The 110452-nt window shown below is 67.4% G+C and carries 117 protein-coding genes and 1 tRNA gene (2 of these 118 running past the window's edge); 39 read left to right on the forward strand and 79 right to left on the reverse strand.

Annotation, left to right across the window (positions count from 1 at the left end; all coding sequences use genetic code 11):
* The 3 genes from AC1MEQ_RS03415 to AC1MEQ_RS03425 all read left to right on the forward strand — a co-directional run.
* Positions 1 to 173, forward strand: partial view of a glutamate ABC transporter substrate-binding protein gene (locus AC1MEQ_RS03415; protein ID WP_479793953.1) — the end only. The gene continues 649 nt to the left of window position 1, outside the view; 173 of the gene's 822 nt are visible here — the last part of the coding sequence; the start codon falls outside the window, past its left edge; its stop codon occupies positions 171 to 173.
* 128 nt (positions 174 to 301) lie between these two features.
* On the forward strand, positions 302 to 979 hold the full coding sequence (locus AC1MEQ_RS03420; protein WP_479793955.1) for an amino acid ABC transporter permease: 678 nt from the start codon (positions 302 to 304) through the stop codon (positions 977 to 979).
* Positions 976 to 1884, forward strand: a complete 909-nt coding sequence (locus AC1MEQ_RS03425; RefSeq protein WP_479793957.1) for an amino acid ABC transporter permease — start codon at positions 976 to 978, stop codon at positions 1882 to 1884. The genes AC1MEQ_RS03420 and AC1MEQ_RS03425 overlap by 4 nt, the downstream gene beginning before the upstream one ends.
* A 113-nt stretch (positions 1885 to 1997) precedes the next feature.
* Here AC1MEQ_RS03425 and dapE read toward each other — a convergent pair whose 3' ends face one another.
* Complete coding sequence (gene dapE / locus AC1MEQ_RS03430; RefSeq protein WP_479796036.1) at positions 1998 to 3026, reverse strand: succinyl-diaminopimelate desuccinylase; 1029 nt, start codon at positions 3024 to 3026, stop codon at positions 1998 to 2000.
* 132 nt (positions 3027 to 3158) lie between these two features.
* Between dapE and dapD the strand changes: the two genes are divergently transcribed.
* Complete coding sequence (gene dapD, locus AC1MEQ_RS03435) at positions 3159 to 4130, forward strand: 2,3,4,5-tetrahydropyridine-2,6-dicarboxylate N-succinyltransferase (protein ID WP_479793959.1); 972 nt, start codon at positions 3159 to 3161, stop codon at positions 4128 to 4130.
* Between the two features lie 97 nt (positions 4131 to 4227).
* A complete protein-coding gene (locus AC1MEQ_RS03440) occupies positions 4228 to 5046 on the forward strand; it encodes a hypothetical protein (protein WP_479796038.1) in 819 nt (272 codons plus the stop codon).
* Between the two features lie 27 nt (positions 5047 to 5073).
* Here the strand turns inward: AC1MEQ_RS03440 and AC1MEQ_RS03445 are convergent, their stop codons facing one another.
* The 4 genes from AC1MEQ_RS03445 to fdxA form a co-directional block, all read right to left on the reverse strand.
* On the reverse strand, positions 5074 to 5679 hold the full coding sequence (locus AC1MEQ_RS03445) for a hypothetical protein (RefSeq protein ID WP_479793961.1): 606 nt from the start codon (positions 5677 to 5679) through the stop codon (positions 5074 to 5076).
* Positions 5680 to 5810: 131 nt separating this feature from the next.
* Complete coding sequence (locus AC1MEQ_RS03450) at positions 5811 to 7094, reverse strand: citrate synthase (protein WP_479793962.1); 1284 nt, start codon at positions 7092 to 7094, stop codon at positions 5811 to 5813.
* Between the two features lie 80 nt (positions 7095 to 7174).
* Complete coding sequence (gene dapC, locus AC1MEQ_RS03455) at positions 7175 to 8311, reverse strand: succinyldiaminopimelate transaminase (RefSeq protein ID WP_479793964.1); 1137 nt, start codon at positions 8309 to 8311, stop codon at positions 7175 to 7177.
* Positions 8312 to 8326: 15 nt separating this feature from the next.
* Positions 8327 to 8650, reverse strand: a complete 324-nt coding sequence (fdxA, locus tag AC1MEQ_RS03460; protein WP_343900434.1) for a ferredoxin — start codon at positions 8648 to 8650, stop codon at positions 8327 to 8329.
* A gap of 133 nt (positions 8651 to 8783) precedes the next feature.
* Between fdxA and AC1MEQ_RS03465 the strand changes: the two genes are divergently transcribed.
* Complete coding sequence (locus tag AC1MEQ_RS03465; protein ID WP_479793966.1) at positions 8784 to 9053, forward strand: putative acetyltransferase; 270 nt, start codon at positions 8784 to 8786, stop codon at positions 9051 to 9053.
* A gap of 2 nt (positions 9054 to 9055) precedes the next feature.
* On the opposite strand, the gene AC1MEQ_RS03470 is transcribed toward AC1MEQ_RS03465, so the two are convergent.
* Entirely contained in the window at positions 9056 to 10348 is a 1293-nt protein-coding gene (locus AC1MEQ_RS03470; protein ID WP_479793968.1) for an MFS transporter, read from the reverse strand.
* A gap of 128 nt (positions 10349 to 10476) precedes the next feature.
* Here AC1MEQ_RS03470 and AC1MEQ_RS03475 point away from each other — a divergent pair, with 128 nt between their 5' ends.
* Complete coding sequence (locus AC1MEQ_RS03475) at positions 10477 to 10971, forward strand: ArsR/SmtB family transcription factor (RefSeq protein WP_479793970.1); 495 nt, start codon at positions 10477 to 10479, stop codon at positions 10969 to 10971.
* A 25-nt stretch (positions 10972 to 10996) separates the two neighbouring features.
* On the opposite strand, the gene AC1MEQ_RS03480 is transcribed toward AC1MEQ_RS03475, so the two are convergent.
* Positions 10997 to 11452 carry a hypothetical protein gene (locus AC1MEQ_RS03480; RefSeq protein ID WP_479793972.1) on the reverse strand — a complete coding sequence of 152 codons (456 nt, stop codon included), beginning with the start codon at positions 11450 to 11452 and terminating at the stop codon, positions 10997 to 10999.
* The gene (gene typA, locus AC1MEQ_RS03485) at positions 11439 to 13361 is read right to left on the reverse strand and encodes a translational GTPase TypA (RefSeq protein WP_479793974.1); all 1923 of its coding nucleotides are present in this window, start codon (positions 13359 to 13361) and stop codon (positions 11439 to 11441) included. The genes AC1MEQ_RS03480 and typA overlap by 14 nt, the downstream gene beginning before the upstream one ends.
* Positions 13362 to 13557: 196 nt before the next feature.
* Here typA and AC1MEQ_RS03490 point away from each other — a divergent pair, with 196 nt between their 5' ends.
* On the forward strand, positions 13558 to 14499 hold the full coding sequence (locus AC1MEQ_RS03490) for an SGNH/GDSL hydrolase family protein (protein WP_479793976.1): 942 nt from the start codon (positions 13558 to 13560) through the stop codon (positions 14497 to 14499).
* Here the strand turns inward: AC1MEQ_RS03490 and AC1MEQ_RS03495 are convergent.
* Positions 14496 to 16328, reverse strand: coding sequence for an ABC transporter ATP-binding protein (locus AC1MEQ_RS03495; RefSeq protein WP_479793978.1), 1833 nt, complete (start codon positions 16326 to 16328; stop codon positions 14496 to 14498). The genes AC1MEQ_RS03490 and AC1MEQ_RS03495 overlap by 4 nt on opposite strands.
* Positions 16329 to 16431: 103 nt before the next feature.
* Between AC1MEQ_RS03495 and AC1MEQ_RS03500 the strand changes: the two genes are divergently transcribed.
* Positions 16432 to 17067: a PH domain-containing protein gene (locus AC1MEQ_RS03500; RefSeq protein ID WP_479793980.1), complete on the forward strand. Its 636-nt coding sequence runs from the start codon at positions 16432 to 16434 to the stop codon at positions 17065 to 17067.
* Positions 17068 to 17108: 41 nt separating this feature from the next.
* Here the strand turns inward: AC1MEQ_RS03500 and AC1MEQ_RS03505 are convergent, their stop codons facing one another.
* The 8 genes from AC1MEQ_RS03505 to AC1MEQ_RS03540 all read right to left on the reverse strand — a co-directional run bounded on the left by AC1MEQ_RS03505 (position 17109) and on the right by AC1MEQ_RS03540 (position 25844).
* Positions 17109 to 18242, reverse strand: coding sequence for an ABC transporter permease (locus AC1MEQ_RS03505; RefSeq protein WP_479793982.1), 1134 nt, complete (start codon positions 18240 to 18242; stop codon positions 17109 to 17111).
* The gene (locus AC1MEQ_RS03510) at positions 18239 to 19783 is read right to left on the reverse strand and encodes an ABC transporter permease (protein WP_479793983.1); all 1545 of its coding nucleotides are present in this window, start codon (positions 19781 to 19783) and stop codon (positions 18239 to 18241) included. The genes AC1MEQ_RS03505 and AC1MEQ_RS03510 overlap by 4 nt, the downstream gene beginning before the upstream one ends.
* A gap of 263 nt (positions 19784 to 20046) precedes the next feature.
* Positions 20047 to 21837: an ABC transporter family substrate-binding protein gene (locus AC1MEQ_RS03515; RefSeq protein ID WP_479793985.1), complete on the reverse strand. Its 1791-nt coding sequence runs from the start codon at positions 21835 to 21837 to the stop codon at positions 20047 to 20049.
* 387 nt (positions 21838 to 22224) lie between these two features.
* A complete protein-coding gene (locus AC1MEQ_RS03520) occupies positions 22225 to 22965 on the reverse strand; it encodes a class I SAM-dependent methyltransferase (protein WP_479793987.1) in 741 nt (246 codons plus the stop codon).
* A gap of 42 nt (positions 22966 to 23007) precedes the next feature.
* Positions 23008 to 23376: an iron chaperone gene (locus AC1MEQ_RS03525; protein WP_479793988.1), complete on the reverse strand. Its 369-nt coding sequence runs from the start codon at positions 23374 to 23376 to the stop codon at positions 23008 to 23010.
* A 24-nt stretch (positions 23377 to 23400) separates the two neighbouring features.
* Positions 23401 to 24315, reverse strand: coding sequence for an NADP-dependent oxidoreductase (locus tag AC1MEQ_RS03530; protein WP_479793989.1), 915 nt, complete (start codon positions 24313 to 24315; stop codon positions 23401 to 23403).
* Positions 24316 to 24399: 84 nt separating this feature from the next.
* Entirely contained in the window at positions 24400 to 24975 is a 576-nt protein-coding gene (locus tag AC1MEQ_RS03535; protein WP_479793991.1) for a thymidine kinase, read from the reverse strand.
* Between the two features lie 2 nt (positions 24976 to 24977).
* A complete protein-coding gene (locus AC1MEQ_RS03540) occupies positions 24978 to 25844 on the reverse strand; it encodes an arylamine N-acetyltransferase family protein (RefSeq protein ID WP_479793993.1) in 867 nt (288 codons plus the stop codon).
* 113 nt (positions 25845 to 25957) lie between these two features.
* Between AC1MEQ_RS03540 and AC1MEQ_RS03545 the strand changes: the two genes are divergently transcribed.
* Together AC1MEQ_RS03545 and AC1MEQ_RS03550 are read left to right on the forward strand one after the other, a co-directional pair.
* Entirely contained in the window at positions 25958 to 26722 is a 765-nt protein-coding gene (locus AC1MEQ_RS03545) for a pyrimidine reductase family protein (RefSeq protein ID WP_479793995.1), read from the forward strand.
* Positions 26715 to 27224 (forward strand): flavin reductase family protein, encoded by a 510-nt coding sequence (locus AC1MEQ_RS03550; RefSeq protein WP_479793997.1) that lies wholly within the window; start codon positions 26715 to 26717, stop codon positions 27222 to 27224. The genes AC1MEQ_RS03545 and AC1MEQ_RS03550 overlap by 8 nt, the downstream gene beginning before the upstream one ends.
* A 27-nt stretch (positions 27225 to 27251) precedes the next feature.
* Here the strand turns inward: AC1MEQ_RS03550 and AC1MEQ_RS03555 are convergent, their stop codons facing one another.
* The 4 genes from AC1MEQ_RS03555 to AC1MEQ_RS03570 form a co-directional block, all read right to left on the reverse strand.
* Positions 27252 to 27617, reverse strand: coding sequence for a hypothetical protein (locus AC1MEQ_RS03555; RefSeq protein ID WP_479793999.1), 366 nt, complete (start codon positions 27615 to 27617; stop codon positions 27252 to 27254).
* A 32-nt stretch (positions 27618 to 27649) separates the two neighbouring features.
* Positions 27650 to 27976, reverse strand: coding sequence for a hypothetical protein (locus AC1MEQ_RS03560; RefSeq protein WP_479794001.1), 327 nt, complete (start codon positions 27974 to 27976; stop codon positions 27650 to 27652).
* A gap of 84 nt (positions 27977 to 28060) precedes the next feature.
* Positions 28061 to 28450, reverse strand: a complete 390-nt coding sequence (locus AC1MEQ_RS03565) for a type II toxin-antitoxin system PemK/MazF family toxin (RefSeq protein ID WP_479794003.1) — start codon at positions 28448 to 28450, stop codon at positions 28061 to 28063.
* Positions 28398 to 28625, reverse strand: coding sequence for a hypothetical protein (locus tag AC1MEQ_RS03570; protein WP_479794005.1), 228 nt, complete (start codon positions 28623 to 28625; stop codon positions 28398 to 28400). Before AC1MEQ_RS03570 ends, AC1MEQ_RS03565 begins: the two co-directional genes overlap by 53 nt.
* 288 nt (positions 28626 to 28913) lie before the next feature.
* Here AC1MEQ_RS03570 and AC1MEQ_RS03575 point away from each other — a divergent pair, with 288 nt between their 5' ends.
* The 5 genes from AC1MEQ_RS03575 (at position 28914) to AC1MEQ_RS03595 (ending at position 32525) form a co-directional block, all read left to right on the forward strand.
* Positions 28914 to 29489, forward strand: coding sequence for a 1-acyl-sn-glycerol-3-phosphate acyltransferase (locus AC1MEQ_RS03575; RefSeq protein ID WP_479794007.1), 576 nt, complete (start codon positions 28914 to 28916; stop codon positions 29487 to 29489).
* A gap of 119 nt (positions 29490 to 29608) precedes the next feature.
* Positions 29609 to 30262, forward strand: coding sequence for a hypothetical protein (locus AC1MEQ_RS03580; protein WP_479794009.1), 654 nt, complete (start codon positions 29609 to 29611; stop codon positions 30260 to 30262).
* A gap of 224 nt (positions 30263 to 30486) precedes the next feature.
* Entirely contained in the window at positions 30487 to 31179 is a 693-nt protein-coding gene (locus tag AC1MEQ_RS03585) for a histidine phosphatase family protein (protein WP_479794011.1), read from the forward strand.
* 24 nt (positions 31180 to 31203) lie between these two features.
* Positions 31204 to 31758 carry a DUF3090 domain-containing protein gene (locus AC1MEQ_RS03590; protein ID WP_479794013.1) on the forward strand — a complete coding sequence of 185 codons (555 nt, stop codon included), beginning with the start codon at positions 31204 to 31206 and terminating at the stop codon, positions 31756 to 31758.
* Positions 31758 to 32525, forward strand: a complete 768-nt coding sequence (locus tag AC1MEQ_RS03595; RefSeq protein WP_479794014.1) for an SCO1664 family protein — start codon at positions 31758 to 31760, stop codon at positions 32523 to 32525. The genes AC1MEQ_RS03590 and AC1MEQ_RS03595 overlap by 1 nt, the downstream gene beginning before the upstream one ends.
* Before the next feature lie 252 nt (positions 32526 to 32777).
* Here AC1MEQ_RS03595 and AC1MEQ_RS03600 read toward each other — a convergent pair whose 3' ends face one another.
* The 3 genes from AC1MEQ_RS03600 to AC1MEQ_RS03610 all read right to left on the reverse strand — a co-directional run bounded on the left by AC1MEQ_RS03600 (position 32778) and on the right by AC1MEQ_RS03610 (position 33971).
* On the reverse strand, positions 32778 to 33032 hold the full coding sequence (locus AC1MEQ_RS03600) for a Txe/YoeB family addiction module toxin (RefSeq protein ID WP_479794016.1): 255 nt from the start codon (positions 33030 to 33032) through the stop codon (positions 32778 to 32780).
* Positions 33033 to 33284 (reverse strand): type II toxin-antitoxin system Phd/YefM family antitoxin, encoded by a 252-nt coding sequence (locus AC1MEQ_RS03605; RefSeq protein WP_479794018.1) that lies wholly within the window; start codon positions 33282 to 33284, stop codon positions 33033 to 33035.
* A 99-nt stretch (positions 33285 to 33383) separates the two neighbouring features.
* Positions 33384 to 33971, reverse strand: coding sequence for a cysteine hydrolase family protein (locus AC1MEQ_RS03610; protein ID WP_479794020.1), 588 nt, complete (start codon positions 33969 to 33971; stop codon positions 33384 to 33386).
* 70 nt (positions 33972 to 34041) lie between these two features.
* Between AC1MEQ_RS03610 and AC1MEQ_RS03615 the strand changes: the two genes are divergently transcribed.
* On the forward strand, positions 34042 to 34989 hold the full coding sequence (locus AC1MEQ_RS03615; protein ID WP_479794022.1) for a GlxA family transcriptional regulator: 948 nt from the start codon (positions 34042 to 34044) through the stop codon (positions 34987 to 34989).
* A gap of 244 nt (positions 34990 to 35233) precedes the next feature.
* On the opposite strand, the gene AC1MEQ_RS03620 is transcribed toward AC1MEQ_RS03615, so the two are convergent.
* The 6 genes from AC1MEQ_RS03620 to AC1MEQ_RS03645 form a co-directional block, all read right to left on the reverse strand.
* Entirely contained in the window at positions 35234 to 35785 is a 552-nt protein-coding gene (locus AC1MEQ_RS03620) for a pyridoxine/pyridoxamine 5'-phosphate oxidase (RefSeq protein ID WP_479794024.1), read from the reverse strand.
* A complete protein-coding gene (locus AC1MEQ_RS03625; RefSeq protein ID WP_479794026.1) occupies positions 35782 to 36102 on the reverse strand; it encodes a HigA family addiction module antitoxin in 321 nt (106 codons plus the stop codon). The genes AC1MEQ_RS03620 and AC1MEQ_RS03625 overlap by 4 nt, the downstream gene beginning before the upstream one ends.
* Entirely contained in the window at positions 36077 to 36283 is a 207-nt protein-coding gene (locus tag AC1MEQ_RS03630; RefSeq protein WP_479794028.1) for a type II toxin-antitoxin system RelE/ParE family toxin, read from the reverse strand. The genes AC1MEQ_RS03625 and AC1MEQ_RS03630 overlap by 26 nt, the downstream gene beginning before the upstream one ends.
* 160 nt (positions 36284 to 36443) lie before the next feature.
* Entirely contained in the window at positions 36444 to 36854 is a 411-nt protein-coding gene (locus AC1MEQ_RS03635; RefSeq protein ID WP_479794030.1) for a type II toxin-antitoxin system VapC family toxin, read from the reverse strand.
* Complete coding sequence (locus AC1MEQ_RS03640; RefSeq protein ID WP_479794032.1) at positions 36851 to 37132, reverse strand: type II toxin-antitoxin system Phd/YefM family antitoxin; 282 nt, start codon at positions 37130 to 37132, stop codon at positions 36851 to 36853. The genes AC1MEQ_RS03635 and AC1MEQ_RS03640 overlap by 4 nt, the downstream gene beginning before the upstream one ends.
* A gap of 1826 nt (positions 37133 to 38958) precedes the next feature.
* On the reverse strand, positions 38959 to 40053 hold the full coding sequence (locus tag AC1MEQ_RS03645) for a PIN domain-containing protein (protein ID WP_479794034.1): 1095 nt from the start codon (positions 40051 to 40053) through the stop codon (positions 38959 to 38961).
* 407 nt (positions 40054 to 40460) lie between these two features.
* On the opposite strand from AC1MEQ_RS03645, the gene AC1MEQ_RS03650 reads away from it, so the two are divergent.
* On the forward strand, positions 40461 to 40694 hold the full coding sequence (locus AC1MEQ_RS03650; protein WP_479794036.1) for a hypothetical protein: 234 nt from the start codon (positions 40461 to 40463) through the stop codon (positions 40692 to 40694).
* Between the two features lie 54 nt (positions 40695 to 40748).
* A complete protein-coding gene (locus AC1MEQ_RS03655) occupies positions 40749 to 41507 on the forward strand; it encodes a DUF5677 domain-containing protein (RefSeq protein WP_479794038.1) in 759 nt (252 codons plus the stop codon).
* Between the two features lie 316 nt (positions 41508 to 41823).
* Here AC1MEQ_RS03655 and AC1MEQ_RS03660 read toward each other — a convergent pair whose 3' ends face one another.
* The 6 genes from AC1MEQ_RS03660 to ychF form a co-directional block, all read right to left on the reverse strand.
* Positions 41824 to 42009, reverse strand: coding sequence for a hypothetical protein (locus AC1MEQ_RS03660; RefSeq protein ID WP_479794040.1), 186 nt, complete (start codon positions 42007 to 42009; stop codon positions 41824 to 41826).
* Between the two features lie 451 nt (positions 42010 to 42460).
* Positions 42461 to 42718, reverse strand: a complete 258-nt coding sequence (locus AC1MEQ_RS03665; protein ID WP_479794042.1) for a type II toxin-antitoxin system RelE family toxin — start codon at positions 42716 to 42718, stop codon at positions 42461 to 42463.
* 9 nt (positions 42719 to 42727) lie between these two features.
* On the reverse strand, positions 42728 to 42973 hold the full coding sequence (locus AC1MEQ_RS03670) for a type II toxin-antitoxin system Phd/YefM family antitoxin (protein WP_479794044.1): 246 nt from the start codon (positions 42971 to 42973) through the stop codon (positions 42728 to 42730).
* A 609-nt stretch (positions 42974 to 43582) separates the two neighbouring features.
* Positions 43583 to 44515: an AbiTii domain-containing protein gene (locus tag AC1MEQ_RS03675; protein WP_479794046.1), complete on the reverse strand. Its 933-nt coding sequence runs from the start codon at positions 44513 to 44515 to the stop codon at positions 43583 to 43585.
* A gap of 381 nt (positions 44516 to 44896) precedes the next feature.
* The gene (locus AC1MEQ_RS03680; protein ID WP_479794047.1) at positions 44897 to 45880 is read right to left on the reverse strand and encodes a hypothetical protein; all 984 of its coding nucleotides are present in this window, start codon (positions 45878 to 45880) and stop codon (positions 44897 to 44899) included.
* 33 nt (positions 45881 to 45913) lie between these two features.
* Positions 45914 to 46999: a redox-regulated ATPase YchF gene (ychF, locus tag AC1MEQ_RS03685; protein WP_479794049.1), complete on the reverse strand. Its 1086-nt coding sequence runs from the start codon at positions 46997 to 46999 to the stop codon at positions 45914 to 45916.
* Between the two features lie 54 nt (positions 47000 to 47053).
* Between ychF and AC1MEQ_RS03690 the strand changes: the two genes are divergently transcribed.
* Entirely contained in the window at positions 47054 to 48304 is a 1251-nt protein-coding gene (locus AC1MEQ_RS03690; protein ID WP_479794051.1) for a DNA recombination protein RmuC, read from the forward strand.
* Here AC1MEQ_RS03690 and AC1MEQ_RS03695 read toward each other — a convergent pair.
* Both AC1MEQ_RS03695 and AC1MEQ_RS03700 read right to left on the reverse strand, forming a co-directional pair.
* On the reverse strand, positions 48301 to 49389 hold the full coding sequence (locus AC1MEQ_RS03695) for a 4-hydroxy-3-methylbut-2-enyl diphosphate reductase (protein ID WP_479794053.1): 1089 nt from the start codon (positions 49387 to 49389) through the stop codon (positions 48301 to 48303). The two genes, AC1MEQ_RS03690 and AC1MEQ_RS03695, sit on opposite strands and share 4 nt — an antisense overlap.
* 10 nt (positions 49390 to 49399) lie before the next feature.
* Complete coding sequence (locus AC1MEQ_RS03700) at positions 49400 to 50338, reverse strand: hypothetical protein (RefSeq protein WP_479794055.1); 939 nt, start codon at positions 50336 to 50338, stop codon at positions 49400 to 49402.
* Positions 50339 to 50534: 196 nt separating this feature from the next.
* Here AC1MEQ_RS03700 and xseA point away from each other — a divergent pair, with 196 nt between their 5' ends.
* The 3 genes from xseA to AC1MEQ_RS03715 all read left to right on the forward strand — a co-directional run bounded on the left by xseA (position 50535) and on the right by AC1MEQ_RS03715 (position 52740).
* Positions 50535 to 51782: an exodeoxyribonuclease VII large subunit gene (gene xseA / locus AC1MEQ_RS03705; protein WP_479796040.1), complete on the forward strand. Its 1248-nt coding sequence runs from the start codon at positions 50535 to 50537 to the stop codon at positions 51780 to 51782.
* A complete protein-coding gene (locus AC1MEQ_RS03710) occupies positions 51779 to 52030 on the forward strand; it encodes an exodeoxyribonuclease VII small subunit (RefSeq protein WP_479794057.1) in 252 nt (83 codons plus the stop codon). Before xseA ends, AC1MEQ_RS03710 begins: the two co-directional genes overlap by 4 nt.
* 65 nt (positions 52031 to 52095) lie before the next feature.
* Positions 52096 to 52740: a dihydrofolate reductase family protein gene (locus AC1MEQ_RS03715; protein ID WP_479794059.1), complete on the forward strand. Its 645-nt coding sequence runs from the start codon at positions 52096 to 52098 to the stop codon at positions 52738 to 52740.
* Between the two features lie 12 nt (positions 52741 to 52752).
* Here the strand turns inward: AC1MEQ_RS03715 and AC1MEQ_RS03720 are convergent, their stop codons facing one another.
* From AC1MEQ_RS03720 to AC1MEQ_RS03750, 7 genes are all read right to left on the reverse strand, one after another.
* On the reverse strand, positions 52753 to 53583 hold the full coding sequence (locus AC1MEQ_RS03720) for a PPK2 family polyphosphate kinase (RefSeq protein ID WP_479796042.1): 831 nt from the start codon (positions 53581 to 53583) through the stop codon (positions 52753 to 52755).
* A 151-nt stretch (positions 53584 to 53734) separates the two neighbouring features.
* Positions 53735 to 54949, reverse strand: coding sequence for a pyridoxal phosphate-dependent aminotransferase (locus AC1MEQ_RS03725; RefSeq protein WP_479794061.1), 1215 nt, complete (start codon positions 54947 to 54949; stop codon positions 53735 to 53737).
* Positions 54950 to 55032: 83 nt separating this feature from the next.
* Positions 55033 to 55995 carry an ABC transporter substrate-binding protein gene (locus AC1MEQ_RS03730; RefSeq protein WP_479794062.1) on the reverse strand — a complete coding sequence of 321 codons (963 nt, stop codon included), beginning with the start codon at positions 55993 to 55995 and terminating at the stop codon, positions 55033 to 55035.
* Positions 55992 to 56732: an ABC transporter permease gene (locus tag AC1MEQ_RS03735; protein WP_479794064.1), complete on the reverse strand. Its 741-nt coding sequence runs from the start codon at positions 56730 to 56732 to the stop codon at positions 55992 to 55994. Before AC1MEQ_RS03735 ends, AC1MEQ_RS03730 begins: the two co-directional genes overlap by 4 nt.
* Positions 56729 to 57412, reverse strand: a complete 684-nt coding sequence (locus AC1MEQ_RS03740; protein ID WP_479794066.1) for an ABC transporter permease — start codon at positions 57410 to 57412, stop codon at positions 56729 to 56731. Before AC1MEQ_RS03740 ends, AC1MEQ_RS03735 begins: the two co-directional genes overlap by 4 nt.
* On the reverse strand, positions 57399 to 58376 hold the full coding sequence (locus AC1MEQ_RS03745; protein WP_479794068.1) for an ABC transporter ATP-binding protein: 978 nt from the start codon (positions 58374 to 58376) through the stop codon (positions 57399 to 57401). Before AC1MEQ_RS03745 ends, AC1MEQ_RS03740 begins: the two co-directional genes overlap by 14 nt.
* Positions 58373 to 58858, reverse strand: coding sequence for an NUDIX hydrolase (locus AC1MEQ_RS03750; protein ID WP_479794070.1), 486 nt, complete (start codon positions 58856 to 58858; stop codon positions 58373 to 58375). Before AC1MEQ_RS03750 ends, AC1MEQ_RS03745 begins: the two co-directional genes overlap by 4 nt.
* A gap of 68 nt (positions 58859 to 58926) precedes the next feature.
* On the opposite strand from AC1MEQ_RS03750, the gene AC1MEQ_RS03755 reads away from it, so the two are divergent.
* Positions 58927 to 59412, forward strand: coding sequence for an Lrp/AsnC family transcriptional regulator (locus AC1MEQ_RS03755; RefSeq protein ID WP_479794072.1), 486 nt, complete (start codon positions 58927 to 58929; stop codon positions 59410 to 59412).
* A gap of 31 nt (positions 59413 to 59443) precedes the next feature.
* Here the strand turns inward: AC1MEQ_RS03755 and AC1MEQ_RS03760 are convergent, their stop codons facing one another.
* On the reverse strand, positions 59444 to 60691 hold the full coding sequence (locus tag AC1MEQ_RS03760; RefSeq protein WP_479794074.1) for an MFS transporter: 1248 nt from the start codon (positions 60689 to 60691) through the stop codon (positions 59444 to 59446).
* Between the two features lie 166 nt (positions 60692 to 60857).
* Between AC1MEQ_RS03760 and AC1MEQ_RS03765 the strand changes: the two genes are divergently transcribed.
* On the forward strand, positions 60858 to 61337 hold the full coding sequence (locus AC1MEQ_RS03765) for an Lrp/AsnC family transcriptional regulator (RefSeq protein ID WP_479794076.1): 480 nt from the start codon (positions 60858 to 60860) through the stop codon (positions 61335 to 61337).
* A 61-nt stretch (positions 61338 to 61398) separates the two neighbouring features.
* A complete protein-coding gene (locus AC1MEQ_RS03770; protein ID WP_479794078.1) occupies positions 61399 to 63273 on the forward strand; it encodes a hypothetical protein in 1875 nt (624 codons plus the stop codon).
* Here AC1MEQ_RS03770 and AC1MEQ_RS03775 read toward each other — a convergent pair.
* The 3 genes from AC1MEQ_RS03775 to AC1MEQ_RS03785 form a co-directional block, all read right to left on the reverse strand.
* A complete protein-coding gene (locus tag AC1MEQ_RS03775) occupies positions 63270 to 64544 on the reverse strand; it encodes a phosphotransferase (RefSeq protein ID WP_479794080.1) in 1275 nt (424 codons plus the stop codon). The two genes, AC1MEQ_RS03770 and AC1MEQ_RS03775, sit on opposite strands and share 4 nt — an antisense overlap.
* A gap of 30 nt (positions 64545 to 64574) precedes the next feature.
* Positions 64575 to 65519, reverse strand: coding sequence for a hypothetical protein (locus AC1MEQ_RS03780; RefSeq protein WP_479794082.1), 945 nt, complete (start codon positions 65517 to 65519; stop codon positions 64575 to 64577).
* Positions 65520 to 65614: 95 nt separating this feature from the next.
* Positions 65615 to 66241, reverse strand: a complete 627-nt coding sequence (locus AC1MEQ_RS03785; protein WP_479794084.1) for a GNAT family N-acetyltransferase — start codon at positions 66239 to 66241, stop codon at positions 65615 to 65617.
* Between the two features lie 56 nt (positions 66242 to 66297).
* Here AC1MEQ_RS03785 and AC1MEQ_RS03790 point away from each other — a divergent pair, with 56 nt between their 5' ends.
* The 3 genes from AC1MEQ_RS03790 (at position 66298) to cpaB (ending at position 68094) form a co-directional block, all read left to right on the forward strand.
* Positions 66298 to 66900 carry a 5-formyltetrahydrofolate cyclo-ligase gene (locus tag AC1MEQ_RS03790; protein ID WP_479796044.1) on the forward strand — a complete coding sequence of 201 codons (603 nt, stop codon included), beginning with the start codon at positions 66298 to 66300 and terminating at the stop codon, positions 66898 to 66900.
* Positions 66901 to 66992: 92 nt separating this feature from the next.
* The gene (locus tag AC1MEQ_RS03795) at positions 66993 to 67307 is read left to right on the forward strand and encodes an FmdB family zinc ribbon protein (protein ID WP_479794086.1); all 315 of its coding nucleotides are present in this window, start codon (positions 66993 to 66995) and stop codon (positions 67305 to 67307) included.
* A 103-nt stretch (positions 67308 to 67410) separates the two neighbouring features.
* Positions 67411 to 68094: a Flp pilus assembly protein CpaB gene (gene cpaB / locus AC1MEQ_RS03800; RefSeq protein WP_479794088.1), complete on the forward strand. Its 684-nt coding sequence runs from the start codon at positions 67411 to 67413 to the stop codon at positions 68092 to 68094.
* 5 nt (positions 68095 to 68099) lie between these two features.
* Here the strand turns inward: cpaB and AC1MEQ_RS03805 are convergent, their stop codons facing one another.
* From AC1MEQ_RS03805 to AC1MEQ_RS03820, 4 genes are all read right to left on the reverse strand, one after another.
* Positions 68100 to 71948 (reverse strand): DNA helicase, encoded by a 3849-nt coding sequence (locus tag AC1MEQ_RS03805; protein WP_479794090.1) that lies wholly within the window; start codon positions 71946 to 71948, stop codon positions 68100 to 68102.
* A gap of 248 nt (positions 71949 to 72196) precedes the next feature.
* Positions 72197 to 73783 carry a glutamine-hydrolyzing GMP synthase gene (gene guaA, locus AC1MEQ_RS03810; protein ID WP_479794092.1) on the reverse strand — a complete coding sequence of 529 codons (1587 nt, stop codon included), beginning with the start codon at positions 73781 to 73783 and terminating at the stop codon, positions 72197 to 72199.
* A 61-nt stretch (positions 73784 to 73844) separates the two neighbouring features.
* Entirely contained in the window at positions 73845 to 74249 is a 405-nt protein-coding gene (locus AC1MEQ_RS03815) for a DUF3817 domain-containing protein (RefSeq protein WP_479794094.1), read from the reverse strand.
* Positions 74246 to 75055: an SURF1 family protein gene (locus AC1MEQ_RS03820; RefSeq protein ID WP_479794096.1), complete on the reverse strand. Its 810-nt coding sequence runs from the start codon at positions 75053 to 75055 to the stop codon at positions 74246 to 74248. The genes AC1MEQ_RS03815 and AC1MEQ_RS03820 overlap by 4 nt, the downstream gene beginning before the upstream one ends.
* Positions 75056 to 75203: 148 nt before the next feature.
* On the opposite strand from AC1MEQ_RS03820, the gene AC1MEQ_RS03825 reads away from it, so the two are divergent.
* Genes AC1MEQ_RS03825 through AC1MEQ_RS03835 form a run of 3 tightly spaced genes read left to right on the forward strand, consistent with a single transcriptional unit; the run spans position 75204 to position 77273 of the window.
* Positions 75204 to 76322 carry a serine hydrolase domain-containing protein gene (locus AC1MEQ_RS03825; protein WP_479794098.1) on the forward strand — a complete coding sequence of 373 codons (1119 nt, stop codon included), beginning with the start codon at positions 75204 to 75206 and terminating at the stop codon, positions 76320 to 76322.
* Entirely contained in the window at positions 76319 to 76672 is a 354-nt protein-coding gene (locus AC1MEQ_RS03830) for a hypothetical protein (RefSeq protein WP_479794100.1), read from the forward strand. The genes AC1MEQ_RS03825 and AC1MEQ_RS03830 overlap by 4 nt, the downstream gene beginning before the upstream one ends.
* A gap of 4 nt (positions 76673 to 76676) precedes the next feature.
* Positions 76677 to 77273, forward strand: a complete 597-nt coding sequence (locus tag AC1MEQ_RS03835) for a DUF3887 domain-containing protein (protein WP_479794102.1) — start codon at positions 76677 to 76679, stop codon at positions 77271 to 77273.
* Between the two features lie 21 nt (positions 77274 to 77294).
* Here the strand turns inward: AC1MEQ_RS03835 and AC1MEQ_RS03840 are convergent, their stop codons facing one another.
* From AC1MEQ_RS03840 to AC1MEQ_RS03850, 3 genes are read right to left on the reverse strand one after another with little or no spacing between them, the layout of a single operon-like run.
* Positions 77295 to 77795 (reverse strand): PTS sugar transporter subunit IIA, encoded by a 501-nt coding sequence (locus tag AC1MEQ_RS03840; RefSeq protein WP_479794105.1) that lies wholly within the window; start codon positions 77793 to 77795, stop codon positions 77295 to 77297.
* A complete protein-coding gene (locus AC1MEQ_RS03845) occupies positions 77764 to 79533 on the reverse strand; it encodes a glycerol-3-phosphate dehydrogenase/oxidase (protein ID WP_479794107.1) in 1770 nt (589 codons plus the stop codon). The genes AC1MEQ_RS03840 and AC1MEQ_RS03845 overlap by 32 nt, the downstream gene beginning before the upstream one ends.
* A gap of 1 nt (position 79534) precedes the next feature.
* Positions 79535 to 80698 (reverse strand): GuaB3 family IMP dehydrogenase-related protein, encoded by a 1164-nt coding sequence (locus tag AC1MEQ_RS03850; RefSeq protein ID WP_479794109.1) that lies wholly within the window; start codon positions 80696 to 80698, stop codon positions 79535 to 79537.
* A 252-nt stretch (positions 80699 to 80950) separates the two neighbouring features.
* Between AC1MEQ_RS03850 and AC1MEQ_RS03855 the strand changes: the two genes are divergently transcribed.
* From AC1MEQ_RS03855 to AC1MEQ_RS03865, 3 genes are all read left to right on the forward strand, one after another.
* A complete protein-coding gene (locus AC1MEQ_RS03855; RefSeq protein ID WP_479794111.1) occupies positions 80951 to 82459 on the forward strand; it encodes an amino acid permease in 1509 nt (502 codons plus the stop codon).
* Between the two features lie 106 nt (positions 82460 to 82565).
* Positions 82566 to 82790: a hypothetical protein gene (locus AC1MEQ_RS03860; protein WP_479794113.1), complete on the forward strand. Its 225-nt coding sequence runs from the start codon at positions 82566 to 82568 to the stop codon at positions 82788 to 82790.
* 84 nt (positions 82791 to 82874) lie between these two features.
* A complete protein-coding gene (locus AC1MEQ_RS03865) occupies positions 82875 to 83078 on the forward strand; it encodes a hypothetical protein (RefSeq protein ID WP_479794116.1) in 204 nt (67 codons plus the stop codon).
* On the opposite strand, the gene AC1MEQ_RS03870 is transcribed toward AC1MEQ_RS03865, so the two are convergent.
* The 22 genes from AC1MEQ_RS03870 to AC1MEQ_RS03975 all read right to left on the reverse strand — a co-directional run bounded on the left by AC1MEQ_RS03870 (position 83075) and on the right by AC1MEQ_RS03975 (position 105593).
* Complete coding sequence (locus AC1MEQ_RS03870) at positions 83075 to 83893, reverse strand: CHAP domain-containing protein (protein WP_479794118.1); 819 nt, start codon at positions 83891 to 83893, stop codon at positions 83075 to 83077. The genes AC1MEQ_RS03865 and AC1MEQ_RS03870 overlap by 4 nt on opposite strands.
* A gap of 263 nt (positions 83894 to 84156) precedes the next feature.
* On the reverse strand, positions 84157 to 84363 hold the full coding sequence (locus AC1MEQ_RS03875; protein WP_479794120.1) for a hypothetical protein: 207 nt from the start codon (positions 84361 to 84363) through the stop codon (positions 84157 to 84159).
* Positions 84364 to 84551: 188 nt separating this feature from the next.
* Complete coding sequence (locus tag AC1MEQ_RS03880; RefSeq protein WP_479794122.1) at positions 84552 to 84866, reverse strand: hypothetical protein; 315 nt, start codon at positions 84864 to 84866, stop codon at positions 84552 to 84554.
* Entirely contained in the window at positions 84863 to 84985 is a 123-nt protein-coding gene (locus tag AC1MEQ_RS03885; RefSeq protein ID WP_479794124.1) for a hypothetical protein, read from the reverse strand. The genes AC1MEQ_RS03880 and AC1MEQ_RS03885 overlap by 4 nt, the downstream gene beginning before the upstream one ends.
* Positions 84986 to 85525: 540 nt before the next feature.
* A tRNA-Leu gene (locus tag AC1MEQ_RS03890) sits at positions 85526 to 85599 on the reverse strand.
* A 93-nt stretch (positions 85600 to 85692) separates the two neighbouring features.
* Entirely contained in the window at positions 85693 to 87126 is a 1434-nt protein-coding gene (locus AC1MEQ_RS03895) for an NAD(P)/FAD-dependent oxidoreductase (protein ID WP_479794127.1), read from the reverse strand.
* 42 nt (positions 87127 to 87168) lie between these two features.
* On the reverse strand, positions 87169 to 88653 hold the full coding sequence (locus tag AC1MEQ_RS03900) for a S8 family serine peptidase (RefSeq protein WP_479794129.1): 1485 nt from the start codon (positions 88651 to 88653) through the stop codon (positions 87169 to 87171).
* 52 nt (positions 88654 to 88705) lie between these two features.
* Entirely contained in the window at positions 88706 to 89659 is a 954-nt protein-coding gene (locus AC1MEQ_RS03905; protein WP_479794131.1) for a Ppx/GppA phosphatase family protein, read from the reverse strand.
* Positions 89656 to 90384 carry a DUF501 domain-containing protein gene (locus AC1MEQ_RS03910; RefSeq protein WP_479794133.1) on the reverse strand — a complete coding sequence of 243 codons (729 nt, stop codon included), beginning with the start codon at positions 90382 to 90384 and terminating at the stop codon, positions 89656 to 89658. The genes AC1MEQ_RS03905 and AC1MEQ_RS03910 overlap by 4 nt, the downstream gene beginning before the upstream one ends.
* Before the next feature lie 23 nt (positions 90385 to 90407).
* Positions 90408 to 91322: an FtsB family cell division protein gene (locus tag AC1MEQ_RS03915; protein ID WP_479794135.1), complete on the reverse strand. Its 915-nt coding sequence runs from the start codon at positions 91320 to 91322 to the stop codon at positions 90408 to 90410.
* A 128-nt stretch (positions 91323 to 91450) separates the two neighbouring features.
* Positions 91451 to 92731 carry a phosphopyruvate hydratase gene (gene eno / locus AC1MEQ_RS03920; protein ID WP_479794137.1) on the reverse strand — a complete coding sequence of 427 codons (1281 nt, stop codon included), beginning with the start codon at positions 92729 to 92731 and terminating at the stop codon, positions 91451 to 91453.
* A 76-nt stretch (positions 92732 to 92807) separates the two neighbouring features.
* Positions 92808 to 93569, reverse strand: coding sequence for a MazG nucleotide pyrophosphohydrolase domain-containing protein (locus AC1MEQ_RS03925; protein ID WP_479794139.1), 762 nt, complete (start codon positions 93567 to 93569; stop codon positions 92808 to 92810).
* A 7-nt stretch (positions 93570 to 93576) separates the two neighbouring features.
* Positions 93577 to 94758, reverse strand: coding sequence for an adenosine deaminase (locus AC1MEQ_RS03930; RefSeq protein WP_479794141.1), 1182 nt, complete (start codon positions 94756 to 94758; stop codon positions 93577 to 93579).
* A 71-nt stretch (positions 94759 to 94829) separates the two neighbouring features.
* Entirely contained in the window at positions 94830 to 95486 is a 657-nt protein-coding gene (locus tag AC1MEQ_RS03935; protein ID WP_479794143.1) for a DedA family protein, read from the reverse strand.
* A 174-nt stretch (positions 95487 to 95660) separates the two neighbouring features.
* The gene (locus tag AC1MEQ_RS03940) at positions 95661 to 96971 is read right to left on the reverse strand and encodes a thymidine phosphorylase (protein ID WP_479794144.1); all 1311 of its coding nucleotides are present in this window, start codon (positions 96969 to 96971) and stop codon (positions 95661 to 95663) included.
* A gap of 52 nt (positions 96972 to 97023) precedes the next feature.
* The gene (locus AC1MEQ_RS03945) at positions 97024 to 97443 is read right to left on the reverse strand and encodes a cytidine deaminase (RefSeq protein ID WP_479794147.1); all 420 of its coding nucleotides are present in this window, start codon (positions 97441 to 97443) and stop codon (positions 97024 to 97026) included.
* A gap of 5 nt (positions 97444 to 97448) precedes the next feature.
* Positions 97449 to 98738: an ABC transporter permease gene (locus AC1MEQ_RS03950; protein ID WP_479794149.1), complete on the reverse strand. Its 1290-nt coding sequence runs from the start codon at positions 98736 to 98738 to the stop codon at positions 97449 to 97451.
* Complete coding sequence (locus AC1MEQ_RS03955; protein WP_479794151.1) at positions 98735 to 100069, reverse strand: ABC transporter permease; 1335 nt, start codon at positions 100067 to 100069, stop codon at positions 98735 to 98737. The genes AC1MEQ_RS03950 and AC1MEQ_RS03955 overlap by 4 nt, the downstream gene beginning before the upstream one ends.
* Positions 100062 to 101657, reverse strand: coding sequence for an ABC transporter ATP-binding protein (locus AC1MEQ_RS03960; protein WP_479794153.1), 1596 nt, complete (start codon positions 101655 to 101657; stop codon positions 100062 to 100064). Before AC1MEQ_RS03960 ends, AC1MEQ_RS03955 begins: the two co-directional genes overlap by 8 nt.
* A 215-nt stretch (positions 101658 to 101872) precedes the next feature.
* A complete protein-coding gene (locus AC1MEQ_RS03965) occupies positions 101873 to 102985 on the reverse strand; it encodes a BMP family lipoprotein (RefSeq protein WP_479794155.1) in 1113 nt (370 codons plus the stop codon).
* 208 nt (positions 102986 to 103193) lie between these two features.
* Entirely contained in the window at positions 103194 to 104351 is a 1158-nt protein-coding gene (locus AC1MEQ_RS03970) for an amidohydrolase (RefSeq protein WP_479796046.1), read from the reverse strand.
* A gap of 129 nt (positions 104352 to 104480) precedes the next feature.
* Entirely contained in the window at positions 104481 to 105593 is a 1113-nt protein-coding gene (locus tag AC1MEQ_RS03975) for a mannose-1-phosphate guanylyltransferase (protein ID WP_479794157.1), read from the reverse strand.
* Between the two features lie 264 nt (positions 105594 to 105857).
* Here AC1MEQ_RS03975 and sdhC point away from each other — a divergent pair, with 264 nt between their 5' ends.
* The 4 genes from sdhC to AC1MEQ_RS03995 are packed head-to-tail and all read left to right on the forward strand — an operon-like array spanning position 105858 to position 109312.
* On the forward strand, positions 105858 to 106238 hold the full coding sequence (gene sdhC / locus AC1MEQ_RS03980; protein ID WP_343899428.1) for a succinate dehydrogenase, cytochrome b556 subunit: 381 nt from the start codon (positions 105858 to 105860) through the stop codon (positions 106236 to 106238).
* Between the two features lie 3 nt (positions 106239 to 106241).
* Positions 106242 to 106691 (forward strand): succinate dehydrogenase hydrophobic membrane anchor subunit, encoded by a 450-nt coding sequence (locus tag AC1MEQ_RS03985; protein ID WP_479794159.1) that lies wholly within the window; start codon positions 106242 to 106244, stop codon positions 106689 to 106691.
* A gap of 51 nt (positions 106692 to 106742) precedes the next feature.
* The gene (gene sdhA, locus AC1MEQ_RS03990; RefSeq protein ID WP_479794161.1) at positions 106743 to 108530 is read left to right on the forward strand and encodes a succinate dehydrogenase flavoprotein subunit; all 1788 of its coding nucleotides are present in this window, start codon (positions 106743 to 106745) and stop codon (positions 108528 to 108530) included.
* Positions 108530 to 109312, forward strand: a complete 783-nt coding sequence (locus tag AC1MEQ_RS03995) for a succinate dehydrogenase iron-sulfur subunit (RefSeq protein WP_479794163.1) — start codon at positions 108530 to 108532, stop codon at positions 109310 to 109312. Before sdhA ends, AC1MEQ_RS03995 begins: the two co-directional genes overlap by 1 nt.
* A 147-nt stretch (positions 109313 to 109459) precedes the next feature.
* Here the strand turns inward: AC1MEQ_RS03995 and AC1MEQ_RS04000 are convergent, their stop codons facing one another.
* Positions 109460 to 110452, reverse strand: the 3' portion of a protein-coding gene (locus tag AC1MEQ_RS04000; RefSeq protein WP_479794165.1) for a YihY/virulence factor BrkB family protein. It continues 195 nt past the right edge of the window; the window shows 993 of its 1188 coding nt (coding positions 196–1188); its start codon lies off the right edge, out of view; it ends in the stop codon at positions 109460 to 109462.

Raw genomic sequence — 110452 nt, forward strand, 5'->3', positions numbered from 1 at the left:
AGTACGGTGTGGGCATCCCCAAGGGATCCGACAAGTGCGAGGACATCAACAAGGCCATCACCAAGATGATCGACTCCGGTGAGTGGAAGAAGGCGTTGGAGGCCAACACCGAGGGAACCGGCTACACGCCGAACGCCAAGCTGAACCCGCCGAAGCCCGAGGCCTGCGCCTAGGCCATCCCGCGACGTCCCCGGCCATCCCGGGGACGTCACCAGCACCGGGTGGTGCCGGCCCTGCGGGCCCACCCGGCGCCGGGCCCCACAGTGCCCCGGAAGCACGGTCACCCAGATAAAGGCAGACAGTGGACACTTATCTTTCAATCTTCACCGAGTACGACATTCCCGGCGCTTTGTGGGTCAACATCCAATTGACCTTTTTCGCCGCCATCGGCGCGATGATTCTGGGCACGATCCTGGCCATGCTGCGGATCTCGCCCGTCGCCAGCTTCGCGGCCATTGGCACCTCGTACGTGAACATCATCCGCAATACCCCGCTGACCATCATCATCTTGTTTGGTGTGCTGGCCCTGAACGGCCAGCTGGGCCTGAATCTGGGCGGCGGCTTCCAGGAGAACTTCTTCCGGCTGGCCATCATGGGCCTGGCCATCTACCACGCGGCCTTTGTCTGCGAGGCGATCCGATCGGGCGTCAACACGGTCCCGTTGGGCCAAGCCGAAGCCGCACGGGCCATCGGATTGGCCTTCATGCCCGCCGCGCGCATCATCATCCTGCCGCAGGCCTTCCGCGGTGCCATTGTCCCGCTGGGCAACGTGCTCATCGCCCTCATCAAGAACTCCACCGTTGCGGCGGTCGGGTCCGTTTCCATCGAGGCGTCGTCCGTGATGCGCAACATGCTCGATGTCCGTGCCGACATCGTCCTTCCGATCTTCCTGACCTTCGCCGCGGGCTTCGTGATCATCGTGATTCCCGTGGGCCTGCTCACGACCTGGCTTTCCAAGAAACTGGCGGTGTCCCGATGAGCGCAACAGTCCTGTTTGACACGCCGGGCCCCAAGTCCCGACGGAACATCCTCGTCATCAACATCGTCGGCGCGCTGATCATCGTCGGATTGTTGTGGTGGGTGATCGCCGGCCTCGCCGCCAAGGGCCAGATGCAGGCCTCGCAATGGGACGACTTCCTCCGGGCCGACACCTGGCTCGACTACCTGCTTCCCGGGCTGGCCAACACGCTGAAAGCGGCAGCCCTGGCCATCGTCGGTTCGGTCGTCTTTGGGCTGATCTTCGGTATTGGGCGCCTCTCCACCAACCGCCTGATCAACGTCATCTGCTCCGTGGTCGTGGAATTCTTCCGGGCCGTCCCCGTGCTCCTGATGATCGTGTTCTTCAACATCTTCTTTGCACGGACCCTCGAAATCTCCACTAACAGCGCGATGTGGGCGGTCGTCGCGGCGCTGGTGTTCTACAACGGTTCAGTGGTGGCCGAGCTGATCCGTTCCGGCGTGCACAACCTGCCCAAGGGGCAGCGGGAAGCCGGCATCGCGATCGGCCTCACCCGCGGCCAGTCCCTGCGCATCGTAGAGATCCCGCAGGCCCTGGTGGCCATGCTCCCGGCACTGATCGGGCAGTTCGTGGTCATCCTCAAGGACTCCGCGCTGGGCTACATCATCAGCTTCAACGAACTGCTGTTCTTCGGGCGGACCTATTCCTCCCCCAACGGCAATGTGCTGCAGGCACTCATAGTGGTCGCCGCGGTGTTCATCGTCATCAACTTCACCCTGTCAAAGCTGGCAACGATCGTCTCCCGTCGGCTGTCCAGCCGCGGCGAGACCACGACCCGCCCCGGGGCGCAGCCCCTCGTGGGCGGCCCGGCCGGACTGGAATCGGTCGAGCCCGGCGGCGGCAAGCCCACCCCGGACAAGCCCTAGCCGGACGCGGGACCTGAAACGGTCCGCCACGCAGCCTGAAGGCCCCGTTCCCTCCCGGGATCGGGGCCTTCATGCTGCAGACCAGGAGATGGTGGACCACCGTCCCCAGGGGATCAGGCGGCCAGCCACCGGTACAGGGCGTCGTGGCAGTCACGGATCGCCTGGGCGTCCACATGCTCGTTGTCCGTATGGGCCAGCAGGGCATCCCCGGGGCCGAAGTTCACCGCGGGGATCCCCAGGGCGGAGAAGCGGGCGACGTCGGTCCATCCGTACTTCGGTTTCGGCTCGGCACCCACGGCGGCCACAAAGGCGGCCGCGGCCGGGTGGTTCAATCCGGGGCGGGCCCCGGGTGCGCCATCGGTGCGTTCGATCTCGTACCCCTGCAGCAGGCCGCGCACATGGGCCTCCGCCTGCTCGACGCTCTTGCTGGGGGCGAACCGGTAGTTGATCTCCACCTCCGCCGCATCGGGGATGACGTTCCCGGCCGTGCCGCCGGTGATCCGCACGGCGTTCAGGGACTCCCGGAAGGCCAGGCCGTCGACATCGACCGTGGCCGGTTCGTGGGCCTGCAGGCGGGACAGGACATCGGCGAGGTCGTGGATCGCGTTGTGGCCCATCCAGGCCCGGGCCGAGTGGGCTGCGGTGCCGCTGGTGCGCAGCAGGAACCGGGTGGTGCCGTTGCAGCCGCCCTCGACGGTTCCGTTGGTGGGTTCGAGCAGGATGGCGAAGTCCGCCTGGAGCAGCTCCGGGGAGTGGCGCATCAGCCGTCCGAGGCCGGATTTGGAGGCCTCGACCTCTTCGTGGTCGTAGAAGATGAACGTGATGTCGCGGTTCGGCTCCCTGAGCCCGGCGGCGATGGCCAGTTGGACGGCCACCCCGCCCTTCATGTCGGTGGCTCCGCGCCCGTAGAGGACCTCGCCCTCCCAGGAGGAGGGGACGGTGCCACGTGACCCCGGCGTCGTCGGCAGCGGCACGGTGTCCAGGTGCCCGGCCAGCACCACCCGCTCGGCACGACCCAACCGGGTGCGGGCCACGATGGTGTCACCGTCCCGATGGGTTTCCAGGTGGTCCAATGTGCGCAGGTAGGACTCCACGGCGTCGGCGATGGCCCGCTCGTTGCCGGAGACGGACTCGATGTCCATCAACGCCTGCGTGAGCAGGACCACGTCGGTGCCCTCGGGCAGGCGGGGATCGGCGGTTTCGGGGGCGGGCACGGCGCTCTGTTCAGTCACGGATCCAGCCTATCCCCTGCGGGCCCGGCTACCATGGGAGGCATGACTTCCACCCCGGCCCAGCCCAGTCCTGCCGTCACCGACTCCGCCGCCCCGGTACGCATCGCCTCCGCCTCCGGCCTGGCCACGATCGCCGCCGATGGGACCGTCCTGGACGTCTGGTTCCCGTCGCCGGTCCTGGCCCCGCTGGACGAGGCGCCCCGGCTCTCCGGCGAGCTGGCTGCCGTCGCCACGGATGATCCGGATCGCGGAACCACCCAGCAGGTCGTCGAACTGGAGATCAACCTCGACGTGGCCCCCGCCGACACCGCCGACGTGTGGTTGCGCCTCCACCTGCTCTCGCATCGGCTGGCCGCCCCGAACACCATCAACCTCGACGGGATCTTCGGCTTCCTGGCCAACGTCGTGTGGACCAACTTCGGGCCCTGCCCGGTGGAGGACTTCGAGCGCATCCGCTTGCGCCTGCGCCCCCGCGGCCAGGTCACCGTCTACGGGGTGGACAAGTTCCCGCGGATGGTCGACTACGTGCTGCCCCAGGGCGTGCGGATCGCCGACGCCGGCCGCGTCCGCCTGGGCGCACACCTGGCCGAGGGGACAACCGTCATGCACGAGGGCTTCGTGAACTTCAACGCCGGGACCCTCGGCTCCTCCATGGTGGAGGGGCGCGTTTCCGCCTCCGTCGTGGTCGGCAACGGGTCCGACGTCGGTGGCGGCGCCTCCATCATGGGCACCCTCTCCGGGGGCGGCAAGGAGAAGATCACCATCGGTGAGCGGGTGCTGCTCGGCGCCAACTCCGGGGTGGGCATCTCCATCGGCGACGACTGCGTCGTCGAGGCGGGCCTCTACGTCACCGCTGGCACGCGGGTGCAGCTGGGTGGCCAGAGCGTGAAGGCCCTCGAGCTTTCGGGCGTGCCGAACCTGCTGTTCCGCCGCAATTCCACCTCCGGTGCCGTCGAGGCCCTGGCGCGTGAGGGGCAAACCGTGGAACTGAACTCGGCGTTGCATGCCAACTGACCTGCGCGACAGCGTCTTCTCGCTGTCGACGCACTCCTCCGGTGCCCGTCCACCGACCGGACCGCTGCACCGGCGCCATCGGGGGCTGCGCGCCTTCATGGCGATCGTGCTCGGTGTGGGTGTCGTCTCCGGCGGCGTCTACGCAGCCTCCCACTTCCTGACCCAGCAGGAGACCCTGGTCCGCGAGCGCTGCACCGCAGTCGTCGGACCGGATGAGCACCAGCTCGACCCGGACCAGGCGGCCAACGCCGCCCTGATCGCCGCCGTGGCCGTGCGGCGGGGCATGCCGGCCCGCGCGGCGACGATCGGGATCGCCACGGCCGTCCAGGAATCGAAGCTGCGCAACATCGACTACGGGGACCAGGCCGGACCCGATTCGCGCGGGCTGTTCCAGCAGCGGCCATCGCAAGGCTGGGGCACGCAGGCGCAGATCATGGATCCGCTATACGCGGCGAACCGGTTCTACCAGGAGCTGGAGACCTTCGACTACCGGTCCATGCCGATCACCGAGGCGGCACAAAAGGTCCAGCGCAGCGCCTTCCCGGAGGCCTACGCCGACCACGAGCCCGAGGGCCGGGCCTACGCCTCCGCCCTCACCGGCTACTCCCCCGCTTCCCTGAACTGCGTCCTGCGCCGGCCCACCGCCGCCGGCGACCCCGCCGGGACCGCCGCGCAGCTCACCGCCGCCTACGGCGACCTGCCCGTGACCACACGAACCCACAGCCTGACGGTCCGCGCCGCGGACCAGCGCGGCTGGTCGGTGGCACAGTGGGCCGTCGCCAACGCCTCGGCCCGGCAGATCATCTCCGTGAGCTACTCCGGGTTGTTGTGGAACCGAGCGGAACACCAGTGGGTTCCCGCCGCCACGGAATCCTCCCGCGTGGTCATCACCTTCGCCGATTCCGCCGCGACCTAACGCCGACCGGCGCCCCCTCCCCCGGCGTCAGAGCAGGAAGCGGATCACCGGTTCCAGGAAGCTGCGGTACAGCTCGGCATCGCGGGGCAGGTCCTGGCTGAGGATCACCGTATCCGGGTCCACGAACCAGGCCCGGCGCTGGGACAGCGGCAACTCCACCATCTTCAGATCCATCGACCGCGGGGCGCGGTCCAATTCCAGGGCACGCTCGGTGATCATCTCCTCCAGCAGCCGGCGCCGGCCGTTGGCATGGTGTTCCGAACTCACCTGCGTGTACTCGGCCTGCCGCTCGCGGCTCCAGCTCAGGGCGGAACCATAGTGGGCACGCAGGACCCGTTGCAGGGTCGGTGAGTCGGCGAAGTAAGGAAAGCCCGGCGGGGAGAACATGGTCTCCACGGACGGGTCCTGGCGCACGATGCGGTGCCACCAGTCCTGCCATTCCTGCCGCAGCTCGGCGGCCCGGTAACCGGAGACCTCCCCGGCGGCGTGGGGTTTGACCGGCGGGGACAGCGGGGCGATCTCCGGGCTTCCGGAGTGCTCGATGCCCGCCAGGTCGCGCACATACAGCGCGAGCAGCATCGGCCCGTGGCTATGCGCCGAAACCTGCCACCCCTCGCCACGGAATTCGTACATGTGGTCGTCCTTTGTCCGTCGAACCCCTTCCAGAATAGGCCCGTCCGCCGGATCCGGGTAGCACCGCACCAAAACGGCGGCCGCCTCCCCGAAGGGTGGCGGCCGCCGTCGTGCAGTGGGGTGTCCCCGGGTCAGAGCCCCGGGTAGTTGCGCTCGGGCTCGCCCACGTAGAGCTGGCGCGGGCGCCCGATCTTCAGGGCGGGGTCCTGGGCCATCTCGCGCCACTGCGCGATCCAGCCGGGCAGCCGGCCGATGGCGAACAGGACGGTGAACATCTTCTCCGGGAAGCCCATGGCCTTGTAGATCAGGCCGGTGTAGAAGTCCACGTTCGGGTAGAGCTTGCGCTCGATGAAGTAGTCGTCCGCCAGGGCCCGCTCCTCCAGCCGCATGGCGATGTCCAGCAGTTCGTCGTTGCCGCCGAGCTTGCCCAGGATGTCGTGGGCGGTGGCCTTGATGATCTTCGCGCGGGGGTCGTAGTTCTTGTAGACCCGGTGCCCGAAGCCCATGAGGCGGACGCCGTCCTCCTTGTTCTTGACCTTCTCCATGAAGTCCTCGGGCTTGATGCCGTCGGCCTGGATGCCGCGCAGCATCTTCAGCACCGCCTCGTTGGCGCCGCCGTGGGCGGGGCCGAAGAGGGCGCTGATGCCCGCGGAGATGGAGGCGAACATGTTGGCGTTCGACGAGCCGACGAGGCGGACCGTGGAGGTCGAGCAGTTCTGCTCGTGGTCGGCGTGCAGGATCAGCAGCTGGTCCAGGGCCTTGACCAGGTCCGGGTCCAGGTCGTACGGCTCGGCGGCGATGCCGAAGTTCAGCCGCATGAAGTTCTCGACCAGGTTCATCGAGTTGTCCGGGTAGAGCAGCGCCTGGCCGACCGACTTCTTGTGGGCGTAGGCGGCGATGACCGGGACCTTGGCCAGCAGGCGGATGGTGGAGAGCTCGACCTGTTCGTCGTCGAAGGGGTCCAGCGAATCCTGGTACCAGGTCGACAGGGCCGACACGGCCGAGGAGAGCACCGGCATCGGGTGCGCCTCACGCGGGAAGCCGCCGAAGAAGCCCTTGAGCTCCTCGTGCAGCAGCGTGTGGCGGCGGATCTTCTGGTCGAATTCCTCCAGCTCGGTGGCCGAGGGGAGGTTCCCGTAGATCAACAGGTACGAGGTCTCCAGGAAGCTGGACTGCTGGGCCAGCTGTTCGATCGGGTAGCCGCGGTAGCGCAGGATCCCGGCGTCGCCGTCGATGTAGGTGATGGCGGACTTGGTGGCCGCCGTGTTCATGAAACCGGGGTCGTACGTGACGTTGCCGGTTCCCTTGAGCAGCGAGGCGACATCGAAGCCGTCATTGCCCTCGGAGGCGGACACCACCGGCAGCTCGAGCTCGTTTCCCGCATACGCCAGGCGGGCGGAATTGTTATCCGTCATGGTTTCTCCTTACCGGAGTACATAGTTGTACAAACAAGCAGTAATCAGGGCCAACGGTACCGCTCCGGGGGCCCGCTCCGCTAATTGGCGCGACGTCCCGTGGCGTGCGCCGCGGCCTCCAAACGGCCAGCCGCGGCGGCGATCCGTTCGTCGGCCGCGGTCAGCGCGATGCGCACGTAGCCGTTGCCGGCCGCCCCGTAGAACGTGCCCGGCCCGGCCACGATGCCCAAGTCCGCAAGCCGTCCGATGGTGGTCCAGGTGTCCTCCCCGGCGGTCGCCCACAGGTAGAGCCCGGCCTCGGAGTGCTCGATCCGCAGTCCGAACGCCTGAAGTGCCGGAACCAGTCGTGCCCGACGGGCCCGGTAGCGGTCCTTCTGCTCGGCCACGTGGGCGTCGTCGCCGAGGGCGACCCGCATGGCCTCCTGGACCGGGTAGGGCACGATCATGCCCGCGTGTTTGCGCGAATTGACCAGATGCGGCATCAGTTCGGGCGCACCGGCGACGAACGCGGCCCGGTAGCCGGCCAGGTTGGACTGCTTGGACAGCGAGTAGACCGAGAGCAGGCCGGTGTGGTCCCCGCCGGAGACCCGGTCATCCAGGATGCCGGGGATGCCGACGCCGTCCCAACCGCCCCAGCCGAGCTCTGCGTAGCACTCGTCGGAGGCGACGACGGCGCCCAGCGAGCGGGCCTGGGCGACCAGGGTGGCCAGGGAGTCGACATCGCGCACGATGCCCGTCGGGTTGCCCGGGGAGTTCACCCAGATGAGCCTGACGCGTTCGCGCACCGCGGGGTCCAGGGTGTCCAGGTCATCGGCGGCCACAGGCTCGGCGCCGGCCAGTTGGGCTCCGATGTCGTAGGTCGGGTAGGCCACCAGCGGTCGGACGACGACGTCCCCGGCGCCCAGGCCCAGCAGCAGGGGCAGCCAGGCAACCAGTTCCTTGGAGCCGACGGTCGGCATGACGTTCGCCGGGTCCAGCCCGGTGGTGTTCCGCCGTCGTGCATACCAGTCGGCAATCGCCTGGCGCAGTGCCGGGGTGCCGTGCGTGGTCGGGTACCCGGGGGCGTCGGCCGCCGCGGCCAGGGCCTCGCGGACCAGCGCGGGGGTCGGATCGACGGGGGTGCCGATGGACAGGTTCACCACGCCGTCCGGGTGCCGGGCGGCGCGTTCCTGGTAGGGGGCCAGGGCGTCCCACGGGTAGTCGGGAAGGATCAGCATGCGGGCGGGCCCGGCTCAGGCGCCGGCCTGCGGGGGCAGGACGGAGATGATCGGGTGGTCGGTGTGGGTGTTGCCGATCTTGGCGGCACCGCCCGGCGAGCCCAGCTCGTCGAAGAACTCGACGTTGGCCTTGTAGTACTCCGCCCATTCCTCCGGGGTGTCGTCCTCGTAGTAGATCGCCTCCACCGGGCACACCGGCTCGCAGGCGCCGCAGTCCACGCATTCATCCGGGTGGATGTAGAGGGAGCGTTCACCCTCGTAGATGCAGTCGACGGGGCATTCCTCAACGCAGGCTTTGTCCTTCACGTCTACGCACGGCTGCGCGATGATGTACGTCACGGTACCCGGGGCCTTCCTTTGCTGTTCGCCTCAAATCCTCGCGGCACCCGACGGCACCGCCATCCTCCAGCTTAGTCCCGATGCCACCCGGTGGCCGAAGCCGCCGGGCCGCGGGCCCGGTTACGATGGGCACATGCCAGCCGACTTCCTCGCCACCCTGGCCGCCGGGGAGCGCATCGTGGTCCGCTTCCGGCTTGCCGGGCCCTCCCCCGCGCTGCACGACGACGGTGCTGCCGCGGCACCGCGCACACCGCACCTCAGCGACGTGATCGGCACGTTTGTTTCGCTGGAGGACGGGGTGCTCACCCTCCAGACGCGGTCCGGAACGGCCACCGTCGCCACCGCGGACATCACCCACGCCAAGCGGGTTCCCCCGCCGCCGCAGCGGCGCCGGCCCCGGTAGCGCTAGGAGGCGCCGCCGTCGTGCTCCTGCTCGGCGGGCAGCGCACGCATCCGCGACAGCGGCGAGAGCAGCAGCGGGAGCACCCCGGCGAGGCTGCCGGCAACGCCGATCCACAGCGCGGCGCCGATCCCCAGGGCCGTGCCCAGGAACCCGGCCAGCAGCGAGGCCACCGGCATGACGCCCCAGACGATGAAGCGGATGGAGGCGTTCATGCGACCGAGCAGCCGCGGCGGGCAGATCTTCTGGCGCATGCTCACCTGGATGATGTTGTAGACCAGCACCCCCATGGTCATGACGAACATCGCGGCGGCCAGCACCGCAAACGACGGGCGCAACCCCCCGGCGAGGATCGACAGCGGGAAGCCGGCCATGCCCACGGCCGTCAGCAGGGTCCCCGTCACGAGGGAGGGCCCCTCCCCCAGCCGGGTCGCCACCCAGGGGGTCAGCGAGGCGGCGAGCAGCCCGCCGACGGCACCTGCGGAGTAGATGAAGCCCAGTTCCACGGTGTTCAGGCTCAACGTGCGCAACGCCAGGATGGGCAGCAGCGTGAAGACGATGGTGCTGAAGAAGTTAATGGTGCCGGTGGTCGCGGCGATCGGCCCGATGAGCGGATGCCGGACGACGTAGCCCAGGCCCTCGCGGATCTCCTCGACCAGCCCGACCCCTGGCCGGCGGACCGCCGGGCGTTCGTCGTCCCTGACGCGGGAGAGGCACAGTGCGGAGACGAGGTAGCCGATCGCCTGGCCGATGAAGAGCAGCGGGGCGGCCAGCAGGATCAGCAGGCCGCCGCCGACGGCCGGGCCGGCCAGCCGCGAGACCTGGCCGGTGGTCTCCAGCTTGGCGTTGGCCTCGGAGATCTGCTCGCGCTGGACCAGTGCCGGGATGTAGGACTGGTAGGACACATCGAAGAAGACGTTGGCGATGCCCACGACGGCGGCGATGACCCACAGGTGCCAGACCTGCAGGAGGTCCTGGTACCACAACAGCGGGATCACCAGCATGGCGGCCACGCGGACCAGGTCGGCCCGGATCATGATGCGGCGCTTGAAGAAGCGGTCCACCCACGCGCCCACCGGGAGCCCGACGACCAAAAACGCCGCCGTGTTGGCCGCGTTCAGGACACCGACCTCCCATTCCGTGGCCTGCAGCAGCGACACGGCGAGGACTGGCATGGCGACCGCGCCGAGTTGCGCACCAAATTGGCTCAGCGTCTGGCCGAGCCAGAAGACCAGGAAGTTCCCGTCCCGGCGCAGGGGCGCAGGAGGCGGCGACGGCGGTGGTTGATGCGACGGCATGGTCCCCCCATGGACCCGTTGCTTACCGCCTGGAGCCGGTTGAGACTGAGGCCCAGAAGAGGTCATGAAACCCTGCCATGCGATTTGGTGTTGTCAATCAGTAACGATATTTATCGTATGCTGAACATATGGCATCAGATGACGAGCTGCAAGCACGTGCGCGGGCGCTGAGTTCGCCCATCCGTCTCCGGATCCTGCGTTTATGTCTGCATAAGTCGCGGACCAACAAGGAAATCGCGGACCTTCTGGACATCAATCCGGCCACATCGCTACACCATGTCCGCACGCTGCTCGGCACCGGTTTCCTCGAGGCGGAGGAGCCGCGGCGGGGCAAGCGCGGCGCCAAGGAGGTGCCGTACCGCAGCACCCGCATGTCGTGGGGCACGAAGCTACCCGACGCGGCCCCGGTGCTGCTGGAGACGTTCCTGCAGGAAATCAACGGCCTGGCCCCGGACGAGATCCAGGTGATGCGGGTCGGCCTGAAGCTGTCGGAGGCCGACCAGCGCGAGCTGCTTTCGCGGATCAAGGACGTCATCTCCGACTACGCGCTGCGTCCGGCGGACGATGAGGGCGTGGCCACCTCGCTGTTCGTCGCCCACCACCTGGACCAGACAGCCAACTGAACCCGGCGGCGCCGCCGCAGTGTGGTCAGGCCGGCGGGAGGTTCCCGGATCGGGTCCGGCGGGACCGCGAACGCAGGCCACCGGCCGTGATGACCAGGGCGACGATGGTGGAGACGGCGATGCCGTAGGTCCACAGCGTCCCGGCCAATGCGGGGCCGGGCAGCGCCTCGTGGTTCGACCAGCCGACCAGCAGGTGGTTGTGCACGTCGAGCCCCGTCCAGGCGACCAGCACGTAGGTGATCACCCCGCAGGCGGCGGCCGCCCACACCCGTTCGGAGTACAGGCCCGCGACCACCGCCAGGGAACCGGCCATCAGCAGGGCCAGGACGGCTCCCCAGGGCAGCGGGGTGTCCCCGGCGTAGACGATCTGCGCCTGCAGGATCGTCCCGAAGACAGCCGAAAGCACCCCCGCCACGATGGCGACGAGGGTGCCGACGACGACCGGGGCGACCCGGTTGCCGGTGCTGCTAGGCGCGGGCACGGGAGCGGGCGGCCTTGCCGCGCTCGCTGACGTTGAGGATCAGCTTGCGGATCCGGATGGCCTCCGGGGTCACCTCCACGCATTCGTCCTCACGGGCGAATTCGAGGGATTCCTCGAGCGTGAGATTGCGCGGCGGGGTGAGGTTCTCGAAGGAGTCCGAGGAAGCGGCACGCATGTTGGTGAGCTTCTTTTCCTTCGTGATGTTCACGTCCATGTCGTCGGCGCGCGAGTTCTCGCCGACGATCATGCCCTCGTAGACCTCGGACGTCGGCTGGACGAAGAAGCTGCCGCGTTCCTGCAGGTTGATCATCGCGAACGGGGTCACGACACCGGAGCGGTCGGCAATCATCGAGCCGTTGGTGCGGTATTCGATGTCACCGGCCCACGGCTCGTAGCCGTCGGCGATCGACGCGGCGATGCCGGCGCCGCGCGTGTCGGTGAGGAAACGAGTGCGGAAGCCGATCAGGCCGCGGGCCGGGACGGTGAATTCCATGCGGACCCAGCCGGTGCCGTGGTTGGCCATGTTGACCATGCGTCCCTTGCGGGCGGCGAGCAGCTGGGTGACGTTGCCCAGGTATTCCTCGGGCACGTCGATGGTCATCAGTTCCATCGGCTCGTGGATCTTGCCGTCGACGGTGCGCGTGACGACCTGTGGCTTGCCCACGGTCAGTTCGAAGCCCTCGCGGCGCATCTGCTCGACGAGGATGGCCAGCGCGAGTTCGCCACGGCCCTGGACCTCCCAGGCGTCCGGACGTTCGGTCGGCAGGACCTTGAGCGAGACGTTGCCGACAAGCTCCTTGTCCAGGCGGTCCTTGACCTGGCGGGCGGTGACCTTGGCCCCCTTGACCCGCCCGGCCAGCGGGGAGGTGTTGATACCGATGGTCATGGAGATCGCGGGGTCGTCGACGGTGATCAGCGGCAGCGGCTTCGGGTTCTCCAGATCGGTGAGCGTCTCGCCGATCATGATGTCCTCGATGCCGGCGACGGCGACGATCTCACCCGGTCCGGCTTCCTCGGCGGGGACGCGGCTGAGGCCCTTGGTGGCCAGCAGCTCGGTGATCTTCACGCTCTTCAGCTGTCCGTCCTGGCGGGCCCAGGCAACCTGCTGGCCCTTGCGCAGGGTGCCGTTGACGATGCGCAACAGGGCCAGTCGGCCCAGGAACGGCGAGGCGTCCAGGTTGGTGACGTGTGCCTGCAGGACCTCGTTGGGCGTGTAGGCCGGGGCGGGGACGTGCTGCATGATGGTCGCGAACAGCGGCTCGAGGTCTTCGCTGTCCGGCAGTTCGCCGTCACCGGGCTGGTTCAGCGAGGCGCGGCCTGCCTTGCCGGAGGCGTAGACGACCGGCACGTTGAGCACCGAGTCCAGGTCCAGGTCCGGCACCTCGTCGGCGAGGTCGGACGCCAACCCGAGCAGCAGGTCCATGGAATCGGAGACGACGCCGTCGATGCGGGCGTCGGGGCGGTCGGTCTTGTTCACGACCAGGACCACCGGCAGCTTGGCCGTCAGGGCCTTGCGCAGCACGAAACGGGTCTGCGGCAGCGGGCCCTCCGAGGCATCGACGAGAAGCACGACGCCGTCGACCATGGACAGGCCGCGCTCGACCTCGCCGCCGAAGTCGGCGTGGCCGGGGGTATCGATGACGTTGATGGTGACGTCGTGGCCGTGGGCCGCCGGGCCGGAGTAGAACACCGTGGTGTTCTTGGCCAGGATGGTGATGCCCTTCTCGCGTTCGAGCTCGCCGGTGTCCATGACGCGTTCCCCGGAGTCGCCGTGCGCCGAGAAGGCGCCGGTCTGCGACAGCATGGCGTCGACCAGCGTCGTCTTTCCGTGGTCGACGTGGGCGACGATGGCGACGTTGCGAAGATCTTTGCGCGTTGCGCTAGTGGTTTCCGGGGAAAGATCTGACATGCGTTAAGGCTCGCTTCAAGTTGTATTTTTTGGGGTCGGTGACGTGGGGCCACGGCTGACCCAAGAGTCCAGTCTAGACCGTGATGAAAAATTGACCCAAACACGCTGGCGCGTCGCCCTGCGCCGGAGGACGATCGGGCGATGATGATCCGCATATCCCCGCGGCGCCCGCGGGTCGGGTAGAGGGGTAGATCACATGGCTGCTGGCAGCTGGCGCCACCAGGTGGGCGCCATGGGTGCCGTCACCCTGCTGGCAGCCGTCCTCGTCGTCCCGTCGGCCGCGGGCCCGGCGATGGCCCACGGAGGCGTCCCCGCGGACGTGCACGGCCCCGTGGGCACCTTCGCCGCAGGCCTGTCGGCGGCGGGCCGGCCGGCGGCGGGGAACGTGGTCGTCAATGTCGACACCGGCAGAGGCGAACTCGTGGTCCCCGATCCGTCGTCCATGGCCGTGCTCATCGGCGATTCCCAGGCCGATGGGGCCGCCGGAGTCCCCGGCAGCCGGACGTGGCCGCAAGTGGCCCTGCGCGCCGCGGGCTACACGGTGGCCTTCCGGGGACGGGGCGGCACCGGTTACGCCACCGGCAACGGCCACGAACCCGACTACGTGACCGCGTTGCGGCAGGAGCGGTGGCTGCTCCCCCACGGCGACGTGGGACTCGTGGTCATCGAAGGTGGCGGCAATGATGCCCGCACCGGCGCCTCGGACGCCGCCATCGCCACCGCACAAGCTGCCCTCGTCGCCGAGCTGCGGCGCAGCTACCCGCACTCGCCCCTGGTCATCATCGGCACGCTGGCGCGCTCGGCAGGCGACGGTGGCGGTCGACGCCACCAGGTCGATGACCTGTTGGGTCGAACGGCGGAGGCCCAGGGGGTTGCCTTCATCCCCGTCGGGGACTGGCTGACGGTCCACGACCTGGGAGCGCATCTGGCCGACCAGGTCCATCTCGACGCCGAGGGGCATCGGCTGGCCGCGCGCGCCCTGTTGCAGGCCCTGGACGACGGCGGGTTCGCCCGGCAGGCCGGTGCGGCCGCGTCGACGGGCCGGCCCCAGCCGGTCATTAAATGTCGGACGCCGCACCTCCCCCCGGGGTGCGGCGTCCTGGTCGTGGGCGGCCACAAGGGCCGGAGCGTCGCCTAGGAGGCCTCGCTGTCTGCGAGCAGCCGGGCGCGCAGTTCGCGACGCTCGCGCTGGGCTTCGGGATCCGGCACCGGCACCGCCGCCATCAGGCGCTGGGTGTACAGGTCCTTCGGACGCCGAAGGATGTCGTCACGGCTCCCCTGCTCGACGATGCCACCGTGGCGCATCACCACGATGTGGTCGGACAGGATGTCGATGACGCCGAGGTCGTGCGTGACGAACAGGCAGGCGAACCCCATTTCCGCCTGCAGGTTCTGGAACAGATCCAGGACCTTTGCCTGCACCGAGACGTCCAACGCCGAGGTGGGCTCGTCGGCAACCATGAGCTGGGGTTCCAGGGACAGCGCCCGGGCGATGCCGACGCGCTGCTTTTGCCCGCCGGAGAGCTCGTGCGGGTAGCGGTTGCGGTAGTTGCGCGGCAGTTCGACCTGGTCCAGCAGGGTTTCGATCTTCTTTTGCAGGGCAGCCCCCTTGGCGACCTTGGCCAGGAACATCGGTTCCCCGATGGATTCGCCGATCGGCAATCGGGGGTTCAGCGAGCTCGAGGGATCCTGGAAGACCATGCCGATCTGGCGGCGCACGTCGAAGAGCTCCCGGGACGTCGGCTTGAGGCCAAAGAGCTCGGTTCCGTTGACTTTCAGGGACCCCTCGGCCACCGGGAGCAAACCGACCGCGGCCCGGCCGATAGTGGTCTTCCCGGAGCCCGATTCGCCGACGAGGCCAACGACCTGCCCCTGGTGGACGGTGAGGTTGGCGCCTTCGACGGCCCGGAAGGCGGGGACCCTGCCCTGCTTCGGGTATTCGATGGTAACGTCCTTGAGCTCCAGGACGACCCGGCGCTCATCGATCACCGCTGCCCGCTTCCGGGCCTCTTCGGCCTGGGCCAGCAGTTCGCGCTCGCGGATCTGCAGGGTCTCGTGGTCCACCGAGTCCAATTCGGTGCCGGTCGCCGCGGCGACGGCGGCGGAGATGTCCACTGCCGACGCGGCGTCGGCACCGGTACCGAGCTTCGGTACCGCCGCGAGGAGTGCCTGCGTGTAGGGGTGCTGGGGGTTGTTGAAGATCTCGTGCGCGGTGCCATGCTCGACGATGCGTCCCTGCCGCATGACGGCAATGCGGTCGGACAGGTCGGCGACGACGCCCATGTCGTGGGTGATGAGCACGATGGCCGAGTTGAGCTTGTTGCGCAGGTTGCGCATGAGGTCCAGGATCTCGGCCTGGACGGTGACGTCGAGCGCGGTGGTGGGTTCGTCGGCGATGAGCAGCTTGGGATCGCAGGAGAGCGACTGGGCGATCATCGCGCGCTGGCGCTGCCCACCTGACAGCTGGTGGGGATAGGACTTGAACGCCTTGGCGGCGTCCGGCAGCTCGACGAGCTCGAGCATCTCCAGCGCCCGCTTCTCCGCCTGTGACGGGGAGATCGGGTTGTGCAGGCGCAGGGTCTCAACGATCTGGAAGCCGACGGTGTAGACGGGGTTCAGCGCCGTCATCGGCTCCTGGAAGATGACGGCGACGTCGTTGCCGCGGACCTGGCGCATCTTCGACCCGGAGAGCCCCAACAGCGACTGCCCGTTGAGCTTGACCTCGCCGCGGACCCGGCTGTTCGTGGGCAGCAGTCCCAGCAGGGCCATGGAGCTGGCCGATTTTCCCGAACCCGACTCGCCGACGATGGCCAGGACTTCGCCGGCATTCACGTAGTAGTTCAGGTCGATGGCGGCCGGCACCCATTCCTTGTCCACGCCGAAGTCCACCGACAGGTGGCTTACTTCCAGCACCGGTTGGTTGCCTGCCTGCGTGGCGCCCGTGTCGGGGAGGTTATTTATGCTCATCTGGTTCTCATTTCCTTCCGGCGGAGTACCCGGCGCCGAATCGGCCGTGGGCTCGTGTGGCGCCGATTACATGGCTGCCGATAATCCTGAAACTATGGGGGTTATGACTTCTGCTTCTGCGACAACCGGCGACTTCACCTTCAGCCCCCGCGGGCCGCGGGTCCTTGCGGTGGCCCTGATGGTCCTGGCCGGTGCCGGTGCCATCGCGATCCTGGCCACCGGGAACCTGCAGACCTGGCCGGCCTGCCTGCCAATGGTCCTGGTGGGCTATGCCGCCTGGTTGATGTTCTGGCTCCCCCGCGTGGTGGTCCACGAGGCGGGCGTGACGCTGGTCAATCCACTGCAGACGCTGGTCGTCCCGTGGTCGACGATCATCATGGTCGATACGAAGTACGCCATGACGCTGGTGACACCGAAGCGCCGCTACTCGGCCTGGGCGGCGCCCGCCCCCGGCGTGATCTCCGCCCTGCGTGATGCGCGCAGCTCCGTGAAAACCGAAAAACGGGATGGCACCGGCGCACGCTACATGAGTGTCCGTCCCGGGGACCAGCGCAGCAGCGATTCTGGTGTCGTGGCCGCCGTCGTGCGCGCACGACTCGAACGCCTGGCCGAGGAGGGGAGCCTGGATATCGAGGCCACGGCCAACACCCGGGCGACCCGGAGCATTCATTGGTTCCATATCCTTGCCTTCCTAGTCCTCATCGTCCTGAGCCTGACGATTCCTGCTGCGCTGATCTGATCTGGCGCCGTGCCGGGACGTGGACCCCGGCACGGACCGGATCAGGCCCGGTGGGACGGGCCATCTCCCGGATCGTCCGTCTGCGGTCTCGACGGCCCGGTTCCGCCCTCGGTCCGCTCGGCTATGGCCGCCGCGGAGGCCGAGTCCTTCACCGCCGAACCGTGGATGCCGCTTTCCTTGGCCTTCTTGGAGTTGAACTTCTTCTGGCGGGGGTCGAAGGCGTCACGCAGTCCATCGCCGATGAAGTTGATGGACAAGCAGATCGCCACGATGAACAGACCCGGGAACCAGAACAGCCATGGCCGGGTGCTGAAGGCCTCCTGGTTGTCGGAGATCAGCGAGCCCAGTGACACGTCCGGCGGGCGAACACCGAGGCCCAGGAACGAGAGCGCGGTCTCCAGCAGGATGGCCGCGGACATCAGCAGCGTCACGTTGACGATGATGACGCCGACGGCGTTGGGCAGGATGTGCTTGAACATGATGCGGGTGTTCGAGGCGCCGGCGATGTGGGCGGCGTCGACGAACTCGCGTTCGCGCAGGCTGAGGAATTCACCGCGGACCAAGCGGGAGAGCCCCGTCCAGATGATGACGCCGATGAAGGCGCCCAGGGTGATGGTGGCCATGTTCCCGCTCACGTGGGTTCCGGCGATGCGGCCCAGGACGGCGGCGAGGATCAGCAGCGGGATGATGATGATGATGTCCACGATGCGCATCAGCACGGCTTCGATCCAACCGCGGAAGTAGCCCGACAGGGCCCCGACGACGACGCCGAGGAAACCGCCGACGACGCCGATGACGAACATGATGATGATCGACTGCTGGGTCCCGCGCATCGTCATGGCGAAGTAGTCGCGTCCGATGCGGTCCTGTCCGAAGGGGTGGTCGCCCCAGTTGAACAGGTTCATGAAGGTGGGGCGGCCGCCATTGATCTGCGTGCTGAATTCCTCGTAGGTGTAGTGCCACCATCCCGGGACCCCGAGGAAACCGATGGAGGTGAACGCCATGAGGGCGATCAGGACGAAGACGACAATCGATACGACGGCGGGGGTGTTGCCGATGAAGCGCTTGCGGACGATCGCATTCTGGGACAGTCCCTTGACATCCTCGGGGACGGATTCCGCCTCGAGGTCCTCCGGTAGTTGCCCGGAGGGTGTGACTGGATTGGGCGTGGTCATGCTTTAACCCTTACGCGTGGATCGAGTACGGAATAGGCCAGGTCGGCGATGAGGTTGAAGACCAGGGCCAGCAGGCCGGTGATCAAGAAGACGCCCATGACCGGATTGGGATCGGGGATCGGCAGCAACGAGGCGACAAAGAGGTTGCCCATGCCGGTGAAGGCGAAGACCCGCTCTGTGATCACCGCACCGCCGATGAGGCCGCCGATGTCGAAGGCCACGAGGGTGGCCAACGGGATCAGCGCGTTGCGGAAGGCGTGGCGCATGACGACGGTCCGCTCCGGCAGTCCCTTGGCCCGGGCGGTGCGGATGTAGTCCATCTGCATGATCTCCAGCATGGAGGCCCGCGAGTAGCGCGAGTAGCTGGCCAGGGACACGAGGAGCAGTGCCACCGTCGGCAGCAGCAGGTGGGTGAAGTTGTCCAGGTTGTGGATCCACCAGTTGCCTTCGAGGTTCGGCGTCGAGGAGCCGATCGTGGCGATCGGGCGGCCGCGGATGCGGCCGTTGCTGAAGTAGTTCGGCCACTCGACCATGAAGCGGTCCAGCAAGACCAGCCCGGCGACGAAGAAGGCCGTCAGGGATGCGGCCCGCATGGACTGGCCGCGGTCGAAGCCGCCCATGAAGAACCCGACGACGCAACCGATGAGGATGGTCGCCACGGCCAGACCGAGGATTCCCCAGCCGGTGATGTTCGAGAACAACGGGTTCAGGACGTAGTAGGCGATGAGGCCGACCGGGACCATGATCAGCGACGAGTAGAGCGCCTTGCGGTTCTTGATGCCTGCCGTCAGCTGGGTGACGAGGTAGGCGATGCCGAGTCCGAAGACCAGGATCAGGATCGGTCCGAGGCCCGGGGAACGGAACCAGCCGGTGACCGAGAGCGCCACCATCAGGCCTGCGGTCACGACGGCGCCGATGGCGAAGCCGATGAGGCGCCGCACCATGCTGCCGCTCATGAAGAGCACGACGACGATGCCCATGCAGATCGCGGTGATGATCACACTGGTTGGACTGAAGACGGGGTCCCTGAGGAAGTCGTTGAACCCGATGGCGCCGAATTCCTTGAGCAGGACCGCGAGCCAGAAGATCGGCAGCGAGAAGAACAGGAACGCCATGAACGTCACCGAGTAGTCCAGGGTGCTGTACTGGCGCAGGGCGGTGATGATGCCCAGCGCAATGCCGATGACGATCGCCAGCACCGTGGCGGCGGTGATCAACAGGATGGTCTGCCCCATTGCGCGACCCAGCGCATCGGTGACCGGCTCCCCATTGATGGCCGTGCCCAAATCGCACTTGCCGATGAACGGCACCACGCACTGTGCGGCACCGCCCAACCACTTGAAGTAGCGCAGCGGCGGGGGCGTGCCGAGGTCCAGCAGCGCAACGCGTTGCTGGATCAGCTGTTCCTTGTTGGGCGCGTTGCTCTCGCGGAGATCCTGCAGCGGGTCGCCAGCGGCGGCCGTGAGCTGGTAGACGACGAACGACGCACCGAGGAGGATCAGGACGGCGGTGACGAGACGCCGGATGATGTAGGTCACCATGAAATTTAGCCTCTTGGTAGAAGATCCCGGGGATCACCCGGTAGTACTTTCGCTGAAGTGTAGTTCACCTCACAGCACCCGGGAAGCAGGGAAATCCCAATCACTTCCCTAGGCCCGGTCAAGGAACTACGCGGAACGGGCAGGGCCCGGACCAATCGGTGGAAGCCCTTCCACCGCAACTTTCTCTGGCGCAATGAAGCGCCGGGACCGCGGAGCTTGGTCCCGGCGCCTCAGAGGCACTTACGTCCGGTTACCTGACGCTGTTACTTCTTCAGGTTCCATTCCCAGAAGTTCCACCAGACGCCGGTCTGGTTGGGCATGTACTTCACGCCCTCGAGATCCGAGGAGTAGGCGTCCACGCCCACCGACTGGAACAGCGGCAGCCCGTAGTACGAGTCCCAGATCAGTTTGTCGATCTTGACCTGCAACTCCGTCTGCTTGGCCTTGTCAGTGGTGATGATCAACTCGTCCATCAAGGCATCTGCTTCCTTGCTGGAGAACTTGTTGAAGTTCGACGCCGAACCGCTTCCGAAGATCTGCGGTACGCCGGTCACGCCGACGCCGGCGGAGATCCAGCCGAAGATGGTGGCATCGTAGGTACCGGTACCCAGGGCACCGCCCCATTCGGAGGCTCCGAGGCCACCGTCGACGACCTTGAAGCCCGCCTTCTTGGCCGAAGCCGCGATCAGCGAGTAGGAGTCCGAACGGTTCGGGTTGTCCTTGTTGTACATGAGGCGGACCGTCGGGGTCTTTCCATCGAGCAGCTTCTTCGCGGCGTCGATGTCGGCCTTCTGGTAGTTCTCCGAACCGTTGGTCTTCGCCGCTTCCTCGTAGCCGTCGTTGGCCGGGACGAAGAGCTGCGAATCAAGCGGCTTGGCTTCGGGCTTCAGCTTCTTGATGATGGTGTCGACGATCTGCTGTCGCGGGACCGTCTTCATGAACGCCTGGCGGACTTTCGGGTCCTTGAAGACGCCGTTGTAGTTCAGGTCCAGGTGGTCGTAGGCGAGCTGGTCTCCCTTTTCCACGACGACCTGGTCGCCCAGTGCGTCCAGCTGTTCCAGCGTGTCGGCGGAGGCCTGCGGCGCGATGATGTCCACTTCGCCGTTCTTCAGGGCCTGCACCTGGGCCGGAGCCTCGCCGATGTAGCGGACGACAATCGAGTCGACCTTCGGCATCGGGCCCCAGGTGTAGTTCTCGTTGCGGACCAGGGTCATCGACTGGTTGGGCACGATCTTGTCCACGATGAACGGACCGTCGGAGAGGTACAACGACTTATCCGTGGGCAGGGACTTGGTGTCGTAGCCCGTGTTCCAGAACTTGGCGACCTTCTGCAGATCCGCGTTGGGCTTGGCCGGCTTGGCCTGGTCGCCCTTGGGCAGCGTGGTGAGGAGCTTGGTCAGGTCCTCCGTCTTCATGCCCGCCTTTTCGGCCGCGACATGGGCCGGCGTCATCATGCCGAAGGAAGTCTCCCAGTCCGCGAAGGGCTTTGAGTACTTCAGGGTGATCGACCGGTTGTCGTCCCCGATTTCGGGCACGTCGGTCAGGGCGAGGCCGGAGGTGTCGCCCGCATAGTCGAAGTAGTTCGTTCCGCTGACCACCTCGCCGGCGTCGTTGGCCTTCGCGTCATTGAACCGACCGGATTGGATGGCCCAGGCAAAGATCATGTCATCGGCATTAACGGGCTCGCCGTCGGACCACTTGACGCCTTCGTTGATCGTGTACTTGACCGTCAACGGGTCCTCGGAGACGACCTCGTACTTTCCGAACTTCTCGTTCTTGACAACCTTCAGGTTGTTGTCGATGTAGTTGAAGTCGGACTGGGTTGTGTAGGCGATCTTGGAGTTGATGTCCACGTTGCCTTTGGCCGTGTTGTCGTTGAACGAGCTGAACGCGTTCACCTCGACGACACGGACCTCGCCACCATTGCCGGCACTCGCAGCTTCGCTGCCGGCAGACGATGAACTACTGGTGCCCGTGCTGGCAGCGCAAGCGCTTAGCGCCAGGGCGGCGGTCGCGCCGATCGCGACTGCCTTGGAAATACGCTTGAAACGCATTCCGCCTCCTTGTGTTAGGTGTGTTCTCCAGCCGAGCTCTGCACTTGACTGTGACGTTGCCACACTGCGTGGTCCGCCTCACATAGAGAAACCATAGACTGCGGATGGCGTCTTGGATATAAAAATCTAGCTTCAGAATCCGTCGTTATGGAGTCGCAACTTTGCGAGATATCCATCACATTTAGCGGTTTCCCGCCGGCGCGGTCGATTCACCCGCGAGAAATCAAGGATTTGCTTCAGATTGGCGTTTGTCAACTACTCATCCCCGCCGAAATGGCGATCCCTGCGACGCGTGTAAATTTTCTCAACCACTCCCGGCGTGTCCCGTCCGTCGATGACGGGTCGTCGCCGCCGCGGCCACGGGCGGGGCCCGCGCAGCAGGTCGTGCTAGGGTGCGCGATCGGGACGCCTCGAGGCGATGAAAACCAACTCGCGGCCAGGCCGATCGGGTGCCGCCCGGACCTCCTCGACAACGAAACCGGAGGCCGCCAGGCACTCCACGACGGCAGGCCGCTCACGGAACCTCAACGTCGAATCCGACGTCACCACCTCGCCGTCGGAGGCAAAGACGTGGGTCCAGCGGAAGGTGACCAATTCCCCCTCCACCGCGAGCAGATCGCACCAGGCATCCACCCGGCCCTCCCCGTCGATGAACGTCCTCGTGGACGTTTCCCTCCGGTTCCACCCGAGCCGGGCCCGCCGTGCCGGATCGCGGACCTCGAAGACGAGGCGCCCACGCGGGTTCAGGGTCCCGCGGATAGCGCGCAAGGTACGTTCAAGGTCGTCGTCGGTGAGGAACACCTGGGCCACGTTGGCCGTCATCAGGGCCAGGTCGACCGATAGGTCCGGAAGCGCGGACGCCGTGCCGCGGATCCAGCGCACCCGCTCCGCCCCGGCTTTTGCCCGGGCGACGTCCAGCGATGCGAGGGCGGGGTCGACGCCGATGACGTCGATGCCGCGGGCGGCCAGCAGGAGGGCCAACGTCCCGGTGCCGCAGCCCACGTCGAGCACGCGGCGCGCATCGAGTTCCCCGGCGATGCCGACGTAGGCGTCAAGATCGCTCCGGTCCGGATCGAGCGCGTCGTAGATCGCAGCCAGCCGGGGCGATGCGAAGATCTCATCGGACATGTGGCTCCCCCGGCCCTGGTTTGCGGGCGTGCCAGGTGTTGGTCAGCGCCACTTCACGCCGTCGTCGTGCAGTTCACGGAGCCGGTAGGCGATCATCCGGGCCAACAGGTCGGCAGGGATCAGCTGGTCATAGGGAAGCCGGACGGATCCCTTTCCCGTGCCGTATCCGGTGAGCTCGCCGAGGTGTGCCTGCAGCATGGTGGGGGTGAACACCAAGTTCGCATGGTGCCGGTGCCCGCTGAAGACGAAGAGGATGACCTCCAGCGAGTAGGCGGGGTTGCCCCATTTGAGCCCCTCCGTCGCCCCGGGCGCGTGGGCCAGGCATAGCCGACGCAGTTCTTCCAGCCGCGGCCGGGCGTCGGCGGGGAACGAGTCGATGTACTCATCGACGTTTTCGGGTGTGAACGCCATGCCGCCAGTCTGGCACGGGCCCGGCTACCCGGCGATGCGCAGGACCAGCTTGCCGCGGGCGGAGCCATCCTGGCTGGCGGCAAAGGCCTCCGCGAGCCCGGCCAGTTCGAAGGTGCGGTCGATGGCGACGGCGAGCTTGCCGTCGGCGACCAGGGCGAGCAGCTGGGCGAGCCGGGGGCCGTCGGGACGGACCCACAGCCACCGTCCGCCGCGTTCGGCCGCCGCGGGATCGGCGATCGAGACCTGCCGGCCGCCGTCGGCCAGCACCGCCAGCGTGGTCTCCAGGACCCCGCCGGCGAAGTCCGCGACGGCGTCGAACCCCTGCGGCGCGATCGCCTGCAGGCGCTCCAACAACCCCTCGCCATAGGCGACCGGGGTGGCACCCAGTGACGCGAGCTTGTCGTGGTTCGCCGGTGCGGCGGTGCCCACGACCTCGGCCCCGGCGGCCACCGCCAGCTGCACGGCAAGGGATCCGACGCCACCGGAGGCACCATGGACCAGCAGCCGGTCCCCGGCGCCGACGTGGAGCGCCTCGATGCTGCGCAGCGCGGTCAGGCCCGTCAGGGGCAGGGCGGCGGCAACCTGGTCCGTCACGCCGTCGGGCACGGCGGCAACGTCGGGGGCGAAGACGGTCACGTATTCGGCGAACGTCCCGCCGGACACGACCTGTTTGCGGGCGTAGGTGGCTACCCGGTCACCGACGCGGAACTCGGGGACGTCCGGGCCGACGGCATCGACGACGCCGGCGGCATCCCATCCGGGGATCACCGGGAAACCGGCGTCCATGAGCTCGTCGAGGCCACCGGACATGACCTTCCAGTCGACGGGGTTGACCGAGGCGTAGGTGACGCGGATCCGCACCTCCCCCGGACCGACCTTGGGCTGGGGCTGCTCGGTCAGTTCCAGGACGTCGTTGTTGCCGTACTTGCTGTAGGTCATTGCGCGCATGATGGGCGCAACGGCTTCGGGCGGTCGGATATTCCGTCGGCGGCCGCCGTCTGGTGGCAGACCAGGGCCAGACGCTTAGGCCTCCGGCCGGAAATGGCGTCGGCACCTGGCCTGGTAGGCCTCGGTCCCGCCGACGAATTCGGCAGAGACGACGTGCGCGTCGCGGCTCCGTCCGGGTGCCGTGCGTTGGTGGAACGCCGCATCGGCGCCGCATTCGGTGCACACCGCCGTCAGTTTCGTGACGTCCTCGGCGAGCGCCATCAACTCCGGGAGCGGGTCGAAGGGCCGGCCGTCCAGCATGACGCAGAGCCCGGCCACCACGACCGTGGTTCCCGCGGCGGCCAGCGCGCCGACGACCGGTATGAGGTCGGGCCCGAAGAACTGTGCCTCGTCGATCGCCAGCAGGTCCAAGGGGCGTTCGCCGGCAATCCTGCGGATGGCCTCCACATCCGCCGCGGCGTGGGAGGGGATGCTCAGTCCGGCATGTGAGGCCACCGCGCGGACGCCGTGGCGTTCATCCAGCGCGTGGTTGACGACCTCGAGGTGCAGCCCGGCCAGCCGGGCGCGGCGGACGCGTCGCAGCAGCTCCTCCGATTTTCCGGCGAACATCGGCCCGGTCACCACCTGGAGCCTGCCCTGTCGTGGTTCCACTGTCACTGCCTTCCCTCGGCTGGCCCGACCATCTCCGCCGCGGCCCGCCATCCGTCGAGGATCCCCAGCAGCCGCGACGGCTCGTCCCCGACCAGCCGCACCCCGAGGTCCAGGACGGATTCCACGGCTTCACCGGCGGTGATCGTCTCGTGGACGGTGGCCCGGCCGGGAGCGCGAACGGTCCGTGAATTCTCCGTGATGGTGACGTGTCCGGCGTCGGTGTGTCGGGCCGCCACCAGGGACCGGGTGAAGCGTCCGGACCCGGCGTTGGTGGAGGTCATCACGTGGCCGGTCCGCACGTCGACCGGCTGGACCGTCAACGCGTCGGTGATGTGCTGCAGTTCCCCATCGCGGCGCAGCGTCCACCGGTCCGTGCCGTCCACCAGCGAGTACCCCAGCTCGAAGATGCGCCCGCCCTCGTCGCGCCGCGCCCCGTCGGCCAGGGGGATCGGGCCGCGGATGCTGAAGCCGAAACCGGGGTCGGTGAGGAACCATGATCCCCCGATCGAGACGGCCACGGTCATGTGCGTGCGGGTGTTGTGTGGCGAATGCACCCGTCCCAGGTGGCGGCGGATCACGAAGCCGAGGTCCTGGAGCACCGCGGCGAAGAGCTGGGAGTGCTCGAAGCAGTACCCGCCGCGCCCCCGTTCGACCAGCTGGCGCTGCACTGTCGCCGGGGCGACCCCGGGATGGCTGCCCAGCAGGACGTCCACGTTCGCGAAGGGGATCGCGCGCACATGTGCCTGGTGCAGCTCCTCCAGCAATTCCATCCCCGGTTGCCCCCTGCCGACACCAAGCAGCGCGAGGTACGCATCGACGTCGAACTGCTCCTCGTGCCAGGAAGCCCCGGTCAACGCCTTGTCCTGCATGCCGTGTCCTCCGCGGTTCGGTCGGTGTTGTCAGCCACCCTATCGCCGTCCCGGGACCGGCCGGCGCGACGCCACCGCTCGCGGGGTCCCGGCGCACCTCGTAGGGTGAAGCCATGCACGTTCTCGATCATGGTCCAGACGTCCCCGACCCGCTCGCGCCCTACCTGGAGGTCGACCGGTCCCGGCCGTTGCATGAATGCTGGGTGACCGGCCACATGGTCGCCGGGCTCGACGGGACGGCGGCGGTGGACGGCAAGGTCGGCCCCCTGTCCACCGGATCCGACCAGGCACTCTTTCGCAGCATGCGCCAGATCGCCGACATCGTCCTACTCGGCGCCGAAACGGTCCGGCGGGAAAAGTACGGGGCCATCCGGCTCGGCGAACGGGCCCAGGCCCAACGGCGGGCCCTAGGCCAGCCGCCCCTCCCCCCGGTCGCCGTCGTCAGCCGCAGCCTGGATTTCGACTGGTCCGCCCGCGTCTTCGCCGACGCTCCCCCGGAGGCGCGCACCATCGTCATCACCTGCGCCGCAGCGGACCCGGCTCGCCGTGCAGCTGCGGAGAAGGTCGCCACCGTCATCGTCGCCGGCGAGGAGCGGGTCGAACCGGCGGCCGCCTTGCGGGCCCTGGCCGACCTCGGCCACCGGGTGGTGCTCTGCGAGGGCGGCCCCACCTGGCTGGGTGAGCTCGTCGCGGCGGACCGCCTCGATGAACTGTGCCTGTCGATCTCCCCGCTGATGGGCGGGGACCCGCTGCCGGTCGCGGTCACGCCGCCGGGTGCGGGCACCTCCGCGTTCGAGCTGAAGGGGGCCATGGCCGAGGCCGACACGCTGTTCCTGCGCTACGAGCGGGCGCGAGGGGAAGGACACCACCATGAGTAACAACGCCTTGGGCGGATTGATGGCCTCGGCTGATTCCGCCCTGATCGTCGTCACGACCGTTGCCGCGGGCGAACGCGCCGGTTGCGTGGTCGGCTTCCACACGCGGTCGAGCATCGTGCCGCAGCATTTCAGCCTCTGGCTGTCCAAGGCCAACCACACCTACCGGGTGGGCCTGCGCGCCACCCATTTCGCCGCCCATTTCCTCACGGCGGATGACCTCGCGCTGGCCGAGGCGTTCGGCACCCGTTCCGGGGACGACACCGACAAGTTCGCGGGCCTCGACGTCGAGACCGACGAGCACAGTGTGCCGTTGCTCCAGGCGTGCCCGAACCGGGCGGTGCTGGAACGCATCACCCTGCTCGACGACGGCGGGGACCACGTGTGCCTCACGACCCGGGTGCTCGCGGCCGACACCGGAGGGCCCTTCGTGCCCCTGCGCATGTCCGACGCCATGCACCTGGACCCCGGCCATGAGAGCGACGAGCGGGCCATCCAGCCCTGACACCCGGGGCGCCTCCGGTCGGCCGGTTCAGCGCCGATGCAGGAAGGTGCGGATTTCGGCGATCCTGGCCGTCTTGGCCGCACCGGTGAACCGCAGCATGTGGGCGAAGTCGACGCGCCTTGCGGGGCCGGTCAGGAACCCGTCGCAGGCGGCGAGCCGACCGTGCGTGACCGTGGAGAGGATCTCGATCCGCTCCGGTCGAAGGGGCGCCCCGGGAATGCGTCCTTCCTGCGCTGCATCGTCGTCCGCCCCTCCGATGAGCTTCCACATGGCATCGTCGGCCAGCCAGGACTCCACTGCGGCGTCGTTCCCGGCCGCCCAGTCGACGACGAATTGGCCGACCAGCAGCAGACGTGGTGAGTTGCCGCAGTCGGTGGGGAGGATGATGTCCATGGTTGCCCCTTTCGTGACGGATGCCGGCCGGGTCATCGACCGCCCGAGTTCACCCGCAGGACCGCTTCGCTGCCGGCCATCCACGCGGCGAAGGTGGCGCTTCCCAGTTCGAAGGCCACCAGGCGCGAGTCCCACCGCCCCGTCCCCCGGGACGTGCGCCGGGACGTGCGCCGGACCAACGCCAGGCCGCCAACCAGGTTCGCGGCTGCCCACCCGGCATTGACCCACCGCGGTGAGTTCCGCCCCGCCACGGGTGTGAGATGGCGGCGGCCGGCGATGGCGGTCGCCAGATGCGGCAGGCTATTGGCACACAGCATTCCGGCCACGAACATCTTCGCTTCGGCTTTCGTGGGTCCCATGCCCAAACGCTAGATGGTTGCACGCGGACTGTGAAGGTGACGCAGCCGCATTCCGCACCGTGGCTGCTGTGCGCCGGGTACGGCTCAGGGCAACGCCAGGAAATCCCGAAGCCAGCCGTCGACGTCGCCCATCGTTGCCGCATCGACGGTCCCCGCGGCATCAAAGAGACGTTGGCGGGTGATGGTGCGCGGCTGTTCGGTCATGGCGAACGTCGGCTCGGCGAGCGACAGGTGGGTGCCCCTCAACGGGACGTGGTTGGGCCAGCCACGGTCGTTCGTCGTCGCGGGGACGATGATGGCCAGGGTGTCGGCATGTTCGAGAAAGAGGTCGCTGGAAATGACCAGCACGGGTCGGCGGCCGGCCTGCTCGCGCCCGCGCACCGGGTCGAGCTCGGCCCACAGGACCATCCCTCGCCGCAGATCACCCACCATCTCGTCCGTCGTCCAGTGTGACGTCCCATGCGCTGAACTCATCCCAATAGGCCTGGTCAGCGGCCCGAAATGCCCGTCCAAAGGACTCCATGCGCCGACGCCGCTCGTACCCATCGAGCAATCCCTCGATGAGTCCGGCGGCTGTCACACCCCGTGCCTGCGCATCGCGGTTGATGCGGTCGCGGAGCTCCATCGAGACCTTGATCGTCGTAGCCATGATGACAGTATACCAATCAGTAGCCCACGCGGTCCATGAAGTCATTGGACGATGCGCCGAACGTCGCGTCCGGAACTACCCTGTTTGGCCAATCCCAAAACGCCGACCCAGTTCGGCGACACGCTCCGTCCGGTGTTCGCCCCGCATGCGCCGGCTTTCGCCCTCGTCGCGGTTGCCGCGACCTTCCTCTGCGGAAACGGCAACCGAGCGGGTCCCCCTCCCCTGCGCTTTCGCTGCGCGACTCGGCCCTGCACCTGATCAGGCCCGGCATACCCTAGCGTGGCCTCCATGCTTAGACGCCTTGCCGCACGCGCCTTCTGGTCACTCAGCCGCTGGAAACTGGACACCCGGCCCGCGCCGTCCCGCCCCACCCTGCTCATCGGGGCCCCACACACTTCCAATTGGGACTTCATCCTGATGCTGGGCATTGCGTGGCGTTTGGGCATCGAGGTGCACTGGCTCGGCAAGGACAGCCTATTCGCCGGATGGCGCGGCCCGGTCATGCGCGCGATCGGGGGCATCCCCGTCGACCGCACCGATCCCCGCCGCATCGTCTCCGAAGTCGTCGGACGCGTCCACTCGGGCGAGGTCTTCGGATTGGTCGTCACCCCCGATGGCACTCGCGGTGCACACACGCACTGGAAGTCGGGCTTCTACCGCATCGCCCGGGAGACCGGCCTGCCGGTGACCCTTGGTTTCGTGGACCGCACCACCATGACCACTGGCTTGGGCCCAACGATGGATCTCACCGGCGATGTCGTGCAGGACATGGACCGGATACGGGCGTTTTATGCAGACAAGGCGGGTTTCCATCCCGGCAAGAGGGTGCAGGCCCGGTTGCGCGAGGAGGAAGAGGCCGGCTGAGCGGTCACGATGACGACAGGGGATCATTTCCCTCGGAACCGATATGTGGCGGTTAAATGTCAGTGGTTCATGTCAAGGTGCTTTCAGATGGGACCGGGCAACAAAAGGGGAGGATCGCCATGGAAACCGCTGAACCGACGAACATCCGCATTCCCGAGGACATGATTGAATTCGTCACCTCCGGCCTTCGGCACAGAGACGACCACCGCTGGATCCGGTGGGCTTGGGCGGCCCTTGCCCGAGCAGGGGACGTCCGGACGATCGCCGACCACGCCAGAAATGACTATGCGTCAGATCTAGTCACCCTCGCCGCCTTGGGATGTCTGTACGACAGATTTCAGGACATTTATGCCGGGGTGCAATTCGATGACGACTTACCAATAGATCTCACGGGAAACGTCCGCCCAGCAATCAACGGAATCGAATTGGAGCGTTACTGCGAACGGCACGGACTCCACGACGTCTCGGAACTTTCCGAGTCCACGGCCGAACTCGAGTATGCAGCTGTCGCCAATCGGGCGGACGGAGTTCGGGCTCGACTTCGTATTCTTGCAGGCCAAGGAAGGCTATTCACCTCGCTCGTCATTGCCGGCGGCCGGTTGGTGTCGACAGACTTCGCTGCCGAAATCGACGATGCAAAAATTGCCCCCATCGGCAATTCACTGACGCTTGAAGCCTTCGACCCTTACTTGGCTGATGTTCTGGAATTCAACCTGACGTTCGAGAAGCACCGTACCTACGAGTGGCTCACAGGCGACCTCGACCTAGGTTGAACCGGCGACCCGAAATCAGCCGCGGCGAAAAGCTGCCCCATCGCGTCAGCATGACGAAACGCGTGGCGCGCCGGCTCGTCTGTGTAGTGAGGCTCGGGGGCCTTTTCTGTACGGCTCTAAACGCCCAGCATGCTTGAGGGCTGTATCCGATGTTTGATCTGCTTGCTCGACACCCGATCCCGCCGGGTACCCATTGCCATCGAGCGGGTGGCTAGGCTGGGTGGATGGCGACAGTTCTCCTTGTGCGGCACGGCCGCACCACAGCCAATGCCACCGGACTCCTGGCCGGCCGGACCGTCGGCGTCGGCTTGGACCAAGTCGGGCGCGACCAGGCGGTGCTGACCGGAGACCGGCTCGCGCCCGTGCCTCTGGTCGCGGTGGTGTCGAGCCCGCTTGAACGTTGTCGGCAGACAGCCCAGTTCATCCTCGATCGCCAGGCAGGCACGCCGAGCGCGCCGGTAGATCCGGCTCTCAACGAGTGCGATTACGGCCGGTGGCAGGGGCGGCCACTCAGCGAACTCGCCAAGGAGGATTTGTGGCCGGTGGTGCAGTCGCAACCCTCCGCCGTCGTCTTCCCCGGCGGTGAATCAATGGCCGCCATGCAGGCTCGGTCCGTGGCGGCAATTCGAGGCCACGATGCAGCCTTCGAATCCGAGTACGGGCCCGAGGCCGTATGGGTCGCGGTCAGCCATGGTGACATCATCAAATCGATCCTTGCCGATGCGCTGGGCATGCACCTTGACCTGTTCCAGCGTATCGACGTTGGCCCCGCCTCCGTATCGATCGTGCACTACGGTGCTGGTCGGCCGAGCGTCCACGCGACCAACACCAACGCTGGCGATCTGTCGTGGCTGTCGAACCACATCCACTCCGGAGATGCGCCGGTGGGCGGCGGCGCAGGACACAAGGCACCATGATCCATATGTGCCTAGAATACTGACATGGCTACACGTGTTCACGAATTCGATTGGCCCGATCGGGTCGTCGTTGGCACCCTTGGCCTTCCAGGGGCGCGTACGTTCTACCTGCAGGTGCGCGCGGGGACGCAGATCATCAGCGTCGCCCTCGAAAAGCAGCAGTCGGCCCTGCTCGCGGAGAAGATCGACGAAATTCTCGACGAACTCATCACCGTCGACGGAAACCCCTTCAGCATTCCCACGAGTACTCCCATCGAACTTGTCGACAACGAACAACTCGACGCCGTTCAGGAGCAGTTTCGTACCGGGGCCGTGGGTCTGGGGTGGGATCCAACCACGGCCCAGGTCGTCATCGAGGCCCACCCCATCACCGAAATCGATGCTGGTGATAACGACGAAGGACTTGCAGAGGACGACGCTGACGAGTCCGAGATGCTCCGGGTGCGGATGCCGGTCGGCACCGCCCGCGCATTTGCCAAGCGAACCCTCGAGATCGTGGGCGCTGGGCGTCCGACGTGCCCGCTCTGCGGTTACCCCGTGGATGCCGACGGACACACCTGCACCTTTCCCGAGGCCTGATGCCAGCTCCGGACCTCGTGACCGCTGAACTGACGCTCATCGGCCGCATCACGACGGCTTCAAATGCCACATTTCTGGGCAGCATCGGCGATATGGAGGTCGTCTACAAGCCGATGGCAGGCGAAAGTCCACTGTGGGACTTTCCCCAAGGATTTCTGGCTCACCGGGAGGTCGCCGCCTACCTCGTCTCGCAGGCCTTCGGGTGGGACGTCGTGCCGCACACCTGGCTGCGCGATGGTCCGCTGGGCGATGGAATGGTGCAGCTTTGGCAGGAGACGGACGCCGCTCAGAGTGCCGTGAAACTGGTCGCAGTGGACCAGGTGCCGGAGTCGGGCTGGAAACGCGTTCTCGAGGGACAAGACGAGACCGGACGGGTGGTCGCCCTCATCCACGAAGACACGCCGGCACTCCGACGCATGGCGGTCTTCGACATCGTCGTCAACAACGCCGACCGCAAGGGCGACCACATTCTTGCCATGACTGACGGACACCGGCACGGAGTGGACCATGGGGTCACCTTTCACCGCGACCACAAGCTGCGCACGGTGCTGTGGGGATGGATGGGGGACGCTCTCACCGCTGAGGAACTTGACGGCGTCAACCGTGTCAGCGAGGGACTCCACGGCGAGCTTGGCCAAAACTTGGCGGACCTGCTCAGCGCCGAGGAAATCGCGTCGCTCACTGGGCGCTGTGTCCAATTGCGCTCGACGGGGCGGTTTCCGGCTCCGAGCGGGGAGATGCCGGCCGTGCCCTGGCCGCTGTTCTAGGGTTCTCACGAAGGTCGGGATCTGCACTTTAATCCGGAACCCCACGACGTCGCCGAATATACCAATCCTAAGTTCACAAGACGGTCGATGCGGATAGCCGTACTTCCAGCCACACCTACTACAGCCGGCCCAAGTGCCGGCGGTTCGTCTCCGGCAGAGCGCCATAAGAACAGCTTCTGGCAGGGTCTGTCCGACGAGGATGCGGCAGCCCTATCGTCGCCATGACTGTAGCCTTCAGAGGAGCACAACCGCTTAGTAGTGATAGCGCGTCTGGAGAATCACCAGGTCTTCGCCGTCGACGAGGTAAACGAGCCGATGCTCCTCGGTAATGCGCCGCGACCACGCCCCCTGCGCTCCATACTTGAGCTGCTCTGGCTTCCCGATGCCGGCAAACGGCTCCCGCAGACTAGCATCGATGAGCGTGTTGATCCGCTTGATTATCCGCCGATCTGCCTTCTGCCAATGCTGGTAGTCCTCCCAGGCGGCCGGGTCCCAGACCAGGCGCAATCAGGCCTCCCGGTCGAGCTCGTGCGTTTCGGTCTTGCCCGCGGTGGCGCGCTCGTAGCCATCGATCAGACGGCGGGCGTTGGCGGGCGAGCGGAACAGATAGGCAGTCTCCTGCCACGCCGCATACTCCTCTGCGGGCATGAGCACGGCATTTCCCTTACGGGAGACGATCTCGATGGCGTTCCGGTCATCGTTCACACGCTCGATGAGCGGGAACAAAGTCTTTCGGGCCTCGCTGGCACTGATGGACATGCGGGCGCCCCCTTCAAACGAATTAGTTGTACCCCTTTATGGTACCACTCACGAGAACGAACCGAGTGAATGACTGACCGGTGAATCTCCACGGGGCCCTCAATTCCGCGCGCTTCCTGTGCCCAGCTCCGCCAGCACCTCGTCCGTCGAAGTCACCCGGGCAAATCCGTCACCATGCAAATTGGTCGCCGTGACTTGCATCAGAGTGGCAGCCGGGATGACCGTCCCATCAGGACCGGCAAGATCGAAGGTGCGGGTGGCATCTAGTGGCACGACGACGGACAATCCGAGGTTTCCACCCATCCGCGACGTCGTCTCGACGCACAGATTGGTCTGGATTCCACACACGACGATCTGGCAGATATCTTCGGCCCTGAGCCACTCCAACAGGTCCGGAGTCCCATAGAATGCAGAATTTACCGTCTTGGTCACCACAAGATCCGCACGCGCTACGGCAACCACCGGAATGAGCGCATTCCCCGGTCCGGACGTGCTCAGCGGAGAAGCGGGATTAACGCTGTCGTGTCGCACCACTACAACAGGGAGATCATTTTCTGACCAGGCCGCGAGCAGGCGCTCGACGTTGTCCTCGCAGTCTGGGTAGTTGATAGTTGCGCCCCAGGACTCGTCAAAGAAGCCCTGTTGCATGTCGACGACCACAAGAGCCGCTCTATTGGTTTTCATCATGTATCTAGTCCACCAGCGCCATTGGTTCCCAACCAGTGGCACAAACGTCAATGTCCAATAAGATTGCGCCATGACTAGTGTCGGAATTCTGGTTGGACCAGGACGCCGGGCCTTTGATATCGCCGTCGTTCGCGAAGTGTATGACGACCGGACAGACCGAGGAATCCCTCGTGCATCCGTTCGCGTTCTCGCCGCCCAGGCGGTCACGGACCTGGATTCCATCCACGCTGTTCGGCGCACACATGACCTCTCTGGCGTGACAGACCTCGACCTACTCGTGGTGCCAGGCTGCGAAGACCCTCTCGCCGAACCTCCTCGACAAGAAATTGCAGCTGTCGCGATGGCAGCTGCGGCCGGGGTTACTGTGGCATCGCTGTGCACTGGCGCGTTCACGCTCGCCGCTGCCGGAGTGCTCGACGGGCGCACAGCGACCACTCATTGGCGATTCTCGAATGAGCTCGCTCTCCGACATCCGACGGTCGACGTACGGTCGCGCGATCTCTACTGCGGCGGCGGCGGAGTATGGACATCGGCTGGGGTCACGGCTGGCATCGACCTTCTGCTGCATCTCGTGCGCGAGGATTGGGGCGCGGGTGCAGCCGAGGTCGTCGCGCGGTCTATGGTCACACCGGTCTTCCGACCGGGCACGCAGGCGCAGTACGTCGATACCAAGACGCCAATAAGCACGATGCCCACTGTGGAGCGACTACAGTTCATGGTCGGCGATGACCTTGGCCGACGCTGGAGCGTCAAAGACCTTGCTGCGGCCTGTTCGATGTCATCTCGAACGTTCCATCGTTGGTTCGCGGAGGCTCTCGGAACCACGCCCGTTGCCTGGCTCAATGATCTCCGAGTGCGGGAGGCCCAACGACTCCTCGAGCAGAGCGATCTCTCCGTTGGAGCCATCAGCCGCACAGTCGGCTACGCCTCAGATGACCTCCTCCGAAAGCACTTCGCCGTCCGTCTCGGAATGACGCCAACCGCACACGCGAAAACTTTCCGCCGACCCATCCATTAGCCTCGATCCCGGATAAGACGTCACTTCCACAGTGGGCACGCGCATTTCCATTTCCACAGTGAGCTAACTGAGACCATTCTCCAGAATCGCCCCAAGCGCCCACGAAACCACAATGATTCCGCACACACTAGGTGCGGTGGATCCATGTCAGAAACGTGCGTGAGGTGACGTCAGAGCGGAACGCGACTACACGTTGAACCTAAATTCAGCTGCATTCCGGTACGGCCCAACCTCTGGCGAGCGATCAGCCCTCGAGCCGCCAGCCATGACCGTCGGACACGAAGACGATGCGCACATGACGGCGATCTGGCGAACCCTGCCAGAACTCCACGCGAGTCGGCATGACTCGCCAGAGAGTCCAATCGTCCGGATGCACTGCCTCTTGTGCCGCCACACTCCTGGCTCGCAGGTCGGCCAGGCTCTCTTCTCGCGATGCCTCAATCACAGGTCCACGGACCCTGACGGAGCGCACGAGCGGCTGCCACCAGAAGGTGAGCGCCGCGTATGGGCAGACATCGAGCTGGCCGCCCTTTACGCTCGTCCCGGTGCTGGCGAATGCCCAGCCGCGTTCATCCACGTCCTTCAACACCAGAGCGCGCGCATCGGGTACGCCACCCGCGTCGACCGTCGACAAGATCATCGCATGCGGCTCCGCCACCCCATTATCCTGGGCGACAGCCAGCCAATCGAGGAAGAGCGTCCCCGGGTCCTCGGGTAGGAACTCAAGATCCAGGGGTGGCGCGACCCCCGCCAACGAAGGCAACGCCCGCAACCTCGACTTCGTCGATTCCGTCATGCGGACTGCAGCGGTGCGATCGCATCGAGCTTGTCTCGCAACGTCCTTCGCTCGAGGCGCGGCTCGTAGTTCGACTGCAAGTTCATCCAAAACTCCTCGGACGTGCCGAAGTACTTCGCCAGACGGATCGCCGTGTCTGCGGTGATGCCCCGCTTGCCGTGAACGATCTCGTTGATCCGCCGCGGCGGCACACCGATCGACACCGCGAGCTTGTTCTGCGTGATCCCGAAGCCCTCGATGAAGTCCTCCATCAGGATCTCTCCAGGATGGATCGGCTCGATCAGCTCAGCATCAGTGGTAGTCGACGAGTTCGACATTGTCCGCACCTCCATGTCTCAAGACGAAGCAGATGCGCCATTGCGCGTTCACGCGGATGCAGCGCTGCCCAAGCCGGTCGCCGACCAGTCGCTCCAACCGTTTCCCGGGCGGGCCCCGAAGGTCCTTGCCGCCCGTCGCCGCGTGGATCAGTTCCAGCTTCCGCAGGGTCGCCCACTGCACCGTGCGGTCGACACGCTTGACGACCGCTCGTGCCAGATGCGCTCGGTTTCCTTATTGCCCAAACGATCTGATCACACCACGATCGTATAACGGAGCGCGTTACTAACGCTAGACGTTAACCCTAGAACCCACCACGTCGCCGCGGTTAGGGCCATCTTGCTCAGCGCATGTCCGTCACGCCGGGCGCGATGACATCAAGCCCCGCAGAACGGGCAGCCTCACCAAGCCTACGGTCGTAAGTGAGGATCGCCGACACATCGAGTCGCATCGCTGCCTCAAGATGCAGAGCATCGAGCGTGCGTAGGTACGGCATGGGCAAGAAACCGGCGCTGCGGTAGACAGCCCTGTCGAGCGCCGCGAGTCCGACGCCATCGAGAATACGAGTCACGTCGGACTGATCCAAATTCTCCCGGACCGCAACGCGGCGCAGTTCGGTCTCGAGCAGGTCGCTGGAGACGAGGGTGGCCGGCGTCTGGTCGAGCCAGTCCAGGAGTGCCGGACTCTCAGGCTGGTCGATCAAAAGCGCACCAAGAGCGGAGGTGTCGACGTATGTGACCGGATGGCTGGTCACAGGCGATCGCCGCGTAGGTCGTCGAGGGTCGCGGTGAGACTGTGCTTTGAACTCTTGCGTTCAATGGCCAACGTCCCCCACCCGCCCTCGCGGCGGGCGGGGCGGGCGATTGGCAGCGTGGCGGCGGGCGCATCCAGCGGTACGATCCGCCCCACAGGCACCCCGCTGTTGGTCAGGACGAAGGAGTGGCCCTCGCTCACCGCGCGGAGGACGCGGCCAGACTCGTTGCGAAGCTCGCGCTGCGACAAGAGCTCGGCCTGAGGTTCCCTGATGCTCATGTTCTAAGCGTAGCACCCGTGCGACGTGGCGACAGGGGCCACCTTACTATATCGCGTGATATGCCTCTGACAACACTAGATCAGGTTCGAAGTCAGGAGTGGCCAACAGGCGATTCTCACGGTTGCCGCTGCGGCTCATTCGCGTCCCGCGAGCATTGAGTGCGATATTCCTCGTCCGAGACGTTGAACCGGAACGCGACTCGACGTTGAACCGCAATTCCACCGCATCGCCGCGGTCACGAAACGTTTGAAGGAACGAGTGTGCGCAACAGCTTTACCAAGATCAAAGAGGGCGTACGCGCTCCCCAGAGATGAGTCTCCTCCAACGTCAGAAAACCCCACTTCTCATACGCTGCGCATTGCTCTCCATCGATTCGACGTGCGTATACTCTCGGGACTCCCGGCACCGCAGAGCGTTCGTCGAGTCTTTCGCGAACAATGGAGAGTCTTCGTTCACGGCCTCGAGTCCGAGAGATGCTCACAGCTACTCGGCGGCGGCCCGGTCGTGTCGCACTCGGTAGAGCAGTGAATTCAACCACCAAAACAGGAGGAGCGGACGGCCAGCGGATACGTCCGGTCCCTCGATATGAGGCACCGACGCGCGATGACCGCTGCTTCATTTGCCGGCAGTTCGGAGCGCTCCGCCAGCGACGACTCAAGGCCGCTAAGACCGCGGCAGCGTACCCCGGACGCTAGAGCGAAAATCTAAATTCCTCCACGTTCCGTAGCGGATGAAAGTCTGGGGTACGGGGAACGCCTGTGCCGGCTCAGTGGCGGGTCTTCCGATTTGGCGTACCGACCTTGTCTACAGGTCACGCCTGTGCGGACGTGGTCAACTCCAGCATCTCCCGCGCATAGGTCTCACCGTCCATCTCGTCCTGGTCATACTGACGCATGAGTTCGTCGATTCGGGCCTCCAGTTCTGCCCTGTCCGTAATGGCCTCCTAATTGGTTGCACTCGACGTAGCCCGGCTGGACACGACTTGCATTCCCCACCTAACTAAGCCAAATCGCGAGACAATCATCTGACAGCCACGGGACAACGCGACTACGGCCGCATTTCGTCCCCAGCCTCGCACCAATGATCTCCACCGTGTCCATTCTCCAGACGGCAACGCACCCCTCCGAACTTATGCCGGCCGTACGGGAAGTACAGAGCGTCGCACCACGCATCCGAATCGGCCATGCGTCCCCCTCGTTCCCAACCGGCGCCCGGTTAGCACCGCCATCGTCCCAAAGCCTAGTCGACGGCCTCAGAATTCGTACGCCTCTCAGCCATGAGGGAGCGAAATCGCCTCCACCAGCCATTGCGAGCTGAACCGGAAATCAATTGCACATTGAAACGAATTTCCACCACGTTCCGCAGTCGAATATCGTTTACGGTCTGCAACGCGGGCAGGGTCCCCATTCCGTACCAGGTCCGCAGTTCGCTGATCCTGTAATTGTTTCGACGCGCTCGGGCTCCTGCGATCAAAGGCGCGCCTACGCTCGACCTGCCAATAGATGGCGACGACATCGACGACGAGGAGGCGAGGTCCATGCGCTGGGTCATCAGTCGTCTGAGTCGGAATTGCCGTAACTGCGACTTCTCGCTCGCGGTGGACGGTCGACACTTAGCGGCCTTCGGCGGTCGACTCGCTCTCATACCTGTCCCACCACCACGGCATTTCGAAGTCGGAAGAGGCCTTGTATGTGACGTACCAATACCGGCGCTTGTGCGCAGACTTCCTTATGAGGATCTGGAGGCTATCGATACCGCTCATTGGGCGACTTTGCGTTCCTTGCCGAGCGCCTCAATGCCGCCTGCTGCCTCTCCCCCAGAACCTTTACGAGCCGACCGGTGATTTCTTGGAATTTCTCTTGTCGTGGAGCTCAACGCCCGTCACGACGGGGTCTCCGCCGCTCGCCTCCAGCTCGACGACGGCTCTAACCGTAATCTTGGCATCAGCCTCGAAGTAGTGCCGGTTGAGCTCCGGACCGACGTGAAATGACTCCTCCTCGGTACCGATCCAATCGCTCTTGTACACGGCCCCGTTGAGATAGAGGACCACGTCCGCAGTAGCGGTGACAGTGGCCCCTTTCTCTGCCATGTCGAAATCAGTGACCAGTTCGAGTTCGGAGATTGTGGGACTCTCGAAATCAGGCACAGTGAACTTGACGAAGGCGGGGTAGTCGTAATCTCCTCCGTGCACCAACTGAACGCCGACTTCTTCGCCTGCCAGAGCGTAGACCGCCTCGGTCGCGACGTTCACCTGAGAAGCTTCCTCGTGACTCTTGACCACCGCCATGACATGGTTGAGGGACTTGGCGTTCGCTATGCGTCCGTGATCGATCCCGCGCCCATCGAGGTCCTCAAGGAGGTCCGGGTGGATCGTAACGGAATCGCCTCTCTCTAAGAAACCGCTGTCAGCGGTGACGAACAAGACCGTGTCTCCGGGATCCGCGCCGTCGAGCACCGAGAGGACTGTTTCCCAGATCACCGCGTCCCTGAGGCCGAAGCTCTTCTTCTTCCGCTCCTGCTCGGTTTCGAGAAATGGACGCCGACGGGCCAGATCGCGTTCCACGAGTTTGTTGACGTCGATAGCGGGCGTGGGCTTCATCGAGACGCCGTGTCTGCCGAAGAGCTCGGCGAAGGCTTCATCGAATTCACCGTCGATCCTCTCGAAGATCTCTGTCAATCGACCCTTGGATTCGCTGACGTCGACGCCGGCCTTTCCCATCGCGTCCAGCGCCTCGTCGGCCGTTTTCCACGCCTTCTTGGCCGCTTCTCGGCGCTGACGGAGGATCTCGTCACACACTACTTGCGGCACTACGAGTCGAATACGACTTTCCGCGGCGAGGTGCACCAGTTCCCCGCCATTCTGGCCTGTGAGCCAGGCATCCGAGTGGAGGGCATTTGAATCGAGCATGACGATGAGCATGGTGACACCTTGCACGGGCATGTGCGGTCTGCGCGAATTCCGACCTACTGACCCTTCATTCTTCATAAGTGGTGGAGTCGGGCGCTCATTGCGTAGCGAAGTCTGAGGGCTACTGGTCGCTGGGCGGATCGCCCCAGTCGCATCGGGCTGGTCTCGGGTTCTTGGCAGAGCCACTGTTGTGTTACTTGTCGAGGGCTGTTCGGTCCAAGGCGCGCGGTCTGCTTTGTCTCCATGGCCGTCACGTGCGAGCAATGCAAAACGTGGCGATGCTGCAGTTGTCCTATGAGAGGCGTGGAATGAGTGCGACGAAGAACCGCAGCGCGTGACGGCTACACTCGCTGTAGGTAGCGGCTTTCCGGCCAAATCAAGACCATAGGCATCTGCATCACGACGAAGGAGTCCGTCTTATGCCCACGGGACCTAAGCACCAGAAGTACTACGCAATCGAAGGAGGCTCTTCCCAGTATGGGGAGGACTGTCGTTGCCTGATCGGTTACGACCACGACGCTGAGGACGACACCGCCGGGGAGTCACTGAGCGTCTGGGATGCCGCAGATATCTGGCTTTCAAACGGCATGGATGAGGACTTCATGTTCGGCTACAGCGAGGGGGAGTTGAGACGTGCCGCCGACATGGGCTGAATGAGGGATTCAAAACCAGGCCTTGATGCTGACGCACTCCGTCAGGCATGCGACTTGCTGCTTGCACTTCAGGATTCTAGGCAGAAGATCACGGTACTTCGCGAAGACGGCACCCGACTACAGGTTCTGCATGGCATTTGTCAGCAGGCCGTCAATCATGCTCGTGCTGCTTTGGCAGTCCTGGATGCTGGCTTTCCAGTACAGGCAACAGTAAACGTCCGGGCGGCACTGGAACATGCTGTCACCGCTCAATGGTCATTGCTGACTCCAAAGGGTGCCGAGCGGCTAGTAGACGGTGCCAAGAACAAGGCCTTTCAGTATTACGAAACAGCTAGCCAAAACGGGCATCTAGATACAGCCGAAACGGCACAAGTCGCCTCTTGGAAGAATGCCCCCACGCTACCGACCTTCGCCGCCATGTGTGATGACTTGGACGGTACACATGACCCAAATGTGGCGAAAAGTGGTCTGCTGCGCTTCGAGTATGTCCGACTGTCCCAAACCACGCACGTCACCAGCAGTACGATCACCGACCACTTGCATATAAGCGCCGACACAGGAGCGGTGGCATTAAGACACCAGGCAGCCGAACGCTTCTCTGTGGTGAATCTTTGGGATCTGGCAATGGCCGTTGCCATGGCATGTTGGACGATGGAAAGCTTACGGCCCGCTCCAAATCGACTTGCCGAGATCGAACGCATTGCGGATGAAGCCTCTATACCCTCGACTCTCGCTCCGGATTACAAAATTGCGACAAAGAACAAGCGCAAGTCCCAACGGAAAGCAGGTCTTGTCCCCGGCAGTCCAGCATAGCCGCACGCGTTTTGGAGTGAGAGACCGCTTTCGGGCCAGGTAGACCAGGAACGTGAAAAAGGGGAATGCCTTGCATCGTTGTCAGAGTCACACAGCCACATTCAATATGCCGTCGCCTTGCCGAGGAACGGTGGCGAGGTGGAGAGGGTATACGCACCTCGCCGAGTTGCTGCGGCTGCCGTAGCCAGTCCCGCCGTGATTACGGATAGCGCCCATAAGACATCTAAACAGCAGTCTGGCTGAGTGAGGAATCGACGGTCTTCGCAGCTACGTCGTTCGAACATGCGCAGGAGTCCCGTAGGGCTTCCCTTTGCTTTCAGCGACGCGGCGGCTTCTTCGCCACCCGCTTCTCGACGCCCTTGAACGGCCCCTTCGACTTCTTCGTTCCCACGTAGTTGGCCTTGCCGCCGTACTTGTCCCATCGAAACGTGATCCCGTGGAATAGCTGAAAGCGGTTCTTCTGCTGACCGACCCGATAGCCCTTACCTGTACTCGTTCCCACGCGCCTTCAGAAGCGTAACTAGGTCTTCAGCAGATTCTATTGGCATATGAGCGAAGCGCGACTACGACGGCCGGGTCATCGACGGTCAGAATCCAACAAGCTTAGTGAGAAGATAAGCGTCGTCACTTCTAGCCTTGGCTTGCAGCGGTTATTAGGTGACGGGACGCAGTAGGGCCCGATCTGTGTCAGCGTCGTTACGAGAAGTTTCGAGCCGGCGATACCACCGAGTCGGCATCGCCGGCATACGCCGCTCCCGGTATCGCTAACGGGCATGCGAATTGCGATAGCCACCCGACGTGTTTGAGACGCACTGGACGTTAGATCTAAAACCTAAATTCCACCACGTTCTGTAGTGGAACAACCTCTACTTCGCGCGAGAAGAGGAACCATAAATCTCGCCCAGAGCACAGTATGCGCCTTCGGCTCGCCGCCCCTTGGCTGGCGGCCTCAATCACCGCTCGTACACATCTCGACGATGGCCGAGTGTGACGACCACAACGAGCAGCCGGTCATCTTCGATGGTGTAGATGATGCGGTACTTGCCGATTCGGATGCGGAATCCACTGCGACCGCGGAGGGCCTTCGTGCCAGGTGGCCTGGGATTAGCTCCCAGGAGCGCGATCGTTCCGCGAATGCGCGCCTGATCCTGTCGGTCAATACGCCTCAGTGCGCGTACAGCGCCCGGTCGAACCTGGATCTCATACACCACGGATCTAGGTCACCATCCGAGGTCGGCCTTCACCTGATCCCATGGGATGTTCGGGCCCTCTTCGGCCATTGCAGCATCGAATGCGGCAACATCCTCAGCATCGTCGACCGCATCCATTAGCCGGTTGTACTCCGCAGTGCTGATCACAACAGCCTCGGCCTCGCCCCGACGCTCGATGAAGACAGCCTCGCGCTGAGCAGTCTCGATAACGGCAGCGAAGCCCTTGCGTGCCTCAGAGGCGGCGATGGTGGTCATGGGCTAATTGTACAAGGCGGGAACCGAAATGTACATGATGCCCATGGCGTCCGCTCTGCCACCCCGCGTGCCGTCGCTGTGCTGCAACATGGATCCGCTGGCGCACCGCACGAATCTTCTCGGCGCAATCCGCAGGACAGCCGTGCGGCGACCGAAGAAGTAGAGGGGGAACCGGAACTCAACTACACATTGAAACGAATTTCCACCACGTTTCGTACCCGAATAACCTCTGCTGTCGCGGCGCTTCTCTTCCCGACTTTTGGCAAACCGAACAGCATGATCAGACGATGCCGAGCTGCAGAGCCAACTGTCCACGGTGCCCATCGCCGAGACCGGACCCGGCACAGTGAAGGTGCAGAAACCTACCGGCACCGACGACGCCCTGCCCACAGTCGTTGCCGTGGCAGGCGCCAGTCTGACCCGCCAGCTCGACGTAGACGAGGCCGCACCGTCGCGACGACGAGCCACGTGCCCGCACGCGGCACCACCACGATGCGCGAGGCCCCCACGCCCAAGCCCGGCACCCCTTGCAGAGATACTCGCCCGCGACCAGCCAAGCGCCTGCCTCTCGGCATGCCGGTGGCACCCGGGGTTTCCGGTGCTGTGGACCTACTTGTCGTCCGCCGCGTCGTTGCCCAACGTGAGCACTTCACCTAGCAGCACGTAGGTTTGGAGGAACACGAAGCGCGCCTCCTGCACTGACACTTCTGCGTGGGTGCCGGCCGAACACCGCTCGAACAGGTCGGATAATCCGCGCCGGATGCGGTCGCGCCGAGTCTTCGAGGCACCGGTCAAGTGCACATAAGCCTGCAACCGATTGAGCACGTTCGGGTCCCCGACTTTAAGCGGCTGGTCGCCCACGTCGTACGTGCCTTCGGCAGCCGGGAACACGTGGTCAGCCACCGACACGATGAGCCGTCGGCAGGTCATCAGGGCCTGGCTGACCGACTCCGGGTCACCGTCGCGCAACCGCGCCGACACCTTCTCGATCTTGTCGAGCGCCGAGCCGCCCGCTTCCGCAAGCGCGCCATCTACGTCGGCCTGCGCCTGGGCGAACAGCGTCGCCTGCAACTCGCTGAACAGGAGTTCGTGATAGAGCACCACCACCATGTCATAGGCGGTGGCCACGACCTGACCCGCGATTGCGTCGAGAGTGCCGAGCATTTCCGCATGCGCTGCGATCTTCTGGTCGTGCTCGCGCCCTGCGACAGACGCCCACTCGCCCGAGTAGTTGCCGCCGCCACGTAGTGCTTCGATGGCCTGCTTAGTGCTGTCTCGCAGCGCTTCGATCTTCGTAATCGGCACGGGGTAGTAGGAATCGCTCTTGGTGTCGCTGTAACGTCCGGCTTTCCTTACCCACCGACTGCTTGCGTCAGTGTAGCCATCACGTTCGAGGGCTAGGAACTCCTGCAGGTCGCCGTGCCCGAGGAGCCGCGCCAGTCGGCTGGCTTTCAACACAACCTCCGACGCCTTCAAGCGCTGTAGTTCGATGTCCTCGAGCAGCGCTTCCGCCAATCGGAGCGCTTCGGCTTGTCTGTCCATTCTCTAATCAAATCACGCGGCGGGGACACGACAGGCCAACTCGTCGTCTAGGTCGAGTGGCTCGAACCCAGAGCGGTCGGGCTACTCCCAGCCGTTGGTCGTGTACACGTCCGCTGACCAATGGACATTTGACGCGGGCCACGGGCTGTGCCGAGAGCACGATGATGGTTGGCCCTCCGGCGGCCGTTGCTCACTCGGCGCGCGCTCCTCGATCAACTGACACCTATGCAGGCAGAGTTTGCCCCAGGCGAGCCGAGGAAACTCGAGACGGATCTCTCCATGAAGTGGCTAACTCCTGCGCAGCAGAGACAGCGATCCCGAGCCGACCGTCAGACGTCAGAGCACGAACTTCCACTCGACCCCACCGAGAATCTTCCCGACTCAGGCTTCAGAGTCGTGTGAGGGACGGAAGCCTTCAAGCCCCAACACCCAATCAGGAACTTTGAGACCGGTATCCATTGCCGGGCCAAAGGCGCGCTCGGCAAGCCTATCCCTCGACTGTGGCCATGGGGCGCTCGCCATTTCCCCACCCTCGACTGAAACTTGGACATTGTCGCCGACACGACGAATTGCGGCGAATTTGACGCCAGAATCTTCTTCTTGAGCTAGATTCGTGACATCGCGCCACCCGGTATCGCCGAATAGCAATACTTCACCATCCGGCGAGGTGAGTGTCGCTTGCCAATTGGTCGTGGATATCTCCGCCAAATGCTCGTCATTCGAGGGATCTTCGTTCTTGTCGAGAGTTCTTCGCTTCACTCCATGTATCCCTAAACGAATAGTTCCATGCGCATCGATTTCACGAGACAATGACTCCAACATTCCTCGCTCTTGCAGGTGTCCCGCAATGATCAATTCGTGCACACCCCGAACGACTTCACCCCACCGCGTTCCGACATGGAATTGTCTCTCGAAGGACTCTTCTAGAACCTCAACGAATTCCCGCAGTCCTCCGCCACACTGCTCCAGACCCTCAGCAATCAATCTCAGGTCGCCGACACTTATCGACCCAGCCCGCGGTCGACGACTCCGGAACTGTTGCGCCTGACCCCCATCAAGCTGGCCGTAGTAAGAGTGAACTGCGCGATCACGCTCGTCGTTCAGTTTTTTGACGCGTCCGAGAATATTACGAGCCGTCGCGCCGGAGGGAAGCGTGTCATCGAGCGACAGACGCATGTCGTCGGCAAGCTGACGGACGAGAGAGCATTTCTGATCCAGTGAACTCTTTCCAACAAGCAGTTGCGCCCTAGACTCAGGAAGGGGCTTAAGGAGGGAAAGCAGGACTTGGACGAGCCATTCGTCAACCTGTGACTGGTCGAGAGCAATCCGGCCCACCCGCCTTGCGAGTTCTTCCGAGCCACCCATCATTGTCTCCCAATATCAGATCTCGACTCTCCATTACACGTTAAATCTAAATTCCACCACGTCGCCGTCCTTCATGATGTATTCCTTGCCCTCGATGCGCGCCTTACCGGCGGCCTTGGCAGCGGCGGTCGAACCGGCGGCGACCAGGTCGTCGAAACCGATGACCTCGGCCTTGATGAAGCCGCGCTGGAAGTCGGTGTGGATGACGCCTGCGGCCTGCGGGGCGGTGTCGCCCTGGTGGATGGTCCAGGCGCGCGATTCCTTCGGCCCGGCCGTCAGGTAGGTCTGCAGGCCCAGGGTGTTGAAGCCGACGCGGGCGAGCTTGTCCAGGCCGGACTCGGCATAACCGGCCTCGGCGAGCATCTCCGCCGCCTCGTCCTCCTCGAGCTCCACGAGATCGGATTCGAACTGGGCATCCAGGAAGATGGCCTCGGCCGGTGCGACCAAACCGGACAGCTGGGCGCGCAGGGCGTCGTCGGCCAGCCCGTCCTCGTCCATGTTGAACACGTAGATGAACGGTTTGGTCGTCATCAGCTGCAGCGAGGCGATCTCCGCCAAGTCCAGCTTCGCGGCGGCGGCGCCCGCGAACAGGGTCGTCCCGGATTCGAGGACCTCCTGCGCGGTCTTGATGGCGGACAGCAGGGAGGCGTCGGCCTTCTTGGCCTTGACTTCCTTCTCCAACCGCGGAAGCTGGTTCTCGATGGTCTGGAGGTCGGCGAGGATCAGCTCGGTGGCGATCGTCTCGATGTCCCCGGCGGGATCGATATCGCCGTTGACGTGCACGACGTCGGGATCGGAGAAGGCGCGGGTGACCTGGCAGATGGCGTCGGCTTCGCGGATGTTGGCCAGGAACTTGTTGCCCAGCCCCTCCCCCTCGGACGCGCCCTTGACGATTCCGGCGATATCGACGAAGGACACCGTCGCCGGCAGGATGCGCTCCGATCCGAAGATCCCGGCGAGGACCTTTAACCGGTCATCGGGCAGGGGCACCACGCCGACGTTGGGCTCGATCGTGGCGAACGGGTAGTTCGCCGCGAGAACCTGCGCGCGGGTCAGTGCATTGAACATGGTTGACTTGCCGACGTTGGGCAGTCCGACGATTCCGATTGTTAGAGCCACGGGAGACAACTCTACCTGCCGCAAACTGTCGGTGCAGGCTGGCAGAGTGGGGGCATGGACGCTTTTGCATGGGTTGTGTCGACTCTCACGCTGTTATTGGGACTGGTACTGGGGGCCGCTGGCCTGTGGGCGCTGGGGCTCCGCGACCGTTTTGCGGCCCTCACCGACGAGAACCGCCGGTCCTCCCAGGACCTCGCTGCCGCCCAGTCGGCGTTGGCCACGTCCCGCGGGCAGGTGGAGTCCCTGCAGTCTCGCGCCGAGGCCGATCGCGCCCGCGAGGGCGCGGACCGCCAGGTGCTGCAGGTCCTGGCCCCGGTGGCCGAAAAGCTCAACCAGGTCCAGCAGCAGGTCACGGTCCTGGAACGCGACCGCGTGGAACAGTACGGCCAGCTCAGCCAGCAACTGAGCATGGCGGCCGAACAGGACGCGGCCATCCTGAGAACGACGTCGTCGCTCGCCGGTGCGCTGCGCAACACCTCGGCGCGGGGAACCTGGGGTGAGGTGCAGTTGCGGCGCGTGGTCGAAGCCGCAGGAATGCTGTCCAGGGTGGACTTCAACGAGCAGGTCACCACGTCCACCGGGAAGCGTCCCGACATGGTCATCACGCTGCCCGGCGGAAAATCCATCGCCGTTGATTCCAAGGTGCCGCTGAACTCCTACCTGTTGGCGCAGGAGATCGATCTGCTGGCCGAACCCTCCCGCGACGCTGAGCGCCGTTCGCTATTGGAGGCCCATGCCAAGGCGTTGCGCGCCCACGTCGATGACCTGGCCTCGAAGTCGTACTGGGAATCCATTCCTGGCAGCCCCGAGCTGGTGGTCTGCTTCCTGCCGGCCGAGTCGTTCCTGGCCGCCGCGGTGACCAGCGATACAGACCTGCTGGACCATGCGTTCTCCCGGAATGTGGCCCTCGCGGCACCGGCCACACTGCTTTCGATCCTCAAGGGACTCTCGTTTGCGTGGCGGCAGGAACTGCTCACGGAGAACGCCCGGGCGCTGTTCGACGAATCCCAGGAGCTCTATAACCGGTTGGGGACGATGGGATCCCATGTCACTCGGCTGGGTTCCTCGCTCAAGTCGAGCGTTGAACGGTACAACTCCTTCGTGGGGACCTTGGAATCGCGGGTCCTGCCCTCGGTTCGCCGCATACAGAACCTCGACCCCGGCCACGGGCAGAGCGCGGTCGACGGTGCCGGATTGTCGGTGGCGCCGCTCGAATCGACTCCGCGGGTCCTCAGCGCCAGCGAATTGCTGTCCGCGGACCCGGAGGCGGAGCTGGAAGACGGCCGGAGCAGCGAAAGCGCCTAGCGGCCGCCACCGTGGCCGCCGAGCCCGCGTGAGGAGTCGCCAGCTTCCTTGAGCTTGGAGCGCAGCTCCTTGGGCAGCGAGAAGAGGATGTCCTCCTCGGCGGTGACGATTTCCTCCGCGGGGCCGAAGCCGTACTCGGTCAGCAGGTCGAGCACTTCGCGGACCAGCACTTCGGGCACGGACGCGCCGGAGGTGATGCCGACGCTGGAGATACCCTCGAACCAGCCCTCGTCGATCTCGTTGGCGAAGTCGACGCGGTGGGCGTCCTTGGCCCCGTATTCGAGGGCCACCTCGACGAGCCGCACCGAATTGGAGGAGTTCGCCGACCCGACGACAATGACCAGCTCCGCCTCCGGGGCGATCTTCTTGATGGCCGCCTGCCGGTTGGACGTGGCATAGCAGATGTCGTCGCTGGGCGGGTCCTGCAGGTTCGGGAAGCGTTCACGCAGGATGTTCACGATCTCCATCGTCTCGTCGACCGAAAGCGTGGTCTGCGACAGCCAGATTAGGTGGTCCGGGTCCTCCACCTCGACCGTCCGGGCCTCGGCCGGGTTGTTGACGATCGTGGTGCTATCCGGTGCCTCGCCGTAGGTCCCCTCGACTTCCTCGTGGCCCTCGTGGCCGATGAGCAGGATGTGGTTGTCGGCCTTGGCGAAGCGGACGGCCTCGCGGTGCACCTTGGTGACCAACGGGCAGGTGGCGTCAATGGTGCGCAGCTGGCGATCCGCTGCTGACTGCACGACGGCGGGACTCACCCCGTGGGCCGAGAAGACGACCAGGGCGCCCTCCGGGACCTCGTCGGTTTCCTCCACGAAAATCGCGCCACGCTCCTCCAACGTGGAGACCACATGGATGTTGTGCACGATCTGCTTGCGCACATACACCGGTGCACCGTAGTGCTCCAGGGCCTTCTCGACCGCGATCACGGCACGGTCCACGCCGGCACAATAACCGCGCGGCGCGGCGAGCAACACGCGTTTGGGGCCCTCGACGGGTGCGGCTGCGGCGATGTCCTCCGGGGAGCGACGGCGACGGGGCACCCGGGGCATGGGCACGGATACCGGGACGGCAGGGCTGATGGACATGCCATCCATGCTATCCGTTTCGGCGCCGGTCCTCGATGAGTCGGATCACAACGCCGGCGACCACCACCGCACCGCCGCCGATGAGGCAGAATGTCCCCACCGATTCCAGGTGGCTGGCCACGACGCTGGAGACGTGGTCCTGCACCGCTCGGCCCAGCAATCTGCCGGCCTCCGGCACGCTGGGGGTTTCCCCGGGTTGCAGCGCCGGAGGGCTCCCCCCTCGTGGCGACCACGACCAGGGAGCGTTGAGCAGCACGATCGCCCAGATGCAGGTCAGCAGCCCGCCCAGGACCAGGACCGGGCCGCGCGCACACGGCCGGGCCAGCAGGATCGCGGCCACGGCGGCCAATGCCGCGATCACAACTGCCCATCCCCAGAACCCCGCCACCCAGACCACGGTGGCGATGCGCAGCGAGCCCGCGGCGTCAGTCCCCGGGATGTCCAACTCCACGGACGCATCGATATCCGTGGGCAGCGACACGGCCAGCAGCCCCAGGCCCAGTCCGTCCGCATCGTCCTTCAGCCGCTGCACCCCCTGCGTTGCCAGCGGGCCCAGATCCAGGGTCGGCGTCGCGGTCTCCGCGTTCCCGGTACGGACGGCCTCCAACCGGTCCACATACGCCCGGCGGGACGCGTCGACGCTCGCCAGCCAGGCAGGCTGGAAGCCGCTGCTGTCCAGAACCGCCGTCACGGCCTTGGCGCTGGCACTCTCCAGCACGCCTTGCAGCGCATCCGGAACCGGAACGCCGTCAGGGAGCTGATCCACGATCCCGTGCAGGACCAGCGGCGGAAGTGCTGCCCGGACGTCCTGGTCTTGCGGCAAGGAGGCGGCGATTTCCCGTGCGGGCCCGGGTGTGTGCGCCATCCGGTCCAGCAACGACCCGGTCACGGCGCCCAGGACCAGCAGGGAGGCCAGGACCATCAGCAGTGCCGACGCGGCAAAGCGCACGGGACCCCCTCAGACGGTCGTTTCACCCGGCACGCCCGACGGGACGCAGCCTTTTGTCCCAGCCTACTGGTATGCATGTACATGGAACCGGACGAGAGCCGGGCCGCAACGAGACCGGGGAGCAAGCGCAGTGGAGAACCCGAACCCGCCCGACGAGGACGGCCGGCGACCCGACGGCGGCGGCACCCTGCCGCGCATGGCCGGCGACACGACGCCAGAATCCCCCTGGCCGTTGCGGGTCTTTTCCGAGAAGCTCAAACAGCACATCGAGCGCGCTCCGGCAGCCTGGATCGAGGGCCAGCTGCTGGAGGCCAACGTCCGCAATGGCCACGCCTACCTCACCATGCGCGACGTCGACGTCGAATACTCGCTCTCCGTCAACGTCTGGTCCTCGGTCATGCGGCGCCTGGAGACCAAGCCCGAGGTCGGCTCGCGTGTGGTCGCCCGGCTGGCGCCGAACCTCTACCTCAAGACCGGCCGGCTCTCCATGGTCGCCTCCGACGTCCGCCCCGTCGGCTTGGGTGACCTGCTGGCCCGGCTGGAGCGCCTCCGGCACGCCCTCGCCGAGGAGGGGCTCTTCGATCCCTCCCGGAAACGCCGGCTCCCGCTGCTGCCGCAACGCATCGGGCTGATCACCGGCAGGAACTCGGACGCCGAGAAGGATGTCATCCGCAACTCCACGCTGCGCTGGCCGGCCGTGGACTTCCTGGTCCGCAACACCGCGGTGCAGGGTGTCAACGCCGTCCCCGAGGTCATCGCCGCGCTGCGTGAACTGGATGCGGATCCGTCGGTGGACCTGATCGTCATCGCCCGCGGCGGGGGCGCCCTGGAGGACCTGCTGCCATTCAGCGCCGAGGAACTCGTCCGGGCGGTCGCCGACGCGGCCACCCCGGTGGTCAGCGCCATCGGGCACGAGGCCGACCGCCCGATCCTGGACGACGTCGCCGACCTGCGGGCGTCCACCCCCACCGACGCGGCCAAGCGCATCGTCCCGGATCTGGCAGAGGAACGGCTCGGCATCGACCAGGCCCGCGCACGGATGGACCGCGCCGTGGCCCTGTTCATCGACCGGGCCGGGCAACAGCTCGAGTCCCTGCGCACCCGGCCGGTCCTGGCCCACCCGGAGGGCATGGTGGTGGTGCGCAGCGAGGACCTGGAACGGTTGCGCGAGCGTTCCCACCGATCCATCGACACATTGGTGCGCCGCGGGCACGACGCCGTGGCCCACCTCCGCGCCCAGGTCAGGGCGCTCTCGCCGCAACAGACGCTGGACCGTGGCTACGCCGTCGTCCAGACGACCGACGGCGCCGTGGTCCGCTCCCCCGCGGACGCCCCCACCGATTCGGGGCTGGCCATCCGGCTGGCCCGCGGCAAGCTCACCGCCGTCGTCCTCTCGACCGAGGACGATCCCCAGGAGGCGGCAGACAGGAAGGCAGCAGGATGACCGATACCGAGGCCAACGCGGACATCGCCGGGCTCAGCTACGAACAGGCGCGCGAGGAGCTGGTCGCCGTCGTCTCCCAGTTGGAGGCCGGCGGCGCCAGCCTGGAACAATCCCTGGCCCTCTGGGAACGCGGCGAGGCGCTGGCCGCGCGCTGCGAGGCTTGGCTGGAAGGCGCCCGCGCACGACTCGACGCCGCCCGCGACCGGGCCGGCCGCGGCGACGCCACGGAGGCGACGACCGGCAACTGAGGGTTGCACTGGTTCCCGCCGGTTCCCCGCTGTAGCCTTGGCCCAACCAACGACGAGGAGCCGGCATGTTCCGTACGCGGGTGCACAACTTGAACATCTCCCTCGACGGCTTTGCAGCCGGCGGGCACGTGACCTTCGACGAGCCCATCGGCGGGGCGGGCGTGCTCTTTTCCCGGTTCGATGGCCGGGTCATCGACGGCGTCCACCACGCGGACGCTCCGATCACCGTCGATCGTGCCCTGACGAGCCTGTGGGGCCAGGGCATCGGCGCCGAGATCATGGGCCGGCGCAAGTTCGGCCCGCAGTCCGGGGAGTGGCCCGACGACGGGTGGCGCGGCTGGTGGGGGGACGAGCCGCCGTTCCACACCCCGGTGTTCGTCATGACCCACCATCCCCAGGCACCGATGGACTTCCCCAACGGGACCAGCTTCCACTTCGTGGACGGTACGCCCCACGAGGTGCTCGCCCTGGCCCGTGAGGCCGCCGGCGGCGGCGATGTCCGCCTTGGCGGCGGGCCCTCGACCATCCGCCAGTTCCTGGACGCGGACCTGGTCGACTTCATGCATCTCGTGATGCTCCCGGTCGTCCTCGGCTCGGGGGTGTCACTCTGGGAGGGGCTCCCCGGCGTCGAGGACCGCTTCACCGTCGAGTCGGTGGCCTCGCCGAGCGGACTGGTCCACCAATTCTGGAACCGGACGGACGCCGGCTGACCCGCTCCGACGTCAGTCGACGTCCCGGGCATCGTCCAGCCGCTGGCGCTCGGTGTCGACGTCGAACTCCGCTGCCGGCCACTGGGGGTCGATGCCGGCCAGCGACTCCAGCAGCAGGTGCTGCACCGCCACCCGGGCATACCATTTGCGGTTGGCCGGCACGACGTACCAGGGCGCATGGTCGGCGTCCGTTTCCCGGATGGCCCGCTCGTAGGCCTGCATGTAGTCGTCCCACAGCAGGCGCTCGTCGATGTCCCCGGGATTGTACTTCCAGTACTTGTCCGGCCTCTGCAGCCGTTCGGCCAGGCGCTGGTACTGCTCCTCGGGCGAGATGTGGAGCATGACCTTGATGATGCGGGTGCCCGCGTCGGCGATGCGCTGCTCGAACTCGCGGATGGCCCCGTACCGGCGTTCCAGTTCGCCGGGCGTGGCCAGCGAGCGGACCCTGCCGATGAGCACGTCCTCGTAGTGCGAGCGGTCGAAGACGCCGATCATGCCGGCCGCGGGAAGCCGGCGTTCGATCCGCCACAGGAAGTCGTGGCGTGCCTCGGCCGCCGTCGGGGCCTTGAAACCGTGGAGCTGGACGCCCTGCGGGTCGACGGTGCCGATCACGTGCCGGACGATTCCGCCCTTGCCGGCGGTGTCCATGGCCTGGAGGACCAGTAGGACCCGTGCCGGTTCGTCGCCACCGCGGGCCTGGGCGAACAGGCGTTCCTGGAGCTCGTCCAGGCGTTCGTCGGCGGCGGCGAGGGCCTTTCGTCCCGCTGACTTCTTGCCGGGAAACCCCGGTTTTCCGCCGGGATCGGTGTCCTGCAGCGAGAAGCCGCGGCCGGCACGCAACACGGTCGAGGCGGGGTGGGTGAACCCATATGCGGCCCCGGGAAAGTCCTCGGTCTTCTTCTTCTTCTTGCCCACCTGTGGCCCCTTTGCGGTTGCCCATGCCGGCGGGGCGTCCGCCGGTGGGCACCACTATGCCATCCCCGGGTGAACGCCGTCAGCGGCGGATGTCGTCCAGGAACTCCGCGATCCGGCCGATGGCCTCCTCCAGATCGCGGACCGAGGGCAGGGTGACCAGCCGGAAGTGGTCGGGGGTGATGAGGTTGAACGCCCGGCCATGGGAGATGAGGATCTTCTGCTGTTTGAGCAGGTCCAGGGCGAACTGTTCATCGTCCTCGAACCGGAAGACCTCGCGGTCCAGCTTCGGGAACAAGTACATCGCCCCCTTGGCCTGTTGGACCGAGACGCCCTCGATGTCGTTGAGCATGCGGTAGGCGATGTCGCGCTGTTCCTTGAGCCGTCCGCCCGGAAGGATCAGGTCGTTGATCGACTGGTAGCCGCCCAGGGCGGTCTGGATGGCGTGCTGTGCCGGGACGTTGGCGCACAGGCGCATGTTGGTGAGCAGGTTGATGCCCTCGATGTAGTCCGCGGCCAGGTGCCGGGGACCGGAGATCGCCATCCAGCCGGCACGGAAGCCGCAGACCCGGTAGGCCTTGGACAACCCGGAAAACGTCAGGATGAGCACGTCGTCGGCCAGCGCAGCCGTGTTGTAGTGCACCGCGTCGTCGTACAGGATCTTTTCGTAGATCTCATCGGAGAAGACGATCAGCCCGTGCTTGCGGGCGAGCTCGAGCATGCCCTCGATGACGTGCCGGGGGTAGACGGCACCGGTGGGGTTGTTCGGGTTGATGATGACCATGCCCTTGGTGCGGGGGGTGATCTTCGCCTCGAGGTCCTCCAGGTCGGGCAGCCAGCCCTCCTCCTCGACGTTGCGGTAGTGCACCGGGGTGCCCCCGGCCAGCGAGACCGACGCGGTCCACAGCGGGTAGTCCGGGGCGGGGATGAGGATCTCGTCGCCGTTGTCCAGCAAGGCGTTCAGGCTCAGCGTGATCAGCTCGGAGACCCCGTTGCCCAGGTAGACGTCGTCGACGCCGATCGTCTGGATGCCACGGGTCTGGTAGTACTGCGAGACGGCGGTGCGGGCGGAGAAGATGCCGCGCGAATCCGAGTACCCCTGGGCCTGGGGCAGGTTGCGGATGATGTCCACGAGGATCGCGTCCGGGGCCTCGTACCCGAAGAGCCCCGGGTTGCCGATGTTCAGCTTCAGGATGCGGTGGCCCTCGGCCTCCATGCGCTGGGCGTGTTCAAGCAGCGGGCCCCGGATGTCGTAGAGGACGTTGTGGAGCTTGTTGGACTGCTTGAACTCTGGCATTGGCCCAGCATATGACAACGGCACCGCACGGCCGGGAATTGACCGCACGGTGCCGCGACATGATCTGTCGTATTGGCGCCGGCCTACTTGCCGGCCAGGCCCTTGTCCTTCAGCCACTGCGCTGCGGCCTCGGAGGGGTCGAGCTTCGCGTCCCCGGAGACGTACCCGTTGAGTTCGATCAGGTCATCGGTGGTCAGCTCGCTGGAGACCTTGTTGAGGACGTCGGCCGCCGGCTGGCCGACGACTTCGGTGTTGACCAGGGGCACGACCTGCTGGGCGATGAATGCGTTTTCCGGATCCTCCAACACGACCAACCCGTTGTCCTTGATCGCCGGGCTGGTGGTGAAGATGTCGGCAACCTGGATCTCGTTGGAGATGAGCGCCTTCACGGTCACAGGGCCGCCACCGTCGTCAATGGGTTCGAACGACTTGGGTACGCACGAATACTTCTCCTTCAACCCGGGCAGCCCGTACGAGTTCTTCTTGAACTCCGGTGGTGCACCGAAGACGAGCTGGTCGCAGACCTTGGCCAGGTCGGAGATGGACTCCAGATCGTACTTCTTCGCGGTCGCCGCCGTCACGACCATGGCATCCTTGTCTTCGGCTTCGGAGGCCTCGAGAACTCCGAGACCTTCGGGGGTGGCCTCTTTGAGTGCGGTTTTGATTTCACCCGCTGTGACAGCGGTCGTGTTCTTGTCGAAAAACTGCAGCAGATTGCCCGTGTAGTCGGGCACGATGTCGGCCGATCCGTCTTTCACTGCACCGATGTAGGCCTGCCGGGCACCGATACCTGGTTTGGTGGTCGCGTCGATGCCGGCACCATTCAGGGCGCCAGCGTAGATCTCGGCGATGATCTCGCTTTCCGGGAACTTGGCCGATCCAACCACCAGGGGCCGGTCCGCTCCGGATCCCGAGGCCTGCGAGGAATCCCCGGCCAGTGGGTCGGATCCGCTGCAGGCCGAGAGGCCCAGGGCGACGACGATTCCAAAGGCAGCGGTAATGGCCAACCGGTGCTTCGGACGGCGCTTGGGGGCGGGCGGTGTCATGAAGTTCCTCCTGAGTGGGTTTTCAATCCGGGCGAGACGGCAATCCGTTGGACCAGCGCCAGTAGCGCATCCACCACAATAGCCAATACCGTGATGACTATTGCACCCCCCAGGACCTGGGGGTAGTCCCGGACGGCGATTCCGTCGATGAGATAGCGTCCCAGACCGCCGAGGTTGATCACCGAAACGACGGCGACCGTGGCGACGACTTGGAGCACTGTCAGGCGCAGGGCCCCCATCAACACCGGCAGGGCGTTGGGTACTTCGACCCGCAGGAGGACCTGGAATTCCGTCAAGCCCATGGCCCGTGCGCCATCGACCACCGTGGGGTCGACGGCCGAAATTCCCGCGGAAATTCCCGCCAGCAGCGGGGGAACGGCCAGGATGACCAGGGCCCAGATGGGCGGCATGATCCCCAACGTGCCGGAGAGAAGGATGAACAGGGTGACCATGCCCAGCGTCGGCAATGCGCGGAGCATCCCGGAGCCGGCGATCACGGCGACACGGCCCCTTCCGGTGTGCCCGACGAGGAGCCCAATGGGCACCGCGATCGCCATGGCGATGGCCAGCGTGATGCCGGTGTAGGCCAGGTGTTCGACCAGCCGGGTGGGGATGCTGCCGGGGCCGGACAGGGTACCGGGCCGGGACAGCCATTCGCCCACACCACCGAAGGCCCCGGCAGCGGGCAGATGCACATTCCCGGGCAGCGCCGCGGCCACGAAGGCGACGGCGCTCATGCCGCCACCCACCGGGCCCGGCGCGGACCGCGACGGGCCCGTTCCCAGGGGGTGAGGGCCCGTTGGAGCAGTACCAGGACCAGGTCCATCAGCAGGGCCAGCAGCAGGGTCGCGACAATGCCCACCCCGATCTCAAAGGGGAAGTTGCGGTTCAGCCCGTCGATGAAGAGCGAGCCCAGGTTCTCGACTCCAATCAGGGCCCCCACGCTGACCATCGAGATGTTGCTGACCGAGACCACGCGCAAGGCGGGGAAAAGCACCGGCAGCGACAGCGGCAGGTCGACGGCAAAAAACCTGCGCACGGGCCGATAGCCGATGGCGTCGGCGGCCCGCAGCACCGCCGGGTCCACCGACTCCAGGGCGTCCGCGGCGCTGCGCACCAGCAGGGCGATGGCGTAGAGGGTCAGGGCGATGATGACGTTGATCGGGTCCAGGATCTGCGTGCCGATGATGGAGGGCAGCACGACGAACAGCGCCAGCGACGGGATGGTGTAGAGCAGGGCGCTGAGCTGGACGACGCCGAGCCGCAGTGCACGGCGGCGGCCCGTCCCGTTGGAGCGGATGAGGCGGGCGGCGGGGATGGAGACCACGGCGGCCAGCAGCAGCGGCAGGATCGACTGCACGAGGTGGCTTCCGGCCAGGCGGGCGATCTCGTCGAGATGCCCCTCAAGCCACAACATCCGTCTCCCTCCCGCCGATCTGGCGTCCGATCTCGGCCGCATCCAGTACACCTGAGGTGGATCCGTCGTCGTCCTCCGCGAGCGCCAACCCGGACATCGAGGTCAGGGCGGCATCCAGGGCTGCCCGGACGCTGGCCGCGCGCGGGATCCGCACGGCGGCGGCGAGGTCCTCGTCGGTGTAGCCCTCCGGGCGGTCCCAGCGCAGCTCGGTGGCGGGCCGGAAGGACAGGGCGCGGAAGCCGCGGTCGCGGCCGATAAAGCGGGCCACGAAGTCGTTGGCGGGGGCGCGCAGGAGTTCGGCCGGCGGGCAGAACTGCTGGAGGACTCCCCCGTTGCCCATGACCGCTACGTGGTCGCCGAGGAGGATGGCCTCGTCGATGTCGTGCGTGACGAACACGATGGTCTTGGAGAGCTGGGCCTGCAGGCGCAGCAGTTCGTTCTGCAATTCGGCGCGCACCACGGGGTCCACGGCGCTGAAGGGCTCGTCCATGAGCAGGATGGGCGGGTCCGCGGCGAGGGCGCGGGCCACCCCGACGCGCTGCTGCTGCCCGCCGGAGAGCTGGGAGGGGTAGCGCCTGGCCACATCGGCGTCGAGCCCGACGGTCTCCAGCAGCTCGCCGGCGCGGCGCCGGGTTTCGGCCTTGGGGGTGCCGAGCAGCCGGGGCACCGTGGCGATGTTCTCGGCGATGGTGCGGTGCGGCATCAGCCCGCCGGCCTGCATGACGTAGCCCATGGAGCGGCGCAGCTGGTGCGGGGCGATGTCGGCGATGTCCCGGCCATCGACCTCGATGGTGCCGGAGGAGGCATCGACCATGCGGTTGACCATCCGCAGGGACGTGGTCTTGCCGCAGCCGGAGGGGCCGACGAAGACGGTGATGCTGCCGGCCGGGATCTCCAGGGTGAGGTCGGTGACCGCGGGGGCCCCGCCGTCGTAGCTCTTGTCGACGTGTTCGAAGCGGATCATGCGCGGCCCTTCTCCAGACGGTCATGGTGGATCCCCACGGCCCAGTCGACCCGTGAGGTGCGCTCCAGCCGGGCCAGGTCATCGAGGTCGAACCAGCCGGCCTGCGAGGTGGTGCCGTCCCGTTCGAAGGCCAGTTCGCCGCCGGTGACCTCCGCACCGTAGAGCACCGCGACGGTCTGCAGGGGTCTCTCGGTGGGGTGCAGCCGGGACTCGGCGGGGATGTGCCCGGCGTCGACGTCCAGCAGCCCGGTCAGCCGGACCGCATACCCGGTCTCCTCGGCGACCTCGCGGACGGCGCCGTCCTCGATCGATTCGCCGAGTTCGATTCCCCCGCCGGGCAGCGTCCACCGCGGGCTGAAACCCGGCAGCGTGGGGCGCATGTCCCACAGGGCCAGCAGGATCCTGGAGTCGCGCACGATGACGCAATAGGCCGCCAGACGCGTATCGAAACCCGTGCCGGGTTGCCGGGGCGCAGTATTCATTCGCCCAGCGTACTGTGCAGAGCCCCGCGTGTGCCGGTCGCACCGCACGCGTGTGGTGGAATATCCTCATGTCACCCGCCAAGAAGCCCGCCTCGAACACCCCCTTGGACGAGGTCGACCGCGTCCTGATCTCCGAGCTGCTGGCCGATGCGCGGATCAGCAACGCGGCGCTGGCCCAGCGGGCGGGCATTGCCCCGTCGACGGCGCTGCTGCGCACGCGCCAGCTGGTGGAGCGCGGGATCATCGAGGGCTACCACGCACGGCTGAACCTGCCGGCGGTGGGGCGCAGCGTCCAGGCGCTGATCTCGGTGAAGCTGCGCGTGCACGACCGGGTGCAGATCGACCGGTTCACCGGACGGGTGCCGCAGCTGCCGGAGGTCCTCTCGTTCTTCCACGTTTCCGGTGGCACCGACTACCTGTTGCACGTGGCCGTGCCCTCGACCGAGGCGCTGCGGGATTGGGTGCTGGACCACCTGGCGACCGATGAGGCGGTGGGACACACCGAGACCACGCTGGTGTTCGACCATGTGCAGGGCCAGGCCGGACCGCTCTGAGGCCCCGGCGGACAGGCCACCGGCGGGCGCGTCAGCGCCGGTTGCGCCGCCCGTCCCGGAAGACGCTCGCGGCGACCGTCAGGCAGCCTGCGGCGATGACCGCGGCGAACCAGGCCACGGCGGCCGGCAGGCCGATGAGCCCGGCGACCAGACCCAGACCCAGGACCGGCAGCGCGCTGCCGAGGTAGGTGGCGACGTAGACGGTGCTGATCACCTGAGCGTGCCGCGCCGGTTCGACGGCCAGTGCCACGTCGTTGAACGCGGTCCGGAAGGCGGTGCCCTGGCCGGCACCGGCGAGCAGGCTGGCGGCGACCAGCAGCGGCAGGCTGCGCATCGACCCGGAAACGGCGATCAGCACGATACCGCCGGCCATGGCCACCAGCGCCCACGGCAGCAGGTTCCGGTGCGAGCGGCCCAGCAGCTGGGCGGCGGCGGACGCGGCGAGGGTCAGTGCGGCCAGGGCCCCGATGCCCGCCAGGGATCCGATCCCGAACAGGTCGGAAAAGTAGCGCGGGGCCAGCGAGAGGCCGAACCCGAAGAGCGCGAAGCTCAGGAACCCGATGGAAGCCGCGCGGCGGAACTGGGTGCGCGCATCGGTGACCGGACCGATCCGGCGCGGTCGCAGGGCCTTGGCCGCCCCGTGCCCGGGTGCCGGCGACAGGGCGGGGCGGGCCTTGAGCGCCCAGAGCGGGATGAGCATCAGGAGCAGGGCGGCGCCCAGCAGCAGGAATGGAGTGCGGGTCGGGTGCGGCAGCGCCCCCAGCAGCCCGCCCAGGACCGGCCCGGCGGCCACCCCCGAGGAGGAGGCGAGCAGGGTCAACCGGCTGGCCCATTCGGGGTTGCGCGGCAGCAGTTCGCGCAGTGCGGCGCTGCTCGCCCCGGTGCACAGGGCCACCGCGGCCCCCTGCAGGATACGACCGAGGATCAGACCGCCCAGGCTGGAAGCGGTGCCGAAGACGACGACGCCGACCACCCCCACCAGCACGGCCAGGACCACTGCTGCGCGGCGGCCGATGTGATCGGACCAGTGCCCGTAGACCACCAGGCCGGCCATCAGGGCCAGCACGTAGGACGAGAACGCGAGTGTCACCGCGAATGGCCCCAGCTCCAGCCGCTCCTGGAGCAGCGGATACAACGGGGTGGCCAGGTTGGCGCCGATGAGCAGCAGCACCGTGGCCGCGAAGGTGAGCACCAGCCGGGCGTTCACGGAGGCATCCCAGCCCGGGCGGGTGCTGCTGGCCGGTTGGGCGCGCATGCGCAGTTCGCTGATGACGGTCACGGTGGCCTCACGGGGTGGTTCGGGCTGGCGGCCACACCGGTGGGTGTCCCGGTGTCGCCTTTCAATCACCATTCTGCGTTCCGATGAGCCAAATGGATGGTCCAGTGCGCCGACTTTGACGATAATGATCAGGATTGGTCCCGGATGTGATCTACTGGGGCACATCATGGCTACTTTTGACGCACTGGAATTGCGCCTCGTGATCGCCCTGCTCGAGCAGCCGCGGGCGCAGATCGGCGAGCTGGCCACCACCCTGGGCGTCGCCCGCAACACGGTGCAATTGCGGCTCAAGCGGCTGGACCGGGCCGGGGTGCTGCGCACCGGCGGCCGGGAGGTCGACCTGGCCGCGCTGGGCTACGACGTGCTGGCCTTCATCACCATCGAGGTCTCGCACCGCGAGCTCGACGCCGTCATCGCCGCGCTGCGCCAGCAGGAGCAGGTCCTGGAGGTCCATGAGATCTCCGGCCGCGGTGACATCTGGTGCCGCGTGGTCGCCCTGGACACCCACCACCTGCAGGGCGTGCTGCGCTCGATCCTGCGCATGCGCGGGGTCATCCGCACCGAGACGTCGCTGGCACTGAGCGAGCACATCGGATACCGCGCCGAACCGCTGCTGCGCCACCTCGCCGCGGGGGCCAGGCACTAGGCTTGGTGCAAGACCGGCCACCGGGGACGACCGGAACCCCGAGCTTGGGAGGATCAGGCATTTGTCCGCACTGACGCAGCGGTTGCACGGGATCTCCGGCACTCCGCAGCCGGATCCGCTCGCCGCGCCTCCGGACGCCCACGGATGGCTGGAGCTGGCGTACGAACGCGCCTACTCCGAAGACCACGAAGGCGCGGCCCGGGCTGCCACCGCGGGGCTGGCACTCGTGCTGCCGCAGGTCCAGGACGGCGGGGACCCGGCGGTCGTCGACGCGGCGCTGTCACTGCTCGGCGTGCTCGCCTCCGTCCAGCAGCTCGACGGCAACACCGCAGCGGCCGACACGGCCGCCGGGCAGCGGATCACGCTGCTGCGCGCCCAGGGCAGGACGCACCAGGCAGACCTCGAGGAACATCTGGGTGGCCTGCTCTTCCGCGAGCCGCGCCCCGGCGAAACGGCCATCCTGCAGGCCGCCCTGGCCACCCATGCCGCCGCCGGAGCCCCCGCCCACGTGTTGGCCGACGCCCGGCTGCCGCTGGCCGTCGTGCGCTTCGAGGAGGGCGACCAGGAGGCCCTCACCGAACTGGCGGCCTGCGCCGACGACTACCGGGACGGCGGCCGGCCCGAAAGCGAGGCCGGGGCGCTGCTCTACCTCGCCCACGGCTACGCCAAATCCGGCCAACAACAGCCTGCCCTCGAGGCGGCCGACCGCCTGCTGGCGCTGGACATGAACCGGGCGATGCGCGCGGCCATCTGGATGGTCAAGGCCTCCTGCCACCACGAGTTGGGCCACCCGGTAGAGGCCGAGGGTTGCGCGGTGGAGGCCCTCGCCCTCTATGCGGCCACCGGGGTGCGCCGCGGTGCAGTCTCGGCCGCGGCCTTGGTGGCGAACTTCGCCTCGGCCGACCTGGACCAGGACGCGGCCATCACCGCCTGGCGCATCGCCGTCGAACAAGCCGAGCGCGGCGAATTCGAGGAGACCTGGGCCGTCCGCCTGGCGCTGGGGAACCAGCTGCTCGAGGCCGAGGAGTTCCTGCTGGCCGAAGAGGTGCTGGAGTCGCTGTCCGTCCTGCTGGAGGCCAGGGGACGGCACGACGACGCCGCCCGGGCCCTGATGTCGCTGGGCCACTGCCTGCGCCACCAGGAACGCGAGGAGGATGCGTTGCGGGCCTGGGAGCAGGCAGCCGCAGGGTTCGAAGGCTCCGGCCTTCCCGGGGATGCCGCCAGGGCCCACCTCAGTGCCGGGACCCTGCTCACCGATGCCGAAGACCCCTCGGCCTGCCTGGCGCACTTCGCCCGGGCCACCGAGCTGGCACGGGTGACGGAGGACGACCCGACGGTGTTGCCCGTGGCCCTGCACGCCTACGGCCATGCGCTGGCCGAAAGCGGGGACCCGGCCGGCCTGGTGATCCTGGGCGAGGCCATCGAATTGGCGGACGAGGACGGGGCGGATTGGCACCAGGCCGATTTCCGCGACACCCGGGCGCGCTCGCTGTGGGCACTGGGCTACGCCACGGAGGCCGTCGCCGCGGCCCTGGAGGCGGCCGACCGGTTCAAGACGTCGGAGGACACCGATGGGGCAGGCAACGCCGAGCTCTTTGCGGCCCACGTGCTCTCGCAAACCGATCGCGGGGACGAGGCCGCGCGGATGTACCGGTTGATCGCCGCCGAGCACCGCGACAGCGTCGCCCACTTCTATGCGGCCCAACGCGGCCTCGCGGAGGTGCTGGTCTCCCTGGGGTTGCCGGTTCAGGCCAAGGAGGCGGCGGACCTGGCCAACCGGTCGCTGCTCGAGGCGCAGGAAGCCGACGGGCAGGACACCGACGACGGGGAGGACATCGACGACACAGACGGGCAGGACGCCGACGACGACGGGGAGGGTGGCCCGGAGGGCGGGGAGGCTGGCCCGGAGGACGGCCCGGCCGGCGGAACCCGCTAGCCGGCCAGCTCCGCCAACCGCTGGGCCGCGTCCAGGCGGGCCTGCGCCGACCGCGTCCAGGAGCCCACGCCCGGTCGCCGCGCCCCGGCGACCAGGGAGACGGCCACCGCTGCGGCCCGCGCGTAGAGCGCCCGCTCATCGACGGTGTCGCCGAACGTGGAACCCCAGCGCTCGATGGTCTCCCAGATCCCCGCATAGCCGCCGCCGAGCGCCGGCAACACGGCCAGGTGCCCGAGCAGGCACGCCAGGTCATCGACCCGGTGCCCCGGACCGACCGAGTCCAGGTCCAGCAGTCCGCAGACCACGCCGTCGGCCATCAACACGTTGGCCTCGTAGAAGTCCCCGTGCACCGGCACCACCGGCCCCGGATCACGGGAGTCGATCAGCCCGCGCAGCCGATCGGACAACCCGGCGATGACGGCATCCTGGCCGGGCAGCGCCGTGGCGGCCGCCCCCGCGTAGCGGGCGAGCCGGTCGGACCAGGACGGCCGCCGCGGCAACGCCAGCACCGTCTGGGGCAGCCGGTCCAACAGCCGGAGAAGCCCCAGCGGATCCAGCTGCCCACCGCCGTCGTACCGCAGGAACGTGGACAGCGCATCCCCGGGCATCCCCGCCGTGGCCACGACGCCGTGCACGACCTTCCCCAGCACCGGCGCGACGGGCAGTTGCGCGTCGGCCAGGAGCCGGTGGCGTAGCTCCAGGTCCCGGGCCGGTTCCGGTCGCATGGCCTTGAGGTAGACGCGCCGGGTGGCGACGACGGGGCCGGGCGTGGAGAAGTCGGCACGGAACACGGCCCGGCGCAGCGGGCGGTAGGTGACGGTCCGCAGCCGGGTCAGCCGGTCGCCGTCGCCCCAGATCCGTTCGGCCTCGGCGGCGACTCCGGCGTGGGGCAGGCCGGGCAGCCGGGGGTCGTGGGGATGCAGCCAGCTGGCCACGCGCAGCGGGCCGGCGGACGCGCTACCGCTGGGCGGTCCGCCGGGTGGTCCGCCGCGCGGCCTGCCGGCCGGGAGCTGGAGGTGCCGCAACCGGGGTCCGGCAGGGGTGTCGAGCACCTCGGTGGTCAGGCCGATGAAGCGTTCGGTGGTGCCGTGGCGCAGCGAGAAGACGATGCTGGTTCCGGCACCGGGGCGCAGCTGGAACTGGACCTGGCGGGCGGTGGCCAGTTCATGCGGGCCCAGGCGTGCGCCCCAGGCGCCCTCGATCAGCTCGAGGGCGTGGGCGGCCAGTGCATCGGCCTGGGCCGCGTCGCTCCAACCGGGCTGCAGGGGCATCGGCGGGTGCTCGGCTCAGGGCGGGGCGTCTCAGGCCCGGCGGCGCTGCAGGACGGCGTCGAGGTTGATGCCGCCGGTCTGCGGTGCCTGGCGGCGGGCCGGGGCCTCGGGGATCCGCGCGGTGGCCTCGGCCGCATCGCCGTGTTCTGCCGTTTCGGCCAGGCGCGCACTGTGTTCGGCCAGGCGGGTTTCCTGCAGGATGCTGGTGACCTTCTGCGCCTTCTTCTCCTCGGGTGCCGGCAGCGGCTCCGGGGCGGGGCGTTCGGCCTTGGCGGCGCCGACGTAGGTCGGCTTCGGCACGGCGACCGGGGCCCAGGTCTGCGGTGCGGCCGGGGCCGGGGCGGTGCGCTCGTGGGCCTGGGTGAGGTTACGGGTGGACGGCGCCTGGGCGGCGTGCTCGCGGGCGTCGAAGACCGTTGTGGCGGTGCGGCGGACGACGGGTTCGGCGGGGGCGGTGTGCATCGCCTCGTGGAAGACCGCCTCCATGCGGGCCAGGACCTTGCGGCGGCGGTCGCGCACGGCCAGGGCACGCAGGCCGATGAACGCCCCGGCGAGGACGATCGCCGCAACGAGCGGGACGAAACCGGACACCACGCCGAACGGCGCCAGGACGCCACCGGCCACGAGCACGACGACGGCCAGGACGCCGGCCAACGCGACGCCGAGCCGGTCGTACTTGATCCGGAACGGTGCCTGCTGCGGTGCGGCGGTCCGTGACCGTGCGGGGGTTGCCATGGTGTTCCTCCGGGGGCGTGAGGGCTCGTGCTGTTCGGTGGTGCGTGCTGCCACCGCGGGGTCCGCGATGGTGAAGTCGATGGTGGACGAACCCTCGGCTGCCCCGCCCGGCGCCTCGGCCAAGGCCAGGGCGGGTTCGGCCTGGTGCTGGCCGCGGCGGATGATCGAGGGGACGATGAAGGCGAGCAGCACGGCGATCATGGCCGCCAGGACCACTGAGCTTTCGACTTGGATGTCCACCTCCCCGAGGTTACGTGGCCCAGCCCACCACGGGCGGCATTGACCCCGGTGTGTCCGCCCGGTTTCGCCTCACCTTCCCCGCGCTGACGTGCGCTTCAGCGGGTGGCGCCGTCGGCGAGCCAGCGCTGCAGCAGCCCCCCGGGGACCTCCTCGGTGGTCAACGCGAACGTCCGGTGGTCGCTCCAGGCCCCGTTGATGTGCAGGAAGCGTTCGCGCACGCCCTCGTCGCGGAAGCCGAGCTTGTCGACCACGCGCAGGCTGGAGGTGTTTTCCGGGCGGATATTGATCTCCATGCGGTGCAGCCCCAGGGTGCCGAAGCAGTAGTCGGTGGCCAGGGCGACGGCGTGCGGGGTGATCCCCCGGCCGGCCTGGGCGGCGTCGATCCAGTACCCGAGCGAGGCGTTCAGTGCCGAACCCCACATGATGCCCGAGACGGTGAGCTGGCCGACCATCATCGGTTCGCGCCGCGGCCCCACGCGCAGCGCGACCACCCACGGCAGGGTCAACCCGGCCCGGGCCTGGCGGTTGAGCGAGGAGACCATCTCGCGGTAGGTCGGCAGCGCTCCCCCGGCCACCGGTGCCGATGCCTCCCAGGGTTGCAGCCATTCGGCATTGCGGCGCTTGAGCGCCATCCACTCGGCCTTGTCCCGGTACCGCAACGGCCGCAGCAGCAGGTCGCCGCTCTCCAGAGTCACCGGCCATGAACCGGTCCCGAATTCCATGCCGCCAGCTTATCCGCCACCGGGGTGCCCTGGCCTACGATCGAGGGGTGGAGACCATGTCAAAGGCGGCGGCCCGCACGCATTTCCGTTCCCTGCGCCGGGAAATGGACCCGGAACGACGACGCCTCGAGGCCGCGGGCATCCGCCGGAACCTTTTCGACTGGCTCGGGCACGACGGCGGGACGCGCACCCTGACCTCGGTCCTCTCCTACGGGGCCGAGCCCCCGACCGGGGAAATGCTGGCCGAGCTGCACCGCCGCGGGCACCGGGTCCTCGTGCCCATCTGCGAGCCCGAGCGCCGGTTGTCCTGGGCGGACTGGTATCCGGGGGTCCCCATGGCGCGGGCCACCGTGGCGCCCATCGACGAGCCGGTCGGCGAACGCCACCCGCTCGCGGTGATGGAAGACGTCGACGTGGTGCTGGTTCCGGCCCAGGTGGTTGACCCGGCCGGCGGCCGGCTCGGACAGGGCGGCGGCTACTACGACCGGTTCATCGCCTCGCTGCGCACCTTGTCGCGGCCACCGGTGTTGCTGGCCATGGTCTACGAACACGAACTGGTTCCGCCCGGCACGTTCGAGGTCGGTCCCCACGACCAGCCGGTGGACGGGGTGCTCACGGCGGCGGGGATCACCTGGATCGGTGATCCGCTGGCACCATGAGGTAGAATTGGCACTCGGTGGATGCGAGTGCCAAGACGACGCCGCGGGACCTCCCGGGTCCTCCGCCGAGACCAGTGCAACGAAGGAACACGATGCCCACTTACGCCTATGCCTGCAAGGAGTGCAACCACGCATTCGAAACCGTGCAGTCCTTCAGCGAGGATTCGCTGACCGAGTGCCCGGTATGCCACGGAATGCTGCGCAAGAAGTTCAACAGCGTCGGAGTGGTCTTCAAGGGCTCGGGCTTCTACCGCACCGATTCGCGCAACAGCTCCAATGCCACGGCCCCTGCCACGGCATCGGCGAAGTCAGCGTCATCGGACAGCGGTTCCGCCGGCTCGACCTCCTCCAGTCCCGCGACGACCTCGTCGAGCACCGCTGGCGAGAAGGTCTCCACCTCCTCCTGACGTACCCCCCACAGCGGCGGCCGGTCCGTCCCCGGGGCCGGTTTGTCCCCCACCGATCGGGTGCCGGGCACCGCACGCGTGGTTGCTGTGGCCCACTGGGGGGATGAGCTCCCGCCGCCGATTTGCCCGGCCCCATGACCGCCCCTCCCGGTACCGGCGCTCCTGGCGCGAGGTGCTGGCCGTCTACCGCCGCCCGTTGGCCGCGGTGCTCGCCGCCCTGGCAGTCGCGTCGTCGCTGTCCGCCCTGGCCCCCGAGCACACCGAAAGAGTTCCGGTCGTCGTCGCCGACCGCGACCTGCCCTCCGGGGCCGTGCTGGACGAGGGTTCGCTGCGCATCGCCCAGCTGGCCGACCAGGCGCTGCCGCCCGATGTCCTGGATTCCGTGGGATCCGCCACCGGCCAGCAGCTGGCCATCCCGCTGGCCGCTGGTTCACCCGTCGGATCGACCATGCTGGTGGGGCCCGGGCTGCTGACCGGTTCGGCGCCGGGGACTGTCGCGGTTCCGGTGCGTCCCAGCGACACGGAGACCATCGGGCTGCTCTCGCCGGGGCAACTCGTCGACGTGGTGCTCAGCCAGGGCAACGGCTACGAGCGGGCCGTGGATTCGACGGTCATCGCCGAGCGCGTTCCGGTGTTGTGGGTCCCCACCGGGTCCGCCGGGTCGTGGCTGGATGCCGGGGACGCGGCGGGCATGGTGGTCGTGGCCGCTTCACGGCAGGATTCGGCGGAGCTCGCCGGGGCCGCCGCGCGCGGGAAGATCTTCCTGGTGCTGGTCGGCCCCGGGTGAGGGGTTCAACCCCAGTGGGGTGGCCGCTGTTCGCGCAGCCACTGGTCGTGGTCTTCCTCGCGGTCGCCCCAGCGTTTCGGGTCGTCGTCCGCCGCACGGTTTGGCAACACGGAACCCGCGGCGTGCCGGCCGGCCGGCTCCCCCGCCCGGTCGTCCGTGGCGTCCACGCCGACGGCCTTGCGTCGTCCCGGCTGTCCAGGTTCCATGTCGCCCTCCCGGTTCACGATGGTGTCGGTGTCGTCCTCCAGGCCCAGCAGGCGGGCCATCTTCGTGGCGATCCTCGCCGGATCGGAGAACACGTCGATGGTCCACAGCGGGATGTAACGCCACCCCATGGCCTCGAGCAGCTGGGGACGCAGGCGGCTGCGCTCACGCACGGTCATCTGGCGATAGGCATCGGTCCCGTCGGAGACAACCGCCAGCGGCAGTTGGGCCCCGTCGGAGGTGTCCGAGGCCTGGGCGGCAAGGTCCAGGACCCCGCGGTAGCGCTGCTTCACGCTGGCTCCGGCCGCCTCGAGCCGTGATTTCAGGTCCGCCACCAGCGGATCCTCCAGCGGATGGCCATCGCCGGTGACCCCGGATTCGCCGGAGCGGACCCGTCCGACGAGCTCGATGAACTGCCTCGCACCACTGGCCACCCGGTCCAGGTCCAGGTCCTCGGGTGCCACGGCGCTGACCAGGTGCAGCAAATCGCGCGAGCGGGTGACCCCGGTGACGAACAACTCGTCGCCGCGGTCGGAGGACAGCGGGCCGAATTCGTGCAGGCTCTTGCCGTGCGGGGTCCGCCCGAAGCCCAGCGAGAAGATGACCGCGTCGCGGACCAGCCCGTGGGCCCGTTCGACGGAGGAGACCTGGAAGGGCTCGGTCGTGCCCTTGAAGAAGTCCTGCGCCCAAGGGTAGTTGGGCAGTTGCAGCGAGATGGCCTCCGCGATGCGGGCCGCGTGGCGCTGGTTGGCGGCGATCACGGCCAGCGAACGGTGCGGGCGACGCCGGACGTGGCTGAAGACCAGGTCCACGACCCGGTTAACCTCGGCGACGGTCGTCTCCACGCCCTCGGCTCCGGCACCGGGCATCCCGGTGCCGTCGGGAACATAGTCCACCGACAAGGACGGGGTGCCGTCGGACATGGCGCGTGCCGCGGGAAGGCGGTGGAGCGAGCCGGAATAGAAGGCGCGCCCGAGGGATTCGGTGAGCCCCTCGTCCACGCCGCGGTAGACGGTGCGCAGCCGGCGCAGCGGCAACACTGCTGACAGGACCTCGAAGGTACTGGCCGGTTCCCGCGGCTCCCGGGCGGACGCGGTCGGGTCCACGGAGACGTGGAAGCCGCGCGGCTTGCCCAGCATGGCGTCGCCAAACGCGATGACCTGCCCGGAGCGGCTGATCGAACCGATCGCCGAGCGCAGCGACAAGGCGTCGGCGTCCAGCAGGATCACGGCGTCGAACTCGACGTCCACCGGGACGACGGCGGGGATCAGCAGGGGCGATCCCACCCAGACGGGCACCAGGGCGTTGACCAGACCGACGCCGAGGCCGGCGAGGTCCTCCAGGCCCGGTTCGCCGTCCTTGAGCATCATGCGCAATTCCCGGGAGGCGGCCCGGTGGTCGGCCAACGCGGCCTTCCACCGCAGGGCCAACTGCCACCGCAGCCGGGAGGCACCGGAGGCGATGTGCGCATTGTCGGCGAGCCGGTATTCGGCTTCGAGACGGCGCAGGCTCGCCCCGTCCGACATGGCCAGGTATTCGTCGCCGCTGATCATGGCTTCGAGGGCGGACTGCCACCAGGCGAGGTCCAGTTCGGCGGCGACCTCGGCGGCGCCGACCTCGCGGGCGGCCAGGTCATCGAGCAATTCGCCGAGTCCCTGCTCGCGCAGCTGCTCCAGGACCAGGGTCCGTTCGGGCAGCACGTGCAGGGCTTCCTCGCTGTCGACCAGCGCCTGCAGCCGGGCCTCGAGTTCCTCGATGGCCAGGTGCTGCATTTCCCCGAGGTCGCTGGCCGGGGCCAGGGCCTGCACCAGGTGTTCCAGACGATCGCCGGCGTCCCGGTAGGCCTTGTCGAGCTCGAGCAGGCCGGTGGGCACCTTGGGGTGGCGCTGGCTCGTGGCGTAGCGGTTCCACATCTCGCGCTGCTGCTGGACCTCGACGATGGAGGAATGCAGGTCGGAGATGTGCACGCCGGGCCGGACGTATTCCTTGGCCACCCGGCGCAACCGCGATCGGGTGATCGAACTCATCTCGATCCCGCGTTCACGCCGCCAGGAGGTGCTGGCCGTGGCACTGATGAGATCTTCGACCGAACGGTCGAAGATGTCGGGTTCGAACTTGTCCAGGCTGCCGCGCACGGCCACCAGCAGGTCGAGTTGGGCACCCCACTCCGCGAAGGTCGTGCCCAGCGTGATCTCGGAGTGCTCGGCGACGGTGAGCATCCGCCGGTGCAGGTCCGGCAGGTCCTCGGCCAGGCTGGAGGCGATGGCCAGCGCGTCGTCGGTTTCGCGGCGGTTGCGCAGACGCGCCCCGTACCAGGGACTGAGGGTGGTCGCCCGGGTGAAGCTGCCGACCTCGGCGGCGCGGGCCAGCCGGACGGCGGTCTCCCCGCGGTCGCTGATGCTGTCGAGTACCGAGCGCTTGAGCCGCACCGACGTCGACGGGGCCGGGTCCATCGCTGTCAGCCGCGCCAGTTCCTGCATGGCCTGATACGGCGAGCAGCTCCAGCGGCTGCGCACGTTGTGCAACGAGTTCACGTGGTCCAGCAAGGCGTGGCGGTGTTCGGTGAGGCGTTGGTGCAGCTTGCCCAGCTGGGGTTCGGTGGCCCGCTCGTTGCGCAGGATGGCCTGGGTCAATTGGGCTCGGAGTTCCTCGGGTCCGACCTCCGGGGACAGGCGCAGGGCCATCGAGGCCAGGTCCAGTTCGGCCAGCTTCTCGTTCAGGCTGCGGGCGGTGTCCCGGCGCTCGGCGACGACGAGGACGCGCTTGCCCTGGCCCGCCAGGATCGCCGCGGCGTTCACCGCAGTCTGCGTCTGCCCCGTGCCGGGCGGGCTGGAAACCACGACCGATTCGCCGGCACCAACGAGGTCCAGGACCTCCTGCTGGCTCTCGTCGGCATCGAGGACCAGGGATTCGTCGGCCGGTTCGCGCTCGTCGCTGCTCAGGACCGTGACCCCGGGCTCGGGGACCTCGATCTCCTCGCCCGCATCGACCTCCAACAGCCGGGAAATGACCGGATGCGTCGTGTCGATCCGCGACGGGTCGGCCGGGTCGGCCAGGTCCGCGAAGGTGGAGACGAGCAGGCGGTGCTCGATGACGGTGCCGGGAAGGTCGGAGACCTGCTCGCGCAGGCTGTCCATGGCCCGGCGGGGGTCGAAGCGGGCGGTCATGTAGGCCGCTTGCTCCAGCGCATCGACGTCGATCGACAGGCCCTGCTGTTCCCGGAGGTACCGGACCAGGGCGGGATTGACCTGGGCACGCCCGGCGAGTTGGATCTCGTCGTCGTCCTGCCCCTCGCGCAGGGTCAGCGAGATCCGCCCGAGCATGATGGGGGCGCTGAACTGTTCGGAGCGGCCGTCCCGCACGGCACGCCAGGTGGCCACGCCGGAGGCGAGGTACCCGACATCGATCCCCCGGTCCTCGGAGAGTTCACGGATCTTCGCGCGCAGCGCACGTGCGGTGCGGCGGCCCTGGTTGTAGGCTTCGACGTCGCGCAGCAGCATGGACAGGCGGGTGCGGCGGCCGGCCAGGAACTGGGCCAGTCCGGAGGGGTGGGTGTGGGTGATGTCGATGCAGTTGGACGTCGACCCGGCAAAGCGCAGGAGGGTGTCAGTTCCCGCCCCTGGACCGAGCTTCTCCAGCCAATCGGTCAACGCCGCTTCGCCTTGTTGCGTCCCTACCACCGGAACACCACCTTCCTCACGTTTGAGCCCTGCGTCCCCACCCGCACCGGGTGGAGGGGGCCAGCCAATGCGCGGTTCACGGCGCACGCCACAACTTACGGTACGCGACACCCGGCCGCGCTTGCCTGATCAAAACACCACCCGGAGCGGTTAAGCACACCGAGGGAGGGGCGGCGCCCTCCCTCCGTGTCAGCGGCGCCCCGTCGGGGGAAGCGCGCCTACTCCCATTCGATGGTTCCCGGCGGCTTGCTGGTCACGTCCAGGACCACCCGGTTGACCCCGTCGACCTCGTTGGTGATGCGGTTGGAGATGCGCGCCAGCAGGTCGTAGGGCAGGCGTGACCAGTCGGCGGTCATGGCGTCCTCGGAGGAGACGGGGCGCAGCACGATCGGGTGTCCGTAGGTGCGGCCGTCGCCCTGGACGCCCACCGACCGGACGTCGGCGAGGAGCACGACGGGCATCTGCCAGACCTCCTGGTCGAGTCCGGCGTTGGTCAGTTCGGCGCGGGCGATCGCGTCGGCCTTGCGCAGCAGCGCGAGGCGCTCCTCGTCGACAGAGCCGATGATGCGGATCCCCAGGCCGGGGCCGGGGAACGGCTGGCGCTGGACGATCTCGGCGGGCAGGCCCAGTTGGGCCCCGACGGCGCGGACCTCGTCCTTGAAGAGGGCACGCAGCGGTTCAACGAGCTCGAACTGCAGGTCCTCGGGCAAGCCGCCCACGTTGTGGTGGCTCTTGATGTTGGCCGCCCCTTCGCCGCCGCCGGACTCCACGACGTCGGGATACAGGGTGCCCTGGACGAGGAATCGGACGGGTTCGCCGGTGTCGGCGGCCTCGGCCATGATGGCGGACTCGGACGCCTCGAAGGCGCGGATGAATTCGCGCCCGATGATCTTGCGCTTGGTCTCCGGGTCGGTGACGTCCTTCAGCGCTGTCAGGAAGCGTTCGCGTTCATCGGCGATGTACAGCTTGGCCCCGGTGGCGGCCACGAAGTCACGCTCGACCTGCTCGGCCTCGCCCTCGCGCAGCAATCCGTGGTTCACGAAGACGCAGGTGAGCTGGTCCCCGATGGCCTCCTGGACCAGCGCGGCGGCGACGGCGGAGTCCACGCCGCCGGAGAGCCCGCAGATGGCGCGGCCGGTTCCGACCTGGGCGCGGATCTTCTCGACCTGCTCCTCGACGATGTTCCCGGTCGTCCAGGACGGCTCGAGACCGGCACCGTTGAACAGGAAGTTCTCCAGCACGCGCTGCCCGTAGGCCGAGTGCTTGACCTCGGGGTGCCACTGGACCCCGAAGAGGCGCTTGTCGGCGTTGGCGAAGGCGGCAACGGGTGCGCCGGCGGTGGACGCAAGGACCTCGAAGCCCGCGGGTGCCTCCTGCACGGAGTCGCCATGGCTCATCCAGACCTTCTGGTCCACGGGCAGCCCCTCCAGCAGGGAGCGGGCGGCTCCGGTGGCGGTGGCATCGGTGGATCCGTATTCACGCAGACCGGTCTCGGCGACCTTGCCGCCGAGGGCATTGGCCATCGCCTGGAAGCCGTAGCAGATGCCCAATACCGGGACGCCTGCCTCGAAGAGGTCGGCCCCGACGTGCGGGGCCCCGTCGGCGTAGACGCTCGATGGACCGCCGGAGAGGATGATGGCCGAGGGGTTCTTGGCCAGGATCTGTTCGGTGGTGAAGGTGTGCGGGACGATCTCCGAGTACACGTTGGCCTCGCGGACGCGGCGTGCAATCAGCTGCGCGTACTGGGCTCCGTAGTCGACGACCAGAACCGGCTGGTGCTCTGGGGTGGGTGCTGGGTTGGTCACGCGCTCCACCTTAGTCGCCAGCGGGCCCCGGACGCACCTTGGCCGGTGGGACGGCATCCGTTCAGTACCGCTTGGCTGCCTCGGGATGCTCGCGCAGTTCGCGCTCGACCTCCCCATGGACCTTCTTCTCCATGATGAACGAGAGCAACGGCACCACGCCGCCGAGGGCGATGGTGATGAAGCGGCTGAAGGGCCAGCGCATCTTGGACCAGAGGTTGAAGTCGGCAGCGAGGTAAATCACATACATCCAGCCGTGCACGATCAGCACGGTGGTGGAAAGGTTCAGCGAGCCGACGTACGCCTCGAAGTTGAAGGCGTACTTGGCGATCATCTCGATGCACAACAACAGCAGCATCACGCCGGTGGCGTAGGCGAGCACCTTGTAGAACGCGGCGGCGCTGCGGATCTGCGCCGGAGTGCCGGCGAATCGGCGTTTGCGGGGGGCGGGGGTCGTCGGGTGGGTCACTGCTGGTCCTCGGTGTTGGTGGGGGTGGATGTTGCGTGGGCCGCTGCGAGGTCGTCCTCGAGGTCTTCCTGTTCGCGCCGGTAGTCATCGGCCACCAGGCGCCACCACAGGAAGACGGCGAAGCCGGCGAAGACAACCCATTCGATGCCGTAGAAGATGTTCAGCCAGTTCAGCGGCTGTTCCTGGGGTTGTGGTCCGACGTTGACCGGCTCGAGGCCCGCAGACGCCGCGCCGGCGTCGGCACCCGCCGGGGTGGCGACATCGAAGGCGACGATGAAACCGCTGTACGAAGGCACGTCCCAGACATTGATGAGCTGGGCGACCGACAGGGAGCGCAGGCCCGGATCCCCGTCGGGTTTGCCGTCGATGGGGGCCTCCGTGGGCAGGAGCCTTCCGGTGAGGTCGAGCTGGCCGGCCGGCGCGGCCGGCGGCGTCGTGGGCCCGGGCTGCCATCCGCGCACGACGGGAATCGTGTTGTGTTTCGGGGCGCCGTCGACCGCGAAGGAGGCGACCACCCAATACCCCTTTTCCCCGTCCTGGAGCCGGTTCCTGACGAGGATCTGCTTCCCCTCCAGGAAGTGGCCACTGGCCTTGACGACCTGGTCGGCCTCTGTCTCGAACATCACGGTGGCCGGTTTGAAGTGGCTGGTCAGCGGGACCGCGGACTCAGTGGTGGACACCGGCGGCGGCGGGGCGTCCTGGGACCGGGAAAACTGCCATTGGCTCAACAGGACGAAGCCGCTCGCCGCCAGGAGTGCGCCGACGAGGGCGAGGATCCATTTGGGCTTAACGGCAGTCTTTAACACAGGTACCAGCCTACTTCGATGCGCTGTAGAAGAGCGAATGCGCGCCTCGGGGACCGGGGCGGTTGGTGGTGCACGCGGCGGGCGTGGACGGCCACAAATTGTCAATGAAACCTTGACATCGCGACGTCGTCAAGGAAACGTTGACGACATGAGGATTGGATCACCGGCCCGGCCGGCGCGGAGGGCCCGGCACCGGGTCCCCTGGGTCATCGCGGCGGTCGCCATCGCCCTGCTGGTCGTGGCCGCCCCGCGTGCCCAACCGGCGACGGCCCCCACCGGCGACCGGGAACTGGCCGCCAGGATCGCCACCGGCCCCGAGGCCCCTCCCGGGGACTTCGCCGCGGCCGTCGTCGACGCCCACGGGGTGCGCTTCGCAGGACACGGGGCCGACGAGCGCACCGCCTTCGAAGTCGGCTCGATCAGCAAGGTCTTCGGTGGGCTGCTGCTCGCCGATGCCATCGAGCGCGGTGAAGTGGAAGCCGGGACCACCCTCGGCGAGATCTTCGGATACCCGCCGGACGGATCGGGAGCCATCACGCTCGAACAACTGGCCACGCACACCTCGGGCCTGCCCCGGCTGCCGGCCGACCCGCGTTTCCTGGCCGGCAGCCTCCTCAGCCAACTGGTCAACACGAATCCCTACACCCAGTCCACGGCCACCACGATCGACCTCGGGCGCCGCGCCCAACCGGACCCGGACCACGGATTCGCCTACTCGAACTTCGGCGCGGCGTTGCTCGGGCAGGCACTGGCCCGCGTTGCGGGGAGCAGCTACCCCGAGTTGGTGGCCTCCCGGATCACCCGTCCGCTGGGGATGGACCGGACGTGGGTCGTGCCGTTGCCGGGCGGTTCCGCCTCGGCGCAGCTGGGCACCCGGCCGCGCCTGCCGACCGCGCAGGCGACCGGCCACCGCGCATCCGGCCACGTGGCCGCCGCGTGGCCCATGGACGGTTTCGCCCCGGCCGGAGGAATCCGATCCACCACCGAGGACCTGGCGCTGCTGGCCCGGGCGGTGCTCGACGGAACGGCCCCGGGAATGGCCAGCCTGCACCCGGTCGCCGAGGATGGCAGTGGCGGACGCGTGGGGCTGGCCTGGATGATCGAACCGGGGACGGATCCGGTCATCTGGCACAACGGGATGACCGGTGGCTTCGCTGCCTACCTGGGCCTGCAGCGGGAGGACCACCAGGCCGTCGTCGTCCTGTCCAACACGGCCCGCCCCGTGGACGACGCCGGACGGGTTCTGCTCACGGAGGGGCAGCGATGACGACGGCGATCGGCTTCCTGCTCCCGGTGGTGCTCCTGGCCATGACCGCGCCCTGGTGCCTGCGGATGCTGCGCTCGACGTCGGCCGCCCCGGCGTTGAACCGCGTGGCCCAGCTGGCGTCGATGACCGCGCTGGTCTGCATCGGGGCGGTGGTCCTGGAGATCGGCACCGTGCCGCTGTGGACCTGGTTCCCGTCGGCCCTGGCCGTCGGCCTCGGGGCGACCGCCCTGTGCGTGCGCTGGACGGTGCTCGTCGAGGCCGGGCCGACGAACCGGCGGGTCCGGACCGTCGTGTCGCTCGTGGTCGACAGCGCGCTTCTGGTAGTGGTGGCGTATGCATCCCTCAGATGACGACGTGGCCGACCTTGGTATGCAGGCGGCCCGGGCCGCCGAGCTCGCCCGCCGGCTGGAGGCCCCCGGCTCCCCGCCGGTGGCCGCCTTGCGCTGGGCCGAGGAATTGAAGGACCTCGCCGACGGGCTGCTGGCGGGGACCGCAGGCCGCGCCCACGCGGACGGGCTGAGCTGGCAGGAGATCGGCTACCAGCTGGGCATCTCCCGGCAGGCCGCGTTCCAGCGCTTCTCGGCAGGGGCCGGCGTGCGGACCGCATCGGCCCGGGGCGGGGGCGCGCTGGTGGGCCGCGCGCAGGAGGTCTTCGGGGCCCTGGCCGCCGGACGGTTCCCCGAGGTCGCCGCGGATTTCACCGTGCGGATGGCGGCCCAGGTCACCGAGTCGGACCTGGCCGGTGTCTGGGCGGCGTGCGTCGACTCACTCGGCGCCTACGAGCAGCTGATGGCCGCGACGGTCCGGCACAACGGGTCGCTGCGGGTGGTGCATTGTTCGCTGGTCTTCGCTGGTGGCGTCATGGACGGACGGCTCGGCGTGGACAGCTCTGGCCGGATCTCCGGGCTGCTGATCACCGATCCGGGATTCGGGCCGCCGGCGTCGGGCTGAGGGCGCGGCGTGCCCACCACACTAGACGTCGGTGAAGTCGACCGTGGAATTGACCAGGTCGGCGATGACCTCAGCGTCGTAGGCGCGGCGCAGCGACTCGCGGAAGGCCTGTTTCGACAGGCTCCGGGCGAGGGTCGCCAAGACCTGCAGGTGCAGTGAATAGCTTCCCGCCGGCGTCGCCAGCAACAGGACCACCGTCGCCGGCCCGTCGGCGGAGCCGAAGTCCAGCGAGTGCCCGAACGCGGTGATCCCCACGGCGATGGAGACCGCATCGGCGTGGACCGTGCGTGCGTGGGGCATGCCGATGCCGCCGGGCAGGCCGGTGGCGAGCTGGTGCTCGCGGGCGTCGACCTCGCCGACGAAACCCTCGAGGTCATCGATCCTCCCGGCGTCGTACAGGCGCCCGGCCAGGAGCCGCACGGCTTCCCGCCGGTCGGCGGCCTTCATCTCGAGGACCACCAGGTCCGAGGTGGTGAGTTCGGTTTCGTGGTCAGTCGCGGACGGGGACAATGTCTTCCACATTCAGTCGGGTCTCATCCGCCGATTTGTCGTCGGGCTGCTCCTGGCTGGCCCGTTCCGCAGCGACCCGGGCCTGGTAGAACGCGACTTCGCGTTCGGCCTGCGCCTCGCTCCACCCCAGCAGCGGGGCCATGAGCCCGGCGACGACCGGGGCGGCGGCGACACCGCGGTCCCAGGACTCGATGGAAATCCGTGTCCTGCGGGTCAGCACGTCCTCCACGTGGCGGGCGCCTTCGTGGGTGGTGGCGTAGACGACCTCCGCGGCCAGGTAGTCGTCGGCCCCGGGCAGCGGGTGTGCCAGCTCCTTGTCGGCGGTGAGCAGGGCCAGCACGTCGCGGGCCAGGGATCCGTATCTTCCCAGGAGGTGTTCGACGCGGGAGACGTGGATCCCTGACGCCTTGGCCATGCGGTGCCGGCTGTTCCAGGCGGCCCGGTACCCCTCGGCGCCGAGCAGCGGAATGGTCTCGGTGCAGGAGGCCGGGGAGTTCTCGTCCATGGAGCGGACCGCCTCGTCGACGGCGTCCTTGGCCATGACACGGTAGGTGGTGTACTTGCCGCCGGCGACGACGACCAGTCCGGGCACCGGGTGGGCGACGACGTGTTCGCGGGAGAGCTTCGCCGTCGAATCGCTTTCGCCGGCCAGCAGGGGGCGCAGCCCGGCGTAGACGCCCTCGACGTCCTCCCGGGTCAGCGGGCGCTTCAGGACCTGGTTGACGTGATCGAGGATGTAGTCGATGTCCCCGCTGGAGGCCGCCGGGTGCGCCTTGTCGAGCTTCCATTCCGTGTCGGTGGTGCCGATGATCCAGTGCCGCCCCCAGGGGATGACGAAGAGGACCGATTTCTCGGTGCGCAGGATCAGCCCGACGGTGGACTGGAAGCGGTCGCGCGGCACGACGAGGTGTACGCCCTTGGAGGCCTTCACGCGCAGTTGTCCGCGGTCGGTCACCAGGTCCTGGGTTTCGTCGGTCCAGACGCCGGTGGCGTTGACGATCTGCTTGGCCTTGACCTCGAAGGTGTCCCCGCTCTCCTGGTCCTCGAGCCGGGCGCCGACGACCCGTTCGCCCTCGCGGACGAAGTCCACGACCTTGACGCGGTTTGCGGCCAGTGCCCCGTAGTTCGCCGCGGTGCGCACCAGGTCCAGGACCAGGCGGGCGTCATCGACCTGGGCGTCGTAGTAGCGGATCGACCCGACGAAGGCGTCGTCCTTGAGGCTGGGTGCGCTGCGCAGCGTCCCCTTGCGGCTCAGGTGCCGGTGGAACGGCACTCCGCGGCTGTGCCCGGAGGCCATGGACATGCCGTCGTAGAGGGCGATGCCCGCGCCCACGTAGGGGCGTTCGACGAACCGCTTGGTCAGCGGATACAGGAAGGGCACCGGACGGACCAGGTGCGGGGCAATCCGGTCGATGAGCAGGCCGCGTTCCTGCAGGGCCTCGCGCACCAGGGCGAAGTCCAGCATCTCCAGGTACCGCAGGCCGCCGTGGATCAGTTTCGACGAGCGCGAGGAGGTCCCCGCCGCCCAGTCCCGCGCCTCGACGATCCCGACCTTGAGGCCACGGGTTGCGGCATCGAGCGCGGCACCGGCCCCGACGACTCCCCCGCCGATGATGAGCAGGTCCAATTCGGCATCGGCGTCGGTTCCCGACCGACGCAGGTCCTCCAGCGAGGATTTCCGGAACGCCGGGTTGAGCACCCCGCGGGTCGTCATGGCTTCCGGACGGTCCTGCTGGGTGCGCTGTGTCATGCTATCCAGCCTCATACGGCGAGACGACAACGTCAACGCGCTGGAACTCCTTCAGCTCCGAATAACCTGTCGTCGCCATCGCCCGGCGCAGCGCGCCGACGATGTTCGAGGTGCCGTTGGTGTGCCGGGAGGGGCCATACAGGACCTCCTCGAGGGGACCCACGGTACCGACACGCACCCGGTCCCCGCGCGGGCTGTTGCCATGATGGGCCTCGACACCCCAATGCCAGCCGCGGCCGGGGGCCTCCTCGGCGCGGGCGAGGGCGCTGCCGAGCATCACCGCGTCGGCTCCCATGGCGATGGCCTTGACGATGTCGCCGCTGGTGCCCAGCCCGCCGTCGGCGATTACGTGGACGTAGCGGCCGCCGGACTCGTCGAGGTAGTCGCGGCGGGCCGCGGCAACGTCGGAGATGGCGGTGGCCATCGGCGCGTGGATGCCCAGGGCGCGGCGCGTGGTGGCCGTCGCGCCGCCGCCGAAGCCGACCAGGACGCCGGCAGCGCCGGTGCGCATCAGGTGCAGCGCCGGGGTGTAGCCGGCTGCACCGCCGACGATCACCGGCACGTCGAGCTCGTAGATGAACTGCTTGAGGTTCAGCGGTTCCTGGTTCTGCGAGACGTGCTCGGCGGAGACGGTGGTGCCGCGGATAACGAAGATGTCCACCCCGGCGGCCACCACGGTCTTGTAGTACTCCTGCGTGCGCTGGGGCGTCAGGGAGCCGGCCACGGTGACGCCGGCCTCACGGATCTCGGCCAGGCGGGACGTGATGAGTTCGGGCTGGATCGGTGCCTGGTAGAGCTCCTGGAGCCGGGCGGTCACCACGGGGCTGACGTGCTCGCCGAACGCACTGTCGACCGACCGGTCCGATTCCAGCGACCTGATCTCCTCGAGCACCGGTTCGGGGTCCTCGTAACGGGTCCAGAGGCCTTCGAGGTTCAGCACGCCCAGACCGCCGAGCTTGCCCAGCGCAATGGCCATCGCGGGGCTCATGACGGAGTCCATCGGCGCACCGATGATGGGGCTGGAGAACTGGTAGGCGTCGATCTGCCAGTTGACGGATACGTCTTGCGGGTCCCGCGTGCGGCGGTGGGGGACGACGGCGACGTCGTCCAGCGAATAGGCCCGCACGCCGCGCTTTGCGCGGCCGATCTCAATCTCGTAAGTCACCCGATCAGCCTATCAGCGCGGGTCGTGTCGGCCCCTTCGGAGGTCGGCCGCGGGCACCGGCAGGAAGTCCCCGACCGGCGACTCGGCGCCGATTGCCCGTCCCGGGTTGTGGGGCGTCATAATTGACGGTGCCCTTCGCGGCAACGCGCCCCGGCACGCGGCGGATCGAAGCCGTGTGCGGGACCGGCCAGACCGGGATCACCGACCGCAGGACGGCATTGATCCGGACCACCCACCAGCCGAAAGGCTCCCATGGACCAGAACCAGCGTGTCGTGGACCGCACCGAAGCGGGTGCCGCAGGCAATGAGCTCAAACGGGGCCTGAGCAGCCGCCACCTCCAGATGATCGCGATCGGCGGCTCCATTGGCACCGGGTTGTTCGTCGCCTCCGGCGGAACCATTGCCCAGGCGGGGCCCGGCGGCGCCCTGGTCGCCTACGCGGCAGTGGGGCTGATGGTGTTCCTGCTCATGCAATCCCTCGGCGAGATGTCCGCCAAGATCCCGGTGGCCGGGTCGTTCCAGACCTACGCCACCCGGTTCGTCTCCCCCTCGTTCGGGTTCGCCATCGGCTGGAACTACTGGTTCAACTGGGCCATCACCGTCGCCGCCGAGCTGGTCGCCGCCGGGATCATCATGGACTTCTGGTTGCCCGGCGTCCCCGGGTGGGTCTGGGCCGGCACATTCCTGGTCCTCCTGACCGGCTTGAACGCCCTGTCGGCCAAGGCCTTCGGTGAAGGCGAGTTCTGGTTGGCGCTGATCAAGGTGGTGGCCGTCGTCGTCTTCCTCATCGCCGGGTCCCTGATGATCTTCGGCGTCATGGGAGGCAGCTCCCCCGGTTTCAGCAATTGGCAGGATTCCACCGACGTCTTCCACGGTGGTTTCGTCTCGATCATCTCGGTGTTCATGATCGCCGGGTTCTCGTTCCAGGGCACCGAGCTGGTGGGTGTGGCGGCCGGCGAGGCAAAGGACCCGCGCCGCGAGGTGCCGCGCGCCATCCGCTCGGTCTTCTGGCGCATCATGCTCTTCTACATCGGCGCGATCTTCATCATCGGCTGCCTGGTGCCGTTCACCGATCCCAGCCTGTTGGCCTCTGGTGAGGCCGACGTCGCCGCCTCGCCATTCACGCTGGTCTTCGAGAACGCGGGCATCGCCTTTGCCGCGGCCCTGATGAACGCGGTCATCCTCACCGCGATCCTCTCCGCCGGGAACTCGGGCCTTTACGCCTCGACGCGCATGCTCTACGCCATGGCCCATGACCGCAAGGCCCCGGCCATCTTCGGGCGGACCAACCGACGCGGCGTGCCGATGCCCGCCCTGCTGGCCACCTCCGCGGTGGGGCTGTTCGGATTCCTCAGCGCCATCGTCGGGCAGGGCGCCGCCTACGCCTGGCTGCTCAATGTCTCGGGCCTATGCGGCTTCATCGTCTGGGCGGGGATCGCCATCTCGCACTACCGGTTCAGACGCGGGTTCCTGGCCCAGGGGCACAGCGTCGCGGAGCTGCCCTACCGGGCCGCCTTCTTCCCCATCGGCCCGCTGCTGGCCTTCGCGGTGCTGATCCTGGTGATCGCCGGGCAGAACTACCAGGCGGTACTGGCCGGCCACGGCATGGAGGTGCTCTCCTCCTACATCGGCGTGCCGATCTTCCTGGGACTCTGGCTGGCCCACCGGCTGGCCACCGGGTCGCGGATCGTGCCGCTGCGCCGGATGGACCTGTCGGAGCCGGACGATGTCCGGGTGCCGGAGGCCTCCCGGGAGGCCTAGCTACAGCTCCCCCGGACCTCCGGCGGGGTCGGGGCGCAAATAGACAGTTGCGCTGCCCAAGCCGCGCACTGATCTTCAACTCTCCCGGCCATGATACGGAGGAGGCGTGGAAGGCGCTCGAAAAACCGTAGGGCGCGTACTTGGCGACCGGAATCTCGACGATCTAATTCAAAAGCCGAACTTTGTTGCCGGGGACGTCTATGCCGTCGGCACCTACCTCCAAGACGGCTACAAACTCCAGCAGGTCGCCGACACTGCCGGGACCGAAGTCAAGCCCATGGGTGTTGAGGACACGACTAACACCGCCACGGACTGGAACGAACCCGGGTAGCGGCAAGCAGAATGGATCGGGTACTTCTGCCTGGGGCCGCTGCGCCAGTTCTACTTCGGCGGGAACAAGCGCGCCAGCCGGCTCATGATGAACGGCGTCCTCATGTCCCGGGGATTCGACGCGATCAGCATTCCGTTCGCCCGCCGGCTCGAGTTCAACCAGCACCTGACCACCGTCTACGCCCGCAAGGACGCCACGGCGCTGATGGGGTTCATCCTGGATTGCCGCCCCAACGACCCCTGCCCCGGGCGCCCCGGCCACTGCGGCGGGGCACCCGGGTCGTCTTAGCGCCGCCAGTAGCCCAGATAGCCGGGCGTGAAGAAGGTGTTATGCGTCGGATGCGGATTCCCTACCCAGTTCTGCTGGTAGATCTTCCCAGAATGCCAGAGGGCGACGTGCCCGTAATCGGTATAGACCAAGCTGCTCTTCTTCCAGACCAGGATGTCGCCGTCCCGGAACTTCTGGTCCGTATGCCAGGTCCATCCACGCTTCTTCAACTCGTTGCCGCCCGTGCCCCCGGACCGGTAGTCCACAGCGTTGCCCCACCTGTCGGTTTTCACCTTCCAGACCTGCATCAGGTATTGCGAAACCAGGCTGACGCACTGGCCGTATTGACCGTTTTGCGCGTTGACCTGCGGGGTATTCCCGATCTTCTTGACGAACGCGGCCATCGACATGGTCGACGTGGACGGCTTGGGCTGGGGCTTGGCCGTGGTGGCTGTGCCGCACTTCTTGGCCACCGCGCGTCCGTTCGTCCCGGTCGCCAGGTCCACGTCGGCCGAATACGTGCCGTCGCTCGTCTTGTACCAGAGGTTGTCCCAGCCGCCGGGGAATCCGGGGCTGCCCCATCCCTTGACTGCCTGTCCGTAGGCGTAGCAGGTCAAGGTGACGCGCTTGCCCTTGGCGTGCCAGCCCTTGAGTTCCCTGGTGTTCAGGTTGGGGTGGACCTGCCGTTGGGTTTTGGCCATGACGGTGACGGTCTTGGTGTTGGGTAGGGCCTGGGCCGCCGGCGCCGTGCCGAGGACCGCAGTGAGGACGAGCGCCGCGGTCCCGACGACGGCACCCATGGTTCGGGGAATGGTGCGTAGAGGCAAAGCAGTCATGACAACCTCCTGGAGTGGCGACCCGCCGTATCCCTGCTGGGGCGGCTGCGGCCGATGGGGGGGAATATAGCCGACGCTTTTCCCGGCTCCTAGGGCTGCCCATACTTGTTTTGCCTGCACTTCCACGAATCAGTAACCTGCCAGGCGACGCCTGGGCATGGAAGCCGGCCCGCAGGTGGCCGCGCTGGCGCCGGCCAACGGTCATGGGTGGCCCACGGATTCCACTTCGAAAAGCGCCACGGGTCCGGGGCGGCTGCAGCCACTTAGGAGAATTTGACCCCGCCGGTCAGCTGGCTCACCCCCAGGGACACCGTGGTCGGTGCCTGGGGACTGAGCTGGACCGTGGTGGTCCCGGTCTTGCCCCGGGAGGTTTCGACGACGAGGCGGTGCTGCCCGGCAGGCAGGGGGATGGTCATGGTCTTGCGGCTCTTGATGTCCCCCAGCAGGTTGTTGTTGACGTCGACGGTCATTCCCAAGGCGCCTCCCACGAGGCTGGGACGCCCAGCAAGAACGGACCCTGCGTCATGGTTGCCTAGGTCGCCCGACCGGTGGCACAGCCGGGCTTCGTCCATTTCAGCAGGTCCGGGTAGATGGCCACGTTGGACTTTCGGCGCGCCACCCAACCATCCCATGGGCAGGGGGTGTGAAGGCGTCCGGTTCAGGCCTTGAAACCGGGTTCCCAGCGCCACGCGTCCTCGAGGTGGTTGCGTTCCCCGGCGGGGTGGACTGGGTTGTCCAGCAGCCAGTCTTCCTTCGCTGAGATCAGCGCGAGGGCGGTGTTCCAGGTTTCCAAGGTCGAGGGCGGATTGACGCCCGCGGCCCGCGCGATGGCCCGCAGCTCGCCGGGGGTGTAAGCGCCCACCTCATCGTCTCCGATGAGGCGGTCCCACAGGAACAGGGCGAGCGTTTTGGCCTTGGCGCTCCGGTTGGCAACGGAACGGGCCGTGTTGCGGAAGTCGTCGACTTCGCTCAAACCATGCTCCTCGCCTCCGGGCTCAGCTCCGGGTTGTGGTGTTTCGGCCCCAGGGAGATGACGGCCGACGCATGTATCTGGTCGGCGTCGGACAGGTGGTCGATGATGCTGGTGAGCATCCCGATTGGACGCCGGGCGTTCGCAGGGAGCGGATGCGCACGCGGGTCTGGACGGTGGCGGCACCGTTCAGGCCGGGAGGGCCGCGGTGATCCCCGACAACAGCTTCTCATACAGAGCCAGCAGCGAGCCTGCCGATCTGGATCGGGTGGCCGCCGATGCACTGGCACACGCCAGCCCTGTCGGCGTCGCGTCGTGGTCGACCGGACGACGGCTCGTGCCTTGGACGGGAGCACCTAAGCCTCGCGCCATCCGGCGGCCCGATAAACGTGGTCTCCCCGAACGAGGTCGGCAGTCTGTTAAACCGTAGGAGCGCCGGGCGGGCACTGCTCGGGATGCCGGCAAACGACGCTTAATGACCAATGGAATCGCCAGAGCAGAGCCGTTCAACTCCCGCGCTACGAGAACGTTGGCCTCAAGCTGTCGGGCTTCAACGCCGCCCTTAGAGAACCAACCGCGATCCACCGGGAAGCGGGAAAAGCGAGCCAGCAACCAGAAGCCGTCGACCCGCCTCATTCCCCGGAAACACAGGGTTCCTACAGTGCCCCCAGTGGGACTCGAACCCACAACACAGAGATTTTAAGTCTCCTGCCTCTGCCAATTGGGCTATGGGGGCCCGGGGATAAATCCTACAAGAGGACCAAGGCCCCGGACGCAACACGGAGCCGCGCCGGCCAGGATGCTGGTCGGCGCGGCACCGTGGTGGGTGCTACTTGGCGCCTGCTGCTTCCTGCATCTCGCCGATGCCATCCGTTGCCACTGCCGGCTTCTCGACGGCCTTCGGCTTCGGGGTGGCTGCCTCGACGAACTGGCGGCGCGGGGTCTGCAGATCGGCGATCTGCGTGGTGTCGCGCTTGAAGACCAGGTTCGAGACCCAGTCGCCGACCACGCGGAACTTCCGCTCGAACGTCGGCATCGCCATGCCGTGGTAACCGCGGTGGGCGGCCCAGGCCGGGAAGCCCTTCAGCTGCAGGCCCATGATCTTGGCGACGCCCTTGCCGGTGCCGAAGCCGGCGACGGCGCCCAGGTTCTTGTGCTCGTACTCGCGCACCCGGCCGACACCGTAGCGGGTGGCGTAGATGTTCGCGGCGAGCAGTTTCGCCTGGCGCACGGCGTGCTGGGCGTTGGGGACGCAGGTGCCATCGGGCAGGCCGCCGGTGACATCCGGAACCGCGGCGACGTCGCCCGCGGCCCAGGCGCCCTCGATGGGGCCATCGTCACCGGTGATGCGCAGGTCGGTCCCGGTGCGCACGCGTCCGCGCTGCTCGATCGGGAAGTCCGTGGAGCGGACCATCGGGTTGGCCTGGACACCGGCGGTCCAGATGAGCGTATCGGCCTCGAACACCTCTCCGGGGGTCTTGTCCGGCATGTTCGTCAGTTCCAGCTTGCCGTCCTCGACCTTGGCCAGGGACGTGTTGAGCAGGACCTCGATGCCGCGCGAGCGCATGTGCTCCACGACCCAGACGGCCTGCTCTTCGGTGACCTCGGGCATGATCCGGCCCATGGCCTCGACCATCACGAAACGGACCTCGTCCTGCTCGACGCGGCTGGTCTTGGCCACCGCGGCGCGGGCCATGTCCTCGATCTCGGTGATCGTCTCGATGCCGGCGAAGCCACCGCCGACGACGACGAAGGCCAGGGCACGACGGCGGGCTGCCGGATCGCTCATCATGGAGGCGCTCTCGATGCGCTCGAGGACCTTGTTGCGCAGGGTCACGGCTTCCTCGATGGTCTTCAGGCCGATGCCGTTTTCGGCCAGGCCGGGGATCGGGAAGGTCTTGGTGATGGCCCCGGCGGCCATGACGACATCGCGGTATCCGAGCTCGAAGGGCTCGCCGTGGGACGGGACGACCACTGCCTTGCGGTTGGCGTGGTCCACGGCCGTGACGCGGCCGGTGATCAGTTCCGTGTTGTCGAGGTGGGTGCGGTGCGAGACGACCGCGTGGCGCGGTTCGATCTGGCCGGCGGCCACCTCGGGGAGGAACGGCTGGTAGGTCATGTAGGGCAGCGGGTCGACCACGGTGACGATGCCGCCGTGGGCCTTGACCTTGTGCTGCAGTTTCATCGCGACGTACAAACCGACGTAGCCACCGCCGACGACGAGGATACGTGGGCGATCGGAGAGTTCAGGAGTGTTAGCCATGCTTCCATCGTAACGCCGATGGGCCTTATGTGAAAGTCTTCACTATCTACTTTCGGGAAGGTCGTCGAAAGGGTCGTGGCCGTCCGGCGCGGCGGTCCATTCACTGGCGGCAATGGTCCCGGCGGAGGCGGCTTCGGCGGCCCGGTTCCGCCGCCGGGCCAGGCCCACATGCACGGCGCCGGCGGCGATCACGAGCACCAGCAGGGAGCCGAATCCGACGACCAGGACCCCCGGCAGCGCGCCGCCTGGCTCGGCCGGTGCCTGGGCCTGCGGGGCGGCGACCGGCGGCACCGTCGACTTCGCCTCGGGCTTGGTCCGGGGCGTGGCGGCGCTGGGTGCGGCGGGCTGGCCCCTGCGGTGGACGTGGATCCAATCGCTGATGGTGCCCAACGGGTTCGCCTGCACCGAGGGCACGTCTGCCGTCAGCGCCGCCCCGGCGTCGATCAGCCCGTAGCCGTAGAGGTTGTCGACGCCGGGCTTGCCGGCGTCCTTGGCCGTGGCCAGGATGCGTTGGATGACGTCCGCGGCCTTCATGTCGGGGTACTTCGAACGGATGAGCGCGGCAACGCCCGAGACCAGTGGTGCAGCGCCGGAGGTCCCGGACCAGTCCGCGTATCCGCCGCCGGGGAGCCCACCGACGAGCGGGTCCGCCGGCGCGGCGACGCCGATGCTGATCCCCTGGGTGGAGGAGTCCCAGCTGGCCTTGCCCTCCTTGTCGACACCGGCAACGGTCAGCACGCCCGGGATGGTCGCGGGAGCGCCGACCTGCTGCATGCCGCCGGCACGGTTCCCGGCGGCCGCGACGATGACCACGTCATGCGCCTCGGCGTACTGGAACGCGTCGTCCCAGCTGGTCGGCCAGCTCGGGGTGGTCGAACCCAGCGACATGTTGATCACCCCGGCACCCTGGTCCACGGCCCATTTCACGGCTTGCGGGACCTGCTGGCTGACCGGAACCCCGCCGGGGTTCTCGGAGCCCAGCCACAGCGAGCCGGAGATCAGCTCGGCCTCCGGGGCGACGCCGATGACGCCGTCCGGGCCCGGTCCGGGTTTCGGGATCTTGACCGGTTCGGGCTTTTTGGGCGGGTCCTCGTCGGCCTTCTTCGCGTCCTTGACGGCACGCTTCCAGGCAATGTCCTGCTGCTCCGCCTCGGCCTTCGCCTTGGCGATGGCCTCGGCGTTGTTGCCGTGCCCGGCCAGCAGCGTGCCGACCAGGGTCCCGTGCTCGGGCAGCGCCCCGATCGGTTCGGTCCCGTTCGAGTTCCCCGCACCGGAGAAGTCCTTGCCGCCGACGACCTGCCCCCGCAGGTCAGGATGCGAGCCGTCCGTTCCGGTGTCGATGACGGCCACCTTGACGCCCTCACCCTTCGAGGTCTTCCAGGCCTGCTTGATCCCGTAGTCGTCCAGCCAGTATTCGCTGTCACGGATGTGGTCGGCCTGGGCAGCGGGCGCGGCGACGAGCAGCGAGCCCCCCGCGATCAGGGTGGCCAGGAAGGCGGCGACAGCGCGGTGTGGACGGGGCCTCACGGGCGGTTCCTTCCGGGGGTACGACGACGGTGGGCGGCTTCGGCGGCGCGGTTCAGTGCCGTGCCAATCCGAGGGCAATGCCATCCAGAATATCGTGTTCGCTGGCCCCGGCGGTGCGCACCCGGTTTCCGGTGGCCTCGGCGACCCTGCGCAGGATGGTCCGGTAGATCAGCGATCCGGCGGCGATCACGTCCACCCGGCCGGGGTGCATGTAGGGCAGTTGCTCGCGGCGCCGCCGGGAAAAGGCGAGGAACTCGCTCGCCGCGGCCTCGATGACCCCGATGGGCAGCTCGGTGCCGTCGATGGCGTCGGGCTGGTAGCTGTGCAGGTCCAGCACGTGGGCGGTGACCGTGGTGATGGTCCCGGCCACCCCCACGACCCGGTCCACGTCCTGGATCGGGAGCCGGGCGAACACGTCGTCGATCTGCCGGTTGGCCTCCGCCTCCGCGGCGGCGACCTGCTCGGCGGTTGGTGGGTCGTCGGTGAGGAAGCGTTCGCTGTAGCGCACACAGCCCATGTCGATGCTGATGGCATCGCGGACGCCCCGGGAGTTGCCGACGACGAATTCGGTGGATCCGCCGCCCAGGTCGATGACCAGGATGTCCTCGTCATCGGCCGGTGGCCGGACCGAGACGGCTCCGGCGAAGCTGAGCTCGGCTTCCTCGGAGCCTTCGATGACCTCGGGTTCCACGCCCAGGCGCTTGCGGACGCCGTCGATGAATTCCCCGCGGTTCCCGGCGTCACGGGTCGCCGAGGTGGCCACAAACCGCACGTGCTGGGCGCCGTGGTTGCCGATCAGTGCGGCGTACTCGTCGACCGCGGCGAAGGTGCGCTCCAGCGCCTCGGGGGCGAGGTTGCCGGTCGCGTCGACGCCCTGCCCGAGGCGCACGATGCGCATTTCGCGGGCGATGTCGAGCAACCGCATGGTGCCGTCGTCGTCCTCGATGGCGTCGGCGATCAGCAGGCGGATGGAGTTGGTCCCGCAATCGATGCCCGCGACCCTCATGGCTGGCCTCCCGTGGTCGTCGATTCCGGTTCCCCGCCGGCTTCCTGCGCCTCGCGGGCCTGCCGGGCGGCGGCGCGGCGGGCCTTCTTGGCGGCCGGATCCTCGGCCTGGGTCTTGACGTGGCGGCTGCGGTCGCGGTCCGGCACCGGGGCCTGGGTATCCCAGGCACCGCCGCAATGGCACTCCTGCGCGGTCCACCATTCGGCGATGCCGGCGATGGCCTCGTCGCCCAGCGGGTTGACCCCCGGGCCCGCGGCCAGCGAATGGCCGACGAGCACGTGGAGGCATTTCACCCGGGAGGGCATCCCCCCGGCCGAGACGCCGTCGATTTCCGGTACCGGCCCCACCCCGGTCCGGGCGCCGATGGCCTGGCGTGCGGCCAGGTAGTCGCGGTGGGCGGCCGTGTAGGCGGCTGCCAGGTCGGTGTCGTGGCCGAGGCGTACGGACATCTCGGCCATGGTTCCCGCCGCCTCGAGGCGGGACACGGCCGAGGTGATGACCGGGTGCGTGAGGTAGAACGTGGTCGGGAACGGGATCCCCGAGGCCAGGCGCGGCGCCGTGGTGGCCACCAGCGGGTTGCCGCAGATGCAGCGCGCACCGATCTCCACCACGTCGCGGGCCGGACGGCCGAGCTGGCGGCTCAGCGTGTCCAGGTCCGCGGGGGTGGGGACCCGCTGTGCGGCGTCCAGCGCCTCATGGCGCGGCGCGGTGGCATGGTGCTCCACGGTTACTCCTTCGGGAAGACGGATCAGTCGGTGGCCGAGCGGACAACGGTGTCCCACAGCGAGTCGACCCAGGGCAGGTCGGTGCGGACGTCGCCCACGCTCTGCGGCCCGACGGCGCTGTCATCGCCCGTCGCGCCGATCACCATGTACTTCTTCTCGCCCGGCATGACGAGGTTGATGCGGTTGCGGGCCTGCGCCTTGACGTAGGCGGGATCGTCCCAGCGGGCGATCTGCGTCTTGAGGTCGTCCTGCTTCTGCTGCTTCTGGGCGATCGAGGACTGCAGCTGGGCGATTTCGGTGCGCTGGTCCATGTAGGTGCCGACGCTGGGCAGAAGCAGGACGGTCACCACGACCAGGATGACGGCCAGGGCCAGCATGCGCCCGGAAAAGGCCCGGGCGGGTACCGGTGCCGCGTCGTCGGCCGGCCGCTGGTGCTGTTCGGGTTGCCGGGGTCCGGAGCCGGAGCCGCCGGAGCGGATGGCACCGGAGAGCTCGGCCCGCTCGCGCAGGCGCTTGTCGCGCGGTGCGCTGGGTCGCTTGCCGGGACGTTTGACAGCCGGGCGGGAAGCCGCCGGCTTGCCCGCAGCAGGTTTTGCGGCAGCAGCTTTTGCGGCACCTGTCTTCGGGGCATTGCCCTTCGCGCCGGAAGGCTTCGCGGCGGGTTTCGCGCCGGCAGGCTTCGCGGCACCGGACTTCTGGGGTGTTGCCTTCCGGGGCACCGGCCGGGCGCCCGGAGCCGGCGAGGCCTTGTCGTCGTCGTGCCGGGGGGCGGCACCGAGCGGGACGACCTTGTTGCGGTTCACCGCGGCGGGTGCGGCCCGATCCTCGTCGCGCCCAGGCCGGTCGGCGGGGCCGGCCCCGTGCTGTGAGGGGTCCTCCGCGGCCGGACCGCTCCCGGTGGGGCGGACCCGTGGCATGTTGGGGCGTCGGGTGGCCATGAAGCTCCTGCCGGTCTGCTCGGATGGACGGATAAACCGGGCCGTGGCCCGCGCGGGGCGTAACGACCCGAGGGGAACCACCGGCACCCGGCGGCTCCCCTCAAGACCTTACGCGCAGTGGTGCGGCGTTACGCGGTGAAACGCGGGAAGGTCGACTTTCCGGCGTAGACCGCGGCGTCGCCGAGCTCCTCCTCGATGCGCAGCAACTGGTTGTACTTGGCCACGCGCTCGGAGCGGGCCGGGGCACCGGTCTTGATCTGGCCGGCGTTGGTGGCCACGGCGATGTCCGCGATCGTGGTGTCCTCGGTCTCGCCGGAGCGGTGCGAGGTGATCGTGGTGTAGCCGCTGCGCTGGGCCAGCGAGACCGCATCGAGGGTCTCGGTCAGCGAGCCGATCTGGTTGACCTTGACCAGCAGCGAGTTCGCGGTACCGGCGTCGATGCCGCGCTGCAGGCGCTCGGGATTGGTGACGAACAGGTCATCGCCCACGAGCTGGACCTTGTCGCCGATGGCGTCGGTCAACGTCTTCCAGCCGTCCCAGTCGTCCTCGTCCAGCGGGTCCTCGATGGAGACCAGCGGGAAGTCGGCGACGAGTTCGGCGTAGTAGTCGCTCATCTGGGCCGCGGTACGCTGCTGGCCCTCGAACTGGTAGGTCCCGTTCTCGAAGAACTCGGAGGAGGCCACGTCCAGGGCCAGGGCGACGTCGGCGCCCGGGGTGTAGCCGGCCTTCTTGATGGCCTCGGTGATCAGTTCCAGCGCCGCACGGTTGCTGGGCAGGTTCGGGGCGAAGCCGCCCTCGTCGCCTAGGCCGGTGGACAGGCCCTGCTCCTTGAGCACCGACTTCAGCGCGTGGTAGACCTCCACGCCCATGCGCAGGCCCTCGGAGAACGTGGAGGCGCCGACGGGCACGACCATGAACTCCTGGATGTCCACGTCGGAGTCGGCGTGCGATCCGCCGTTGAGGATGTTCATCAGCGGCACCGGCAGCACGTGGGCGTTCGGGCCGCCCAGGTAGCGGTAGAGCGGCAGGTTGGAGGACTCGGCGGCGGCCGCGGCGACGGCGAGCGAGACGCCCAGGATGGCGTTGGCGCCAAGGGTGGCCTTGTTCGGGGTGCCGTCCAGATCGCCCATGATCTGGTCGATGGCGCGCTGGTCGGTGGCGTCCTGGCCGACCAGGGCCGGCTGGATCGTATCGATGACCGCGTCGATGGCCTTGGTGACGCCCTTGCCCAGGTAGCGGGAGGAGTCGCCGTCGCGCAGCTCGACGGCTTCAAAGGCGCCGGTGGAGGCGCCGGAGGGCACTGCGGCGCGGCCGAGCGAGCCGTCGGACAGCAGGACTTCGACCTCAACGGTGGGGTTGCCGCGCGAGTCGAGGATTTCGCGGGCGTGGATGGCGTCGATCAGGGCCATGGAAGGTACTCCTTCGTCGGTGGGTGGGGGCCGTACACGTCAGTGGATACGCGGGCACGTTGCCTCGCGACCCAGCCTAGCGCGTGCCGGGGGCCCGCGGGGAAGTGGGAAGCGGCGTCGTCATGTACTGAACGACGGCGGTGCGCAGTGAGCGCTCGGCGTCGAGTCCGCGCCCATGGGCCGCCGCGACGATCCCGAACAGCAGGTCCCCGAGCTCCTCCTCGGTCTCGGGGGCGGGGACCGGGACCGCTCCGGTGCCCGGAACCGCGGCCCGGCCCAAGGTCATCGCGGACGGGGTTTCACGCGGGGCATCGCCGTCGTGCAGGGCGGCCCAGCGTTCGGCACGGCCGAGCGCCTTGTCGGCCAGGGCGAGGGCGGGCAGGTGGCGCGGCAGCGAGGAGAACGGGTCGGTCCGGCCGGGCGTTTCGGCCCGTTTGGCGACGTCCCAGGAGGCGATGATCTCCTCGACGGAATCGGGGAAGGTCTCGCGCAGGCTGCCGTCGGGGCGGAAGACGTGGGTGTTGCGCCGGATCATCTTCTCGCTGAGGTGGGCGGCGATGTCGGTGAAGTCGAAGGCGCCGCGCTCGGAAGCGAGCTGGGCGTGCAGCACCAACTGGAACAGCACGTCGGCCAGTTCCCCACGCAGCTCGTCGTCGTCCTGGCCGGTCTCGATGGCCTCGAGCAGTTCGTAGGATTCCTCGACCAGGTATTCCACCAGCGAGGCGTGGGTCAGCGCCGCCGTCCACCGGCAGTTCCGGCGGAGGGCCGCAATGATGCCCAGCAGGCGTTGCGGCTCCCCCGGCGTCCCGGTGGACGGTGCTTCCTGGCGCTGGCCCATACGCGGATCAGGCCTCGTCGTCGTCCGCGTCCTCGGCGTTCTCGTCCAGTCCCGAATAGGCGGCGTTGATGTACTCCACCAGAGCCTCGCGCTCCTCGAGCGGCAGGAAGGCGGCCTCGGCGGCGTTGAGCGTGAACTCGAGCAGGTCATCGAGGTCGTAGTCGAAGGCTTCGACCAGCAGCTCGAACTCGTCGGAGAGGCTCGTGCCGCTCATCAGCCGGTTGTCGGGGCTGATGGTGACGGTGAATCCCGTCTGGTAGAGCAGGTCGATCGGGTGGGATTCGATGCCCTCGCCGAAACCGGAGGTGGCTCCGGTCTGCAGGTTCGAGGACGGGCAGATCTCCAGGGCGATGCCGCGGTCGCGGACCCAGTTGGCCACCGGGCCGAGGGTGACCAGGCCGGTGTCCTCCCCGACCTCCGAGCCGTCGTCGTCGGTGCCGCCGAATTCGACCTCGATGTCCTCGGCGATGCGCACGCCGTGGCCCAGCCGCTGGGCGCGGCCGGTGAGCAGGGCATCGGCGATGGAATCGACCCCGGCGGCCTCGCCGGCGTGCACGGTGGCGGGGAAGAAGTTCTCGGCGAGCAGGTCGAAGGCGTCGGACATGCCGGAGGCCGGGAACCCGTCCTCGGCACCGGCGATGTCGAAGCCGACGGCACCGCGGTCGCGGTGGCGCAGGGCGAGTTCGGCGATCTCCACGCCACGGTCGGCGTGTCGCATGGCGGTGATCAACTGGCCGACCTGGATGGGCCGACCGCTGGCCTCGACGGCGTCGACACCCGCGTCCAGGCCTTCCTGGACGGCCTCGACGGCCTCGTCCAGGGTCAGGCCACCGGTGAGGTGCTGTTCGGGTGCCCAACGCACTTCGCCGTAGACGACGCCGTCGTCGGCGAGGTCCTCGACGAATTCGCGGGCCACACGGGCCAGGTTTTCGCGCGTCTGCATGACGGCGATGGTGTGGTCGAAGGTCTCGAGGTAGCGCGGCAGCGAACCGGAGTCGGCCGATTCGCGGAACCATTCGGCCAGGGCCACCGGGTCGGTGGCCGGCAGCTCGTGCCCGGCAGCGGCGGCGAGTTCGATGATGGTGGCGGGGCGCAGCCCGCCGTCGAGGTGGTCGTGCAGCGATACCTTGGGCAGGCTGCGGAAGTCGAAGTCGGGGTCATATGCGGTGTGGATCAGCTCTTCAGTCACGTACCCAGCGTACTGGGCGCCCGGGCACAACGGAACCGGGGGCCATCCGGCCGGGAGCGACGGGGTGGCGGCTACCGGTCGGCGTCGGCTGCGGCCGAGACCAGGTCGAGTTCGGGGACCGGTTCCTGGCGCCCGAGCCGGCGCAGCACCGCGTTGACGACGCGGTCCACGATGAAGCCCAGGACCAGGGCGATGGCGATGGACAGGCCGATGCCCAGCAGCGGATTGTCGCTCATCCAATGGCCTCCGACGGCGCCGATCGTCGCCGAATAGGCGCCCCAGGTCAGGCAGCCCATGATGTCCAGCAGCGTGAAGCGGCGCAGGGAGAAGTTCGTGGCTCCTGCGGTGAAGTTCACCGCGACGCGTCCCACGGGGATGTAGCGGGCCGTGAAGATCAGCAATGCGCCGCGCCGCTCGAGCTCGCGGCGGGCGAAGGCAAAGGACTTCCGGGCCCGGGGCCCGCGCATCCAGCGGAACCTCTCCAGGCCGATCCGCCGGCCGATCCGGTAGGCGATCTGGTCTCCGAGGATGGCCCCGGCGGCCCCCACCAACCCCAGCAGCAGGATGTTCTCGATGCCGGAGGTCACGGCGACACTGGCCAACGCGACGATCAGCGTTTCGCTGGGCAGCAGCGGAAGCAGCCCGTCGATGGTGCAGAACAGGAAGAGCACGGGCAGGATCCACCACGCGGTCGAAGCGTGGAGGATGGCCTCGTTGATGATCTCCATGGGGCAGGTTCCTCAGCTGGAAAGGCACCCCGTCGGGGCTGCGCCGACGTGGTTCCGCCCGGTGACAACGGGACGATGGTTATATTCTCGCCCCTCGGCAGCCGTTTTGCCGTCCCACCAAGGGATGATTCCGGGGCGGGTGGGGGTCATCCCTGAGTCCATCCCCCAGTGCGGCTATTCGGCGATGCGGTCCAGGATCAGCCGCTGGCCGCTGCGGCTGCCCTCGGCGGCGATCGTCGTCGCCCCATCCAGTGCCTCCAGTGCCCGGCCGAAGCGGTCGGGGGTGTCGGTCAGCAGCGTCATCAGCGGCTGCCCACGGCGGACCATGTCGCCGGGTTTGGCGTGCATGCGCACCCCCGCGCCGGCCTGCACCTGGTCCTCCCGGCGGGCACGGCCGGCACCGAGCCTCCAGGCGGCGACGCCGACGGAGAGGGCGTCGAGTTCGGCCAGCACCCCGTCGGCCTGGGCGTAGACGGTTTCCGATTCGCGGGCCACCGGAAGCGCGGCCGTCGGGTCTCCGCCCTGGGCGGAGATCATCCGGTTCCAGACGTCCATGGCCCGGCCGTCCGCCAGCGCGGCCGCCGGATCGGCGTCGTGGATGCCGGCACCGGCGAGCATCTCCTCGGCCAGCTTGACCGTCAACTCCACGACGTCGGCGGGGCCGCCTCCGGCGAGGACCTCCACCGACTCCTCGACCTCGATGGCGTTGCCGGCGGTGCGGCCCAGCGGGGTGGCCATGTTGGTCAGCAGGGCGACCGTCTTGACCCCGGCGTCGGTGCCGAGGCCGACCATGGTGCGTGCCAGTTCGCGGGCGTCTGCCTCGTTTTTCATGAAGGCGCCGGAGCCGACCTTGACGTCCAGGACCAGGGCGCCGGTTCCCTCGGCGATCTTCTTGGACATGATCGAGGAGGCGATCAGCGGGATGGCCTCCACGGTTCCGGTGACATCGCGCAGTGCGTAGAGCTTCTTGTCGGCCGGGGCCAGCCCGGAGCCGGCGGCGCAGATCACCGCGCCGCAGTCGGCCAGCTGTTCCATCATGGCCGCGTTGGACAGCGATGCCTGCCAGCCGGGGATGGATTCGAGCTTGTCCAGGGTGCCCCCGGTGTGGCCGAGCCCGCGGCCGGAGAGCTGCGGGACGGCCACCCCGAACACGGCGACGAGCGGGGCCAGCGGCAGGGTGATCTTGTCCCCCACTCCCCCGGTCGAGTGCTTGTCGGCGGTCGGCTTCACGGCCCCGGCGGCGGTGCGCAGCGACGAGAAGTCCATGCGTTCGCCCGAGTTGATCATCGCCGTCGTCCATCGGGAGATCTCCGCCCGGTCCATCCCGTTGAGCAGGATCGCCATGTTCAATGCCGCCATCTGCTCCTCGGCGATGACGCCCCGGGTGTAGGCGTCGATCGTCCAGTCGATCTGCTCGGCCGTGAGCGTTCCGCGGTCGCGTTTGATGCGGATGATGTCGACGGCGTCGAAGTTCTCGGTGCTCATGCTGGGCCTTTCGTCGAAGGTGGCGGTGAAGGTTTCCGGGTCGGCCCTGCGGCTAGCGCAGCAGGTTGTCCGGGCCGAAGGCGTCGGGCAGGACCTGTTCCATGGTCTTGATCCCGCTGACGGTCATCAGTTCCAGGTCGGGACCGCGGTGTTCGTGCAGCAGCTGCCGGCAGCGCCCGCAGGGCATGAGGATGCTCCCGTGCCCGTCCACGCAGTAGAAGGCCCGCAGCCGCCCGCCACCGCTCATGTGCAGCGCGCCGATGAGCGTGCATTCGGCGCAGAGGACCACCCCGTAGGCGGCGTTCTCCACGTTGCAGCCGCTGACCAGCCGCCCATCCTCGGTCAGGGCGGCCGCCCCGACCGGGTACTTGGAGTACGGGGCGTAGGCGCGGGCCATGGCCTCGGTGGCCGCGGTGCGCAGCCGCTCCCAGTCGGTGTCGGCCAGCGGCGTGGCCGGCAGGTGTGCTGTCATGGGCGCTACTCCTTCACATACGGGATGCCGTTGGAGGCCGGAGGCCGGGATTTGCCGGCCAGCCCGGCCACCGCGAACACGGTCACGACGTAGGGCAGCATCTGCATGAACTGGCTTGGTACCGGGGTGCCCAGGATCGTCAGCACGAAGGAGAGGTTCAGCGAGAAGCCGAACAGCAGCGCGGCGAAGAACGCCCCGATCGGGTTCCAGCGCCCGAAGATCAGCGCGGCGAGGGCGATGAAGCCCTGTCCGGCGGTCATCTCCTTGTTGAAGGACGATGAGGTCACCAGGGTGAAGAACGCGCCGCCGACACCGGCGACGACGCCGGCCAGGGTCACGTTCCAGAACCGCATGGTGTTGACCTTGATGCCCACCGTGTCGGCGGCCTTGGGGTGCTCGCCGACGGCACGCACGCGCAGCCCCCAGCGGGTCTTGAACAGCCCGAACCACACCAGGAAGACCGCCAGGTACATGCCATAGCCCAGGATCGTCTGGTCGAACAGGATCGGCCCGAAGACCGGGATGTCGGCCAGCCCCGGGATGCGGATGTTGTGGAAGCTCGGTGGCGAATTGAACAGCGCCGAGTTGTCCTTCATCACGGTGGAGAACAGGAAGCTGGTCAGCCCGGCGACGAGCACGTTGAGTACCACGCCGACGATGACCTGGTTGACCATGTACTTGATGCTGAAAACGGCCAGGACCATGGAAACCACGACGCTGGCGACGATGGCTGCCAGTACGCCGGCGACCAGACTGTGCGTAATGGACCCGATGATGGCCGCACCGAAGGCGCCGGCCAGCAGCTGGCCCTCGATGGCGATGTTGATGACGCCGGAGCGCTCGCACAACACGCCGGACAGCGAACCGAAGATCAGCGGGATGGCCAACGTGAAGGACCCGGCGATCAGGCCGGAGAAGTACACGTTGGGGTTGTTGGCACTGCCGATGACCCAGACCAGGAAGGCGATGACCCAGACGGCGGCAAAGGCCGGGACGAGCCAGCGCGGGGTCGACTGTGCCCGGGTGGTGAGCATGAACGAATACGCAGCCAGGGCCAGGAGCACGACGGCGGTGATCCAGCCGACCACCGTGGTCCCCAGGACCACGTCGGGGACCTGGAGCGCGTCGGCGTCGGCGGAGATCCGGAACCTGGCGGTCGCATGCGGGCTGCCGATGGCAAACCCCAGCAGTGCCACCAGGGCCAGGACGGCCAGGGTCACCGGTGCGCCCCAGTTGCGGATCGCGGGGGCGATGGAGCGCGCCTTCGATGAGGGGGTGGTGGTTGCGGTGCTCACGCTGCTCCTCCGGCCTTGGCGGTGCGCGCCGTGGACTTCCTGGTTTTCTTCTGGCCCGTGTGGATGCGGAAGATCGAGCGCACCAGCGGCGGGGCGGCGATGAACAGCACGATGAACGACTGCACGACCAGGACGATGTCGATGGGGATGCCGGTGTTGGACTGCATGCCCACGCCGCCGGCGCGCAGGGCGCCGAACAGCAGCCCGGCGAACATCGTGCCGATCGGGTTCGAGCGCCCCAACAAGGCGACGGTGATTGCATCGAAGCCGAAGCTGGCGGCGATGTCGCCGGAGAGGGAGCGTTCGGTTCCGGAGATCTGCGCCGTACCGGCCAGGCCGGCGAGGGCACCGGCGACGACCATGGCCGTGATGTAGGCGCGTGAAACGTTGATGCCGGCGGTGCGTGCGGCCTGGGGGTTCGCTCCCACGGCCCGCAGCTCGAAGCCAGTGGTCGAGCGGTTCAGCAGCCACCAGACGAAGGCGACGGCCAGCAGTGCCACGACGAATCCGAGGTGCAGCCGGAATCCGGATCCGAAGAGCAGCGGGTAGGCCGCCGATTCATGGATTTCCGGGCTGATCGGGTTGTTCGAGCCGGGCCGCTGGAATCCGGGGGTGGTGAGCGCGTAGAGCAGCAGGTAGACGGCGATGTAGTTGAGCATGATGGTCACGATGACTTCGTGTGCACCGCGCTTGGCCTTCAGCACGCCGGCGATCCCGCCCCAGATGGCGCCGCCGATGATGCCGGCGACCACCGCCAGCAGCAGGTGGAGCCCGGCGGGCAGGTCGAGTGTGAATCCGACCCAGCCGGCCAGCATGGCGCCCAGGATGATCTGTCCCTGGCCGCCGATGTTGAACAGGCCCACGCGGAAGGCCAGGGCCACTCCGAGGCCGGCCAGGATCAGCGGCGTGGCCACCGTCAGCGTTTCGGTCAGCGGGTAGATCGCGTTGGCGAACCCGTCTGCCTGGGTATTGAAGATGGCGCTGCGGAAGAGCGCCCCGTAGGCTTCCGAGACGGAGGCCCAGACGGCGGTGAGCATGTCCGTCGGACGGGCGAAGAAGTAGCTGGCGGCACTGGTCACCCGCTCGTCGGTGATGGCGATCAGGATGGCTCCGACCAGCAACGACAACACGATCGCCAACACGGACACCAGTCCGTTGCCGGTGGTGATGCGGCTCATGAGCGAGCCCTGCGGGTCCCGCGGCGCGGCTTCGGCCAGCTGGGCGGGGGTGTTGCCGGCCGCGGCACCACCGGGGGTCGATCCTGCCGGTGGCGTGGGCGGGGACTCCGCGGACGCGGGATCCCGGTCCGGCTGGTTGGCGGGATCACTCATTCCCGTGCTCCTCTTCTGGGTTGGCCACCGGGGTGTCGGCGGAAATGTCGGTGGGCGGACCCGGGTCGATGTTGCCGGCGCCGGCCTCGTCGGCCGAGGCTCCGGCCATCATCAGGCCCAGGGTGTCGCGGGGGGTGTCCCCGGGGACGATCCCGACGAGCCGGCCCTTGTAGAGCACGGCGATGCGGTCGGCGAGCTCGACGACCTCGTCGAGTTCGGTGGAGACGATGAGGACAGGGGTGCCGCCGTCGCGTTCGGCGATGATCCGCCGGTGCAGGAATTCGATCGAGCCCACGTCCACGCCGCGGGTCGGCTGCGAGGCGATGAAGAGCTTCAGTGGCCGCGAGAGTTCACGGGCCATGACGACCTTCTGCTGGTTTCCCCCGGAGAGCGTCCCGGCGTCTGCCTGGGCCCCCTGGGTGCGGATGTCGAATTCCTCGATCTTCTGCTCGGCGTTTTCCGCGATGACCGAACCACGCATGTTCATGCCGCGGGCGAACGGTGCCCGGTCGTACTGGTTCAGGACCAGGTTCTCGGCGACGGTGAACGTGCCGACCAGTCCGTCGGTGCTGCGGTCCTCGGGGACAAATCCAACGCCGGAGTTGATGATCGACTTCACGCTGCGCCCGAGCAGGTTCTGCCCGTGCAGGAACACCTTCCCGGAGGCGTGGTCCAGCAGGCCCATGATGGCCTCGGTGAGCTCGGTCTGGCCATTGCCCTGGACTCCTGCCACCGCGAGGATCTCCCCGTCGTGGATGCCGAAGCTCACGTCGTCGAGCAGGACCTGCCCGGTGTCGGCCAGCACGGTGAGGTTCTGGACGCTGAACGTTTCCTGGCCGGGTTTGGCCGGTTCCTTGTCCAGCGACAGGCTGACGGACCGCCCGACCATGAGGGAGGCGAGTTCGGCTGCCGAGGCGGTGGGTTCTGCCTGGCCGACGACCTTGCCGCGACGGATCACGGTGATCACGTCGGAGATCTCCTTGACCTCGCGCAGCTTGTGGGAGATGAAGACCACCGATGTCCCGGCGTCGCGGAGCTGGCGGATGATGTTGAGCAATTCGTCGGTCTCCTGCGGCGTCAGGACTGCCGTGGGCTCATCCAGGATCAGGACCTTGGCCTCGCGGACGAGCGCCTTGATGATCTCCACGCGTTGCTGGATGCCGACCGGCAGGTCCTCGATGCGGGCGTCCGGGTCGACGTGGAAGCCGAACCGGTCGGAGATCTCGCGGATCTTGCGGCGAGTGGCTTCCAGGTCCAGGATCCCCAGGGCCCGGGTCGCCTCGTCGCCCAGGGCGACGTTTTCGGCGACGGTGAAGACCGGGACCAGCATGAAGTGCTGGTGGACCATGCCGATGCCTGCCGCCATGGCGTCCCCGGGGCCGTGGAACTGCACGGGCGCGTCGTCGATGAGCACCTGCCCGGCCGTGGCTTCGTAGAGGCCGAAGAGCACGTTCATCAGCGTGGACTTCCCGGCACCGTTCTCCCCCAGGAGGGAGTGGACCTTGCCGGATTCGACGACGACGGTGATGTCGTCGTTGGCCGTGAAGGTCCCGAATTTCTTGGTAATTCCGCGAAGTTCCAATTTCACGCCGTTTACCTATTCCCTTCTGCTCCGGGCTCGCCATGGCCGCGGATGTCACACCGGTCGTGGAGACCGTCGAACCCAGCGTAGTCGCGAACGCCAGGTGGTGGGCAAGCGCACGCCGCCCACCTCCCGGCATGCAGGCGGGAGGTGGACGGCGTGGGGTCAGCGGGTGTGGTCGCCGGCGGATGGTTGGCCGCCGGCGCCCCCCACCCTGCCGGCTACTTCGGGCTGGACGGGGACTCGACCTTGAGCTTGCCGGAGATGATGTCCTGCTTGATCTGGTCGAGTTCGGTCTTCATCTCGTCGGAGACCTTGGAATCGAAGTCGTGGAACGGGGCCAGCGCGACACCGCCGTTTTCGAGGGTGCCGACGTACGGCGTGTTGTCCCACTTGTCGTTCAGGTCCTCGGTGACGACCTTGTCCACGGCCTCGCCCATGAGCTTCGTGACCGAGGTGAGGATGAATTCCTTGCCCGAGGGGACCGTGTTGTATCCGTCGGAGTCGACCCAGACGATCTTGGCCTCCTTGCCGCCGGCGTTGGCTTCCTTGACCGCGTCGATGGTGCCCAGGCCGACGGGGCCGGCGACGGGCATGATGACGTCGGCGCCTTCGTTGATGAAGTTCGTCGTGTTGGTCTTGCCCTTGCCCTGGTTCTCGAAGTCGCCGGTGAACGTGCCGTTCTGCTTGTCGGAGTTCCAGCCCAGGACCTTGACGTCCTTGCCCTTTTGCTCGTTGAAGTACTGCACGCCGTCATAGAAGCCGTCCATGAAGATGGTGACGGTCGGGATGTTCATGCCGCCGAAGGTCGCTACCTTTCCGGTCTCCGACGTGCCGGCGGCCACGTACCCGGCCAGGAAAGCCGCTTGGGCCGTGTCGTAGATGATCGGCTTGACGTTCTTGGCCTTGATCGAGTTGTCGTCGATGATGGCGAAGTGCGCGTCGGGGTTGGCCTTGGCCAGCTTCTTGGTGGCATCGGCCAACAGGAATCCAACGGTCACGGTCAGGTCGCAGCCGCCCTTGACCATGGAGCTCAGGTTCGGTTCGAAGTCGGTGGCAGCCTGGGACTCGGCCTGCTTGGTCTTGATGCCCAGTTCCTTCTTGGCCTTCATCAGGCCCTCGAAGGAGGACTGGTTGAACGAGCGGTCCTCGAATCCTCCGGAGTCGGAGACGATGCAGCCCGTGTAGTCGGCGGCGCCGGGGTGGCTGGACGCCGCCGCGGTTTCGCTCGCCTGGGGTGCCGTACCACAGGCGGTCAGGACAAGGGCGGATGCGCCCAGGATGGCAGCGAGCTGCCCGGTGGAGCGCTTCAGGGTGCGCGGTGACTTCTTCAAGTTTTCCTCCAGTGACGAATGATGCATCTGGTCCGTCCCCCCGGGATTCGGGCAATGCACCTGCCGCAAGAGGGAGCCAACCGCGTCCGTCATCCCAAGGCAGGAAGACGTGACGGAGAATACAGTAGCGGCCACCACGGCCACCGGGCCACCACGAGCCGTTGACAGGTCAAGATTGTTGACTATTTGTTACCAACAGGTAGGGAAATCAGGCGTCCCGTCCATTTCCCACGGCGCGCAACGCGGCGGCGGCCATCACCCGGATTCCTGTCTCGATCGCCTTTTCGTCGGGGATGTAATCTCCCCGGTGCAGGTCATAGGTCTCCCCGCCGGGCGTCCTCGTGCCCAGCCGCAGCATGGCACCGGGGATCTTGTGGGTCATCCAGGCGAAGTCTTCGCCCCCCATGGACTGGGGGGTCAGCACGATGGAGGTCGATCCGATCTCCGCGCGTGCGGCGCGTTCAATGAGGTCTGTTTCGGCCTCCGCGTTGACCACCGGGGGCACCCCCCGGGTGTGTTCGAGCTTCACGTCGACGCCGTAGGGCACAGCCACCTGCCGCACGACCTCATCGAGCAGGGTTCCCGCGGATTCCCACGCGTCCCCGTCGAGGCAGCGCATGGTTCCGGCCATGTACCCGGCGGCCGGAATGGCGTTGGGGGCCGACCCGGCATGGATCTGTCCCCAGACCACGGACACCGCGCTGCGCACGTCGATCCTGCGGTTGAGCACTGCGGGGACGTTCACCGCGATCTCGGCCAGGGCGAAGACCAGGTCCTCGGTCAGGTGCGGCCGGGAGGTGTGCCCGCCGCGCCCGGTGAGTTCGATTTTGATGGTGTCGCTGGCGCTGGTGATCGCGCCGATGCGGGTGCCGATCATCCCAGCGTCGACACGCGGCTCGCAATGCAGGGCCAGGATGCGCGGCACGCCGTCGAGGACACCCTGTTCGATGACGGCCAGCGCACCTCCGGGCATCGTTTCCTCGGCGGGCTGGAAGATGACCCGGATCTTCCCGGCCAGCTCCCCGGCGTCGTGCATCCGCCCCAGGGTCAGGGCCACGCCGAGCATCACGGTCGCGTGGATGTCGTGGCCGCAGGCATGGCAGACGCCGTTGCGCGAGGAGGCGTACGGCAATCCGGTCTCCTCGAGGATGGGCAGGGCGTCGATGTCGGCCCGCAATCCCAGGGCGATGTCGCCCTCGCCGATGTCGACGAAAAGCCCCGTGCCGTCCAGGCGCTGCGGGGCCAGTCCGGCGGCCGACAGGGCCTCGGTGATGCGCTCGGTGGTCCGGAATTCCTGGAAGGACAGTTCGGGGTTCGCATGGACATCGCGCCGGAAGTCGATGAGCTGGGGCAGCAGCGGTGCCATCCACGGCCCGATGGCCGGATGGGATGGCTGCGGCGCTGAATCGTAAGTCACAATCCCGACCCTACGACGAACCGCCGCCAGGACCGAGTTTGCAACGCCGGATTTCACGCCGGACGCCGGTCGCGGTTCTCAGAGGACGTCGACGTCGCCGGAGGCCTTGAGGGCCTCCACCGCCTTCTTCACCGATTGGGCGTGGTCGCTGGTGGTGACGAGCAGGGCATCACCGGTGTCCACGACGACCACGTTTTGGATGCCGATCAGTGCGATCATGCGCTTGGTATCGGAGACCACGACGCCGGAGGCCTGGTCGGCGTAGACCCGGGCACCCTCGCCGAGGACCGTGAGGTTGGTGGCCTCGCTGGCGGGGTTCAACCGTCCGATGGCCGCGAAATCCCCGACGTCGTCCCAGGTGAAGTCGCCGGGGATCATGGCGACATCGCCCACCGCAGAGGCCGGCTCGGCCACCGCATAGTCGATGGCGATCTTCGGAAGCGTGGGCCAGATGCGATTCTTCACCGCGTCGCGTTCGGGGGTGTCCCACGCGTCGGCGATCTCCATCAGCCCGGCATGCAGTTCCGGTTCGTTGCGCTGAAGGTGCTCGAGCATCAGGGCCACGGGGGCGACGAACATGCCGGCGTTCCACAGGTAGTCGCCACTGGCGACGTAGCGTTCTGCCACCTGCTCGTCGGGCTTCTCCACGAATTCGAGCACCGAGGTCGCACTGGGCGCGCCCTCCACGTCCAGGGCCTGTCCGGCGCGGATGTAGCCGAAGGCGGTCGACGGCGACACCGGCTTGATGCCGATGGTGACGATTTTGCCGGTCGCCGCCGTGTGGATGGCCTCGCGGACGGTTTCCTGGAACACGTCGACCGGCCCGATGACCTGGTCGGCCGCGAAGGATCCCATGATGATCTCCGGGTTGCGCCGATGCAGGATGGCCGCAGCGAGCCCGATGGCCGCCGCGGAGTCCTTGGGTTCGGACTCCAGGACGAGGTTCTGCTCCTCCAGCTCCGGCAGCTGCGCCCGGACCGCGTCACGGTGTGCCTGTCCGGTCACGACCATGATCCGGTCGTCGGCCAGCGCGACGAGGCGATCGTAGGTCGCCCGGATCAGGGTGGTGCCCGAACCGGTGAGGTCGTGCAGGAACTTGGGGGCGGCCGCACGCGAGAGGGGCCACAACCGGGTCCCGACGCCACCCGCGGGGATGACGCCGTGGAAACGGGCCAGGAGGTCAGCATTCATGCATCAACAGTAAGCGATCACTGGCCGGATCCGCGGGATGTCGTGCTCGATTTACGGCATGGAAACGTCACCTATTTTCCGCGGAATTCCGGGCGTTACGCCTCGTCAGGCGACAGGGAGTGAGGCTCGCCACAGGGCTAGGGTAAAGAAGAAGCCTGAGCGTCCCCTGTGGTCTAGGATCAGGCTAGGAACGCTAACGCACCGGCGCCAATCTTTTGTGTGCACGCCACACGAACGCCCTTGCGATGCATGGAGGTTAATTCAGTGTCGAAGACATCGTCAGGCACCCTCTACCGCGGCCGCGAAGGCATGTGGTCCTGGGTAGGGCATCGGGTCACCGGTGTCGTCATTTTCTTGTTTCTTTTGGTGCACGTGCTCGATACGGCCCTGGTGCGGGTTTCCCCCGGCGCCTACGACGCGGTGATCGGCACGTACAAGAACCCGCTGATGGCCGTGGGTGAACTTGGTCTCGTCGCTGCGATCATGTTCCACGCCTTCAACGGACTGCGCCTCATCCTCGTTGACTTCTGGAAGTCCGGGCCGAAGTACCAGCGTCAGCTGCTCTGGGGCGTGCTGATCGTCTGGGCCGTGGTCATGATCGGCTTCGCGATCCGTCACCTGTCCCTCGCTTTCGGAGGTCTTTAAGCCATGGCAACCACAGAATTCGTTGCACCGCGCACGGGCCGCATCGACCCGAAGTACACCCGCGGCAAGTCCAAGAGCGGCAACTTCGAGATGCTGGCCTGGCTCTTCATGCGCATCTCCGGTGTCCTGCTGGTCATCCTGATCTCCGGGCACCTGTTCGTTAACCTCATGGTCGGCGAGGGCGTGCACGCCATCGACTTCGGCTTCGTCGCCGGCAAGTGGGCCAACCCGCTCTGGCAGTTCTGGGACCTGGCCATGCTGTGGCTGGCCATGCTGCACGGCACCAACGGCGTGCGCACGATCATCAGCGACTACGTGGAGAAGGACCGTCCGCGGTTCTGGCTGCAGCTGGTCCTCATGCTGTGCTCCGCGGCCATCATCATCCTCGGCACGCTCGTGATCTTCACGTTCGATCCGTGCATCCCGGGCTCCACCCTTTCGGTGTGCCAGTAGCCCCGGCAAGCTTCGCCGAAACCAAGATTCAAAGAAGAGAGAGCATCCGGTATGCAGGTACATAAGTACGACGTCGTCATTGTCGGCGCCGGTGGCGCAGGCATGCGAGCTGCCATCGAGTCCGGGCAGCGAGCCCACACAGCCGTGCTGACCAAGCTTTACCCCACCCGTTCGCACACGGGCGCCGCCCAGGGCGGCATGTGCGCTGCCCTGGCCAACGTCGAGGAAGACAACTGGGAGTGGCACACCTTCGACACCGTCAAGGGCGGTGACTACCTCGTCGACCAGGACGCCGCCGAGGTCATGGCCAAGGAGGCCATCGAGGCAGTGCTCGACCTGGAGAGGATGGGCCTGCCGTTCAACCGCACGCCCGAAGGCAAGATCGACCAGCGCCGCTTCGGTGGACACACCCGCGACCACGGCAAGGCCCCGGTGCGCCGCTCGTGCTACGCCGCGGACCGTACCGGCCACATGATCCTGCAGACGCTGTACCAGAACTGCGTCAAGCACAATGTCGAGTTCTACAACGAGTACTACGTGCTCGACCTGCTGACCGTCGACGAGGAGGCCACCCGCGAGGACGGCACCACGTACACGCAGAAGCGCGTCGCCGGCGTCGTCTCCTACGATCTGGCCACCGGCGAGATCCACGTCTTCCAGGGCAAGTCGGTCATCCTGGCCACCGGCGGCGCCGGCAAGGTCTTCAAGACCACCTCCAACGCCCACACCCTCACCGGTGACGGCATGGGCATCGCCTTCCGCAAGGGCATCCCGCTGGAGGACATGGAATTTGTGCAGTTCCACCCCACCGGCCTCGCCGGCCTGGGCATCCTCCTTTCCGAGGCCGCCCGCGGTGAGGGTGCGATCCTGCGCAACTCCGAGGGTGAGCGGTTCATGGAACGCTACGCCCCGACCATCAAGGACCTGGCGCCACGTGACATCGTGGCCCGGTCGATGGCCAACGAGGTCCGCGAAGGCCGCGGTTGCGGTCCGAACAAGGACTACGTGCTGCTGGACCTGACCCACCTGGAACCGGCGCACATCGATGCGAAGCTCCCGGACATCACCGAGTTCGCCCGCACCTACCTCGGCGTGGAGCCCTACACGGAGCCGGTGCCGGTCTTCCCGACGGCCCACTACGTGATGGGCGGCGTGCCGACCAACATTAAGGGCGAGGTCTTCCAGGACAACGAGTTCACCATTCCGGGCCTCTACGCCGCCGGCGAGGTCGCCTGCGTCTCCGTCCACGGCTCCAACCGCCTGGGCACGAACTCGCTGCTGGACATCAACGTGTTCGGCAAGCGCTCGGGCATCGCCGCGGCCGAGTACTCCAAGACGGCCGACTGGGTCGAGCTGCCGGAGAACCCGGTCGCCGACACGGAAGCCCTGCTCGACGTGGTGCGCAAGGGTTCGGGAACCGAACGGATCGCCGCAATCCGCAAGGAACTCCAGGACACCATGGACGCCAACATGCAGGTGTTCCGCACCAAGGACACCATCATGAAGGCCCTGGCCGACGTCAAGGGCTTCCGCGAGCGGTACAAGAACATCAGCATCCAGGACAAGGGCAAGCGCTTCAACCTGGATCTGCTCGAAGCCGTCGAGCTCGGCTTCCTGCTGGACCTGGCCGAGGTCATGTCCGTTTCCGCCCTGCACCGCCACGAATCGCGCGGCGGCCACTTCCGCGAGGACTTCCCGGACCGCGACGACGAGAACTTCATGAAGCACTCGATGGTCTACAAGGACGACTCCGCGGAAATGGAGGGCATCCACGGCATCCGGTTCGACACCAAGCCCGTGATCTTCACCCGTTACCAGCCGATGGAGCGTAAGTACTAATGAGCAGCGAAGTTCCCGAACCAGCATCCAAGGTCGATCTGGCCCCCGGTATCGGTGGCGGCGGGGAGATCCCGCAGTTCGACATCACCCTGCGCGTGCGTCGCTATGACCCGGAGTTCTCCGAGGAGGCCACCTGGGAGGACTACGTGCTGACCATGTATGGCACCGACCGCGTCCTGGACGCCCTGCACAAGGTGAAGTGGGAGATCGACGGCTCACTGTCCTTCCGCCGCTCCTGCGCCCACGGTGTCTGCGGCTCCGATGCCATGCGCATCAACGGCCGCAATCGCCTGGCGTGCAAGACCCTGCTGAAGGACCTGGACACGTCCAAGCCCATCACGGTCGAGGCCATCAAGGGGCTGCCGGTCGAGAAGGACCTGATCGTGGACATGGAGCCGTTCTTCCAGTCCTACCGCGAGATCATGCCGTTCATGATCACCAAGGGCCATGCGCCTGCAGCCGAGCACTACCAGTCCCCCGAGGACCGGGAGCGCTACGACGACACCACCAAGTGCATCCTGTGCGCCGCGTGCACGTCGTCCTGCCCCGTGTTCTGGACCGACGGCCAGTACTTCGGCCCGGCCGCGATCGTGAACGCACACCGGTTCATCTTCGACTCCCGTGACGAGGGTGGCGACATGCGCCTGGAGATCCTCAACGACAAGGAAGGCGTGTGGCGTTGCCGCACCACCTTCAACTGCACCGAGGCCTGCCCGCGTGGCATCCAGGTCACCAAGGCCATCGCCGAGGTGAAGCAGGCCATCCTGGCCCGCTCCGTCTAGGAACACGGCCGACAGCAACGACGAGGCGCCGTCCACCGGAATCTTCCGGAGGGGCGGCGCCTTTCGCCTGCCCGCTCGCCGCGCGGCCCGCTCCCCCGCGACGCATGCGCGCGGTGTGTCCGGGCCGCGGTTGTCCTGCCGCTGGCGCTACGGCCGTGTCTGTGGCCAGCCCGCGGCGCCCTCGCCGGCCTGCTGCACGCTGCGCAACCGGGCTGCGCGTGCCCGGAGGCTGGGCTTCTTGTCGTGGCGGGCCGCGGCGTCGATGTCGGCCGTGGCGACGGCACCCCACGCGGTGGCGATCAAATAGACCTGGCTGAGCAGGTAGAACCACACGAACAGCCCGAGGATCACCGCGAACGATGCCAGCAAGGGGTTTTTGGTGGCACTGCCCAGCAGCTCGGAGGAGAAGTAGCGCAGGACCGTCGCGCCTGCTCCCGCCAGCAGGGCCGCCTGCAACATGGCCCCGCGCGGCATCGTGATGCCGGACGCCAGGCGGAACAGGATGACCGCCACGAGCGCATCCAGGAGGAGCATGACCGCCAGGCTGCCTGCCTGGGTCAGGAAGATCGCGAACGCCGATTGCAACTGGAGGAAGTCGCTGACGACGTCGATGAACCCGCCGGCCAGGAACCCGACGACGGTGGTCACCACGAGGCACAGCCCCAGAATCACCAAGACGCCCAGGTCCCGCACCTTGACCAGTGCCGGGTTCAGCTGCAGCGGAATCAGCCCGTAGACCCCGCGCATCCCCTCTCGCAGGCCCTTGATCCATCCCAGAGAGGTCAGGAGCATGGTCGCGGTCGAGATCACCAGGGCCCAGCCGAAGCCGCGCGATTGGAAGAGTTGATCCGGTTTGGCCAATCCCCCGTCCCCGGTATCGATCAATCCAGGTGTCCCTTCGGCGACCGTATCGACGACCAGGTCCTGCAATCCCTGGTTGCCACTGGCGATGATCCCAAAGATCGAGAAGCCGGCCACCAACAGGGCAGCGACGGAGAAGAACATGTTGTAGGCGGCCCCGGCGGCCATCAGCGGGCCGTGGCGCTGGCCATAGAGCATGATGACCCGCATCGGCTTGCGGGCCTTCAACCACGCAACGAAAGCGCCCAGCGCCGCGAGGGCAACCTTGATGGGGCCCTT

The organism is Arthrobacter sp. ASL1, assembly GCF_056680475.1.

What these genes read in the sequence shown, in the direction of transcription:
- AC1MEQ_RS03425 (WP_479793957.1), top strand. Translation starts at nt 976, where the DNA reads ATGAGCGCAACAGTCCTGTTTGACACGCCGGGCCCCAAGTCCCGACGG.
- dapE (WP_479796036.1), bottom strand. Translation starts at nt 3,026, where the DNA reads ATGGACATCGAGTCCGTCTCCGGCAACGAGCGGGCCATCGCCGACGCC.
- dapD (WP_479793959.1), top strand. Translation starts at nt 3,159, where the DNA reads ATGACTTCCACCCCGGCCCAGCCCAGTCCTGCCGTCACCGACTCCGCC.
- AC1MEQ_RS03440 (WP_479796038.1), top strand. Translation starts at nt 4,228, where the DNA reads ATGGCGATCGTGCTCGGTGTGGGTGTCGTCTCCGGCGGCGTCTACGCA.
- AC1MEQ_RS03445 (WP_479793961.1), bottom strand. Translation starts at nt 5,679, where the DNA reads ATGTACGAATTCCGTGGCGAGGGGTGGCAGGTTTCGGCGCATAGCCAC.
- AC1MEQ_RS03450 (WP_479793962.1), bottom strand. Translation starts at nt 7,094, where the DNA reads ATGACGGATAACAATTCCGCCCGCCTGGCGTATGCGGGAAACGAGCTC.
- dapC (WP_479793964.1), bottom strand. Translation starts at nt 8,311, where the DNA reads ATGCTGATCCTTCCCGACTACCCGTGGGACGCCCTGGCCCCCTACCAG.
- AC1MEQ_RS03465 (WP_479793966.1), top strand. Translation starts at nt 8,784, where the DNA reads ATGCCAGCCGACTTCCTCGCCACCCTGGCCGCCGGGGAGCGCATCGTG.
- AC1MEQ_RS03470 (WP_479793968.1), bottom strand. Translation starts at nt 10,348, where the DNA reads ATGCCGTCGCATCAACCACCGCCGTCGCCGCCTCCTGCGCCCCTGCGC.
- AC1MEQ_RS03475 (WP_479793970.1), top strand. Translation starts at nt 10,477, where the DNA reads ATGGCATCAGATGACGAGCTGCAAGCACGTGCGCGGGCGCTGAGTTCG.
- typA (WP_479793974.1), bottom strand. Translation starts at nt 13,361, where the DNA reads ATGTCAGATCTTTCCCCGGAAACCACTAGCGCAACGCGCAAAGATCTT.
- AC1MEQ_RS03490 (WP_479793976.1), top strand. Translation starts at nt 13,558, where the DNA reads ATGGCTGCTGGCAGCTGGCGCCACCAGGTGGGCGCCATGGGTGCCGTC.
- AC1MEQ_RS03495 (WP_479793978.1), bottom strand. Translation starts at nt 16,328, where the DNA reads ATGAGCATAAATAACCTCCCCGACACGGGCGCCACGCAGGCAGGCAAC.
- AC1MEQ_RS03500 (WP_479793980.1), top strand. Translation starts at nt 16,432, where the DNA reads ATGACTTCTGCTTCTGCGACAACCGGCGACTTCACCTTCAGCCCCCGC.
- AC1MEQ_RS03505 (WP_479793982.1), bottom strand. Translation starts at nt 18,242, where the DNA reads ATGACCACGCCCAATCCAGTCACACCCTCCGGGCAACTACCGGAGGAC.
- AC1MEQ_RS03510 (WP_479793983.1), bottom strand. Translation starts at nt 19,783, where the DNA reads ATGGTGACCTACATCATCCGGCGTCTCGTCACCGCCGTCCTGATCCTC.
- AC1MEQ_RS03515 (WP_479793985.1), bottom strand. Translation starts at nt 21,837, where the DNA reads ATGCGTTTCAAGCGTATTTCCAAGGCAGTCGCGATCGGCGCGACCGCC.
- AC1MEQ_RS03520 (WP_479793987.1), bottom strand. Translation starts at nt 22,965, where the DNA reads ATGTCCGATGAGATCTTCGCATCGCCCCGGCTGGCTGCGATCTACGAC.
- AC1MEQ_RS03525 (WP_479793988.1), bottom strand. Translation starts at nt 23,376, where the DNA reads ATGGCGTTCACACCCGAAAACGTCGATGAGTACATCGACTCGTTCCCC.
- AC1MEQ_RS03530 (WP_479793989.1), bottom strand. Translation starts at nt 24,315, where the DNA reads ATGACCTACAGCAAGTACGGCAACAACGACGTCCTGGAACTGACCGAG.
- AC1MEQ_RS03540 (WP_479793993.1), bottom strand. Translation starts at nt 25,844, where the DNA reads ATGCAGGACAAGGCGTTGACCGGGGCTTCCTGGCACGAGGAGCAGTTC.
- AC1MEQ_RS03545 (WP_479793995.1), top strand. Translation starts at nt 25,958, where the DNA reads ATGCACGTTCTCGATCATGGTCCAGACGTCCCCGACCCGCTCGCGCCC.
- AC1MEQ_RS03550 (WP_479793997.1), top strand. Translation starts at nt 26,715, where the DNA reads ATGAGTAACAACGCCTTGGGCGGATTGATGGCCTCGGCTGATTCCGCC.
- AC1MEQ_RS03555 (WP_479793999.1), bottom strand. Translation starts at nt 27,617, where the DNA reads ATGGACATCATCCTCCCCACCGACTGCGGCAACTCACCACGTCTGCTG.
- AC1MEQ_RS03560 (WP_479794001.1), bottom strand. Translation starts at nt 27,976, where the DNA reads ATGGGACCCACGAAAGCCGAAGCGAAGATGTTCGTGGCCGGAATGCTG.
- AC1MEQ_RS03565 (WP_479794003.1), bottom strand. Translation starts at nt 28,450, where the DNA reads ATGAGTTCAGCGCATGGGACGTCACACTGGACGACGGACGAGATGGTG.
- AC1MEQ_RS03570 (WP_479794005.1), bottom strand. Translation starts at nt 28,625, where the DNA reads ATGGCTACGACGATCAAGGTCTCGATGGAGCTCCGCGACCGCATCAAC.
- AC1MEQ_RS03575 (WP_479794007.1), top strand. Translation starts at nt 28,914, where the DNA reads ATGCTTAGACGCCTTGCCGCACGCGCCTTCTGGTCACTCAGCCGCTGG.
- AC1MEQ_RS03580 (WP_479794009.1), top strand. Translation starts at nt 29,609, where the DNA reads ATGGAAACCGCTGAACCGACGAACATCCGCATTCCCGAGGACATGATT.
- AC1MEQ_RS03585 (WP_479794011.1), top strand. Translation starts at nt 30,487, where the DNA reads ATGGCGACAGTTCTCCTTGTGCGGCACGGCCGCACCACAGCCAATGCC.
- AC1MEQ_RS03590 (WP_479794013.1), top strand. Translation starts at nt 31,204, where the DNA reads ATGGCTACACGTGTTCACGAATTCGATTGGCCCGATCGGGTCGTCGTT.
- AC1MEQ_RS03595 (WP_479794014.1), top strand. Translation starts at nt 31,758, where the DNA reads ATGCCAGCTCCGGACCTCGTGACCGCTGAACTGACGCTCATCGGCCGC.
- AC1MEQ_RS03605 (WP_479794018.1), bottom strand. Translation starts at nt 33,284, where the DNA reads ATGTCCATCAGTGCCAGCGAGGCCCGAAAGACTTTGTTCCCGCTCATC.
- AC1MEQ_RS03610 (WP_479794020.1), bottom strand. Translation starts at nt 33,971, where the DNA reads ATGATGAAAACCAATAGAGCGGCTCTTGTGGTCGTCGACATGCAACAG.
- AC1MEQ_RS03615 (WP_479794022.1), top strand. Translation starts at nt 34,042, where the DNA reads ATGACTAGTGTCGGAATTCTGGTTGGACCAGGACGCCGGGCCTTTGAT.
- AC1MEQ_RS03620 (WP_479794024.1), bottom strand. Translation starts at nt 35,785, where the DNA reads ATGACGGAATCGACGAAGTCGAGGTTGCGGGCGTTGCCTTCGTTGGCG.
- AC1MEQ_RS03625 (WP_479794026.1), bottom strand. Translation starts at nt 36,102, where the DNA reads ATGTCGAACTCGTCGACTACCACTGATGCTGAGCTGATCGAGCCGATC.
- AC1MEQ_RS03640 (WP_479794032.1), bottom strand. Translation starts at nt 37,132, where the DNA reads ATGAGCATCAGGGAACCTCAGGCCGAGCTCTTGTCGCAGCGCGAGCTT.
- AC1MEQ_RS03645 (WP_479794034.1), bottom strand. Translation starts at nt 40,053, where the DNA reads ATGCTCATCGTCATGCTCGATTCAAATGCCCTCCACTCGGATGCCTGG.
- AC1MEQ_RS03650 (WP_479794036.1), top strand. Translation starts at nt 40,461, where the DNA reads ATGCCCACGGGACCTAAGCACCAGAAGTACTACGCAATCGAAGGAGGC.
- AC1MEQ_RS03670 (WP_479794044.1), bottom strand. Translation starts at nt 42,973, where the DNA reads ATGACCACCATCGCCGCCTCTGAGGCACGCAAGGGCTTCGCTGCCGTT.
- AC1MEQ_RS03675 (WP_479794046.1), bottom strand. Translation starts at nt 44,515, where the DNA reads ATGGACAGACAAGCCGAAGCGCTCCGATTGGCGGAAGCGCTGCTCGAG.
- AC1MEQ_RS03680 (WP_479794047.1), bottom strand. Translation starts at nt 45,880, where the DNA reads ATGGGTGGCTCGGAAGAACTCGCAAGGCGGGTGGGCCGGATTGCTCTC.
- AC1MEQ_RS03690 (WP_479794051.1), top strand. Translation starts at nt 47,054, where the DNA reads ATGGACGCTTTTGCATGGGTTGTGTCGACTCTCACGCTGTTATTGGGA.
- AC1MEQ_RS03695 (WP_479794053.1), bottom strand. Translation starts at nt 49,389, where the DNA reads ATGTCCATCAGCCCTGCCGTCCCGGTATCCGTGCCCATGCCCCGGGTG.
- xseA (WP_479796040.1), top strand. Translation starts at nt 50,535, where the DNA reads ATGGCCGGCGACACGACGCCAGAATCCCCCTGGCCGTTGCGGGTCTTT.
- AC1MEQ_RS03710 (WP_479794057.1), top strand. Translation starts at nt 51,779, where the DNA reads ATGACCGATACCGAGGCCAACGCGGACATCGCCGGGCTCAGCTACGAA.
- AC1MEQ_RS03715 (WP_479794059.1), top strand. Translation starts at nt 52,096, where the DNA reads ATGTTCCGTACGCGGGTGCACAACTTGAACATCTCCCTCGACGGCTTT.
- AC1MEQ_RS03725 (WP_479794061.1), bottom strand. Translation starts at nt 54,949, where the DNA reads ATGCCAGAGTTCAAGCAGTCCAACAAGCTCCACAACGTCCTCTACGAC.
- AC1MEQ_RS03730 (WP_479794062.1), bottom strand. Translation starts at nt 55,995, where the DNA reads ATGACACCGCCCGCCCCCAAGCGCCGTCCGAAGCACCGGTTGGCCATT.
- AC1MEQ_RS03735 (WP_479794064.1), bottom strand. Translation starts at nt 56,732, where the DNA reads ATGAGCGCCGTCGCCTTCGTGGCCGCGGCGCTGCCCGGGAATGTGCAT.
- AC1MEQ_RS03740 (WP_479794066.1), bottom strand. Translation starts at nt 57,412, where the DNA reads ATGTTGTGGCTTGAGGGGCATCTCGACGAGATCGCCCGCCTGGCCGGA.
- AC1MEQ_RS03745 (WP_479794068.1), bottom strand. Translation starts at nt 58,376, where the DNA reads ATGATCCGCTTCGAACACGTCGACAAGAGCTACGACGGCGGGGCCCCC.
- AC1MEQ_RS03750 (WP_479794070.1), bottom strand. Translation starts at nt 58,858, where the DNA reads ATGAATACTGCGCCCCGGCAACCCGGCACGGGTTTCGATACGCGTCTG.
- AC1MEQ_RS03755 (WP_479794072.1), top strand. Translation starts at nt 58,927, where the DNA reads ATGTCACCCGCCAAGAAGCCCGCCTCGAACACCCCCTTGGACGAGGTC.
- AC1MEQ_RS03765 (WP_479794076.1), top strand. Translation starts at nt 60,858, where the DNA reads ATGGCTACTTTTGACGCACTGGAATTGCGCCTCGTGATCGCCCTGCTC.
- AC1MEQ_RS03775 (WP_479794080.1), bottom strand. Translation starts at nt 64,544, where the DNA reads ATGCCCCTGCAGCCCGGTTGGAGCGACGCGGCCCAGGCCGATGCACTG.
- AC1MEQ_RS03785 (WP_479794084.1), bottom strand. Translation starts at nt 66,241, where the DNA reads ATGGAATTCGGGACCGGTTCATGGCCGGTGACTCTGGAGAGCGGCGAC.
- AC1MEQ_RS03790 (WP_479796044.1), top strand. Translation starts at nt 66,298, where the DNA reads ATGTCAAAGGCGGCGGCCCGCACGCATTTCCGTTCCCTGCGCCGGGAA.
- AC1MEQ_RS03795 (WP_479794086.1), top strand. Translation starts at nt 66,993, where the DNA reads ATGCCCACTTACGCCTATGCCTGCAAGGAGTGCAACCACGCATTCGAA.
- cpaB (WP_479794088.1), top strand. Translation starts at nt 67,411, where the DNA reads ATGAGCTCCCGCCGCCGATTTGCCCGGCCCCATGACCGCCCCTCCCGG.
- AC1MEQ_RS03825 (WP_479794098.1), top strand. Translation starts at nt 75,204, where the DNA reads ATGAGGATTGGATCACCGGCCCGGCCGGCGCGGAGGGCCCGGCACCGG.
- AC1MEQ_RS03830 (WP_479794100.1), top strand. Translation starts at nt 76,319, where the DNA reads ATGACGACGGCGATCGGCTTCCTGCTCCCGGTGGTGCTCCTGGCCATG.
- AC1MEQ_RS03840 (WP_479794105.1), bottom strand. Translation starts at nt 77,795, where the DNA reads ATGTGGAAGACATTGTCCCCGTCCGCGACTGACCACGAAACCGAACTC.
- AC1MEQ_RS03845 (WP_479794107.1), bottom strand. Translation starts at nt 79,533, where the DNA reads ATGACACAGCGCACCCAGCAGGACCGTCCGGAAGCCATGACGACCCGC.
- AC1MEQ_RS03855 (WP_479794111.1), top strand. Translation starts at nt 80,951, where the DNA reads ATGGACCAGAACCAGCGTGTCGTGGACCGCACCGAAGCGGGTGCCGCA.
- AC1MEQ_RS03865 (WP_479794116.1), top strand. Translation starts at nt 82,875, where the DNA reads ATGATGAACGGCGTCCTCATGTCCCGGGGATTCGACGCGATCAGCATT.
- AC1MEQ_RS03870 (WP_479794118.1), bottom strand. Translation starts at nt 83,893, where the DNA reads ATGACTGCTTTGCCTCTACGCACCATTCCCCGAACCATGGGTGCCGTC.
- AC1MEQ_RS03875 (WP_479794120.1), bottom strand. Translation starts at nt 84,363, where the DNA reads ATGACCGTCGACGTCAACAACAACCTGCTGGGGGACATCAAGAGCCGC.
- AC1MEQ_RS03885 (WP_479794124.1), bottom strand. Translation starts at nt 84,985, where the DNA reads ATGCTCACCAGCATCATCGACCACCTGTCCGACGCCGACCAGATACAT.
- AC1MEQ_RS03895 (WP_479794127.1), bottom strand. Translation starts at nt 87,126, where the DNA reads ATGGCTAACACTCCTGAACTCTCCGATCGCCCACGTATCCTCGTCGTC.
- AC1MEQ_RS03905 (WP_479794131.1), bottom strand. Translation starts at nt 89,659, where the DNA reads ATGAGGGTCGCGGGCATCGATTGCGGGACCAACTCCATCCGCCTGCTG.
- AC1MEQ_RS03915 (WP_479794135.1), bottom strand. Translation starts at nt 91,322, where the DNA reads ATGGCCACCCGACGCCCCAACATGCCACGGGTCCGCCCCACCGGGAGC.
- eno (WP_479794137.1), bottom strand. Translation starts at nt 92,731, where the DNA reads ATGGCCCTGATCGACGCCATCCACGCCCGCGAAATCCTCGACTCGCGC.
- AC1MEQ_RS03925 (WP_479794139.1), bottom strand. Translation starts at nt 93,569, where the DNA reads ATGGGCCAGCGCCAGGAAGCACCGTCCACCGGGACGCCGGGGGAGCCG.
- AC1MEQ_RS03935 (WP_479794143.1), bottom strand. Translation starts at nt 95,486, where the DNA reads ATGGAGATCATCAACGAGGCCATCCTCCACGCTTCGACCGCGTGGTGG.
- AC1MEQ_RS03940 (WP_479794144.1), bottom strand. Translation starts at nt 96,971, where the DNA reads ATGAGCACCGAGAACTTCGACGCCGTCGACATCATCCGCATCAAACGC.
- AC1MEQ_RS03945 (WP_479794147.1), bottom strand. Translation starts at nt 97,443, where the DNA reads ATGACAGCACACCTGCCGGCCACGCCGCTGGCCGACACCGACTGGGAG.
- AC1MEQ_RS03955 (WP_479794151.1), bottom strand. Translation starts at nt 100,069, where the DNA reads ATGAGTGATCCCGCCAACCAGCCGGACCGGGATCCCGCGTCCGCGGAG.
- AC1MEQ_RS03970 (WP_479796046.1), bottom strand. Translation starts at nt 104,351, where the DNA reads ATGGCACCGCTGCTGCCCCAGCTCATCGACTTCCGGCGCGATGTCCAT.
- AC1MEQ_RS03975 (WP_479794157.1), bottom strand. Translation starts at nt 105,593, where the DNA reads ATGAATGCTGACCTCCTGGCCCGTTTCCACGGCGTCATCCCCGCGGGT.
- AC1MEQ_RS03985 (WP_479794159.1), top strand. Translation starts at nt 106,242, where the DNA reads ATGGCAACCACAGAATTCGTTGCACCGCGCACGGGCCGCATCGACCCG.
- sdhA (WP_479794161.1), top strand. Translation starts at nt 106,743, where the DNA reads ATGCAGGTACATAAGTACGACGTCGTCATTGTCGGCGCCGGTGGCGCA.
- AC1MEQ_RS03995 (WP_479794163.1), top strand. Translation starts at nt 108,530, where the DNA reads ATGAGCAGCGAAGTTCCCGAACCAGCATCCAAGGTCGATCTGGCCCCC.